General features: G+C 42.2%; 92 protein-coding genes and 1 tRNA gene (2 of these 93 running past the window's edge). 49 read left to right on the forward strand and 44 right to left on the reverse strand.

Annotation, left to right across the window (positions count from 1 at the left end):
* The 5 genes from MgSA37_RS15065 to MgSA37_RS15085 all read right to left on the reverse strand — a co-directional run.
* On the reverse strand, positions 1 to 694 hold the beginning of the coding sequence (locus MgSA37_RS15065) for a type II secretion system protein GspD (RefSeq protein WP_096353041.1). Its footprint begins 1,232 nt before the window's first position; only the first 694 of its 1,926 coding nucleotides appear in the window; it begins with the start codon at positions 692 to 694; its stop codon lies off the left edge, out of view.
* 7 nt (positions 695 to 701) lie between these two features.
* Positions 702 to 2,135: a GspE/PulE family protein gene (locus MgSA37_RS15070; RefSeq protein ID WP_096353042.1), complete on the reverse strand. Its 1,434-nt coding sequence runs from the start codon at positions 2,133 to 2,135 to the stop codon at positions 702 to 704.
* Positions 2,132 to 2,656 carry a hypothetical protein gene (locus tag MgSA37_RS15075; RefSeq protein WP_096353044.1) on the reverse strand — a complete coding sequence of 175 codons (525 nt, stop codon included), beginning with the start codon at positions 2,654 to 2,656 and terminating at the stop codon, positions 2,132 to 2,134. Before MgSA37_RS15075 ends, MgSA37_RS15070 begins: the two co-directional genes overlap by 4 nt.
* Entirely contained in the window at positions 2,657 to 3,079 is a 423-nt protein-coding gene (locus tag MgSA37_RS15080; protein WP_096353046.1) for a type IV pilin protein, read from the reverse strand. It lies immediately after the preceding gene.
* Positions 3,080 to 3,311: 232 nt separating this feature from the next.
* On the reverse strand, positions 3,312 to 3,656 hold the full coding sequence (locus MgSA37_RS15085; RefSeq protein ID WP_096353047.1) for a DUF5712 family protein: 345 nt from the start codon (positions 3,654 to 3,656) through the stop codon (positions 3,312 to 3,314).
* Positions 3,657 to 3,802: 146 nt separating this feature from the next.
* Between MgSA37_RS15085 and MgSA37_RS15090 the strand changes: the two genes are divergently transcribed.
* Entirely contained in the window at positions 3,803 to 4,159 is a 357-nt protein-coding gene (locus MgSA37_RS15090) for an ISAon1 family transposase N-terminal region protein (RefSeq protein WP_197705996.1), read from the forward strand.
* Positions 4,152 to 5,135 (forward strand): ISAon1 family transposase, encoded by a 984-nt coding sequence (locus MgSA37_RS15095; protein ID WP_096353049.1) that lies wholly within the window; start codon positions 4,152 to 4,154, stop codon positions 5,133 to 5,135. Before MgSA37_RS15090 ends, MgSA37_RS15095 begins: the two co-directional genes overlap by 8 nt.
* Positions 5,136 to 5,285: 150 nt before the next feature.
* Here MgSA37_RS15095 and MgSA37_RS28260 read toward each other — a convergent pair.
* The 10 genes from MgSA37_RS28260 to MgSA37_RS15125 all read right to left on the reverse strand — a co-directional run bounded on the left by MgSA37_RS28260 (position 5,286) and on the right by MgSA37_RS15125 (position 15,739).
* Positions 5,286 to 5,372 (reverse strand) — tRNA-Ser (locus MgSA37_RS28260).
* A gap of 256 nt (positions 5,373 to 5,628) precedes the next feature.
* Positions 5,629 to 6,345 carry a hypothetical protein gene (locus MgSA37_RS28830; protein WP_197705997.1) on the reverse strand — a complete coding sequence of 239 codons (717 nt, stop codon included), beginning with the start codon at positions 6,343 to 6,345 and terminating at the stop codon, positions 5,629 to 5,631.
* Positions 6,330 to 6,965 carry a serine/threonine-protein kinase gene (locus MgSA37_RS28835; RefSeq protein WP_197705998.1) on the reverse strand — a complete coding sequence of 212 codons (636 nt, stop codon included), beginning with the start codon at positions 6,963 to 6,965 and terminating at the stop codon, positions 6,330 to 6,332. The genes MgSA37_RS28830 and MgSA37_RS28835 overlap by 16 nt, the downstream gene beginning before the upstream one ends.
* Positions 6,958 to 7,482: an FHA domain-containing protein gene (locus MgSA37_RS15105; protein ID WP_197705999.1), complete on the reverse strand. Its 525-nt coding sequence runs from the start codon at positions 7,480 to 7,482 to the stop codon at positions 6,958 to 6,960. Before MgSA37_RS15105 ends, MgSA37_RS28835 begins: the two co-directional genes overlap by 8 nt.
* Before the next feature lie 137 nt (positions 7,483 to 7,619).
* Positions 7,620 to 7,754, reverse strand: a complete 135-nt coding sequence (locus tag MgSA37_RS29400) for a hypothetical protein (RefSeq protein WP_262497444.1) — start codon at positions 7,752 to 7,754, stop codon at positions 7,620 to 7,622.
* A gap of 25 nt (positions 7,755 to 7,779) precedes the next feature.
* On the reverse strand, positions 7,780 to 10,929 hold the full coding sequence (locus tag MgSA37_RS15110; protein ID WP_197706000.1) for an FtsW/RodA/SpoVE family cell cycle protein: 3,150 nt from the start codon (positions 10,927 to 10,929) through the stop codon (positions 7,780 to 7,782).
* A 14-nt stretch (positions 10,930 to 10,943) separates the two neighbouring features.
* Entirely contained in the window at positions 10,944 to 11,930 is a 987-nt protein-coding gene (locus tag MgSA37_RS28840) for a hypothetical protein (protein ID WP_197706001.1), read from the reverse strand.
* A gap of 4 nt (positions 11,931 to 11,934) precedes the next feature.
* On the reverse strand, positions 11,935 to 13,362 hold the full coding sequence (locus MgSA37_RS15115) for a PP2C family protein-serine/threonine phosphatase (RefSeq protein ID WP_096353050.1): 1,428 nt from the start codon (positions 13,360 to 13,362) through the stop codon (positions 11,935 to 11,937).
* A 94-nt stretch (positions 13,363 to 13,456) separates the two neighbouring features.
* Positions 13,457 to 14,410 (reverse strand): hypothetical protein, encoded by a 954-nt coding sequence (locus tag MgSA37_RS15120; RefSeq protein WP_096353052.1) that lies wholly within the window; start codon positions 14,408 to 14,410, stop codon positions 13,457 to 13,459.
* 6 nt (positions 14,411 to 14,416) lie between these two features.
* On the reverse strand, positions 14,417 to 15,739 hold the full coding sequence (locus tag MgSA37_RS15125) for a serine/threonine-protein kinase (protein WP_096353054.1): 1,323 nt from the start codon (positions 15,737 to 15,739) through the stop codon (positions 14,417 to 14,419).
* A gap of 291 nt (positions 15,740 to 16,030) precedes the next feature.
* On the opposite strand from MgSA37_RS15125, the gene MgSA37_RS15130 reads away from it, so the two are divergent.
* Positions 16,031 to 16,801: a methionyl-tRNA formyltransferase gene (locus MgSA37_RS15130; RefSeq protein ID WP_096353055.1), complete on the forward strand. Its 771-nt coding sequence runs from the start codon at positions 16,031 to 16,033 to the stop codon at positions 16,799 to 16,801.
* Positions 16,802 to 16,981: 180 nt separating this feature from the next.
* On the opposite strand, the gene MgSA37_RS15135 is transcribed toward MgSA37_RS15130, so the two are convergent.
* Both MgSA37_RS15135 and MgSA37_RS15140 read right to left on the reverse strand, forming a co-directional pair.
* Positions 16,982 to 17,905 carry a PorP/SprF family type IX secretion system membrane protein gene (locus MgSA37_RS15135; RefSeq protein ID WP_096353057.1) on the reverse strand — a complete coding sequence of 308 codons (924 nt, stop codon included), beginning with the start codon at positions 17,903 to 17,905 and terminating at the stop codon, positions 16,982 to 16,984.
* 183 nt (positions 17,906 to 18,088) lie between these two features.
* The gene (locus tag MgSA37_RS15140) at positions 18,089 to 21,007 is read right to left on the reverse strand and encodes a cadherin-like beta sandwich domain-containing protein (RefSeq protein WP_096353058.1); all 2,919 of its coding nucleotides are present in this window, start codon (positions 21,005 to 21,007) and stop codon (positions 18,089 to 18,091) included.
* A gap of 274 nt (positions 21,008 to 21,281) precedes the next feature.
* Between MgSA37_RS15140 and MgSA37_RS15150 the strand changes: the two genes are divergently transcribed.
* On the forward strand, positions 21,282 to 22,049 hold the full coding sequence (locus MgSA37_RS15150) for a LytR/AlgR family response regulator transcription factor (protein ID WP_157750583.1): 768 nt from the start codon (positions 21,282 to 21,284) through the stop codon (positions 22,047 to 22,049).
* On the opposite strand, the gene MgSA37_RS15155 is transcribed toward MgSA37_RS15150, so the two are convergent.
* From MgSA37_RS15155 to MgSA37_RS15175, 5 genes are all read right to left on the reverse strand, one after another.
* Positions 22,044 to 24,005: a tetratricopeptide repeat-containing sensor histidine kinase gene (locus MgSA37_RS15155; protein WP_157750584.1), complete on the reverse strand. Its 1,962-nt coding sequence runs from the start codon at positions 24,003 to 24,005 to the stop codon at positions 22,044 to 22,046. The two genes, MgSA37_RS15150 and MgSA37_RS15155, sit on opposite strands and share 6 nt — an antisense overlap.
* 266 nt (positions 24,006 to 24,271) lie before the next feature.
* Complete coding sequence (locus tag MgSA37_RS15160) at positions 24,272 to 28,471, reverse strand: cadherin-like beta sandwich domain-containing protein (RefSeq protein WP_096353064.1); 4,200 nt, start codon at positions 28,469 to 28,471, stop codon at positions 24,272 to 24,274.
* Positions 28,465 to 29,073 (reverse strand): hypothetical protein, encoded by a 609-nt coding sequence (locus tag MgSA37_RS15165; protein ID WP_096353066.1) that lies wholly within the window; start codon positions 29,071 to 29,073, stop codon positions 28,465 to 28,467. The genes MgSA37_RS15160 and MgSA37_RS15165 overlap by 7 nt, the downstream gene beginning before the upstream one ends.
* A gap of 227 nt (positions 29,074 to 29,300) precedes the next feature.
* On the reverse strand, positions 29,301 to 30,284 hold the full coding sequence (locus MgSA37_RS15170) for an ABC transporter substrate-binding protein (protein WP_157750585.1): 984 nt from the start codon (positions 30,282 to 30,284) through the stop codon (positions 29,301 to 29,303).
* Between the two features lie 259 nt (positions 30,285 to 30,543).
* Complete coding sequence (locus MgSA37_RS15175; protein ID WP_096353068.1) at positions 30,544 to 31,143, reverse strand: phage tail protein; 600 nt, start codon at positions 31,141 to 31,143, stop codon at positions 30,544 to 30,546.
* A gap of 601 nt (positions 31,144 to 31,744) precedes the next feature.
* On the opposite strand from MgSA37_RS15175, the gene MgSA37_RS15180 reads away from it, so the two are divergent.
* From MgSA37_RS15180 to MgSA37_RS15190, 3 genes are all read left to right on the forward strand, one after another.
* On the forward strand, positions 31,745 to 32,002 hold the full coding sequence (locus tag MgSA37_RS15180) for a hypothetical protein (protein WP_096353070.1): 258 nt from the start codon (positions 31,745 to 31,747) through the stop codon (positions 32,000 to 32,002).
* A gap of 286 nt (positions 32,003 to 32,288) precedes the next feature.
* Complete coding sequence (locus tag MgSA37_RS15185; RefSeq protein WP_157750586.1) at positions 32,289 to 32,954, forward strand: aspartyl/asparaginyl beta-hydroxylase domain-containing protein; 666 nt, start codon at positions 32,289 to 32,291, stop codon at positions 32,952 to 32,954.
* Positions 32,955 to 32,969: 15 nt separating this feature from the next.
* Complete coding sequence (locus MgSA37_RS15190; protein ID WP_096353073.1) at positions 32,970 to 33,944, forward strand: sulfotransferase; 975 nt, start codon at positions 32,970 to 32,972, stop codon at positions 33,942 to 33,944.
* Positions 33,945 to 34,136: 192 nt separating this feature from the next.
* Here MgSA37_RS15190 and MgSA37_RS28265 read toward each other — a convergent pair whose 3' ends face one another.
* Positions 34,137 to 34,289 (reverse strand): hypothetical protein, encoded by a 153-nt coding sequence (locus MgSA37_RS28265; RefSeq protein WP_157750587.1) that lies wholly within the window; start codon positions 34,287 to 34,289, stop codon positions 34,137 to 34,139.
* A 465-nt stretch (positions 34,290 to 34,754) separates the two neighbouring features.
* Here MgSA37_RS28265 and MgSA37_RS15195 point away from each other — a divergent pair, with 465 nt between their 5' ends.
* Together MgSA37_RS15195 and MgSA37_RS15200 are read left to right on the forward strand one after the other, a co-directional pair.
* Positions 34,755 to 35,579 (forward strand): sensor histidine kinase, encoded by an 825-nt coding sequence (locus MgSA37_RS15195; protein ID WP_157750588.1) that lies wholly within the window; start codon positions 34,755 to 34,757, stop codon positions 35,577 to 35,579.
* Entirely contained in the window at positions 35,576 to 36,310 is a 735-nt protein-coding gene (locus MgSA37_RS15200) for a LytR/AlgR family response regulator transcription factor (RefSeq protein ID WP_096353076.1), read from the forward strand. Before MgSA37_RS15195 ends, MgSA37_RS15200 begins: the two co-directional genes overlap by 4 nt.
* Here the strand turns inward: MgSA37_RS15200 and MgSA37_RS15205 are convergent.
* Positions 36,242 to 39,352 carry a lantibiotic dehydratase gene (locus MgSA37_RS15205; protein ID WP_096353077.1) on the reverse strand — a complete coding sequence of 1,037 codons (3,111 nt, stop codon included), beginning with the start codon at positions 39,350 to 39,352 and terminating at the stop codon, positions 36,242 to 36,244. The genes MgSA37_RS15200 and MgSA37_RS15205 overlap by 69 nt on opposite strands.
* Positions 39,353 to 39,876: 524 nt before the next feature.
* Between MgSA37_RS15205 and MgSA37_RS15210 the strand changes: the two genes are divergently transcribed.
* The 8 genes from MgSA37_RS15210 to MgSA37_RS15245 are packed head-to-tail and all read left to right on the forward strand — an operon-like array spanning position 39,877 to position 45,496.
* A complete protein-coding gene (locus MgSA37_RS15210; RefSeq protein WP_096353079.1) occupies positions 39,877 to 40,599 on the forward strand; it encodes an SDR family NAD(P)-dependent oxidoreductase in 723 nt (240 codons plus the stop codon).
* Positions 40,596 to 41,189 (forward strand): hypothetical protein, encoded by a 594-nt coding sequence (locus tag MgSA37_RS15215; protein ID WP_096353080.1) that lies wholly within the window; start codon positions 40,596 to 40,598, stop codon positions 41,187 to 41,189. Before MgSA37_RS15210 ends, MgSA37_RS15215 begins: the two co-directional genes overlap by 4 nt.
* Entirely contained in the window at positions 41,189 to 41,458 is a 270-nt protein-coding gene (locus MgSA37_RS15220) for an acyl carrier protein (RefSeq protein ID WP_096353082.1), read from the forward strand. The genes MgSA37_RS15215 and MgSA37_RS15220 overlap by 1 nt, the downstream gene beginning before the upstream one ends.
* A gap of 2 nt (positions 41,459 to 41,460) precedes the next feature.
* The gene (locus tag MgSA37_RS15225; RefSeq protein WP_096353083.1) at positions 41,461 to 42,810 is read left to right on the forward strand and encodes a beta-ketoacyl-[acyl-carrier-protein] synthase family protein; all 1,350 of its coding nucleotides are present in this window, start codon (positions 41,461 to 41,463) and stop codon (positions 42,808 to 42,810) included.
* Positions 42,811 to 43,623, forward strand: a complete 813-nt coding sequence (locus MgSA37_RS15230) for an enoyl-ACP reductase FabI (RefSeq protein WP_096353085.1) — start codon at positions 42,811 to 42,813, stop codon at positions 43,621 to 43,623.
* Positions 43,613 to 44,014, forward strand: coding sequence for a holo-ACP synthase (locus MgSA37_RS15235; RefSeq protein WP_096353087.1), 402 nt, complete (start codon positions 43,613 to 43,615; stop codon positions 44,012 to 44,014). Before MgSA37_RS15230 ends, MgSA37_RS15235 begins: the two co-directional genes overlap by 11 nt.
* A 7-nt stretch (positions 44,015 to 44,021) precedes the next feature.
* On the forward strand, positions 44,022 to 44,843 hold the full coding sequence (locus MgSA37_RS15240) for an alpha/beta fold hydrolase (RefSeq protein ID WP_096357519.1): 822 nt from the start codon (positions 44,022 to 44,024) through the stop codon (positions 44,841 to 44,843).
* A complete protein-coding gene (locus MgSA37_RS15245) occupies positions 44,840 to 45,496 on the forward strand; it encodes a lysophospholipid acyltransferase family protein (protein ID WP_096353088.1) in 657 nt (218 codons plus the stop codon). Before MgSA37_RS15240 ends, MgSA37_RS15245 begins: the two co-directional genes overlap by 4 nt.
* A gap of 69 nt (positions 45,497 to 45,565) precedes the next feature.
* Here MgSA37_RS15245 and MgSA37_RS15250 read toward each other — a convergent pair whose 3' ends face one another.
* Complete coding sequence (locus MgSA37_RS15250; protein ID WP_096353090.1) at positions 45,566 to 47,047, reverse strand: tetratricopeptide repeat protein; 1,482 nt, start codon at positions 47,045 to 47,047, stop codon at positions 45,566 to 45,568.
* Positions 47,048 to 47,267: 220 nt separating this feature from the next.
* Here MgSA37_RS15250 and MgSA37_RS15255 point away from each other — a divergent pair, with 220 nt between their 5' ends.
* From MgSA37_RS15255 to MgSA37_RS15325, 16 genes are all read left to right on the forward strand, one after another.
* The gene (locus MgSA37_RS15255) at positions 47,268 to 53,897 is read left to right on the forward strand and encodes a type I polyketide synthase (RefSeq protein ID WP_096353091.1); all 6,630 of its coding nucleotides are present in this window, start codon (positions 47,268 to 47,270) and stop codon (positions 53,895 to 53,897) included.
* Positions 53,898 to 53,899: 2 nt separating this feature from the next.
* Complete coding sequence (locus MgSA37_RS15260) at positions 53,900 to 58,039, forward strand: non-ribosomal peptide synthetase (RefSeq protein ID WP_197706002.1); 4,140 nt, start codon at positions 53,900 to 53,902, stop codon at positions 58,037 to 58,039.
* Positions 58,040 to 58,219: 180 nt separating this feature from the next.
* The gene (locus tag MgSA37_RS15265) at positions 58,220 to 58,978 is read left to right on the forward strand and encodes a 4'-phosphopantetheinyl transferase family protein (RefSeq protein ID WP_096353093.1); all 759 of its coding nucleotides are present in this window, start codon (positions 58,220 to 58,222) and stop codon (positions 58,976 to 58,978) included.
* Between the two features lie 202 nt (positions 58,979 to 59,180).
* Entirely contained in the window at positions 59,181 to 59,570 is a 390-nt protein-coding gene (locus tag MgSA37_RS15270) for a response regulator (RefSeq protein ID WP_096353095.1), read from the forward strand.
* Positions 59,548 to 60,636, forward strand: coding sequence for a sugar transferase (locus MgSA37_RS15275; RefSeq protein ID WP_096353097.1), 1,089 nt, complete (start codon positions 59,548 to 59,550; stop codon positions 60,634 to 60,636). Before MgSA37_RS15270 ends, MgSA37_RS15275 begins: the two co-directional genes overlap by 23 nt.
* 4 nt (positions 60,637 to 60,640) lie before the next feature.
* Positions 60,641 to 61,324: a TolC family protein gene (locus MgSA37_RS15280; protein ID WP_096353098.1), complete on the forward strand. Its 684-nt coding sequence runs from the start codon at positions 60,641 to 60,643 to the stop codon at positions 61,322 to 61,324.
* A gap of 3 nt (positions 61,325 to 61,327) precedes the next feature.
* Positions 61,328 to 63,490 (forward strand): GumC family protein, encoded by a 2,163-nt coding sequence (locus tag MgSA37_RS15285; protein WP_096353100.1) that lies wholly within the window; start codon positions 61,328 to 61,330, stop codon positions 63,488 to 63,490.
* Positions 63,491 to 63,544: 54 nt separating this feature from the next.
* Positions 63,545 to 63,679 carry a hypothetical protein gene (locus tag MgSA37_RS29405; RefSeq protein WP_260146808.1) on the forward strand — a complete coding sequence of 45 codons (135 nt, stop codon included), beginning with the start codon at positions 63,545 to 63,547 and terminating at the stop codon, positions 63,677 to 63,679.
* Positions 63,680 to 63,697: 18 nt separating this feature from the next.
* A complete protein-coding gene (locus MgSA37_RS15290; RefSeq protein ID WP_096353101.1) occupies positions 63,698 to 65,197 on the forward strand; it encodes an O-antigen ligase family protein in 1,500 nt (499 codons plus the stop codon).
* A 232-nt stretch (positions 65,198 to 65,429) separates the two neighbouring features.
* Positions 65,430 to 66,764 carry a lipopolysaccharide biosynthesis protein gene (locus MgSA37_RS15300; RefSeq protein WP_096353105.1) on the forward strand — a complete coding sequence of 445 codons (1,335 nt, stop codon included), beginning with the start codon at positions 65,430 to 65,432 and terminating at the stop codon, positions 66,762 to 66,764.
* A 44-nt stretch (positions 66,765 to 66,808) separates the two neighbouring features.
* Positions 66,809 to 68,035: a glycosyltransferase gene (locus tag MgSA37_RS15305; protein WP_096353106.1), complete on the forward strand. Its 1,227-nt coding sequence runs from the start codon at positions 66,809 to 66,811 to the stop codon at positions 68,033 to 68,035.
* Between the two features lie 58 nt (positions 68,036 to 68,093).
* A complete protein-coding gene (locus MgSA37_RS15310; RefSeq protein WP_096353108.1) occupies positions 68,094 to 69,281 on the forward strand; it encodes a glycosyltransferase in 1,188 nt (395 codons plus the stop codon).
* Positions 69,282 to 69,353: 72 nt separating this feature from the next.
* The gene (locus MgSA37_RS15315; RefSeq protein WP_096353109.1) at positions 69,354 to 72,041 is read left to right on the forward strand and encodes a non-ribosomal peptide synthetase; all 2,688 of its coding nucleotides are present in this window, start codon (positions 69,354 to 69,356) and stop codon (positions 72,039 to 72,041) included.
* On the forward strand, positions 72,038 to 72,286 hold the full coding sequence (locus tag MgSA37_RS29125) for a glycosyltransferase family 2 protein (RefSeq protein WP_232010656.1): 249 nt from the start codon (positions 72,038 to 72,040) through the stop codon (positions 72,284 to 72,286). Before MgSA37_RS15315 ends, MgSA37_RS29125 begins: the two co-directional genes overlap by 4 nt.
* A 113-nt stretch (positions 72,287 to 72,399) precedes the next feature.
* Positions 72,400 to 72,933 (forward strand): glycosyltransferase family 2 protein, encoded by a 534-nt coding sequence (locus tag MgSA37_RS15320; protein WP_394365393.1) that lies wholly within the window; start codon positions 72,400 to 72,402, stop codon positions 72,931 to 72,933.
* Positions 72,934 to 72,944: 11 nt separating this feature from the next.
* Positions 72,945 to 74,120, forward strand: a complete 1,176-nt coding sequence (locus MgSA37_RS15325; protein WP_096353111.1) for a glycosyltransferase family 2 protein — start codon at positions 72,945 to 72,947, stop codon at positions 74,118 to 74,120.
* A gap of 20 nt (positions 74,121 to 74,140) precedes the next feature.
* Here the strand turns inward: MgSA37_RS15325 and MgSA37_RS15330 are convergent, their stop codons facing one another.
* Positions 74,141 to 76,312, reverse strand: coding sequence for a glycoside hydrolase family 3 N-terminal domain-containing protein (locus tag MgSA37_RS15330; RefSeq protein ID WP_096353112.1), 2,172 nt, complete (start codon positions 76,310 to 76,312; stop codon positions 74,141 to 74,143).
* A 500-nt stretch (positions 76,313 to 76,812) separates the two neighbouring features.
* Here MgSA37_RS15330 and MgSA37_RS15335 point away from each other — a divergent pair, with 500 nt between their 5' ends.
* The gene (locus MgSA37_RS15335) at positions 76,813 to 77,703 is read left to right on the forward strand and encodes an SMP-30/gluconolactonase/LRE family protein (RefSeq protein ID WP_096353114.1); all 891 of its coding nucleotides are present in this window, start codon (positions 76,813 to 76,815) and stop codon (positions 77,701 to 77,703) included.
* A gap of 169 nt (positions 77,704 to 77,872) precedes the next feature.
* The gene (locus MgSA37_RS15340) at positions 77,873 to 79,387 is read left to right on the forward strand and encodes a glycerol-3-phosphate dehydrogenase/oxidase (protein WP_096357523.1); all 1,515 of its coding nucleotides are present in this window, start codon (positions 77,873 to 77,875) and stop codon (positions 79,385 to 79,387) included.
* Positions 79,388 to 79,393: 6 nt separating this feature from the next.
* On the opposite strand, the gene hemA is transcribed toward MgSA37_RS15340, so the two are convergent.
* From hemA to MgSA37_RS15355, 3 genes are all read right to left on the reverse strand, one after another.
* Entirely contained in the window at positions 79,394 to 80,623 is a 1,230-nt protein-coding gene (gene hemA, locus MgSA37_RS15345) for a glutamyl-tRNA reductase (RefSeq protein WP_096353115.1), read from the reverse strand.
* Between the two features lie 210 nt (positions 80,624 to 80,833).
* Positions 80,834 to 81,403, reverse strand: a complete 570-nt coding sequence (locus MgSA37_RS15350) for a globin family protein (RefSeq protein WP_096353117.1) — start codon at positions 81,401 to 81,403, stop codon at positions 80,834 to 80,836.
* A 6-nt stretch (positions 81,404 to 81,409) separates the two neighbouring features.
* A complete protein-coding gene (locus MgSA37_RS15355; RefSeq protein WP_096353118.1) occupies positions 81,410 to 81,832 on the reverse strand; it encodes a hypothetical protein in 423 nt (140 codons plus the stop codon).
* A 496-nt stretch (positions 81,833 to 82,328) separates the two neighbouring features.
* Here MgSA37_RS15355 and glpK point away from each other — a divergent pair, with 496 nt between their 5' ends.
* The 4 genes from glpK (at position 82,329) to MgSA37_RS15375 (ending at position 85,763) form a co-directional block, all read left to right on the forward strand.
* The gene (gene glpK / locus MgSA37_RS15360; RefSeq protein WP_096353120.1) at positions 82,329 to 83,816 is read left to right on the forward strand and encodes a glycerol kinase GlpK; all 1,488 of its coding nucleotides are present in this window, start codon (positions 82,329 to 82,331) and stop codon (positions 83,814 to 83,816) included.
* Positions 83,817 to 83,934: 118 nt separating this feature from the next.
* Positions 83,935 to 84,666: an MIP/aquaporin family protein gene (locus MgSA37_RS15365; protein ID WP_096353121.1), complete on the forward strand. Its 732-nt coding sequence runs from the start codon at positions 83,935 to 83,937 to the stop codon at positions 84,664 to 84,666.
* A gap of 3 nt (positions 84,667 to 84,669) precedes the next feature.
* Positions 84,670 to 85,053 carry a GxxExxY protein gene (locus MgSA37_RS15370; RefSeq protein WP_096353123.1) on the forward strand — a complete coding sequence of 128 codons (384 nt, stop codon included), beginning with the start codon at positions 84,670 to 84,672 and terminating at the stop codon, positions 85,051 to 85,053.
* 248 nt (positions 85,054 to 85,301) lie between these two features.
* Positions 85,302 to 85,763 (forward strand): DUF4268 domain-containing protein, encoded by a 462-nt coding sequence (locus MgSA37_RS15375; protein WP_096353124.1) that lies wholly within the window; start codon positions 85,302 to 85,304, stop codon positions 85,761 to 85,763.
* 325 nt (positions 85,764 to 86,088) lie between these two features.
* Here the strand turns inward: MgSA37_RS15375 and MgSA37_RS15380 are convergent, their stop codons facing one another.
* Complete coding sequence (locus MgSA37_RS15380) at positions 86,089 to 86,778, reverse strand: aspartate/glutamate racemase family protein (RefSeq protein ID WP_096353126.1); 690 nt, start codon at positions 86,776 to 86,778, stop codon at positions 86,089 to 86,091.
* A 155-nt stretch (positions 86,779 to 86,933) separates the two neighbouring features.
* Between MgSA37_RS15380 and MgSA37_RS15385 the strand changes: the two genes are divergently transcribed.
* On the forward strand, positions 86,934 to 88,130 hold the full coding sequence (locus MgSA37_RS15385; protein ID WP_096353127.1) for a DUF763 domain-containing protein: 1,197 nt from the start codon (positions 86,934 to 86,936) through the stop codon (positions 88,128 to 88,130).
* A 498-nt stretch (positions 88,131 to 88,628) separates the two neighbouring features.
* Here MgSA37_RS15385 and tmk read toward each other — a convergent pair whose 3' ends face one another.
* From tmk to MgSA37_RS15400, 3 genes are all read right to left on the reverse strand, one after another.
* The gene (gene tmk, locus MgSA37_RS15390; RefSeq protein ID WP_096353129.1) at positions 88,629 to 89,252 is read right to left on the reverse strand and encodes a dTMP kinase; all 624 of its coding nucleotides are present in this window, start codon (positions 89,250 to 89,252) and stop codon (positions 88,629 to 88,631) included.
* A 167-nt stretch (positions 89,253 to 89,419) separates the two neighbouring features.
* The gene (locus MgSA37_RS15395) at positions 89,420 to 89,950 is read right to left on the reverse strand and encodes a DUF4142 domain-containing protein (RefSeq protein ID WP_096353130.1); all 531 of its coding nucleotides are present in this window, start codon (positions 89,948 to 89,950) and stop codon (positions 89,420 to 89,422) included.
* Between the two features lie 193 nt (positions 89,951 to 90,143).
* Entirely contained in the window at positions 90,144 to 92,726 is a 2,583-nt protein-coding gene (locus MgSA37_RS15400; protein ID WP_096353132.1) for a phosphoenolpyruvate carboxylase, read from the reverse strand.
* Between the two features lie 334 nt (positions 92,727 to 93,060).
* On the opposite strand from MgSA37_RS15400, the gene MgSA37_RS15405 reads away from it, so the two are divergent.
* The gene (locus tag MgSA37_RS15405) at positions 93,061 to 95,205 is read left to right on the forward strand and encodes an FUSC family membrane protein (RefSeq protein WP_096353133.1); all 2,145 of its coding nucleotides are present in this window, start codon (positions 93,061 to 93,063) and stop codon (positions 95,203 to 95,205) included.
* A gap of 122 nt (positions 95,206 to 95,327) precedes the next feature.
* Here the strand turns inward: MgSA37_RS15405 and MgSA37_RS15410 are convergent, their stop codons facing one another.
* Positions 95,328 to 95,963, reverse strand: a complete 636-nt coding sequence (locus MgSA37_RS15410) for a phosphodiester glycosidase family protein (protein WP_197706003.1) — start codon at positions 95,961 to 95,963, stop codon at positions 95,328 to 95,330.
* 133 nt (positions 95,964 to 96,096) lie between these two features.
* Complete coding sequence (locus tag MgSA37_RS15415; protein ID WP_096353136.1) at positions 96,097 to 97,449, reverse strand: PhoH family protein; 1,353 nt, start codon at positions 97,447 to 97,449, stop codon at positions 96,097 to 96,099.
* 868 nt (positions 97,450 to 98,317) lie between these two features.
* Here MgSA37_RS15415 and MgSA37_RS15420 point away from each other — a divergent pair.
* Positions 98,318 to 99,565 (forward strand): MFS transporter, encoded by a 1,248-nt coding sequence (locus MgSA37_RS15420; RefSeq protein ID WP_096353138.1) that lies wholly within the window; start codon positions 98,318 to 98,320, stop codon positions 99,563 to 99,565.
* Positions 99,566 to 99,572: 7 nt separating this feature from the next.
* Positions 99,573 to 100,421, forward strand: a complete 849-nt coding sequence (locus tag MgSA37_RS15425; RefSeq protein ID WP_096353139.1) for an ROK family protein — start codon at positions 99,573 to 99,575, stop codon at positions 100,419 to 100,421.
* Between the two features lie 92 nt (positions 100,422 to 100,513).
* On the opposite strand, the gene guaB is transcribed toward MgSA37_RS15425, so the two are convergent.
* The 5 genes from guaB to MgSA37_RS15450 all read right to left on the reverse strand — a co-directional run bounded on the left by guaB (position 100,514) and on the right by MgSA37_RS15450 (position 105,234).
* Complete coding sequence (gene guaB, locus MgSA37_RS15430; RefSeq protein ID WP_096353140.1) at positions 100,514 to 101,983, reverse strand: IMP dehydrogenase; 1,470 nt, start codon at positions 101,981 to 101,983, stop codon at positions 100,514 to 100,516.
* A 128-nt stretch (positions 101,984 to 102,111) separates the two neighbouring features.
* Positions 102,112 to 102,381, reverse strand: coding sequence for a Txe/YoeB family addiction module toxin (locus tag MgSA37_RS15435; protein WP_096353142.1), 270 nt, complete (start codon positions 102,379 to 102,381; stop codon positions 102,112 to 102,114).
* Positions 102,372 to 102,569 (reverse strand): DUF2683 family protein, encoded by a 198-nt coding sequence (locus MgSA37_RS15440; RefSeq protein WP_096353143.1) that lies wholly within the window; start codon positions 102,567 to 102,569, stop codon positions 102,372 to 102,374. Before MgSA37_RS15440 ends, MgSA37_RS15435 begins: the two co-directional genes overlap by 10 nt.
* A gap of 42 nt (positions 102,570 to 102,611) precedes the next feature.
* Positions 102,612 to 103,892, reverse strand: coding sequence for a M16 family metallopeptidase (locus MgSA37_RS15445; protein WP_096353145.1), 1,281 nt, complete (start codon positions 103,890 to 103,892; stop codon positions 102,612 to 102,614).
* 97 nt (positions 103,893 to 103,989) lie between these two features.
* Positions 103,990 to 105,234 carry a M16 family metallopeptidase gene (locus MgSA37_RS15450; protein WP_096353146.1) on the reverse strand — a complete coding sequence of 415 codons (1,245 nt, stop codon included), beginning with the start codon at positions 105,232 to 105,234 and terminating at the stop codon, positions 103,990 to 103,992.
* A 185-nt stretch (positions 105,235 to 105,419) separates the two neighbouring features.
* Between MgSA37_RS15450 and MgSA37_RS15455 the strand changes: the two genes are divergently transcribed.
* Positions 105,420 to 105,971: a hypothetical protein gene (locus MgSA37_RS15455; RefSeq protein WP_096353148.1), complete on the forward strand. Its 552-nt coding sequence runs from the start codon at positions 105,420 to 105,422 to the stop codon at positions 105,969 to 105,971.
* Between the two features lie 130 nt (positions 105,972 to 106,101).
* Here MgSA37_RS15455 and MgSA37_RS15460 read toward each other — a convergent pair whose 3' ends face one another.
* Together MgSA37_RS15460 and MgSA37_RS15465 are read right to left on the reverse strand one after the other, a co-directional pair.
* A complete protein-coding gene (locus tag MgSA37_RS15460; RefSeq protein ID WP_096353149.1) occupies positions 106,102 to 106,446 on the reverse strand; it encodes a phosphoribosylpyrophosphate synthetase in 345 nt (114 codons plus the stop codon).
* A gap of 95 nt (positions 106,447 to 106,541) precedes the next feature.
* Positions 106,542 to 107,957: an ATP-dependent DNA helicase gene (locus tag MgSA37_RS15465; RefSeq protein ID WP_096353151.1), complete on the reverse strand. Its 1,416-nt coding sequence runs from the start codon at positions 107,955 to 107,957 to the stop codon at positions 106,542 to 106,544.
* Positions 107,958 to 108,150: 193 nt separating this feature from the next.
* Between MgSA37_RS15465 and MgSA37_RS15470 the strand changes: the two genes are divergently transcribed.
* The 3 genes from MgSA37_RS15470 to rsmD all read left to right on the forward strand — a co-directional run bounded on the left by MgSA37_RS15470 (position 108,151) and on the right by rsmD (position 111,256).
* Entirely contained in the window at positions 108,151 to 109,383 is a 1,233-nt protein-coding gene (locus MgSA37_RS15470) for an acyltransferase family protein (protein ID WP_096353152.1), read from the forward strand.
* Between the two features lie 548 nt (positions 109,384 to 109,931).
* Entirely contained in the window at positions 109,932 to 110,744 is an 813-nt protein-coding gene (locus tag MgSA37_RS15475; RefSeq protein ID WP_096353154.1) for a DUF3822 family protein, read from the forward strand.
* The gene (gene rsmD / locus MgSA37_RS15480) at positions 110,720 to 111,256 is read left to right on the forward strand and encodes a 16S rRNA (guanine(966)-N(2))-methyltransferase RsmD (RefSeq protein WP_096353155.1); all 537 of its coding nucleotides are present in this window, start codon (positions 110,720 to 110,722) and stop codon (positions 111,254 to 111,256) included. The genes MgSA37_RS15475 and rsmD overlap by 25 nt, the downstream gene beginning before the upstream one ends.
* 363 nt (positions 111,257 to 111,619) lie before the next feature.
* On the opposite strand, the gene MgSA37_RS15485 is transcribed toward rsmD, so the two are convergent.
* Positions 111,620 to 112,372: a DeoR/GlpR family DNA-binding transcription regulator gene (locus tag MgSA37_RS15485; RefSeq protein WP_096357525.1), complete on the reverse strand. Its 753-nt coding sequence runs from the start codon at positions 112,370 to 112,372 to the stop codon at positions 111,620 to 111,622.
* A gap of 58 nt (positions 112,373 to 112,430) precedes the next feature.
* On the opposite strand from MgSA37_RS15485, the gene nudK reads away from it, so the two are divergent.
* Positions 112,431 to 113,009 (forward strand): GDP-mannose pyrophosphatase NudK, encoded by a 579-nt coding sequence (gene nudK, locus MgSA37_RS15490; protein WP_096353157.1) that lies wholly within the window; start codon positions 112,431 to 112,433, stop codon positions 113,007 to 113,009.
* Positions 113,010 to 113,127: 118 nt separating this feature from the next.
* The gene (locus tag MgSA37_RS15495) at positions 113,128 to 114,789 is read left to right on the forward strand and encodes a glycosyltransferase family protein (protein ID WP_096353158.1); all 1,662 of its coding nucleotides are present in this window, start codon (positions 113,128 to 113,130) and stop codon (positions 114,787 to 114,789) included.
* Positions 114,790 to 114,852: 63 nt separating this feature from the next.
* On the opposite strand, the gene MgSA37_RS15500 is transcribed toward MgSA37_RS15495, so the two are convergent.
* Positions 114,853 to 115,343, reverse strand: partial view of an HAD family hydrolase gene (locus MgSA37_RS15500; RefSeq protein WP_096353160.1) — the 3' portion only. 103 nt of this gene lie beyond the right edge of the window; 491 of the gene's 594 nt are visible here — the last part of the coding sequence; the start codon falls outside the window, past its right edge — the gene reads right to left on this strand; its stop codon occupies positions 114,853 to 114,855.

Raw genomic sequence — 115,343 nt, forward strand, 5'->3', positions numbered from 1 at the left:
CTTTCCTAACGGATGTGCTTTTATCGCCGTTAACATAAAGTTCTTCGTTCTCATCCAGCATTTGAAAAAGAAAAAAGCCATCATTGGTTTTTATCATTTTGATGTTATTCGTAAATGCCAGCTTGTCAAGCGCGGTTTCAAATGGGGCAGCTTCTATATAGCCGCTTACCAGTTTACCTTCCAGGTTATTCGGCACGATCACGTTTTTACCGGAGACCTGTGAAATCTTTTTGGCGACGGCTTTTAAACTGTCGCTCTCCAGGGACAGGGAGAGGGTATTATCGTTTTTGTTGTATCTGGCATTGATCTCTTTTACAGGCGGTTTGACATAGCGGCCGGGATCATCATAGGCGGTAATGTAAATAATGGTGCCTACTACGCTGATATCCAGGTTATATTTCTTGGCTAAAAACACTAAAATATTCGTTGCTGAAACACCGGCCAGGTTATCATTTACCGCAAAATTTAACTTTGGATCAACACTGATATTTAAACTATTGACACTGGCAATTCCCGATAAATATTGCTGGATGGACCCATTGACCTGCAACTGCACGCTTTGTTTAAGCCCCGGCACGGTTTCAGAAAGGCTGTCCAGCTTTTTTTGGATGCCCTGGATCCTGTTTTGCTGCGCAAAAGCAGGGGCAGAAGTGATGAACAGTAAAAACAAGGTCCGGGTAATTATTTTATACATATAAGGTTTAGTAGTTAAAAAGCAGCGGGTATATTTCTTCTATCGTTGTTTTTCCGTCGCAAAACAGGTTAAATGCGTTTTCGGCTAATGTATGGATTCCCCTGTTTTTTAAAAACTCCTGGATATACATATTGCCGTTTTTAATTTCAAAAGCCAGGTCCTGGTCAATGGGTATCACCTCGTAAACGGCCTTTCTTCCCTTATAGCCGGTGTAATAGCATTGCTCACACCCTTTTGCGAGGTAGTGTTGATGCACCTGGGCATAGGGCTTAAATTGTTTAGGATACAAGTTGTTATCAAAGGGCCGTTCTTCTTTGCAATGCGGGCATAAAAGCCTTACCAGGCGTTGCGCTGCTGTTGTATTTAAAGTACTGGCAACCAAAAACGGGGGGATGCCCATATCGATCAACCTTGACACGGTTCCCCATGCGGAATTGGTGTGGATAGTAGATAACACCAAGTGACCTGTTAAAGCCGCCCGTATCGCCATATTGGCGGTTTCTGTATCCCTGATCTCCCCTACCATAATCACATCGGGGTCCTGTCGTAAAAAAGTCCTTAATGCCGCCGCAAAGGTTAAGCCGATGGATTCTTTCAGTTGCACCTGGTTGATTCCTTCCAGTGTATATTCCACCGGGTCTTCAATAGTTAATATATTCCTTGTCTCTTTGTTAAGTAGTTTTAAGGTCGCATATAAGGTAGTGGTTTTGCCTGAACCCGTAGGCCCGCTGATCAAGAGAATGCCATTTGGCCGCTTGGCCCCCTGCAAATAATTATCCAGGTCAAAGGGCGAAAAGCCCAGCGTATTCAGGTCTATTTCCGTAGCATCGTTATTCAATAAACGGAGTACCACCTTTTCACCATGTAGCGTTGGTAAAACAGAGACCCGGATATCAAACTGCTGATCCTGGTATTTAAAGTTGATGCGTCCATCCTGCGGCAATCGCTTTTCTGCGATATCGAGGTTGGAAAGGATTTTTACTTTATTGATCAGGGCAGGATATTCATCGCGCTTTAACAAATAGCGTTCTACCATCATGCCGTCTATGCGAATGCGTACCCGGCATTTGTTTTCGTAGCTTTCTATATGGATATCACTACTTTTAAGATTCTTTGCCTCCCCGATCAGGTTCATTAAAAAATCATCTTCATGGTGATTGATTTGAAGCTGCACAGAGCCCGGTGCTGCGTTATCTTTGATATAATATTTGGAGAGCAGCCTCGCAATTTGAATAGCTGGTACCGGATTTAATTTAACTGTTGAACCAAGCAACATCTCCAGTTCGGCCGCTAAGGCGAATTGGTCGGCCCCGTCTTCACAATAAAGGAAAAACTCATCCTTTGTTTTATTTTCAGGTAATACACGGTAATACCAGGCCTGGTCTTTAGTGAGCCAGTGTATATTTTCCGTTAATAAAACAATGTCCTTCGTCAAGTTCATTTATGCATAAGATTTAGCAGCCAGGTATCATCCGCAACGTTGAAATGCAGCCAATACCAATCGCTCATTAAAAATACAAGCAGGCACATGGCCTGTAAACCCGCCAGTGGTATATGCCTATTTTCTTTCCCTGAAAATACCTGCCATATCAGCCAAACTATTAATGAAATGGCCAGACTTACCAGGTAGTAAAATAAAAAGTTCAGCACCGAAAGATAAAAAGCGATGCTCAACAGTAATAAGATATCCCCCCATCCCAGCAGCTCCGTAGTGATATTCACCCATCGCCTGCTTTTCAGGGAGAAATAAGCTGAAACCAGCAACAATTGTAAAGCCAGGAAACTGCAATTCATCCATGCAGGCTGGAGAATCTCTGAAAAAGAACGATGCTGCAACAGGATGACTGCAAAAAAAAGAATAACTAAAACCGGAAATAAAATCCAGTAAACAGATCTGCTCTTCAGGTCCTGAAAAAAGACTACCAGCAATACCAAAAGTACCAGAACTCTGATCAGTATCACTTATTTGACAACTTCTTTTAATGTCCCGTCCTGGTTAATCTCCCATGTATTAAAAGTGCCATTACCGCTGATATCCCTTACAGCAGTGGCCCTTGCTGTAAAACCCGTACTGGTGGCATTTGTAATCTCTATCCGGTAAAGCGCGCGGCCATCATCACCGTCAGTTACTAGCTTGTCCTGTATAAAACCTGCTTCATTCAGGTCTTTTGTGTATCTGGAATGTTCGTAAAAATAGCTTTGTTCCAGCGTTTGTAAATGGGCCAGTTGTGTTTTAGCCTCGACACTTTTAGCGCGGTTGATAATGGGCATTAAATTAGGCAGAGCAAGTAAAACAAGGATCCCTATAATTACCAGCACGACCAGGATCTCTGTGAGGGTATAGGCTTTAACGCGTTTTTTAAATAAGGCTGAATAGGTTTTCATATTTAATTAATCGTCCTAAGCTAAATACTAAAATGGAAATTATCAAATAAACCGGCGGGAGAAAATGAAACACATATGTTTTTTTTATTTAGTTAGCTACACATAGCAATATTTATCACGAAAAAATGCTTTATAGCATCAACCTCTTTATACAAATACTTATAACAATGACGCTGGATTCAATCAGGCCAATCGCAAATCACGTAATGCGGGCGTTTTTAACGAGGAACGTTTATCGTTCGTGACCACCTGCCTTCCTTTTCCCGTGCCTGTTCTTGCCAAATATTGCCTCATCATCTATGTCATCACTCATACTAATGCTAATTTGGGGATAACTTAAATAGGAATGAGCTGCATCTGCGCTGTTACCATCCAGTTCGGTGGTCTGGATGTTATCAACATTAGGGTCTACCATTTGTAACTCCCTTATATTCAAATCTAATCGCTGTGCCAAATTACCGTTCTTTTGTGTACTGGCATAAGCTATCGAGTCCTTTAACTGCCTGTGAAATTCAAATAAGCTATCAAAAAGAGTTTCACCGCTTTGCTTAAGGGCCACCCGGGCAAATTGCCCCATCTTTTTAGAATGCGGTTCATTGCCGCCACATGAAGTGATTTTCCGACTGGTCCTTCATCTCGCCCCAAATTTTCGGGTCAAGCAGAATAATTGGGGGATTGATTAAAAAGTATTTGTTTTGCAGGAAGAATAAAAAACAATAACACTTGTCAACTGCATACGAAACGCTAGTCCGTCTGATTCTTCCCGAAGGGCTTTTAGAATACTTTGAACTTAATGATGTCCGTTCATCAGATAGCGGACAATTGAATATATACCTGGAAGAAAAGAACCTTCCGCCAGCGGGTTACGAAAAATCGCAATTGGAATCAAAAGGTTTTTTGCCTGAAGTGAGCATTCAGGACTTTCCTATCCGCGGGCATAAAGTAGCGCTATGCATTAAAAGGCGGAGGTGGGAAGTAAAAGCAAGCGGTGAGATTATTACAAGAGACTGGAATTTAGTAAGAAAAGGGGCGCGAATGACAACGGAATTCGGCACTTTTTTAAAAGGTATATTTGGATAATAACCCGATCAGCTGCCATTTATTAGGCCGTTTATATACAGTTGACGGCAAACAGTTGCAGCAGCAATACAAAGATTTCCTGAGTGACTTCCATAGCTGGGGGCAGAAAGACCATGCGGATGAATGGATGTTGTTTGAAGATAACATCGGTCCCTCGCTTAGTATAGATGAAACAGCCCTTAGCAATGGTGAGCTATATACCATTGTAACCAATAAGGAAGCTAAAGGTGGTAAAAAAGCTATTGTAGCGATGCTGAAAGGTACACAGGCAGAGCAGATCATAGCTGTATTGGAACGCATACCTGTCCGAAAAAGAAACCGGGTAAAAGAGGTGACAATGGACATGGCGGCAAATATGATCAAAGCTGTCAGGAGATGCTTTAATAACGCCATCCGTGTAATTGACCGTTTCCATGTACAAAAATTAGCCTATGATGCTGTACAGGAAGCAAGAATAAAATACCGCTGGGAAGCCCTTGACGCAGAAAGCCAGTCGATTGAGGAAGCCCGGAAAAACAAACAATCCTTTCAGCCCGAAGTATTCAGCAATGGAGATACGTTAAAGCAATTACTGGCCCGAAGCCGGTATCTGTTATTCAAACATGAGTCTAAATGGACTGCTTCTCAAAAGGAAAGGGCCGATTTGCTTTTTCCACGGTATCCGGAACTGTTGAAAGCTTATAACCTTGCTATCAGACTGGGTAAAATATTTACGATCTGCAAAAGTAAGCAGGTCGCCTTTAAAAGGCTGGCAATCTGGTATAACGATGTGGAGGCTGCAGGTATTGATGCCTTTAAAACGGTAGCGAGATCCGTTCATCAGCATTATGAATCCATCTTAAACTTCTTCGATAACAGAAGTACAAATGCTTCTGCCGAATCCTTCAATGCAAAAGTCAAAGCTTTCAGGGCTACTTCAAGGGGCGTAAGAGATACTACTTTCTTTCTGTTTAGACTCACTAAAATATATGCCTAAAAGTACTTATCCCCCAACTTTTCGTCATGATCCAAATTTTCCGACTGATCCCTGATCCAGAATAATTGATTTTTCAAAATTGTCTTAAAACAAAAAACGCCTTAAATCATTGATTTAAAGCGTTTTTTGTTTATTTTGAAATATAACTTGCGGAGAGCTAGGGATTCGAACCCCAGGAACCTTTCACAGTTCAACAGTTTTCAAGACTGCCGCAATCGACCACTCTGCCAGCTCTCCGGGGGCAAAAGTACAAATCCGCGTTGAATTGACAAACTTGATGTTAAGTTTTTTGTAACAAATAGTTAAGTAATTGATTATCTGTACGATTAATATAAAAAAAAACGACAATATCACGTTAATCCGCCGGTTTACCACTGGTTTTATTATCAAAACAGAGCACAATAAAGCGTTTATCAACGTTTAATATGCGCAATATTTGTATGAAGGGTATTAAATATTTTAGAAACCGGATACGGATAGAGCCTGGAACAAGTTAAAATAACCCCAAAAACTTCTTCCTTTTTTTGTGGTGTTTCTTCTTTTGATCCGCCAATTTTGTCGCATTGCTCAAAGAATCATAGTCGGGTATATTGATTCCGGCGGTATCCTTTTTTGTATTGCCGGTGTCGTGTAAAAGTTCCTTTTTTACAGCGGATTTTGGAGAACCTGGTTTTAGGTTAACCGGAGTTACTTTTGTTAAACTATCTCGGGCTGGTAAATCAGTATTGTTTTTTTGCGAAAAAAGAGGTCGCGCCAGGCCAATGATTCCCAGCAGGGATAGCAACACCAACCCGCCCAGCAGATATTTTGATATACGTATGCCCGAACCGTTTTTTGCAGCTTCATCCCGGTATCTTTGTACAACCGCCTGTAATTGTTCATTCTCTGCTCTTAAAATCGCTACAGGGGCCTCTTCAGGCGCTGCCGACGTGCTGCCAAGTACAAGTGTTTCGTGCAATTCAATACCGTTGCTGTACCGCCCTTCCGGAAGCTTTTCCAGACATCTTACCACCATAGTCAATAACCATGCGGGCACCATTATTTCATGTTCCTGTTTTGCGGAACTCCAGCCCCCAGGTATATTCTGCCTGCGAAGTTCAAGAATATCCGGAACAGGCGCTTCCATATGAGATACCATAACTGCGTTCCGGGCCGTTTCGCCGTTATCTTTCAGCGGAAAGGGCACCTGGCCTGTTAATAGTTCAAACAAATGATACCGTAGCTGTATATGTCCGTTTGAAAAAGCATCTGCCCTTCGTTTTGCTCTGGCGCCATAAATTCTATTGCCCCGGCATGCCGCATACTGCTCCGCCGTTCCTCGTCTAACATTACTGAAAGACCGAAGTCAAGCAGGACGTAATTACCTGAATGAATATTAAACTTTACATTATTACTTTTAACATCGCCGTGCTTTACACCCACGCTATGACAATGCGATAATGCACTGGCTAACTGATCGGCTACCTTTATAGCTTCCTTTACGGTAAAAATGGGCTCGTGCGGCGGCTTCAGCAACTCTTCAAGGTCGGGGCCCTCAACAAATTCCATTTCAATATACGGCAGCGAACCGCTTTCGGTGATACCAAAATTGAGTATTTTGACAATGTTAGGGTTTGGTATTTCGTTAACTTTTTTAAGCTTTTCTACCTCGTTCAAAAATTTCAGGTAGTTTTTATCTCCGGCGTTTTCAGCATAAATAGGTGTTGGAAGGATTTTTACTGCACTGACGACAGGCCCAATTCGGCGCCCCTTGTATACCGACCCCTGGCCCCCCGTTCGTAAAGCGCCCATATTTTCAAGGCCTTCTGCTATTGTAAATATTTTACCCATCTTTATTTTTTTCCGAACGATAACTGAACTCCAGCACCGCTGATTCACCTAAAATTACCTGGTCGCCCTCCCCCAGTTTATGTCCTATAGTCACCGAATGTAATTTTACCAGGCTTTCACTTTGGGCCGATCTTACCTTTATTTTGTTTCGCGGCGGCACGCCGCCTTCGTCAGCAAAGAGCATAAAACAGCCGTTATCCTTGCTCCACTCAATATGAGCGTGTTGCCGGCTTACAAACTTATTGCTTTCATTGGTGCTTTCAGCATCAAAAGCAACCTGGTTCAATCTGAAAAACCCATCTTCTACCTGCACCTTTTTGCCCCTGCCAATATTAATTTTTCCTTCCGGGGAATTTATTTCATACTCCTGCTTTTCAGCAATTCCGTTGAGCACCCTTAGATAAGCGGTTGCCGACCGTTGGATCGTATTTTCTTTTGTACGGATGAAGATCGCAGCGCTCAACGAATTAACTATTGAGGCCTCCGTCGGATATTCATCGGTAAAATCAATATCCATTTCCCATCCTTCCGGGATATCAAGGGCATAGTCGTCGGCTATGCGCTGTATCTCTCCTTTAAACCGGTCTTCTTCCCCTACGTAAACAGCAGCTTCGTAGATATGTTTTTCCGCAGCATCGCAGCTGATAAAAATATTTATTCCCTTAATGTTGCGCCCCTCCCCCCTTCGGCTTTCTGAAACTCTTCTTTAATAAAGCGCAACAGGGTATCCCGTACAGCCTTTACATCTTTAGGGCCCTTATTTTCGTTTTTTTTAAACAGATCGAACATAGTTAGTGCTTATGGTTTCAATAATCTATTGATTGACGGTCCCGGTAGTATCAGCAGCGGGCGGTTCGGGCGTTGTTGTGTCTTCAGGTCGATCGCTCTGCCCGCTGTCTTCCCGGCTAACAGGAACAATACTTTTAATATAACCCTTTTTTAATAAAAATGGTATTACATGCTGCCCGGCCAGCCTTACCGCGTCTGATGACCCCCGGGTAGATTCGATACGAATGCACACAACGATATTACCATTAGCCTTGGCCATCGGGGCAAAAAATACATACCAGCCATCGTTAATGCTTTGTTTTTTCCAGATTCTTTCGGGTGTACCCGTTTTACCGGCTACACTGATACCCAAAATGGGCGCCTTGGGTGCGCTTTGTTCTATCATATACCCGGTGATCAGTCTGGCATACTTCGGGTTGTTAGCGAGCTTTATACCGGCTTTTACAGCAGTTAACGAAGCACTTACTTTTAATACAAACCTGTTAGCTACCAGGTTCCCGTTATTGGCAACGCCAGAAACCAGCCTTGCCACTGCGGCCGGCGTAGCTATTAATGCGCCCTGCCCCCACGCCATCCCCGATATCCCCATTGACCGTGAACGGCGAATGTTATTCGGGTCGTATTTGGGTTTGGTGTGAAATTCGGTATTTCGCCACAAGGTGCGCCATTTTTCCTCCTGATCGGCATTTTCAGACGGCTTATTATAAAAATAACCGCCCACTCCGTGCAAAAACATCCCGGTTTTTAAATACAGGTCGGCCATATTTTCTTCCAGGTGTTGCTGGTTGGCCAGTTTTATAAAATATACGTTGTTCGATTTCGCTACGGCCCGTTCAAGCGTTATTTCGCCGGTTTCGTCGGGTTCAAGGCCTTTGGTACGGATACGCTCAGCTTCATTTACATGATAAGTTACTTTCGCAGCGTCAAGCCCAAGTTTGTTAAAGGCTGCCATGGTGGTTAACACCTTGGCGGTTGAACCCGGCTGTGTGGCATAAGTAAAGCCAAGGTCGGTAGTGGTCACCCACTGAGCCAATTTATTTTGCTCGGGGACGGGCATATTCAACAGGTCCCAATTATGCACTGGCGGTAAAGGGTATACTGCCGAAGCCAGCACATCACCGGTAGCCGGCTCCATAATCACCACAGAGATCCTTTTGTAATTAAAAGAGGTATCCACGGCGATAGATCGTTGAATACTGGTTTGCAGATCAGCATCAACCGTTAACTGTACATCGCGGTTTCGCTTTTTAAAGGCATCTACCTCTTCGCTGTTAATACCGGCGGCCAGCAAAGGCGCCAATGCGCTGTAATCCTTTTTACTAACAGCCATCTCTTTTACCCCTCTTGGCAAAAAACGATCTTCTCTAAAAAAACTGGCGTGTACATTATAGTTTGAAACAGGCATTTTAAACCCGCGTAATTCGGCAGCTTCTCCGTACTCAGCGAAGTAGCCGTTGGTGCTGCCGTTAAACACATCGGTATTGGCATCGCCCACCCAAAAAAACATCTGTTCTTCAAAAGGGTAAAAGCGTGTTAGCCGCTTATGCATCGCCGAATCAAGGCCATAATTTCCTACTCCCGCCGCGCTAAGCGCTTTTTGCTGTTTATTAATAAGCTCCGGGTTGCTGGTGGCAAGAATCAGTCCGTTACGATCATAAAGGGTACCTGCCTGTAGTTTATTCATTAAAATACCAATGCGCGGATTGTAGCTAAACATGCGGGCGCCACTCCTGTCTGCCACCAAAGCCGGCTTAACCAACCATTGGCGGTTATTAAAAAAGTAGCGTGAAATATTAATGGTTAGCAGGATCATTCCAATACAGGCAGCAAGCAGTGCCGGTACAAGGTTACGGTCCTGCTGCCTGGTAATATAGCTCATTTGTAAAGGTGTGCCTCTAACTTTTGAGGCTGACAATAAGAAGCCTGCTGCTATAAAATTGGCCACCAGGGATGATCCGCCGTAACTTTGAAAAGGCAATGCCACGCCCGATAAGGGTAAAGCCCCGGTAGACCCACCGGCAATCAATATAAACTGGATAAACGTGCAAACCCCTATGCCGGCACATAAATAAAACAAGAAAGGCGTACCTGTTTGCCTCCCGATAATAATAGACCGGTGGAGGTATATCAAAAATAATAAAAATATAGCGATGATTCCCGCCCACCCAAACTCTTCGCCCATGGATGGCAATATCATATCGGTATGTGCTTCGGGAATAGTTTTAGCAAAACCTTCTCCAATCCCCTGTCCGGCCGCGCCTCCGCTTGCCATAGCCCAAAGCCCGTTAGCCACCTGGTCGCCGCCGTAAACCTCGTTGTTCCAGGCGTCCTGCCAAATAGCCTTTCGTTCAACAAGGCGTTCAACCGGGCCCGGTATCAGCTTATCCAGATGCGGGATTTTGTCAATGGTTAAAAAGCCAGCAATAACAATCAACGCCATAATAGCCGACTCGCTGAGCTGTTTGCGTTTGTAAAAGAAAACAAACAACAGCATGGCAAGGGTTAAACCAGCCGATAACCATACGTTTTTAAAGATCCAGGTAACGATCACGTAAAATACTACGGATATTGCCATGAACATAAAATCGCCCCGTGAAAAGGAAAAAAGAATGATAAAGGTAAAACAGATGATGATTGCGGGCCCCATATCGCCCAACATCAAAAACAGTAATAGCGTAATGCCTATAGCAATCAATGCAAATGAAAAAAAGGACCATCTTTTACGCCAGCTTGCATATTCGCTGATAAACTTTTCATTTACCGCGAAAAATCCCGCGAGGAAAATAATCACCAAATATTTAACTATTTCGCTGGGCTGGAAGCCAAACAGGTTAACTTTTACACCACTCCCTTCAGGCCCGGCACCGAAACGTATAGTAAGAACCAGCAAAACAATGGCGGCAGCTATCCATGGCCAGCCATTAGCCGCTTTATGGTTATTCTTAAACACAAGCATCCTGTAAAACACAGAATCGGCATTAAAACGGCGTATGCTAACAGAAAGCATTAGCAGCATGGCGACAAAGCCTAACGCGAGGTAAACGACTGTATCGCGGGCAAAAAAACGATCGCGCAGAGGGTCCTGCAGGCTAAAAAGGGTTAAAAACGACAAGCCAGTAAGCACCATTACCAATGGCAGTATCAGTTGGTCGCTTTCAGAAAACTTCCATGCCAAAATAAGGTGAGTAATTAAAAACCCCGCAAAAAAGCCGGCAACAATTGTCCAGTACCATAAATTAAATTCAGCCGGTGTACGGATGATGAACGATTTTTCTTTTTCAGGATGTTATAATCACGGGCGGATAACAACCGGATGGTGTGCGGCGACTGGTAAAAATTAAACGTTTCATCGCCGTCCAGGTTTTCAGTTCCCTGCGTTTTCCCAAATTGAAAGCCGGGTTGCAAGGGCAAAACCTCAAATGCTTTATTTGCAGGCAGGTTTTTAAAAGCGTATTCGCCGTTTCCATCCGTACGCGAAAAGGCTATTATGGATTGCAGATGCTTTTGGCCCTTATCATCCAAAACGTAAACCAATTTATAAGCTGATGTTTGCTTGGCTTGTGTTTTAATCAGCCCGGCTTCCTCATCGTTGTAAATACTGTCCTGCGGCAATATCATTTGCAGCCTTACCAAAACACCGCTCACCGGTAGCTTTTTGTTGAATATTTTACCTGAAATGGTGCTGCCATCCAAACCAGCATCGGTTGTTGCCGGCAATGCAGGAGGATTACTTTTTTCCTGGATAAAACGTACAGAATCATCGCCTGTGTACCCCAATAAAGAACGGGAAACTGTTACTCTTTGTTTAAAGGATTCGCCGCCTTCTTCAAAAGCCTGGTCGGCGTTGATATTAAACCGCTGTTTATTAAGCTCTCCAATATTGTCAAATTTAAGCCCGCTTTTTAAGCTGCCGGCAATGGTATTTTCAATCAGGTTAATATCATTCTGATCTTCAAAATAATAACCTTTTTTCAGCAAGGCACCTAAGTTTTGAGCAAGGTGAGGCGCGTTCAGGTTGATCATCGTACCATCCTTAAGCCGCTGGTTTACATCGGTAAAATTTTTTTGTTCAACATAAAAAAGACGGATAAAAAGCAGCAAAAGAATAATGCCTGTAAGTATTAAAAACAAACGCTCTTTTTTTCGTGAAATAGGTGTGGTTGTGTCCTGTTTCATTATCCTATTTCTTTTTATTTAACGGGATCGAATCAACTCTGAAAGCCGCTGGCGAAAGTTTTCCACTTATATATTTTTTATCAGGAAATGTATATGTGCTTTCAACTTGTACAGGGCAATTAATAAACCTTGTATTTTTCAAATCAAGTGCATTATTAAACGAAGTAATGCCTACCTGAAAATTGACCAATGACATACTATCCAGCAAAACGTTTTTACATTTTGCAGAAAGCTGAAACGCCGGGCCCTTGTATCCTGAATCACTTTGTAAAACAATTTTACCTTTCGCTTTAATAGTTAAACTATCCTTATTGATTTGGATAGCGCCACTGATGAGCAAGGGCGCTGTAAAGGATGTATCTGATAGTATTAAAACAGGTCCTTTTGCCTGGTCGATGACCCGCTGCAACTTTATTTCCTGCTTATTTTTTTGCCTTTTAACGGCGACAGTTGATTGCATAGGCAGAGAAGGCGGGTTATCCTTATTTTTTATGTATTCATAAGCGGATACGGCAAAGAAAAAAAGCATCAAGACAAATAACAGGGTTACCATGCCAGTTTTGTTTTTTGTTTTCAGCAGCTTTTGCGCTGGCAAGGGATCATCCCCTGTTAGGGGATTGATTTTTTCGTTCGCACTTTTATTCCCGTTTGCTACGGGTTTCGCCGTTTCAAACTGGACTTTTTGTTTGTTATTATGAACCAATACAACTGTTATATTATCAGCCCCGCCGTTTTGGTTTGCAGCATCGACCAATTGATGACATTTTTCTTTTAATGATCCATCCGAAGATACAATTGCGTTTATCGCCATGCTGTTAACCATATCTGTTAATCCATCGCTGCATAGCAAAAGCATATCTCCTGTAAGGAACGGCGACTGACCGGTTTCAACATATTCTTTATCGTCGCCTAAATGTTTATCGAGGCCTAACGCTTTATTGATCTCGTTGCGTTTTGGGTGCTTCATGGCCTCCTCTTCAGTTAACCGCCCCGAATCTTCTAAAAACCCGACGAACGATTGGTCGTGAGTGATTTTAACCAGTGATTTATCACGCACCAGGTAAAGCCTGGTGTCGCCTACATGGGCAAAGTAAAATTGATTGTTTTGAATATCAACAAGAGCCAGTGAGCATACGCAAGCCATATGCGCATGCTCTTTGGAATTTTGTTTTTCGAATAATATTTTTTGATTGGCCTGGTTAAAACAATCCAGCATTATAGGGATGATCTCTCCTGACGGTTTTTCCAGCCTTTTCAGAATAATATCACGGGCAAGGGCGGCAGCAACCTCGCCTCCTGCATATCCTCCTACGCCGTCAATTACGCACGCTATTATGAATTGATTATCCGCAGTAATCTCTGCGATATAAGTATCTTCATTGTTCTTTCGTTGCTTGCCCGGATCGGTTAATCCGAAAAATTGTTCAGTCATTCGGTTTACGTGAATTTTTTATATCAAAAAAATGAGTTGCCAGTAATGCCACACAAATAACCAATATACCTAAGGATAATAACTGAGACATTTTTTATGATTTGAAGATATTTACCCCAACTATTCCATTTAACAAAATTTTTGAATTCACAGGAAGCTCCACCCAAGATGGCGAGTTCACATCACTTTTAGCCACCGTGTGTTCATTTAAAATTGTTAATTCCCCAAAGGAGGCCAAATAAAATTTGCCATCTGATTTATTGTACCTGATCTGCAAATGGGGTGTATTTACCCACTCAGAGGGGATTTTGAAAATATTTGTTTCTTCCCGCGCTTCTTCATCACCTGAAATAATTATTTCATCATCCGTCATCATATATTCAACTTTTTTACCAGCAAACTGCTTATCAGGAAGAATAGTTTCAAACCTTGCGAATTTTTTTTTGTCTTTGCTCACCCGGTTGTCTCCTTTATCTTCCTGCTCTTCAACATATGGAAGTTCGTAATAACCTTCACTGTAATAATTAAAACCATTCAATATCTCCTGGCTTACATCAAATGTTTGCGCAATACCTGTTTGCCGTGGAATAAAGGTCACTCTTAAATTCTCTTCCTTTTTAGTGCTCCCGGGTAATAGTTTGCCGATAAAGCCGATGTCGCCGCGCGCGTAATCCGGATGTGAAACTAATCTGAACACCCATTTTGAACTTGATGGTTCCACCACCTTGCCTGCCATCCGGTATTGCTTCAACAACTCATAAAACTTTTTTATGGTTTCATTTATGATAATGCCGAAGATACCCTGCTTATTATGCATAAACTCGGCGTAGTCTTCCGCATTAAAGCTGATGATATATTCGTGGTAAAAAACGATTCTGTCTCCGAATGACAGCGTTCTGATGGAATCATTGAATTTTTCAATAACATAGTTATAAACATCATCCGGTGTAAGTGTGAGCTGCTTTTTTGCTTTACTATGGTTGTTATTGCCGGTTAAAAACCAATCCTGAATGCCTAATCTTTGCCATATGGTACTTTTTGCCTCCATTGATCTTTAGTTATTTTGTTTATTTGAAGTATCGGTGGCTGCGCTATCGGGATTACTTTCCCTGCGCATCTGTGCATCCCTGATCGCATTCAGGGTTGTTGAATCAACAAGCTTTTGTTTTTCCCTGTGCTTCCTGGTGTAATATTCGTTGGCCACTTGTTCAGAATCGATAGTTTTTGGTGTATCCACAACAGTTTTGGTAACAGGATTGGCAGGTACTGCCGATTTAGAAAATAACGAATAGCCCGCTAAACCCATAAAAACGAACAGTAAAACCATAAAGCCATAAAACACCGGTTTTGATAAATTTATCATTCCGGTATCTGGGGGCGGTGTATAACTGGCTGCAGATACCGGCGGAGCTACTTCTCCAATTGCTGCCTGATTAACTTTGGAATTATTCCCCTTGCCTGTTTTAATATCGGCAATGCTATTTTCAATAATTGCCTCCTGTAACTGCATTCCATTTTTATACCGCTTCTCGGGTGATTTTTCAAGGCAATCTGCTATTAAATCAAGTAACCATGCAGGCACCTGCATTTCCCGCTCTTTTTGGGTAGCCGTCCAGTTTTCTGGAAGATGTTGCCTGCGCAGCTCAAGCAAGTCGGGCACCGCCAACTCCATATGCGCTATCATTACCGTGTTCCTGGCGGTTTCACCATTATCTTTTAAGGGAAAAGGTACCTGGCCAGCAAGCAATTCGTACAAAATTACCCCATAGCTATACACATCGGTTTGAAACAGCATTTTACCCTCGTTCTGTTCAGGAGCCATAAATTCTATAGCGCCTGCGTGCCGCATACTGCTTCTGCGTTGCTCATCAGACATCGCCGACAGACCGAAATCAAGCAAAACGTAATTCCCTGAATGGATATTAAACTTAACATTATTGCTTTTAATGTCACCATGTTTTACGCCCACCTTATGGCAATGGGACAGGGCATTTGCAAGTTGATCGGCTACTTTTATCGTTTCTTTTATAGTAAAAATAGCTTCATGAGGCGGTTTGAGTAACTCTTCAAGGTCCGGCCCCTCGATAAACTCCATTTCTATAAATGGGAATGAGCCGCTTTCAGTAATACCCGAATTTAGTATTTTAACCACATTGGGATTAGGCACCTCATTTACCTTTTTCAGTTTATCTACCTCGTTCACAAAGTTGCGGTAGTTTTTATCGTCGGTACTTTCGGTGTGAATAGGCGTTGGTAACAATTTAACAGCGCTAATGATAGGGCCAATTCGCCTTCCTTTATAAACTGACCCTTGTCCCCCGGTGCGCAACGCACCCATATTTTCCAGACCTTCAGCAATTGTAAATACTTTACTCATTCTTTGTTTTAAGCTTTTTCCAGTTCAAATACCACTGTTAGTTAACGTCAATAAATGTATTATGTTTATACCAATTATGATAAAGTTTTGCTTTAAATAACACATTTTCGACTTACAATAACTAAAAAGTCAATCTAACGCACAATTTACCACAATACAACCGCATACCTTAACAATATAAATATATAAATGCCGGGTTAACGGGCGGGGTAGCTTTATATTTTATTTTAAGTTGTATATTTCTATTTTAATAGTTTAGTTTGCTGATATTTATAGCCAACCCTTATTTACGTGAAAATAATTTTATTATCAGGCAGCATTTATGCTATCCCCTCCCTGCATTTTTTAGCCGGGCAAAATATGATTGAAGCTGTTGTTTCGGTTGGAGACGTCAATAAATATAATATGCAGTTGGAGCAAACCTCAAAGCATATAAATATTCCTTTTGTAAGGTTAAATAAAGATCAGCTCCTTACAGATTTTAAAACATTGTTGCTTGAAACCAGTCCTGATTTAGTTTTGGTATTTGGGCTGGGCTGCAAGGTTCCATCCGAATTATTTACCATTCCCAAAAAAGGTTTTTATAACGTACATTTTAGCCTGTTGCCAGCGTACCGCGGCCATAGTCCGGTTTTCTGGCAACTTAAAAACGGCGAAACAACAGGTGGAGTAACGATACATAAGATCAATGAAAAGTTTGATGATGGCCCTATTTTGGCTCAAAAAACGGTAACAATATTTCCCGGCGACAGCTACGGTATTTTTTCAGCCCGTTTGGGTATAGAAAGCACCATGCTGATAGGCAATGCTATGATGGAGCTAAATACGCAGGGTGAGGTATTTTTGACCGAACAAGATAAGGAAAAGATAACTTATGCCCCTGCTCCGTCGCTGGGTGACCTGAAGATCCACTGGGAGACTCAAACAGCGAAAGAAATTGAATGCCTTGTAAATGCCGGCAATCCCGATTACGGAGGCGCCGTTGCCTTATTGCGGGGCCAGCCAATTCATATACTTGAAGTGAATATGGCACTGCTAAACAATCCTAACCCGGGGGGGTAGCCCCGGGCACCATTGTTCATTCGGACCCGAACTACGGCGTATTTGTCGCATGTAAGAACTCAGAATATTTAAGGCTTAATGTTCTGCAGTCCCATGAAGGCATACTGTCTGGGTTTAAACTGGCCGGCATGGGTGTTATGCCGGGTGAAAAGTTTGACACCGTGCCTGAAACTGCAGATTTTACAACAATTTAGGCGTATTTGCCCCGCTACCAAAACGATAGCTTAAAGTCACCTCGTGCGTCGGAATATTTATACCACCAAGGTCCTGCGATGCGGTATTAAACTGGTAACTATAGCCAATATGGAAATTATCAACATTGATGGTTATAATACCTGCCGCCTGTTTGGTAGTACGGTAGTCTACACCTATCCCCAATTGTTCTTTCAGTATGATCGTACCGGAAATATCAGCCGTTAGCGGGACACCTTTTGTGTAAGCAACAAGCGCGGCGGGTTTAAATTTTATGTCTTCATCAAGATCTGTGAGCAATCCACCCGCAAAATAGTAGTGGTTGTCAAAGTTAATACTGCTTTGTTGAGAAGCAGTACCTAAACTGGTTATGGTTAGTTCAGGCACAGATATCCCTATATAATAAGTATCGCTGTAATACATCACGCCGAAACCAATGTTGGGTTTAATTGCCCTTAAGTTATTCCGGAATTGCGGATCGTTTGGATCTAGTTGCGAATAATTGGCCACATAATCTCTGACACCTGCATTTAGCGATACCGCCAGGAAATCATTTTGTCCCAATTGTATGCCTTTGGCAAAATAAGCGTTGGCTTCCGTTTGGTTTTCGATCGCGAACTGGTCGTTCAATACGATCAACCCTGCGGACGCATTGATGTCCTCAAATGGCAGGTTCAAATTTGCCAAAAAGGTGGTTGGAGCCCCCGGAATCCCTATCCACTGTTTTCTTGCCAATGTACTCACGGAGCCCGCTTTGTCAAGCAACGAATAGGCAGGATTTAAAGGAGTCAGGTTATCCATATATTGGGTGTAAGTTAACCCCTGTTGCTGGGCCAAGGCATTGTTAATGCCTGTCAGTAACAATATAAATAACGCCAATAAGTTTAACCGTTTTGTATGTTTTTCCTTCATATAGCATCTGTTAACCTACCGGTAAGTGAAATAGGTCTATGTTTTCGGTATTTTCCGGAAATTTATAAACTATTTTACGAAAAACATAAAAATAATAAGGTGTTGGTTAAAGATTGTTATAAAAAAAAACAACCTTTAACCTAACAATGATACTTATTCGGGATATATGATACCTGGTGGTTATCAATACTTCAGCACAATAAATCCAGTTTTGTGTTGGGTTACGCCATTGGCGGTAACGTCAAGTGAATAGAAGTAAGTTCCCGGTAATTGCAGAGCGCCGTTTTTATTGGAGTGACCATCAAATACCTTTGTACTGTTGTCATACCCTTTCGCCTCGTATACCAGCTGCCCGCTCCTGTTCATGATCTGTAATTTATTATCAGGGTATTGCGTAATTCCGTCTATCAGTAAAAAGTCGTTGATGCCGTCCCCGTTTGGCGATAGGCCCTGGTGCACGGCTATCTCCGCTCCCATCATTTGCGGATGATCCGTTGGATTGCTTACGCTTATCGGCTGATAAACAGTATTCAGCGATCCCGCTGCCCGCGTTACATCTACTGTATATATTTTGGTTAGTATACCATCTTTGCCGGTTACTGCTATATTGATCGCATTTTCGCCTACTGACAGATCAACATTCCCCGATGCCGTTCCGGAGGCTACCGGTGTTCCGTTCACGGTTACCGTTGCCTGTGAACCGGCAGTGACTGGTGTTACTGTAATGGATGAAACTGCATTATCAACCGATGCTGTATAGCCTGTTGTGGCGGGCGAAAATACAGGTGATAGGGTTCCACTGCTTAATGCCAGGCTTTTAAGGTTTGCAATGGTTGGCCGGATCACATTTACCGTGTACGTCCTGGTGGTACCATCCGCCGCTGTTACAAGCGTTGTTATAATATTGGAACCATAAGCTAAAGTGATGGGCCCTGATGCTGTTCCGGAGGGTACTATCACCCCGTTTACCGTAACGGTATTCGTCGCATCAGCTAATATAGGGGTTTCGGCCGTGGATGTTACGCCAGTGCCAACCGTAGCGGTATAGCTCGTTGTTGTCCGTGAAAATACCGGGGTCACTTTGGTATGGCTCAATAGTATGTTAATCACGTCCAGATCCGCCTGCCGGTTTACAGTTAACGTATAGGTTTTGGTCGTCCCGTCAAGGGCTTTTACCAGGATGGTAACCGCATTGGCACCGATAGTTAACGGAATTGCCGGCGATGCTGATCCTGATGCGACCTGCGTGCCGTTAACCCTGATCGTATCTGATAAATCTGCAACCGTTGGTGTTATAACAATGGAGGACGTTCCCAGGCCAACCGTAGTGCTATATGCAGTAGTTGCCGGTGAAAACGATGGAATCAGCCCGCTATGGTCGGTTTTCAGGCTTATCAGGTTTACGTTTGCTTTCCGGATGACAACTACTGTATATGTTTTTGTTGTTGTTCCGTCCTGTGCCTTCACCGTCGTTGTTATGGTATCCCTGCCCACCTTTAACGCAATAGGTGTGGATGCCGATCCGGAGGTTACCAATGTGCCGTTTACCTTTACAGTAGCCCCCGGATCGGTAGTTGTTGGCATTAGCGTGATAGATGAAAACGAATTCCCTACCGTAACGCGGTAGTTCGTTGTTGCCGGTGAAAATACTGGTGCCAGGGTACCTGCACTCATTTGTATATTCGAAAGACTTGCATCGGTGGATGCTGTATCCCGGGTTATTGCCACGGAGTAAATGTTTTTACTTACACCATCCTGCGCGAACACCTGAATGAAAACAGTATTGACGCCGGGCGCCAATGGCACAGGTATTGATGTGCCTCCACTAGGTACTATGCCGCCGTATGTCTTTATCGTTTCGTTGGCAAGATCAGCAGTTATGGTTAACGTTACGCTGGAAACTGAATTTGGCACCTCTTCAGCGTAGCTGAAGATTGAAGGACTAAATGATGGCGAAAAAGCACCGTAGCTTATAGCAAGGTTACTTAATTTGTCATCGGTAGAGACTGAACTTGATACTGTAATATTTATTGTCGCCGAGGCACTGCCGCTACTATTTGATGCAGTTACTTTATAATCTGTTGCTGCACTTGTTACTGTAGGCGTGCCACTAATGATACCAGTACTGTTGTCAAAACTTAAACCAGCCGGTAACGATGGACTTATATAATAGCCACCAACGGGTTTTATCTCTTTAAGAGCACCATTGTCAATTACGAAAAGGTCGCCGGTTGCATCTAAAACCAAACCTCCGGGTGCAAAAAAACCTGATCCAATCTGAATTGGTGTATTACTACCGGCAGGAATTTCAGAAACCCTCGCTCCATTCGCCTCCGAGAAAAATATATTCCCTGTGGGGTCGACGGTTATCTGCGACAAATCGGCTGTGCTATATTGAGTGAAGCCGGAAGCTATGGTAGTTACTGTACCGGTACCAGCAGCAATTTTTTTTATGGAAGCATCGCCGTCATTACAAACATAAAGATTGCCCGCTGCATCCACTGCCACGTCCGTCATATAGGAAAGACCGGAACCAATATTCACATTGCCCCCGCCGCCGGCCGGCACTTCTATTATTGATGTAATGCCGGCACTATACGTTGAAACATAAAGATTACCCGCGGCATCAACAGCCACTCCCGTTGGGCTGCCACTAAAGGATTGAACCGTACTTACTGTACCGCCGGGCGTGATTTTATATAAATACCCGCCATCCAGGGCGTACACATTCCCCGAGGCATCAATAGTAATGTCCTCCGGGCGCGAAAGGAATGAGATCAGCGTTACCGGATTTGTTCCGGTTGGCGTCAATTTAACAAGTTTGCGATTGCTGCTATTGCTGTAATCAAACGTATAAATATTGCCCGATGCATCAAATACAAAGGCATTACTATAACCTGTGCCCGAAAAAACTGATATCGGTATACTGCTATAACCGGGGGCGGATACACTGCCACCGTTGTTTGCAGGAGAGAGGGATGGGGCTGCCGTATTTAGCACAAAGTTCTGCGGGCCGTTGTAACTTATGGACGGCGCCTGGGCAAATAATTTTCCAGGTAAAGCGCTGGTCAATAACGCGAATAAAAAAAGACCCGGCCCCATAAGCGTAAAGCAGATTTTTGAAAAGCAGGGGAAGTGTTTTCATGATGTTGACGAATGATCTTTTTCATTTTACGGAATATTTCAATAGCTTTTTTTTAAAACGTTGTCTGTTTTTTTTCGAATCTTTAGCCAACTTAGAGATACCTACAGGCATAAAAAACTATTTAAAATTAAGGCAAGTTTGTAAAGTAATTTTTCAAATGAATGCAAGTGCCTGTTTTTTGATGATGAAGTGGTATTATTGGGCGATAGAAGGAAAATTAAATATATTTGAGTGCTAAATTATATACGCGGGATGCAGCATGATATTTCGGTTTTGGTTATCGAGGATGAGGAAACCTGGATGCAAAAAATAACTTATGACCTTAACCACTTTGGTTATAAAGTGGTGGGTAAAGTCAGTAACCTGGATGAAGCTTTACCTGCAATCACTGCCAATAATTTTGATATTGCGTTATTGGATATTAATTTACATGGCAAAAATAGTGGAATTGAATTAGGTAAAATGATTAGCCACGCCTTAAAAAAACCGTTTATTTTTATCACCAGCTCGGTCCATGATGGTATTATCGAAGAAACCGCTGCCGCCCGACCATCTGCCTTTTTAACAAAGCCATACAGCCCGGCCTCATTGTTTATAAGCATCCAAAGTGCACTCTATCATTTTTCAGGCGGACAAATAGCCATTGCCTCCAAAACACAGGCTGCGTCTCTCAATAGTTTTTTTGTTAAACTGGGTAATAAATATGTCAGGATCGATTGGCTAAACGTGGTGTGCCTGCGATCTGACGTAAATCACACGCATATTATAACCAACAAGGGCGACGCTTACTTAATCAGAAGCTCGCTGCAAAGAACTTTACAACATATCATCCCTGAAAGCTTAAGAAACGACTTCATTCAAATTAACCGTGCCGAAGTTTTGCATACGAGGTATATTGAGAAGATTGTAGGTGACGAAGCGGTAACGGCCAATCAATCATTTAATATTACTGATACCTATATTAAGAGTTTAAAACGACAGCTTAATATTGTTTCATAACGGAAGTTCAACAAAAAAGACAGCGCCTTTTTCCGGTTCACTTTGCACCCAAATTTTCCCGCCATGAGCTTCAACAATTTGTCTGCAAATGGAAAGCCCAAGCCCGAATGACTTTTCGCCGGCGGTGCCCACGCGCCTTGTACCCCCCAGGGTATTAAATATTTCATCTTGCATTTCAGGCGGAATACCAATCCCATTATCTTTTACCGAAATCAATATTGTTTTTACCCTTAGCTCAAGCTCAATATAAATTGCCTGGCCTGCCTTGCTAAATTTTATCGCATTCCCAATCAGGTTGTTTACCATCCTGGCTGTCCGCTCCTTATCTATAAGTATGGGTAACGGTTTTTGCAACGCTGTAAAATGCAATCGTTGCCCTTTTTTTTCCGCTATTAACTGCATCAGGGCGGCACAATGTTTAAGTATTTCGTTAATATCTGTCCATTCTTTATCCAGTTGAATACGTTCCCCGGCAAGGTCAAACTCAACCAGAGAGTTGATAAGACCTAACGAATTTATCAACGTTTTTTCCACAAGGTTTAAATTTTGTTTTTCATAGTCCTCAGGTAAATCTTCGTTGATTACCGTATTGACAAGGGTCGCTGCCCCTCCTATCGGGTCACGAAGGTCATGCGCAACAACCCGCAGTATCCGCGCCTTATCTTTATTGCTTTTTTCGAGTTCAACCATCGCAAACTCAATTTTCTCTTTTTGTTCACCCACTTCTCGGTTTAACAATGTAAGTGTCCTGATATTTCTTTTCCCTTTGCGGTAGTAGTAATAAATAAGAGCAACAATAGTGACTGCCATTATAGAAATGACAATGGTTATCCAAAGGTATAAATGGCTTAACTGGTTATCTTTTTGTAGTACAACGTAATTTATCTGCTGCCTTTTGGCCTCAAGCTCCTTATTGAAATCAGACTGATTAATTGCCAATTTCAACCGATCAATGGAGTCTTTTAATGACACGTAGCTTTTATAATAAATCAATTCCTCCCTGGGCAAATTATTGTTGTTATCATATTCTGCCATTAACTTCCGCCATCCCAGCTCAACCTCACTATTTTGGATGGTATCCAGTCCCTTCCTCAAATCGGCCAATACCGCCTTCATTTTTGGATATTCCTTTTTCTTATTATACAGATCGGCGAGGTATAGTTGCGACTGTTGAGCATTCTTAATTTCATTTTTATAGGAAATAGCATTTATAGCTATATTTTCCCTGAAAAAAATCTCTGCGCTATCCAGCTTATTCTCCTTAACAAATATCTGCGCTATATTACTGAGCACCACACCCCGGGATACTGATCTGGAAATTTTATCCTGTAGCGGATCGGGGCTAAACTTACCGGATTCAATGATATAAAGCGCCCTTCGATAATAAACAAGTGCACTGTCAATGTTGCCCTGGTTAATAAAACTTTCGCCGATATTATCCAACAATTCCTGTTTTACAGCAACTTTATTTGCTATATTGAGATTAACGGAACAACTATCCAATATGCCAAGTGCCTGTTTAAAATAGTTTTTTGCTCCTTCGTACTTTTGCTGCCTGAACAGTATCAGCCCGATGTTATTATAAAGTTTCACACCTATGCCGCATTTATTATCCGGTTTATCGGCCAGTTCCTTTATTTTTAAATAACCTTCAATAGCCTGCGGATAGTCACCGGTTTTAAAAAAAACATTCGCTTTTTTTATATGAGCAGCAAAATAATACCGGGCCCATGAACTATCGCTCAAGTTTTCCTTATCAATTATAGCAATAGCAGAATCGGTGTAAAGCAATGATTTTTTTGGAACATTAGTGAGGTCGTAGTAATTTGAATAAGCCATAAAATGGCCTGCCTCAAGAAAATGTGATTTATTTTTTTGAGCATAATACATCGAGTCGGCGTAATGCAGCATTTTGGGCCTGTCAATCACCGACATTCTATCAGTCAGCGCCAGCAAATCGATTTCCTTATTAATTTTTGTATGTGTTCCGGAATTTTTACATGCCAGAAAAAAAAAACAAAAAAAGAGTCTTATAAGATTTCCAAGGAATGTATTACGATAGAAAGATAAATTCACACAACTAAAATAGATATTTTTTTAATACCTGATTTAGAATTATATATTAAATAATAGCGCAAAACATCACTATTAGAAGTTAATCTATAAAAAAGGGACTGGTTATGATTTAACCAATCCCTAAACTTTGAATTCCTTTTTTATTATCAATACTTCAGCACAATAAATCCAGTTTTGTGTTGGGTTACGCCATTGGCGGTAACGTCAAGTGAATAGAAGTAAGTTCCCGGTAATTGCAGAGCGCCGTTTTTATTGGAGTGACCATCAAATACCTTTGTACTGTTGTCATATCCTTTGGCCTCGTATACCAGCTGCCCGCTCCTGTTCATGATCTGTAATTTATTATCGGGGTATTGCGTAATCCCGTCTATCAGTAAAAAGTCGTTGATACCGTCCCCGTTTGGCGACAGGCCCTGGTGCACGGCTATCTCCGCTCCCATCATTTGCGGATGATCCGTTGGATTGCTTACGCTTATCGGCTGATAAACAGTATTCAGCGATCCCGCTGCCCGCGTTACATCTACTGTATATATTTTGGTTAGTATACCATCTTTGCCGGTTACTGCTATATTGATCGCATTTTCGCCTACTGACAGATCAACATTCCCCGATGCCGTTCCGGAGGCTACCGGTGTTCCGTTCACGGTTACCGTTGCCTGTGAACCGGCAGTGACTGGTGTTACTGTAATGGATGAAACTGCATTATCAACCGATGCTGTATAGCCTGTTGTGGCGGGCGAAAATACAGGTGATAGGGTTCCACTGCTTAATGCCAGGCTTTTAAGGTTTGCAATGGTTGGCCGGATCACATTTACCGTGTACGTCCTGGTGGTACCATCCGCCGCTGTTACAAGCGTTGTTATAATATTGGAACCATAAGCTAAAGTGATGGGCCCTGATGCTGTTCCGGAGGGTACTATCACCCCGTTTACCGTAACGGTATTCGTCGCATCAGCTAATATAGGGGTTTCGGCCGTGGATGTTACGCCAGTGCCAACCGTAGCGGTATAGCTCGTTGTTGTCCGTGAAAATACCGGGGTCACTTTGGTATGGCTCAATAGTATGTTAATCACGTCCAGATCCGCCTGCCGGTTTACAGTTAACGTATAGGTTTTGGTCGTCCCGTCAAGGGCTTTTACCAGGATGGTAACCGCATTGGCACCGATAGTTAACGGAATTGCCGGCGATGCTGATCCTGATGCGACCTGCGTGCCGTTAACCCTGATCGTATCTGATAAATCTGCAACCGTTGGTGTTATAACAATGGAGGACGTTCCCAGGCCAACCGTAGTGCTATATGCAGTAGTTGCCGGTGAAAACGATGGAATCAGCCCGCTATGGTCGGTTTTCAGGCTTATCAGGTTTACGTTTGCTTTCCGGATGACAACTACTGTATATGTTTTTGTTGTTGTTCCGTCCTGTGCCTTCACCGTCGTTGTTATGGTATCCCTGCCCACCTTTAACGCAATAGGCGGTGATGCCGATCCTGAGGTTACTGCCGTGCCGTTCACCTTTACGGTTGCTCCCGGATCTGTTGTTGTTGGCATTAGCGTGATGGAAGCAAACGAATTCCCAACCGCAACACGGTAGCTCGTTGTTGCCGGTGAAAATACCGGAGCCAGGGTCCCCGCACTCATTTGTATATTCGAAAGGCTGGCATCAACTGCCGCCGGGCTCCTGTTAACCGTTACCGCATATATATTTTGGGTTACCCCATCCTGTGCAGTTACCGTTACATTAATTGTATTGGCGCCAACTGACAGCGATTGAGCGCCGGATGCATTGCCGCTTATAACATTGCCGCCAATATCGATAGTTGAATTAATATCCTCTGCTGTGGGCGTTAAGGTTACACTGTTTACAGTATAGGGCACATTTACAGAATAGCTGAGGGTACCTGTCGCAAAGGAAGGACTGAGGGTGCCACTGCTTATCGTCAGATTGGTTAGATTGTCATCATTGGATAATACATTAAACGTACCCGATGCGCCCGATGCGGGGGCGGTATTACCCGCCAAATCTGACGCCGTACCTAACGCTATCGAAATACCAAGCGTTCCGGCACCACTGATACTGGAAATAGTTACCGTATAACTCGTACCTGATCCGCTAACCCCTACTGTGCCGGTTGCGGTTCCGGTTGAATTTAACGTTATAGCTGAGGTGGAAAGCGTGCCGGCATTAAAATTCGCATCTGCATAAGTAACAGTATAGCTAACAGTGCCTGAGCCTCCCGCACCTATCTGGCTCACCGAAGGCGCACTGATCGCAATGGTTGGTGAAGTTATGTCATATTCTATATCATCACCTGCGGCAACATCGGTGTAATTACCTGAGTTTCCCGCTAAATCAGTAACTGTAAGGCTAAATGGTATTCTGCCTTCACTGTCGCCACTGGTCATCGTATAGCTGGCTGTATAGTTATTTCCGCCTGTATTGCTTGCTGTTACTATATGTCCCGCTATAGATACTGCCGGAGTTTGTATGGCTTCATTCGCGCCAAAGGCAAGCGTCACAATATCGCCGTTTTTCGCAAAGGCAATATTTGCGTTTCCTGATGAAAAGATGAGGCTTGTTAAGGTTGGCGCGGTATTATCGATCGAATAGGTATCGCCGCTTGTAAAACCTGCTGAAATGGTATTACCTACCAAATCCGCAATACCTGTACCGCTGCCGTTCAAATCTAAGCGCAAACTGCCGGTGCCGCTTACGCCGTTTACTGTTACCGTATAAACACTGCTACTAACAGGAGTTACTACTATTCCGGTAGTACTTACGCCGCTGGTTGTTGCCGTAAAATCGCTCCCGTCAACCCCGGTTACAGCTTTGGAAAAAGTTACCGTATAACCAACACTGGTTGCGTTGGTTGGGCTTGTCCCTGTGGCTGCAATAGAACTTACTACCGGCGCAGTTTGATCTATCGAATAGGAATCACCGCTTGTAAAACCTCCCGTAATAGCGTTGCCTGCCACATCCGCAATACCTGTGCCGCTGCTTTTCAAATCTAAGCGCAAACTGCCGGTGCCGCTAACACCATTTACCGTTACCGTATAAACGCTGCTGCTAACAGGGGTTACTACTATTCCGGTGGTACTTACGCCGCTGGTTGTTGTCGTAAAATCGCTGCCATCAACACCGGTAACAGCTTCAGCAAAAGTTACCGTATAGCCAACACTGGTTCCGTTGGTTGGGCTTGTCCCCGTGGCCGTAATGGAACTTACTGTCGGCGCGGTTTGATCTATCGTATAGGTACCTCCGCTTGTAAAACCTCCCGAAATGGCGTTACCCACCAAATCTGCAATACCCGTACCGCTGCTCTTCAAATCTAAGCGCAAACTGCCGGTGCCGCTTACACCATTTACCGTTACCGTATAAACACTGCTGCTAACAGGGGTTACCACTATCCCGGTGGTACTTACGCCGCTGGTTGTTGCCGTAAAATCACTGCCGTCAACCCCGGTTACTGCTTCAGCAAAAGTTACCGTATAACCAACACTGGTTCCGTTGGTTGGGCTTGTCCCCGTGGCCGTAATGGAACTTACTGTCGGCGCGGTTTGATCTATCGTATAGGTACCTCCGCTTGTAAAACCTCCCGAAATGGCGTTACCCACCAAATCTGCAATACCCGTACCGCTGCTCTTCAAATCTAAGCGCAAACTGCCGGTGCCGCTTACACCATTTACCGTTACCGTATAAACACTGCTGCTAACAGGGGTTACCACTATCCCGGTGGTACTTACGCCGCTGGTTGTTGCCGTAAAATCACTGCCGTCAACCCCGGTTACTGCTTCAGCAAAAGTTACCGTATAACCAACACTGGTGGCGTTGGTTGGGCTTGTACCCGTGGCCGTAATGGAACTTACCGTTGGCGCGGTTTTATCTATTGCGTAAGTATCGCCCGTAAACGACACGTTGCTAACTGACGGACTTACACCCGAAGAGCTGCTCATTTTCAAAACAACAGAGCCATCCCCGCTGCCTGTATTTACATTTACCGTCCAGCTTGTGCCCGATCCGCTGACGCTGCTAACAGATGCGCCCGACACACCACTTGTTGTTAATGAAAAATCACTTGTTGACAAGCCAGTTACTGCTGCGGCAAACGTAGCTGTATAAGCCACGCTTGATGCGTTGGTTGGGCTACTTCCTGTTTTGGTAAGTGAAGTTATAGTGGTTGATGGTAACACCGGAGATGCGGTTGTTATGTTTGTAATTGACAATCCATTTCCGGCAACATTATCGGTACTAACCCTGATCTCATCTATATTATTATAAAAACTACCAAAATTTGAAGAACTCAAATTGATAACAGCCTGTGTTCCCTGAACCGGAACTGCAGTTACCACGTTTGATCCGGTAACAAATACCCCCCTTTATACGCACTAAGCGTTATATTTTGGGCATTGGAAACGTTAGCTGTTTGTATTGTAATCCCTGTTAATTGAAATGCCGCTCCCGAAGTACTTTTCAATTGACCATAGGTTACCGTGGCAGGGGATGTTCTTGAAAAAGTGAGCAAATGGGTACTGGTAACAAGGATTCTTGGCCCGGCTGTACCTCCGCCCCCGGTGGTGTTGTCAACCGCTGTAAAACCAATACCATCACAATCCGTCGGGCTGGTGAATGTGTAGCTGACGGAGCTTGATGATGTACTGGAATTAGCAATATAAGACGAGGAAACGCAGGAAAAAGTAACACTGGCGCCAACTGCAGGGTCAGAAAAAATCACCGGCTTTTTTTCCGCAATTTTTTTATTCTTTGTCGTTCCTTTATCCCTGGTAAATGTTTTCACATTGGTAGTAAACCCTGTGCATAAAAACAGGACCATTAATATACCGGCAAAGCCAAAAAAACCACCGAATTTTCGCCCGTTCGCGTAAACTGAAGAAAATTTTTGATTTAATTCCGAGCGGTTAACTAATGTAGGTTTTGGTAAAAAATTTTTCATATGTTAATTTTTTTTTCAGGTTATGGGATAATTTGAAATAACAATGATTTAAATAAAAGAACTGACTGAACTGTCGTACAATAAAATCGATTTGTTTCTTTTAAAATCTGGCGCCTTTTTAGATATTGGTTTTTTTAATTTTAGCTTAATGAGACAAGGTTAGGTACTGTAACATTGTAAAGTTACTCAAAGATATAGTATTATTTTTGAATAAAATATACATTTTTTTACACACATAGATAAGGATTTTCCCAACCTGAAGTATTCTGATATGCGGCGTTCAACACATCAGGCTCCTGCCAGCTGATACCAGGATCGGAATCAATAATTTCATTTTTTATCAAACCTGCTTTATGATCGTAAAATGATTTTCGGATATAAACCGGCTGATCGGCATTAACCGGCATTGTAGATACATTAATTTTGCCCCTGGGGCCCTCTGCATCGGCTTTTCCCAGTTGCTTTGCCATACGTTCACCCGAATAGTTGTCATTCTCAAATCCTTTCAGCGCTTCACATACAATTAATCCCGTTTCAAAAGCCAGCATACTGTAAACATTAGGCTGCCTCGAATACGCTTGTTCATAAGCATCCACAAATGATCTGTTTGCCGGATTCTCGAGTAAACATGACCAGGTGGCGGCACTGTAAATGCTTTGAGCATCGCGGTCGCTAATTTCAAGGCATTCATCAATCATAAACGGATTTACGCTGACGGGAATACCGCTTAGCAAACTTGTTTTTTTGTAATAATCAAGGAATTGTGTCCCTTCCCTGCCTGATAGCAGTACATGAGCGTGCCCCGGTGCATGTTTCATCAGCGCGTTGATAAGCGGAAATGTATCAGCTTCGCCGCTCATGTTTTTTGTAATATCCATTTTCAGGAACGGCGCCCCTGATATCGATGCGCCTAGCCTATAACACTCATGCATATTGTAGCCCGATTCATAAATAGACATACTGAGCGCCGGAAATCCGCCGAACCGCTTTTGCGACCATTTGCCCATTGCCCATTCGCTTTTCCAAAGATCAAGGCTGTTATAAAAAAGGTATGGAGACCTGAATGAATGGGTTGGTACATATCCGCCAAGATTATTCAGTATGACCGGTACTTTATATTTTTCATAAATTTCGTGGGCGTTCAAAATTACTTTCGTGCCTACCACGCCAATAATAAGGTCAACTTCATCAAAATTTATTAATTTGTTCAACGATTGTTCTACTATCTTAAAATCACCCAAATTAATAAATTCGGCAACTGTATCGATTTCAAGTGACGGCAGTGCTTTTTTTACGGCTAATTCAAAACCCTGCCTGAAATCATTTTTTAACCGTGGAAATACCCCGAATATGGATACAAAAAACCTATCCGCAATTTACGCATGTGTTATATATAAAAATGCAGTAATCACTGATGTTAAAAGTGATTACTGCAATGAAACAAATTAAAGTTTTAAAATGCCCGATAAATTAATTACGGCTGGGGAAAATACCATAGATACAAATGATATAATTCACAACCAAATACGGGTTTTGAATATTTAATGGTATAGAATTCCCTGTCAGAGAGTTAGTTACGGTACCACCGGATGGTGTAAATCCAGTTAAGGCAACAGTCGGATTTGCGTCTGTAACATAGCCATTAATAGCCTCAACATTTGTTGGGTCCCAGGTAGCGCCAAGGGTATTTGCACCGCTGGTTCCGGGTACGCTTTGGGTGGCCTGCATAGTCGAAGCCTTAACACCTCCGCCCGAACCTGTAAAAGTTGCCGTATGGGTATGTGACGGCATATTGCTTATTAAAATAGTTGTATTTTCAGTTCCGGCAACTTCACCAATGGTGTTGACACTAACGCCGGGTGCGCCGCCGGGGTTATAGCCTAGCGGCAACCGGCCCCTGAAATCGGGCAATTGAAATGTTGATGTGCCGTTGCCGCCAAAAGTTGTGCCGATAAGCGAAAACAGTGCTGCATTGGAACTAATAGCCAAAATTTGTGCCTGGCAATTTGCATAATTACGTGGCGCCCAGTTAAGCGGCCATAAATAAATAGTACTGATAAATGATTCCATAATAAAGCTTAAGTAAAGTTTAAAATTATTGGTTAGTTGTATTTATAAAATATTATTGTGATTTAAACTGAATACCCTGAGGCTTCTACCGGGGACGATTTGATTATTGTTTTCTGATAAACTACATCCATGATTAATTCAAGAATCTTGTGTTTCCGGAGGTCTTCATAACTTAGGTTTTCCAAATTTTTAAGAAAGTTATGTATTCTATAACAAATTATAATAATTATTACACCAATTAGGTTATTCTATATACCAACTGCATTTTTAGACATACAACCTGTAATATGCCCATTAAATAATTTGTATTTACCATGGTCGTCATTATTAAAATCAGACACGTAAAAGTTATTGAAATCGGAAACACTGATAATCATTAATAGCACTTAATTAGCCCAATGAAAAACCTGAAGTAAACTACGGATCAAATAAAACCTTTCAGTTAATGGGGTTAAAGTAATTACCTTTACAATGAGAAGACGTAGTCTCGAAACATTTTCTAATTTTTCCTATATTCACATTTCATTTAATCACTGCTAATTAAAAAAACGTTATAAAATATTTACTCGCGGAGTGATAAGCCAATTTGACATTTTTGAACATGAACCAGCTTGAAATTGACATTATTACTAACTTCGTTTTATCCACAGGGATTGACGTAGTCAGGCGCCCTATAATTATGGATACCTTTTTGCCTGGTTTGTTGTTAGAAAATGGGGAGATCATCATTGATGCTGATAAATTATTGTACCCGGGCGGCATACTTCATGAGGCAGGGCACTTTGCCGGCTATGAGCCGGATGTACGCGAAACGACAGAAGACCTTTTACCCGGGCACATGGCTTTCGGCGTAAAATAATGGCGCTGGCGTGGTCATACGTCGCCTGTTTATATATTGAATTAAACCCATCTGTCGTTTTCGCGGGGAAGGGCATAAAGGCAAATCGGATAGCATTTTGGAGGATTTTGCAGTAAGAAGATATACTGGAGTGCCGATGTTGCAATACCCCGGCCTGGTCTATAATAAAAAAGCTGAAGAATTGAACACCCAACCCTATCCCAATGTGAACGCCGGCTTAAGAAAATATAAACTATATTGAATGATTCGTTATGCAAAATTGTTATTGCCTTTTGATCTAAAGGCCATGCAAACTGAAATCCTCGGAACGGGCAGTGAATGGCAGCCCCATATTAATAAGTATCATTATAGCGGATCATGGACAGTAATTTCCCTTCGCTCGCCGGGCGGCAGTTACAAAAACATCATACCGGATCTTCTAGGCGAAAATGACTTCATGGATACTATTTATATGGATCAATTTCCGTCCGTTAAAAAACTTCTTCAAAAACTGAATTGCCCGGTTATGTCCGCGCGATTTTTAAATTTGCAGGCAGGCGCAATTATCAAACAGCATACTGATAATGAATTAGCTTTCGAAAAAGGAGAAGCCCGTCTGCATTTTCCTGTTTTTACTAATCCCGGGGTAGAATTTTACAGCGAGGAAGAGCGTATTTATTTACAGGAAGGCGAATGTTGGTATTTAAATGCCAATTTGCCTCACCGGGTAGCAAATAAGGGCAATACAGACAGAATACACCTTGTAGTTGATTGTAAAGTGAACAATTGGCTAAAGGATCTGATAGTCTCATCCGGGCAAGCCGCATTTAAACCAGAAGGTGAAGTAAATAAGAACGACCTGCTGAATATGATCAGAAACCTGAGAGACCACCATTCGGAGACATCAGACAAACTTGCGGATAAACTGGAGCAACAGCTTAAACAAGCAACTATGGATCATAACGTTATTTAAGGTACTAGCGCAAATATGGAAAATATTGCACTGGAGTGGTGGATACCCTATAAACTGATCGGACAGGAAAACCAGTTATTGTGTTACTGGTTAAATACTTATGGCCAGGCATTTACCGAACCATTTTTTGAAGAAACTATCCTAAAATGCCGGGTTAAGGATCGCAAACAAATAGCGCATCCAGCAGTGAGCGATCCGGAAATGATGATGGAGTGGGCCAAAAACCTAAAATATATTCAACCATCCGCTGTCATCTTTCACATATCAAGGTGTGGATCAACGCTTGTTTCGCAAATGCTGGCAACTTCTGATGAAAACATTGTTTTAGCCGAGGTGCCCGTTTTTGACGACATTTTACGGCTTTCTTTTAAAGAGCCGGCCGTTGATGATGCGACAATAGGTAATTTATTGATAGCTGCACTAAAATTTCATGAACGAGGCGCCTATACCGGTAGTTTAAATGAAAAGCAAGAGAAGCGGGTATTTATTAAAACAGATAGCTGGCATTTGTTTTATTACAAACAGTTAAGACAGCTATTCCCATCTGTTCCTTTTATTTTGATGTACCGTACACCTGATGAAGTTTTCAGATCGCACCGAAAACAACCTGGCATGCAATCAGTTAAGGGTTTAATTGAACCGGAAATATTTGGCATTAATGCCCTTAATATGGAAGATATGAGCCCTGATATTTACCTTGCAAGTGTACTTGAAAACTACTTAAGCAGGTACAATGAAATTGTAGCAAAAGATAAACTATGCCTGCTTGTCAATTATAACGAAGGCCCGATGGCTATTTTACAAAAAATAGCTGCATTTTCAAAGATACAAATCAGCAAAAAGGATTGGCAATATATGCACGACCGAAGCCTGTATCATTCAAAAAAGCCAAATGAGCCTTTTAATGAAGAACAAGTAAAAAATACCCCCTCATGCCTCGCGAAAGCAATGGAATTATATCGCAAGTTAGAAGGAAAAAGGCTTTGCTGACGGCATTCTAAAAGCTGACATGGTTATTTGTTCATTCTGCCCCAACTGATCCTACAAAACATAATAATCCACACTCATGGAAATTCATCTGATATTAGATGAAAAAAATGATAAGGTTTAGGCCGTTTCACCGTTTGAATTAAGGAACTAACTTTGATGATTCAAGTTAAAACCACTCTCATTGATTTATTTTCACATTGCAGGATTAACCATCACATGAGAAATTGTTGACGTTGGTACAGTTGTGGTCGTTTCCATATTTCCCCAAAAAGAATAAAGTTCTTTTTTAAATCCATAAACCTGCCTGGTTTTTAGCGTTTTTAGTTTTTTTCCTGTTGTTTTCATAACTTATTTGTTTAATTTTTCGATAAGTTATGAATGCCAAAACGCAATTAAAAAGTTATTACACCAACTTCATCTTGCTATATACCAACACAGTTATTCCATATACGTAATAATTTACCCCTGTTCGATTTGAAATTATTTTTAAAGATATCGGGTTATTCTAAGCCTTAGTTTAATTAAATAACTATTTTTGGAACTGACCTAAATGAGCATAGTTAGCCCAAAATGAAAACACTTAAATTTGAAAACATAAAACTTCATGCCCTTTGCTGGACAATTTTTATTAGCTATGAATTATTACTCACCTATGTTTTGGCTGGTAGATTAAGTAGTTTTGGAGATTACACCGGACATTTTCTCTTAAATATTGTTTTTTTTTATTTTAATGCCCATATTTTACTCCCGAGTGTAACCGGCCGCGGAAAATTGTCCTATCTTTTGATGCCATTAGCGTTTTGTTTAGAAATGTTCGCTTATCTGGCCGTAAAACATTTTATGCTCGCCATTTTTGACATTTTGCATGTTGAGGTTTATCCGCCGTACACATCCGTTAGGGAATTCATCGCTACCAGCATTATAAGGATTGTATATTTTATCGGCCTGAGCACAGGTTATTGGTTTGCGCTCACAACCTTTAAAAACAGGAAAACAATAGCTGATCTGGAAAACCTGCAATTGAAAAACGAAATCCAGAAACAGGAGCTCGAAAAAACGTTATTAGTAACTGAAAATGCTTATTTAAAATCGCAGATCAACCCGCACTTTTTATTGAATACGCTTAATTTTTTATATAATTCAGTATCCAAATACTCTGAAAAAATAGCTGATAGTGTAATGACCTTGTCGGACATTATGCGTTATGCATTAACGAATGCCGATGATGATGGGAAAGTTTGGTTAGCTTCAGAATTAGATCAAATAAACAATTTTGTAAAATTAAACCAGGCACGCTTCAACCAACGGCTTAATATTGAACTTATTACAGATGGCGACACGGAGGGCTTAAGAATTATTCCATTAGTTTTAATTACACTTGTAGAAAATGTGTTTAAATACGGAGATTTGTTGAATGAAAATTACCCCGCAAGGATAATTACAACAATTGATGGCGGTACGCTAATTTTCATTACCCAAAACCTTAAAAAAAAGAAGGTAGTTGAACATGGATACGGCATTGGCATTAAAAACGTAAAGGACCGTTTAGCAACGTACCATCAATATGAATTAATTATTGAGGACCACGAAACCGAATATAAATCTATCTTGAAAATCGAACTGAAAAAAACATGAATACCTGCTATGTGATTGATGACGAGGAACATGCAATTGATACACTGGTAAACTATATCAATAAACTTCCGGGGTTAAATTTGGTAGGCACATCCCTTAACCCATTAAAGGCCATTGATGAGATAACCAATTCAATACAGGTTGATATCGTTTTTTTAGACGTTGATATGCCCGAAATATCCGGACTTGATGTAGCCGACATCATATCGCCACATACGGCTGTAATATTTACAACGGCTTATCCTAACTATGCTGTACAGGCTTTTGAAAAAAACGGATCGGACTTTTTATTAAAACCTATTTCTTTTGAGCGTTTTACCAAATCGGTAACCAAAGTACAACACCTTATCAAGTCAAAAAAAGTTGCTGAAACCCATCATGAAGAGGAACAGTTTTTTATAAATCCCGGAATTAAGGGACGAATTATTCAGCTGAGTTATTCGGAAATTATTTACATTGAAGGCCTGAAAAATTACGTTGTGCTGTACACGGTTGACGGCAAACATATCACCTACCTGTCTATGCGCGAAATTGAAAAACTGTTGCCCATGTCGCGTTTTACAAGGATCCATAAATCTTATATTGTCAGCATCGAAAAGATCAAATCAATTGATGGCAACAATGTTATATTATCGCCATCAATCGAACTGCCCATCGGCATTTCATTTAAAGACAGTTTCATTCACCTGATTAACAGCAGGACGCTTAGAAGCGGGCGCAAAGTTCAGTAGCTCTCTGTCTTTACGCGCCTTTACCGATAGGTAATACTTATAAAGCAGATAGTATATAATAAACTCGTGGCTGCGTTGTTTTTCGTTAAAAAGCCGGTTTAAATGCATGTGAATAACGTCGGCTGCAAGTTTCATGAGTTTTCCGGGAAAAAACAATTGAGCGGTTGTTTTTAACAGGCTCAATGACTTCAGGTACGCGGCATACTCTTTCTTACCCGCAATGCCGACAATCAAAGCCTGGTTGCTTTTCATGTTATTGATGAAAGTTGAATACTCACGATATTTGTTATCCAATTGCATTTTTACCTGTTTGCTGTCGTCAAACTCGTGCTTCATGTTTTCGTGGATATTTTTCAACAGGTAAATCCTGCTGGAATATTCAGGAAAAAAAATCTCAAGCAGTGCGTCTGCCGATAAAAGGGCAAGATGCAATTCTGAAAAATCAAATTCACCGGTACCGATGTTTTTGAGATATGCTAAAACAAGTTCGCTGCTGGCATTAAATGCGTTTTCAGCATAAACAATCGTTTCAGCACCGTATCTTTCAATTTCACGTTTATACGTATCCAGCAACAAGTTATTTATGATCCCTTTTTCAACATAAGTACGTATTTTTTTTTCGAAATACCTAACTACTGTTGCGGTATCATCCGGGTTAGTTTGAATCCTTATCCGTAAATGGTTTTCCGGGTCATTATATCTGATAAAATACCAGCTTGTTAACTTATTTTGTTTTTTCAGGCCTGCTATAATATTCTTTACACATTTGACAAGAATGTTGTTTGAGGTTGCAGGATGGCAATATATCTTCAAATACACCCATTCATCACCTGGCAGATATATCCTCTTTACTTTATTCTTTTTGCGGTTTATTTGCCACAACGCGCTTTGAGTATAAGTCACGTCGCGCGAAAATACAGCCGCTATAAATTGCCCCGCAAATGGCTTCCCTTCACGATTACACACATCTGTTGTTTCCTTAAGGAAGACTTCCTGCAAAACAACTGTTGCCTTGTTTTTTATAACCTTCATAAAAAGCGCTATTGATCCGGGGTCTGATTGGTCAAACAATAGTTGATTATCACCTTCAGTTAACGCAAAATGTTTTGTAAGCCTGATCTTTTCGCTGATTTTAAAAAAATTGTCCGCAGAACTGTTTCCCTCAGATATATCCGCAATTTCCTCGGCATTTAATACCCATGTTGCCGGAAAAAGAATGCAATTTTTATATTCCACCCTGGGGTAGTAGCTAATGCCTGGCAGTAACGTCCTTAAGTCAAAATTAAAATTGAATTTAAGCCCCTGGTATTGCAAATCACATAAAAACATAAATATTGACAGTTCACTTCTGCCATAGTTAAAAGCCGAACTTAGCCTTGGTATAACTATTTTGTTATGCTTTTTTGATCTTAAGATAATGTTATTGTCAATTATTGATATGGCAAGATCGGAAAGGCTTATAATATTGGGGCCTGGAAGGGTGGAGTGCACGCCTATAGGAATCTCAAACGCCCTTATGCCTGAGTTTGAATTTATATTGGCTGCGTGTTCGTCATTAAAACATGAGATTTCAGCAAAAATAACCCCATTATTAGATTTTTCTTCAACCGCAGCTATGTATCGGACCTCGTCTAAAACTTTTTCGCTAAACAATGTAAACCTGCCCAGCAGCGCTGTAGCAGTACACCCGCCGGCCTGCTCTATCCAAACTTTATCACCAAACAACCTGAAAACCACTGAAAAACTGGGGGGCGCTTTTAATTCGGACGGCGCTTTTAATTTTTCAAGTTCCTTATCTGTTATTAAAATAGGTTCATCATTTTTTGTTCTCAAAAATTTCGATAAAAAGAATTCATGAATTGGGGTCCAGGTGAAATTCAAGCTATTTGATTGGAGATCCAATTGTATTCCATCCAATAATTCACTGGTCACCACGTTAGTCTCCAATCCTTCATAACCTATACCTGATTCTCTGTCCAGCGCTTGCAGCAGCGGTACCTCCTGATCTTCAAACCTGGCTTTAAACTTATTTTTAAAATCTTTTAATGCCTTTGGCGTTGCATCGGAAGTAATGATTTTCAAACAGTCTAATCCCTCTTTTATATACTCCTGGTATTTGGGGTCAATTGATGATTTAGTTTCCCTTTCGTACCCAACATAAAACATCGATTTAAATTTAGTTTTTGAAAGCTGATATAAGTGATTTTCTGAAAGCGCTTTGATATCCAGCTTTTGTTTGAAGGCAATTTTATTGACAAGAGCGTTATACATCGAAATTTCCCTTGCAAGTTCACTATTAAATTTCCTGGCATTTGCTATGGAAACAACCCGCGAGAAATATTTTTCACCAGTCATGTTCGGACAAAGTTCCGATACAAGAAGCCCTTCGTTTATTAAGTCCTTTACATATGCTTTCACATCTTCTGTCTCATCAATAAAATTGTTCAACCATGCAACTACTTCAGAAATTTTTTTTCCTTCATTGCAAAAATTCAACAACTTGTTCAATAATCTGTCTGTGTGAAAAGAATTAATGAAAAAGTCTGTTTTTTTTCTATTTGTGTCATAGCTTGTAGTAAGGTACCGCTTTTCGTTTTGAATGGTGTAAATTGAATCATTCGTATAATATTTCACATTGTTAAACTCGCCCGTTCTTTCCATCCGCCTTGCAATTTCTGCTGTGAATTGAAAATCAGGGGTTATGTACACTTCACCGTTCTCCTCTAAAACACATTTTTCAGCATTGTTACTTATTGAGCTCCAGCAAGTAGAGCTAAATGCTGAAAACATACCGAATGGAGTTGGCCTGTGGCACATCCTGTTGAAATATTTGTGAAGGCTTATTTTAACCTTTTTGTCGAGGTTATAGTAGTCAAATCCGTATCGTTCCAATTCGAGATAGAGGCTTTCGCTTGCAAAGAATATAGCCGACTGAAAAAATTGAGTTTTTAGCAATTCAGTCAATATTTCGGGTTTATAATCCCGGTAGCTTAGGGCCGGTGTTCTTAAAAACAGATAAGGATTAAAATCAAGGTTAAACATAGATTAATAGTTTTAAATAGGGTTAATAAGGCGGTTAAAAGTTAACACAAAAACTCTAAATGTATATTCGTATTTAATATTTCCATCCGTTGAATGAGAGAAATTAAATAACAAAAGTTAGTGCATTGCACGCATTTAACAGATAAATGGGGGGCCTGTTAAACGTATTAAAACTAATTAAATTTAACTAAATGTTTTACACATTATCATCCAATGTGGGTACACGTTTTCAATAAAATGTAATTTAACTTACGTGCAATATCCGGTAGGTGTAAACTTGTTTTAACAGAAAATATTAACCAATAAATATCCACCGTTTCCGCTAAAATAAACCAGTCGCCATATCTGGTTTAATTATTCGTTCGCATTTATAATACATGATGCCTAATACGGTTTGAAGTCATTATTAAATCAGGCTGTGCAGTAACGGCGTGCTCTTAAAACACTGCATGCAATTCCTAAAAGTGGTGTGTGTAAATTTTATTATATTGCAGCCAGCTTATTTATTACGATTATATATTGAAATGGAGAAAAAAAAAATACTGATTACCGGCGCCAGTAAGGGTTTAGGGTTGGCCATCTCCAAAAAACTTTCATCGGAATATGAATTAATATTACATGCCTCAAAAAAAGAGAGCTTTACGCATATTGAACCGGGTAGCCATATTTTATGCGCCGATTTTGCTGATAGCCAGCAACTTGCCGACTTTTGCAAAAAGCTAAAAAAAGAACATGGCGACTCGTTATACGGCGTGATAAATAATGCCGGCCTCACTTATGATAAACCGCTAAATTTTCAGCCTGAGCGGGAGATTGATGCCATGTTGAACGTAAACCTCAGGGCGCCAATAATGATATGCAAAACCGCCATGAAAATATTTAGTTTATTAAACAAGGGGGTTATCATCAATATTAGCTCTGTTGTTGGGGAAAGCGGCAATGCTTTTCAATCTGTATATGCTGCAACCAAAGCGGGCATAGTGGCTCTTTCCAGGTCTTTAGCGCAGGAGGCTGCGGCATTAAACGAAAGTCACCACATCCGGGTACTTAGTGTTTCGCCTGGGTTTATTGAGACTGACATGACTGCAGGAATTCCCGAACAGATAAAAGAAAAATATTTAAATTTAATTCCGGCAAAACGCTTTGGAAACGTTGATGATGTGGCCGATACCATAGCGTTCCTGCTTTCAGACAAGGCATCTTACATAAATGGAACAAATATCCACATCAACGGCGGTTTAATATGATTGATACCAGGGAAAATTACTTAGATATTATTAAAAATGGCAACCTGTTAGGCGTTCATCCCACACAAATGTTGTTGCATGGCCCTACCAAGCGATTACTTGATACGTACCATTGGCACCTGCCAAATAAAGGTATAGTTGCCAGTTACACACCAAAAGCGCGCGACGTTGAGGATCATTTCGGCGTATTCAGAGGGGTTGACCAGATTGAAGCCTTTGCACAGGCAACCATAGTTTCCTGCGCCACTTTTTTGGAATGCCGTAAAAGTAATTGCCTGCCTGATGAACTGAAGGATAAGTTTGTCCCCGCTTTCATCAGCGTTGGCAATGTAAACTTTCATTATTACCTGGAAGAAGGCGACACATTTATCAGCATGGGGAATATCACTTTTTACAAGTGGCGGCAGATGGTAGCTGATGGGCGTATTTATAAAGTACCGAAAGGGCTTGATTTAAATGATTATTTTAGCGATTTCAGTGAAGAACGTTTATTAAAATATGATATTAGCAGCGATTTTAAATTAGTAGCCGAATTGCACGATATTACAGGCAGGGCAATTTTAAAAGAACTTTTTAAAAAAAATGAATAATGGAAAGACAAGAAATACTTGATGGCTTATTAGAAGTGCTGAAAACAATAAGAACGATTGATCCGCAAAGGTTGGTTGGCGTTACCGAAGAAACAGACTTTTTGACTGATTTAAGCACTCCGTCGACAGAACTGATCAATATTGCTGCGAAAGTGGAAAACAAATTCGATATTGAGTTTGAAGATGACGATATTGACCACATGGGGTCGAAAGTTAAAGACATTATCGACCTGATCATAATGGTTAAGGCAAGAGGAGAAAACAAATAAACATGCAGGTTACAGGTAGAAAAGTGGCGGTTGTTGGTATGGGCGGGGCTTTCCCGACCTGTAAAAACCTCGATGAATTTGACCGTAAATTATTCTCGAATCAGAGTTTAATAAGGGAGTGGGACCTTGCTATGCAATATAACAAGCAAATCAGGTCGACAGTGTCAGGGTTTATCACGGACGATGAAATGGACCTGGAAGCGGTTCTTGCTCCTATCGTGGAGAGATACCCTGAAACGTATATTGATAAGTTGGGAAGAATCCCGGATGGGAACCTCTCTACAGCTGACCTTGGCAGCATCTGGACCATGATTGGCGCCCAGGAAGCAGTAAAAATGGCCGGATGGACCACAACAGAAACTCAATCAGAAGAAACCGGTGTTGTAGTAGGTTCGGGCGGCGCCGGTAACCAGATTTTAAGGGTGGCCTGGCATTATTTTTTCCAGATGGGGAAAAAGGCCAGGATTGCCGGGGCACATACCGTTGACCGCAGTATGTCATACCGCGAAGCGGCCAACATATCCTGCCTGTTAAAAACAAAGGGCGTTTGCGAATCCATTACCTCTGCCTGTGCTACCGGGCTCGGCAATATCGGGCATGCATACCGCCTCATAAAATTTGGATTACAGGACCGCGTTATAGCCGGCGGCGTTGAAGGTACCGCGCTTGAAACCTTTATAGGTTTTGATGGCATGATGATACTTTCGAAAGGCTTTAGCCCGGCTGAAAGTTCTAGGCCATTTGATATGGACAGGAACGGATTTGTATGCTCATTCGGTGCTGGTATAGTAGCGCTGGAAGAATATGAAATGGCTAAGGCCCGCGGCGCCAATATATTGGGGGTGATTGATAGTTATTTTAATAACTCGGATGGTGACGGGGATATGTTTTATCCATCATTTGCAGGCCAGCAGAGGCTTTGGAAGGGACTAATGCCTGATAAAGGATTGCGGCCAGATGTAGTAAAAATGCACGGCACATCAACCCCTGTAGGAGATTCAGTTGAATTATTGAGTGTGGTGGACACCCTTGGCGAAGAAGGTTATCACATGTCGGCACCCAAATCACAATTCGGGCATATGCTTGGCGGCGCCGGGGCGGTAGAGTTTATTACGGCTTTATTGATGCTGAAAAACCAGAAAGTACTCCCCTGTTTAAACTCAAACACGCTAAACCCGGAGCTGGAAGGGTTTCAAAAAACCGACCACTGGACAGGCCCCTCAAAACCATTGGCCGCTTACAGAGATTTGGTACCACAATTTGCATTTGAAAAAGAAATAAACAGAGTTGCCTGTTTAAATTACGGCTTTGGCGGTACAAACAGTGCGATGATGGTTTCGAAGGATATTTAAATGATTGACAATAAAGATAAAGTTGCGGCTATTTTTGGCGTACGGAACGAAAGCTCCATTGCCTGGTCAATCGCTTTAAAACTGCACCAGTCTGGTTGCAAGGTGGCGCTAAGCTATGTTGCCGAAACAAAAGACGAGGTTTTATACCTGATGCAGCAAAACGGCATGGACGGCAGTCTGTCCGCCGAAGTTGATGTAAGGAATGAGCTGCAGATCACCGCCTTCATCCAATTGGTTTACAATACGGCAGGGCCTATAGACTATGTTTTACATGCGGTGGCATTTGGCACCCAAAGTGTAATGTGTTATTCGCTGCCGGGTAGCACTGAACCTGCTCCCTCCTATCTGGATATTCCTTTTGAAGACCTGATGGATTCATTTAACATCAGCGCTTATTCGCTGTTGAGGATTTGCAGGGTGACGCAGCCTTATTTTGCAAAAAACGCTTCCGTGTTAACGCTTACCTATAATGCTTCGCAGAGGGTTTTCCCGGGATACGCCGGTATGGCTATTAATAAAGCAGCGCTCGAGAATATCATGATCTACCTGGCAAGTTATTTCAGGGATCAGGGGGTAAGGGTTAACGCAATTTCGGCAGGTTTAGTGATGACTACCTCGTCAGGCGGCATATTAGGCGTACGCCGATTGCGGAAAATGGGCAAATTTACGGCTCCGCTGGGGAATATTGATGCCGATGACGTAGGCGATGCTGCACTATATTATTTTTCGGGCCTTTCGAAAAAAGTAACCGGGAATATTCATTTTGTTGACGGAGGCTTCAACATAATGGGGCTTGGCGTAGATGGAGAATGAAATTTTAAAAACGCTGGAAATACTAAATACTTCCGGAAAGTTCACCATCGGCAACGACCTGGTGTACCTGCCTGATTTTTCGGCTTCATTTAATGATCTCTTCAAAAAAAAGGTTTATACTGCCACAGAAATAGCTTATTGTGATGCGTTTGAAAATTCAATTTTGCGGTACGCATCTACATGGGCGGCAAAAGAAGCTGTTTATAAGGCCATTAAGCAAATAGACCAATCCACATTGGGCTGGAAAAAGATTGAGATCATCCGAAAAAAAAATGCCGGGCAACCACAGGTAACTATTCACAAACCTGAAGCCGATTATAAAATAAGTTTAACCATTTCGCACGATGGTGACTATGTTTGGGCAATTGCCTTAATTGATACTGATTTATAATACCACCATGACCGACCATTATTTTGAAAATGATTTGGTTACCCTGCATTATTACAAGTTTGGTAACGGGCCAAAAAGTATGTTATGCTTTCACGGGTATGGTATGCATGGCAAGCAATTTAAACTTTTAGAAGGCGACCTGGGTTCAACCTATACTTTTTATGGGTTCGATCTTTTTTTTCACAAACAAACTAAACTAAAAGATCAAAGTTTAGCTAACATCAAAAAAGGGATCAGCAAAACGGAGATTGCCGGATTTATACAGGATTTTTGCAAATATGAGAGAATCGGGCGTTTTTCGGTGATCGGGTATTCCATGGGTACTCATTATGCAACGATTGTTGTTGAAGAATTGGGTGATTTGGTTGATAAATTTATTATCGCCGCCCCATCGAGCCTGGAACCGGGTAAATTGATCCGTTTTTTTAGCAAAAACAAAACAGGGAATAAGATCCTTGAAAAGCTAACGCTTAGTGAAAAAGCATTGGTAAGGATGCTGAAATTATTTAAGCAACTAAGGTTTATAAATGACCAGGATTATAAAGTTTTGTTTAACGAAATTGGAACAGCTGAACTGAGGTTCAATTTTTATGCCTGTTTCACCTATCTCCGCTTTTTAGAGACGGACGAACAGCGTTTATTGGAGGCTATTGAAATAAATAACATCAAAAGCATTTTTATATTTGGCAGCCGGGATAAAACATTTCCGCCGCGAATTGGTGATAAGTTTATTCAAAAACTCAAACATAGTGAAGTTATCATTTTGAATGAAGGCCACGAAATGATCAAAAAAGATTTTGTAACCTCGCTAACGAAACTGTTAATATGATCATCAAAGCAAAACCTATCCCTATATTTGTTATCCGTTTGGGTATAGCGCCGTTGCTTTGGTTTTTCAGGCGGCGTTTTAACAAAATGATCCTGAACGACATCGAGATAAAACCGGGGCATTCCTATATCCTTATGTGTAACCATTTTGGCTTTTTTGATGGTTTTTTTGCCTACTACCTGTGTTTTAAATTCATCAATAAAAAACAAAAGCTAAAAGGCATTTATACCATGTCGGTAAAAAAGCAGATGGAAAAAAACTGGTGGCTAAAATATTCCGGCAGTTTTTCTGTCGAGCCAGGTAAACGGTCAGTCGACGAAAGCCTGGACTTTGCTGCATCCATATTAAATGAACCCGGCAACCTGTTGATCTACTACCCGCAGGGCAACCTGGAATCAGCCTATATCAGGCATATTGAATTTAAGGATGGTATTTATGAGATAGCAACCCGCACCCGGGGCAATTGCCAATTGGTTTGGAGCAGTGTTTTATTGGAATATTTTGAAAGCACCAAACAATCCGTTTATTTTAACTTATTGGATTGTGGCACCAATCACGATTTTGATTTTGAACAGCTGAAGGATAAGGTTAATGAGCATCATTTGCAATCCATCAAAAAGAATATCAGGTTTACAAACGAGCCCGGAATTTAAGGACACGATACTAATTCCGAAATCGAAATTGCCTGCCCGCGGCGGGCAGGCAAAATCCGAAATCTTCCCCTACTGCCCAATCCGCTTTAATCCTGCTTTAGCGTCGTTATCAATATCGGTTTGGTATTGATGGCCGTGGATATTAAGCGCCTGGTTATAGTAATCCCCTGCCCTTTTAAAGTCTTTCTTGTCTTCGTAAATCTTTCCGATGCTTAATGCTGCGTTCGCCGCAAAGTAATATTTGGTTGACGACCCTAACCTGATGGCCTTTTGATAATTCAAAATGGCGTCGCCGTATTTACCGGTTTTATCATAGATTCTGCCCAGCCGGTAGCAACATTCAATTTTATCCCTCAGGAGCTTAAAGTCACTTTCATCCTTGTTTGCCAACTGCGCCAAAGCTTTGCCATAATAGCCGCCATCAAAATAAAACCGGGCCTTTAAAAGGTCCAGATCCGGCTTGGTGTCATTAGCTTCCCAGAGGGCCTGCTGGTCTTTGCTATCGATGGTATAACCTTTGGTTTTTACTTGTCTTACAAAATATTCGTATTTACCCTGGTCATTTTGTAAAAGATAAAAGTAGCCGAGTTTTAAGTAAGCATCCTTTATGTAATTTATTCCCCTGTATTCATTAATAAAATCATACAAAGGTGTCGGCGTTTCATTGTTTAACCGGCAAAGTTTAGCACAGCCAAGCATATAATTTATCGAAGGTACTTTAACATAGTCACCTGTCCTTGGCCTTGCTTCCAGGTAAGTTATCACATCGTCATTATGTGCAGTTTTTGAGGCGATGAGGCCCTGCACATACGTTTTTAGCAAACTGCTGCTGCCCATCTCATTCAGCATAGAGATTAGCCTTGGGTAATCATTGTTATTGTGCAGCACATTGATATCTATCGTACAAATAAAAAAAATCACCTCGCTGTTATAAAAAGCGAATTTTGTTTTGGGGAGATCGGCCTTAAGCTCTTCCAGTTTTTTAACTCCAGCCTGTGCATTGCCGCTCATTCCCAAAAAACGGGTAACACTTTTAAAGCTCGCAGGGATGGAGCCAAAAACTACATTTACCAATGCAAGGCTTATCTGATCAGGTACAAACCCGGGGTATTTTTCTTCGTTGTCATGCAATAGCCCGTTGGCTTTTTTTGCATCAAATCCGGAGGAAACATAGTCCCCGAACTTTGCCTTAAGAAATGACCATTGCAGGTAAATCTCCGCCTGCGCGTACAGGTAAAAAGGAGAGTTGCTGTCATTACCTTCCAATGCAGATAATCGTGCCGACCTTAGATCCTTTAAGCGTTCATAATCTGCTTTATTTTCAGATGCAAGCAAACTGAAGTAATCGACATAGTTTTCGAGCAATATAATGATACCATTTTGCGGGTTTTGCTGTTTCTCTTTTTGAATGAGTGAACGCGCATCATTCATCCGGAGGTCGAGGATAGCTTTATAGGCGTCGGTACAATTAGCGTCGTAACTAAAATTAGCTTTTGCAGTTAGTTGCCAGGTTAAAAAGAAGACGATGAGGGTTAAAAATTTTTGGATCATTAGCATCAAAGATATTTAAAACATTTTATTGAGAACATGTGTGCTTTTACAAAAAAAAGCTTCTTGCTTCCTTATAAAACACATCAAAAGAACTAAAATAGCTTGTCATTGTTTAAACTACAACCTAATAAATGCAGCATCCGTATAAAGAGGCCTATCATTCTGTGTACGAATACCCCTATTTATCAGAATTAGTATTAGAAACAAAAATCGGGTCTTAATGGATATTACCGGAAAAACAACTCAAATTGGCCTCAATAATGGCATACTTATTCACCAGCTTTTTGAAGATCAAAAGAGCAAAACGCCGGGCGCTACTGCCATAATATTTGGTGAAGAAAATTTAACTTACAGCCAATTGGATGAAACTGCCGATAAACTGGCGGCTGCAATCTATGCGCAATCGCCCGATTCATTGGTCGTGGGCGTCAGCACCTTTCGCTGTGTGGAAACCATTATCAGTGTTTTGGCTATTTTAAAAGCAGGCAAAGCTTATTTGCCGCTTGATCCGGAATACCCACAAGACCGCCTGCAACAGATTGTAAGCGATTCGGGCATCGATACATGCGTGTCCATATCTACCCAAAAACACCTTTTTGAGCCATTGGGTATCAAAGTTTTAGATTCCGATAAAGAATACCCTGCCGCGCCTCAACAAATTCCGGTTAGTAAATCAGCTGCTTATGTTTTGTATACTTCCGGCTCAACCGGCACGCCGAAAGGTGTTTCTATGGGGCATGCAGCGCTGGCCAATTTGCTGCAATGGCAGGAAAAGCATTCTGCTTCTGCCGCAGGCTTCAACACCCTGCAGTTTGCGCCGCTAACTTTCGACGTATCGTTCCAGGAAATATTTGCAACTTTAACAACCGGCGGCACTTTGGTTTTGGTAAATGAAAATTTAAGGGTTGATCCAACGCGTTTGCTCAATTATATCGAAGATAACAACGTCAACAGGATATTTTTGCCCTTTGTGGTACTTCAGTATTTAACAGAAGCTGCGGATGCCGAAAAGCATTTCCCTGCCTGTTTAAAGGAAGTGATGACAGCAGGCGAGCAATTAAAGATCACCCCGCAGGTAGTTCGCTTCTTTTCGGCATTGCCTGGCTGCGTATTATATAATCAATACGGCCCTACTGAAACACATGTGGTAACCCAGTTAAAGCTGGAAGGCGAGCCGGCGCAATGGCCTGCACTGCCTTCCATTGGGATACCGATTGACGAAACAGAGATCCTCATTCTTGATGAAGAATTAAAGCAACTCCCATGCGGTGAAACAGGCGAACTATGCGTAAGCGGGCTGAGCCTGGCTGATGGCTATTTGAACCGCCCTGAAATGACCGCAGAAAGGTTCATCTTCCGGAAAGAAACTGAAGAAAAAACAACCCGCATTTACCGCACCGGTGATCTGGCGCGTTACCTGCCCGATGGTAATATTGAATACCTTGGCCGCAGGGATACGCAAGTAAAAATCCGCGGCAACAGGGTTGAATTAGGGGAAATTGAAGTGCTGATCAACCAACTAAACGACATACAGCAGGCCATTGTGGTCGCCAGGGAAGATGTTCCGGGGCAAAAACGCCTGGTGGCCTACCTTGTTTCGGCTAAAGATAAAGGTGATACCGACTATGTACGAAAAAGCATTGAACAGCAATTGCCTGATTTTATGCATCCCTCAGCATACGTGTGGCTAAGTGAATTACCCAAAACAACCAGCGGAAAAGTCGACCGGAAAAACCTGCCAAAACCAGATTTCAAAAGGCCGGAAATGGATACTTTGTACAAAGCACCGGTTACTCCCGTCGAAAAAAATATCACCCATATTTGGATGGAGCTTTTGCTGCTGGATAAAATAGGGGTTGACGACAACTTTTTCCAACTGGGCGGTAACTCTTTGCTTGCATTAAAATCTGTCGCAGCTTTAAAACAGCAATTTAGGTACGAAGTGCTTATTACCAAATTATACCAGTTCCCAACGATTAGCGGCGTTGCAAAACTGTTAAGCGGCGCGACTAAAGCAAGCCCGGTAACATCCAACGAAAAAAAGAAAAAAGATAAAGGCACCAATAGGGATATCGCCATTATTGGCATGGCAGGCCGTTTCCCGGGCAGCAATACCATTGACGAATTTTGGGACATGCTTACTGAAGGCCGCGAAACCATCAGCTTTTTTAGTGATGCGGAGCTTGACCCATCTATCTCATCAGCCACAAAAAATGACCCAGCTTATGTTAAAGCGCGCGGGGTAATTGAAAAGGCAGATGAGTTTGACGCCGAGTTTTTTGGCTTTAATCCCCGATCTGCTGAGATGATGGATCCGCAGCAGCGCCTGTTTCTGGAGATTGCCTGGGAGATCCTGGAAAATACCGGCTATTTACCACAAAGGTTCCATGGCGCTGTCGGCGTTTTCGCAGGCACTGGTTACAATACCTATTTCACCAACAATGTATTGGCCCATCCAGAGATTGTTGAGCGGGCCGGGCAGTTCAACGTAAGATTATTAAACGAAAAAGATTATATCGCTACCCGGACAGCCTACCAGCTGAACCTGAAGGGGCCGGCAGTAGCCATTTATTCGGCATGTTCTACCTCATTGTTAGCCATTGCGCAAGCGGTGAGCAGCATCAGGGACGGGCAGTGTGATATTGCGCTCGCAGGGGCGGCATCCATCACCTCACCCTTAAAAAGCGGGCATTTTTACGAGGAAGGCTCCATCATGAGTAAGGATGGGCATTGCAAACCCTTTGACGCCGAAGCCACCGGAACCGTTTTTAGTGACGGCGCCGGCGCGGTACTTTTGAAAGGTTTAGAAGAAGCAAAACGCGATGGCGATACTATTTATGCCATAATTAAAGGCGTAGGCATTAATAATGACGGTGCCGACAAAGGCAGCTTTGGCGGCCCGAGTGCTGAGGGGCAGGCAGGCGCCATTGCCATGGCGATTGACGATGCCGCCATTGAAGCGTCGACCATTAGTTATGTAGAAGCCCACGGTACCGCGACCCCATTAGGCGACCCTATTGAAATTGAGGGCCTTAACCTGGCTTTCGGTGAGCAGGAACAAAAACAGTTTTGCGCCATAGGTTCGGTAAAAAGCAATCTGGGGCATTTAACAGCGGCATCTGGCGTTGCCGGTTTGATAAAAACCGTACTGGCTTTGCACCACCGGCAAATCCCTCCTACTTTGTTTTACAACAAACTCAATCCAAACATCAAACTGGACGATAGTCCGTTTTATATCAACGCAAGCTTAAAAAATTGGGAGGCTGATCAAATGCGCCGCGCCGGTGTAAGTTCATTTGGCGTGGGTGGCACCAATGTTCATCTTGTTTTGGAAGAGTTTGAAAATGCTCCGGTAGAATCAGGTATTGCAAAACCGCAATCGCTGATCACCTGGTCTGCAAAATCCGAAACCAGTTTGGGCAATTATGCTAAAAAACTTGCCGTTTTTGCGAACGAGCATCAGGATATTACAATTGCTGATATTGCTTATACTTTGCAAAATACACGGGCTGATTTCAACCAGCGCCGGTTTGTGATCGCATCCGACAGCAAAGATCTGTCAGCAAAACTGTCTTCAACAAACATAGAAGCCTCAACCTATAAAAAACTCAGCTCAAAAGCATCCGAAATTGTGTTTATGTTCCCGGGCCAGGGTTCGCAATATGTGAATATGGGCCGTGAATTGTATGATAACGAACCTGTTTTTAAGGCCGCTGTTGATGAATGTATCGGATTATTGAAAGATACGCCGCAGGCACAGATCATGGATGTGATCTATCCTTCGGTCGTAAATGAAGCATCGGCACAAAAAATAAAAAACACTTTTTATACCCAGCCGGCCATATTTATAATGGAATATGCCATGGCCAAACTATGGATGAGCTGGGGTATTGAGCCCACCATTTTTACAGGGCACAGTATTGGTGAATTTGTTGCGGCGCATTTTGCGGGCGTATTTAGCTTAAAAGATGCTCTGCTGTTGATATCAACCCGTGCAAGGATGGTGAGCGAGGTTGAAAAAGGCAGTATGCTGTCTGTTAGAACTGATGCCCGCCAGCTACAAACCATTTTACCCGAAGGCCTGAGCATAGCTGCCATCAACAGCAATAAATTATGTGTGGTTGCCGGTCCGGATAAATTGATTGAAGCATTTGCATCGAAATTGGAAGAAATTGAAATTCCGGGGCGTTTGCTGCATACCAGCCATGCTTTTCACTCTGCCATGATGGATGAAATTGTTAAGCCGTTTGAGGAGGTGGTGAAAACCTTGAAATTAAATCCCCCGGTAAAACCTGTAGTATCAACCGTTACCGGTAACTGGATGAGTGAAGCAGAAGCTACCGACCCATCCTACTGGGCGCAGCATTTGCGCAAAACGGTAAGGTTTGCTGATGCGGTAGATACTTTGCAGGATAGCGAAGGCCGTTTACTGCTTGAGGTGGGCCCCGGAACAGTGCTTGCAACGCTTTCAAGGCAGCAGGTAGTAAATAAATCGACACCAATATTATCAGGTTTTGAAAAAAATGAAACAACTACAGAGTACTATTCCGTATTAAGGGCGTTAGGCCAAATATGGTTAAATGGTATGGAGCCGGATTGGAAGGCCCTTTACCATGGCCAAAAAAGATTGAAGCTGAATTTACCGGCCTATGCATTTGATAAAAAACGATACTGGCTTGAAGCGGCCCTACCCCAGCAAATAAACGCTCAAGCCGATGAAACGCCGCAAACCGAATTAGAAAAAGAAAATATAACTATTGAAAATTTACCGATGAGACAAGAATTACTTACTGAAAAACTAAGGGAGCTATTTGAAGATGCCTCTGGCATTGAAATAGATACGGCCGCTACAAATGTAAATTTTGTAGAGATCGGTTTTGATTCCCTTTTGCTTACTCAGATAGCAACCAACCTCAAAAAAGAGTTTAATGTGCCTATCACGTTCAGAAAATTATTCGAGGATTATAATACCATTCAAACCCTCGCCGAATACCTGGATGCCAGTTTACCTGCCGGGGCATATCAGCCACAGGCAGCACCGGTAAGCAGTTACCAGCAACCGGTTTACAGCGCTCCTGCAATACCGGCACCAATAGCTGCCCCCGCCCCGGTCGCAAACCCTGCTTTGGACCTGATCGCGCAGCAGATCCAAATGCTGGCTTCGCAACTGTCGGCATTACAAAACACACCAGCCAGTGCGCCGGTAAGTCAAACGCCACCAGCAGCGCCATTAGCGGCAACGCCTGCGGTACCGAAGATCCTGTATGACCTTACGCCTGAGGAACAGGTTGAAGTTAAAAAACCATTCGGCGCAACTGCCAGGATCGAAAAACAGGTACAGGGTTTAACTGAAAAACAGCAATCATTTTTAAGCGGGCTTACCGCTCGCTATAACAAAAAAACAGGTGCGAGCAAAGCTTATACACAAAAGCACCGCGCGTATATGGCCGATCCCCGCGTAGTGAGCGGTTTCAGGCCTTTAACCAAAGAGATCGTTTATCCTTTAGTGGTAAACCGCTCAAAAGGCGCACGGGTTTGGGATATCGATGGCAACGAATATATTGACGCCTTAAACGGTTTCGGTTCCAATTTCCTGGGTTACCAGGTTGATGTATTAAAGAAAGCCGTATTAGAGCAAGTTGAAAAGGGTTACGAGATTGGCCCGCAACATGAACTTGCCGGCGATGTTTGCCGTTTGATCAGCGAATTAACCAATTTCGACAGGGCCGCTGTTTGTAATACCGGTTCCGAGGCGGTGTTGGGCGCCATGCGTATCGCACGCACCGTAACCGGACGCACACTAATCGTTGCTTTTAGCGGATCATATCACGGGATCAATGATGAAGTGATCGTTCGCGGCACCAAAAAATTAAAAACCATACCTGCTGCACCCGGCATTATGCCTGAGGTTGTTCAGAATATGCTGATACTGGATTACGGAACCGATGAAACGCTGAGGATCATCCAGGAGCGTGCCCACGAACTGGCAGCTGTGCTGGTTGAGCCGGTACAGTCACGCCGCCCCGAATTTCAGCCGGTTGAATTCCTTAAAAAAGTAAGACAGATCACCCGGGCTTCGGACACCTGTTTGATATTTGACGAAGTGATCAGTGGGTTCAGGATGCATCCCGGAGGCGCGCAGGCGATGTTTGGCATTAAAGCTGACCTGGGCACTTACGGTAAAGTTATTGGCGGCGGCATGCCGATCGGCGCCATTGCCGGCATTAAAAAATATATGGACGCGCTCGACGGCGGTTTCTGGCAATATGGCGATGATTCGCAGCCCGAAGCTGGTGTAACCTATTTCGCCGGCACATTTGTACGGCATCCTTTAGCGCTGGCGGCAGGCAAAGCATCATTGGAATACATGAAAGAAAAAGGGCCCGCTTTGCAGCAAGGTTTGAACTCTATGACGCAATATCTTGCAGCAGAATTGAACGCCATTTGCGAAAAAGAAGGTGTACCTATGTATATTCCTTCATTCGGGTCATTATGGAAAATAAAATTCAAAGATGAATTGCCTTACGGCGAACTGTTATTTACGCTGATGCGCGAAAAAGGCATCCACATCTGGGATCTTTTCCCTTGCTTTTTAACAGAATCGCATGCCAAACAGGACGTTGACCAGATTATATCTACATTCGGCGAAAGTGTTAATGAATTGATCGCATCGGGCTTTTTACCTTCAAAAAGACCTGCAGCTCCAATAAAAGAAGAATCAAATCAGTTGATGGAATCACTGTTCCCCGGGGCCAGGCTTGGCCGCGATAAGGACGGCAACCCGGGCTGGTTTATCAGCGATATAAACAATCCCGGTAAATATTTACAGGTTAAATTAAACGGTAATTAATTTTGGAAACATCTAATTCAGTAATTGATATAAGGCCGGTAGAGTTTGATCCTTTCGCAGAGCCCGAAATTTTAGCTTCGGCCCACGAAACAGAGGCTTTACTAAACAATATCAGCCCGGTTTATGAAACCGCTCCTGTTGACTTTGATCCCTTCGGCGGACCCGAGATCGAACTGATCGCCCCTGCTACAGAATCGCAAACAGAAATATGGGCGTCATGCCTCATTGGCGATGCGGACGCAAGCTGTGCTTTCAATGAAAGCTTTACCATTGTTTTAACCGGCGATTTCAATAAAGATGCCATGTTCCGCGCTTTGCAGGACGTAGTAAACATGCACCAGGCCCTTAAAATGACCTTCAGCGGCGACGGCGCACATATTTGCGTATTTAAAAATGTAACGCTGGATGTTGATTTTCATGATATCTCTTCAAAAACGGCAGAACAACAGGATGCCTACATTAAAGCTTACAATAAGCAATACGTCCTTACTCCATTCGACCTGATCAACGGGCCGCTTTTTAAAACATCATTGTTTAAATTAAGCGACAAGGAGCATTATTTAACCTTTGTTGTACACCACATTGTATGTGATGGCTGGTCGATCGGTATTATGATGCAGGATCTGAGCCAGCTTTATTCCGCACATACAAAAGGCGAATATATCAACCTGCCAAAGGGCCCGCTTTTTAGCGATTATGCTATCGCCGAAACAGCAGCATCTTCAAGTGAATCTTTTAAAGAAACCGAAGATTATTGGATAAAACAGTTTGAAGGAAGCGAACATACACTAAATCTACCCATTGATTTCCCCCGCCCTGCCCTGCGTACGTACAAAAGCCACAGGGAGGATTATACCCTAAACAGCACATTGGCAAACGAAGTTAAAAAGCTCGGCAAAAGTACCGGGACCAGTTTCGTTACCACCTTACTGGCCGCTTTCGAGGTTTTTTTACACCAGTTAACAGGTCAGGACGAAATAATCGTTGGCCTGCCTGCCGCCGGGCAACCCGCTACGGATAATTTCCGCCTGGTTGGCCATTGCGTAAACCTGCTCGCACTACGAAGCTTTCCAAAAGGTGAACTATCTTTCAAAAACTATTTAAAGCAACGCAGATCTGATGTGCTTGACGCCTATGATCACCAGTTGTATACCTTTGGCAGCCTGCTGAAAAAATTAAACATTACCCGCGATTCATCCCGGATTCCGCTGGTCCCCGTAATGTTTAACATTGATATGGGCCTGGATAATGATGTAAACTTTTATGCGTTACAGCACAGATTGATCAGCAATCCGCGTGAATTTGAAAATTTTGAGTTATTTTTAAATATTGCCGGTCACGAAGAAGCGCCAACGCTTGAATGGTCATATAATACACAATTATTTAAAGCCGCAACCATCAAGCGGATGATGGATGGCTTTGAATTTTTATTGACTGAATTAGTTAAACAACCCGAAATATTAATTAAAAATATTCCTGTTTTAAATGCCGGAGAGATTCAATCACAATTAAACGCCTGGAATAATACCCAATACCCCTATCCAATGTATACCCCTGTACATCAACTATTTTCAGAAAAAGCCGAAACAATTCCAGATAAAACCGCCATCACTTTTGGTGAACAAAAGATCACCTACAAGCAATTAGATGAGCAGGCTAACCAGTTAGCGCGTTTATTAATAAAAAACGGTGTTAAACAAGCCGACTGTGTAGCCTTTGCCCTCGATAGATCGGTAGAAATGCTGGTAGCGCTGCTGGCGATAATGAAAACGGGCGCTGTCTACATCCCTCTCGATCCCCAGTTCCCTTTAAACCGCATCAATTATATGCTGGAAGATTCAAAGGCCGTGGTTTTATTAACCTCGCTTAAATATAAAGGGTACTATGAATCCGGTGCTAAGGAATTGATTTTAGAAGACGAATGGCAAAACCTGCCTGAATATGGCACAACAGACCCCAAAGTTGATGTTGACGGCAATAACCTGGTTTACATCCTTTATACTTCGGGCTCAACCGGTAATCCAAAGGGGGTACAAATTGCGCACCATAACCTGGTAAACTTTTTAACCAGCATGCAAAAAGCGCCGGGTATTACGGCAAATGATAAATTACTGGCTGTTACAACCATTAGTTTTGATATTGCAGGACTGGAGATATTTTTGCCATTAATTACCGGGGCCGAGATCATCCTCGCCGACAGCGCCACTGCAAAGGATGGTCGCGCCTTACTGGATATCATCAGGAAGGAGCACGTAACCATAATGCAGGCTACACCATATACCTGGAGGATTATGCTGGAAGCCGGCTGGAGTGAAAAAGATCCCTTAAAAGTAATTTGCGGCGGGGAAGCGCTTCCGCAGGACCTGGCACAGAAACTTTTAACACGGGCATCTTCCTTATGGAACGTTTACGGACCAACTGAAACAACTGTATGGTCGACCATCAAACATTTAACTGCTGAGGATAAAGTTATTTCAATAGGCAGACCTATTAACAATACTTCCATATACATTTTAGATAAGTTTTTAAAACCACTTGCACCCGGTGTTGCCGGTGAAATTTACATCGGTGGCGATGGCGTTGCTAAAGGCTATTTAAACAGGCCCGAATTAACCGATGAAAAATTCATTGATGACCCTTTTGTAAAAGTGCCAGGCGCCAAAATGTACCGCACAGGCGATTTGGGCAAATATATGCATAACGGCGAGATTGAATGCCTTGGCCGGATAGACGCACAGGTAAAAATAAGGGGCTACCGTATTGAAACAGGCGAAATTGAATTTCAGCTTGAAAAGGAGAAAGATATTAAAGAAGCTGTTGTTATTGCAAGGCCCGATCAGTTAGGTGTTGACAAACTGGTGGCTTTTGTTGTGCTGGACCTGGAGAACCTTAACAACGTAACTGCTGCCACTCAAATATCGAATTGGAAAGAATCACTAAAAAAATCAGTGCCGGATTATATGGTGCCTGATAATTTTATTGCTGTACCGGCAATGCCGTTAACCCCCAACGGGAAAGTTGACAGGAAGGCATTGGCAAAACATGGCGCGGTTATTACCGAAGAAACACATATTTATGTTGCTCCACGAACTGATATTGAAAAGACTTTAACGAATATATGGATTGAGTACCTGGGCGTTAAAAAAATTGGCGTACATGATAACTTTTTTGAATTGGGCGGGCACTCGCTGATAGCCGTAAAGGTTATGGGCCGCATTGAAAAAGAAACCGGTAAACGTTTGCCTTTGGCTACTTTATTTGAATCGCCTACGGTTGAAAAGCTGGCACAATTGTTTGAGCCGGGAAAATCGATCACCTGGGATTCATTGGTGCCGATTAAACCCAAGGGAAGTAAAATGCCTTTGTATATGGTACATGGCGCGGGTTTAAATGTGTTATTGTTTAATACCCTGGCCATGAATATGTCGCCTGAACAACCGGTTTACGGCTTACAGGCAAAGGGATTGGATGGCATTGATGAGCCCCTTGATAAAATTGAAGATATTGCCGCACATTATATCGCCGCCATAATTGAACAAAACCCGAGCGGCCCTTATGCCCTTGCTGGCTATTCATTCGGCGGCATTATCGCCTTTGAAATGGCAAGGCAATTAGAAGCTTTAGGTAAGGAAGTAAAAATGCTGGCCATGTTTGATACCTATGCTTACCGCTCGCCGCATTATGACCCAACCTTAATGAAACTATTTAAAAGAGGAAAGTTTTTTATCAAACGCTTCTTTTATACACTAACTTTCAGCAACGGCTTCAGGTACACTTTGGTAAACACGGGTACCAATATCAAACGCAGATTTATCCGGTATTACTGGAATTTGAGATACGGTAAAAACCAAACCCAGGCAGGTATTTTTGGCTATTCAAACAAAGTAGATGTGATGAACGAATATGCTGAGAAATATTACCAGCTTAAACCTTATGATATTTCGGTTGATGTATTCAGGGCTGAAAACAGAACGTTTTATATGGATGATTTTGAAAACCTGGGTTGGAAACCATATGCACTTAAAGGGGTAAGGATACATAAGATCCCCGGAGAACACAATACCATATTTAAAACCCCCAACGATAAAATTTTTGCGAGCATACTGCAAAAGTGTTTGGATGAAGCCGTTTTGAAACCCTGATTTGCTATGCCCGAGATAAATCTTTTGGTCTAATGTATTGATATAATTCAGTTTACAATTTTATTAGCTATAAATTAAAATATTAATTCAAACTATTCAAAACCTCGGGAAGAATGACTAAATTACCGTCCTGATAAATATTAACTTAAGATTCAAGGCTAAGAATTGAGACTTCAAAGAATGGTCCAAATAAAAGTATCGAACAGCTTTCTAAGCCAGGTGAAATGGGATGACAGCTCGGGTTGTGCTTTCAGCATCAATAATCAGGCTGATATCTGGCGGATCAACATCCATTCAAATTCATCATCGATCCAAAATTTATCCACGCTGCTGACCCGGGATGAACAGGTTAAAGCCGGCCGTTTTTTGCACAAACACGACAGCGACAGGTATATCATCAGCCGCGGTGCGTTAAAGCTTATCATGGGCCGTTATTTAAACCGCAAGCCCGCTTTGATAGAAATTGAAACCGGTGAAAATAAAAAGCCTTATATAAAAGATTCACCATTGTTTTATAACTTATCCCATTCGGGCGATTGGATCATCCTGGCTGTTTCGGACGCGTTGATCGGTATAGATACGGAACTGGTAAATAACTCGTATGACTTTAGCGATGTCATAAACGAATATTTCAGCCCGGAAGAATCCCATTTCATAAATCAGGAAAAATCAACGGAGCGCTTTTTTATGCTATGGACAAGAAAGGAAGCATTAACAAAAGCAACCGGCAAAGGCCTGGATGAGGATCTTAAATTCATACCATGTCTCGACGGGCAGCATTATCTAAAAGGAAATATTTTATCTTCACATAACAATTGGACTGTAAGCTCATTTATGTTACACAAAGATTATTTTGCAAGTGCAGCAATCAGCGACAAAACAGGTGATATCAGGTTTTGGGAAACGGATCTTGGTCATAAAAACTTTGCCTTTTTCTAAAATATAAAATAATATGTACACATATATTTCAGATACGGAATAATATTTACACAAACTAAAACCGGATTTATCGCCAACGAAAACGCTAAATGAGTATTTTATTATTAAAAAGAGGGTTTTTGACAGTTGTTTTTAAAACCTTTAGCTGCTAAAATACGTAATCAGGGTGAATTAAATAATACACTACCAAACCAGCATTTAAATGAAAAAGAGAATACTAATAGTTGACGACGATTTAAGTATTTTAAAGCTACTTAATTTTATTCTCGCGAAAGACTATGAAATAATAGTGAGGAATAATGGTATTGATGCTTTTTCATGGCTTGAAGATGGGAATATCCCTGACTTGATCATTTCTGATCTTCAAATGCCCTATTTCGACGGTCAATCATTTATAAAAAACGTTAAAATCAGCGGTCTTTTCCGTGATATACCGATCATCATGCTGTCAGCAGCCCACGATCTGGATGAACAGGTGAGCAAAATGCCCTTCCAGGTTGACGCCTATATGCCAAAGCCCTTTAACCCAACTTCATTAAAAACTGCAATTCTGCAAGTAATAAATATTTATGCCGCTGCCACTAGCAACTGAATGGAATGAGAATGCGGGTTCGCATACCAGGATCGCCTATGCCGGAACGCAGATTAAAGAACTGGTGGCAAGCGAACTGAATAACTATTTTCAGATCATTTTCAACGAAACGCTGGAAGAGTTTGAAGAATATATGGGTAATCAATCCATACTATCCATTCCGGAGATTATTTTGCTGGAAGTTGATGAAAATGGCGAGTGTTTTAAACTGATTGAGCGTTTAAAACAGAATTTTCTGTTCAACGGGCTTATTATAGTTTTGATCTCCCTGTCAAACGACAAGGATTTAAAAATAAATGCCATGAGGTTAAAAGTTCATGACTTTTATATTTATCCTTTCGCGATGAGCGATCTTCGGGAGCGGTTGAATTTCCTGGTAAAATTTAAACTCATCAAGCCCAAACTGATCGAGATTTCAAAAGAAGTTGATACTGCCTACAGGATCCCCGTAGGTAAAAGGCTACTTGACGTACTGGTTTCCGGAACGATGCTTTTGATACTTTCACCCTTATTGCTACTGATAGCCATAGCGGTAAAATTGGGGTCAAAAGGGCCCGTATTGTATAAAAGCAAACGCGTTGGAACAGGCTATAAGGTGTTTGATTTCTATAAATTCAGGTCGATGCGGGTAGATGCTGACAAGTTGTTAATAGAGTTATCCACACAAAATCAGTACGCAAATGAGGATGGGGGCACAAAAGCCGCATTTGTTAAAATTAAAGACGATCCCCGCATTACTAAACTCGGCAATTTTTTACGAAATTCGAGCCTCGACGAGTTGCCTCAATTGTTCAACATTTTGGTGGGCGATATGTCACTCGTTGGTAACAGACCTTTACCGGTTTATGAAGCTGAAATGCTGACATCGAATGAGTGGTCGATGCGTTTTTTAGGGCCGGCAGGTTTAACCGGGTTATGGCAAATAACCAAACGCGGTAAATTGGACATGTCGGAACGGGAAAGAAAGAAACTGGATAATTTTTATGCACAAAACCATTCATTTTGGTTGGATATGAAAATTCTTTTTAAAACGGTACCGGCGGTATTTCAGAAAGAAAAAGTTTAAACTAATGAATAAATTAAAGGCCCTATTGCTCTCATTATTTATTTTGACTTTAGCCGGAAAAACCTATGCTCAAGCAACCATCTTCCAGGACCTATCCTACCCTTACCTGGAGAAACTGATTGCGACAGCAAAAAAGAACTACCCGCAAGTGAAAACACTTGCCTACCAAACCGAAATTGCAAAAAGCAGTTTTCACCAGGCCAGTTTTACGTGGCTGGATGCATTCAGCGCCTCTTATATTTACAGTCCGCAGGGTTCAACCACAACAAGTGCTACCAATCCAATTATTTTTAACGGGCTTCAATTGGTGGCTACTGTTAGCATAGGCTCTCTTTTTGAGAGACCTTATACTATCCACAATGCAAGGGTAGCGGTTAAAATTGCCGAAGAAAACCAGGCACAATACGATTTAACCATTGAAGCGCAGGTAAAGCGGTTTTATTTTGCCTACATAGAGGCCCAGGCAGATTTAAGGAATAAGGTAAATGCTGTGCAGGATGCAACAACCGCAGTAAACCAAATAAAACACACATTTGATAAAGGGGAAACTACTTTTGAGGTTTATAGCCAGGCATTGACAAACCTTTATAACCAAAACTCATTTAGAGTACAGGCTGAACTTGCTTTATTCACGGCTAAAACCAATCTTGAGGAAATGTTGGGAACCAAGCTGGAAAGCGTAAAATAACTAATGGAACTATCGTCGTATTTTTCACTCGTAGGCAAATATAAATACATCATCATTATCATTGTTCTGGCAATGGTAACTGCATCATACTTTCTTGTCAAAAATCTGCCAGACCAATATGTTTCCAGTACACAAATTGCCACCGGCATTGTTGATGCATCGCGACACCTGTTAGATAGTAAAGACAACCCCAACGCGCAGCAGGACCAGATCAACCGGGAGTTTAGCAACTTAACCGAAATCATCAAACTAAAAAAACTGGTTGATAATGTTTCCTACCAGCTGATCATCCATGACCTGAGCAGCCCCGCCCCTTTCAGAAAACTTAACCACAAATTCAAAGACCTGAGCCCCGACGCCATCAAACACGCTTTAGTGGTTTATCGCGCAAAGCTCCAAAACGGAGAGCCTTTGTCTTTATATAATGCAGATGAAAAGGGATTAAACGAACTTTTGATCTCGATGAAATACGATGAGCGTTCGCTCCGCAAGGACCTGGACATTGAACGCGATGGTGAAAGTGATTTTATTACGATCACCTATTCCTCCGAAAACCCTGAACTATCTGCTTTTATCGTAAATACGCTGAGTAAGGAATTTATCAGTTACTATACAGTAAACGTAAAACAGAATGAATCAAACGCGTTGGATTTTCTATCAAAATTGCTTGAAGAAAAACGAAACACACTTAATAATAAAAAAGATTCGCTGCAGCAGTATAAAATAAAGAATGGCATTTTAAATGTTGAGGACCAGGCAAAAGATATTTTCGCCCAAATGCTGATCTACAATGATAAAAAAATTGAAGCTGAGCGGAATATCCAATCCTACGATGGCGCAGTTAAAGCCATTGATAACAGGTTTAACCCAAAAGACAGGCAATATATCGAGTCGACGATAAGCCAGTATAACCAATCGATCACCAATACAGCCGATCAACTGCGTACACTGAATGACGAATATGTACACAGCGGGTTTAATCCTTCTTATAAGCCGGCATTGGATTCGATGCAAAAACAGCTTACGGCTCAAATTGACAACACATCCGATAAATATATTACCAATCCATTGGTAAACAAAGACAACCTGGTTGCAAAAAAATTAGAACTTGAAGTTACCCGCGACCTCGCAAAATACAGCGTACAGTCCATTGATAAAGAACTTGCTGATTTAAAAGCAAAATACGACCGCCTGGTACCGTTCGACGCTAAGGTTAAGACTTATGAATCAGACATAACCATTGCCAGCCAGGAATACCTTGATGTATTGAATAAGTTTAACGCGCTAAATTTGCAGTCGAATTTTTCAATAAAACTAATGCAGGTTGAACCTGCAACACCAGATGTGGCTGAACCGTCGAAGAAAATGCTTTTGATAGCATTAAGCGGCATTGGAAGTTTGGTTATTTGCCTGTTGGTTTTATTTGTGCTTTATTATCTTGATGATACTATAAAAGAGCCGATTGACCTTGTAAACGCTACCCAATTGCCTTTATTAGGGTCGCTGAACCTGATCACGGGACCAAAGCCGGACCTAAAGAAACTTTGGGATGTAGAGAACAGGCAAAAAATGCAGCAATTTAAAGAGTTACTGCGATCTGTAAGGTTTGAAATTGACCAGGAACTAAAGGGTGGAAAAGTATTGGGCATAACCAGCCTGGTGGCGGGCGAAGGAAAAACGCTTGTTGCAACCAGTTTAGCCTACTCCTATTCGGCTATAAACAAAAAGGTATTATTGATTGATGGTAATTTTAATAATCCAACACTAAGCCGGACCATTCAGCCCAAACTATTTGTTGAAGATTATTTCAGAAATAATTCCTACATCGAAAGGGATAACAGCTCCATTAGTGTTTTAGGCAATCGCGGCGGCGATATTACTTTGTTGGAGATAAACGATGAAAAGAATATTCAACGGGAATTTGACGACCTGAAATCCAGGTACGATATTATACTGATCGATCTTCCGCCGCTTGACTCCTTAAATCAGTCAAAAGAATGGCTATTATTTTGCTGCAAAGCCATCGCTGTTTTTGAAACCGATAAAGGAATTTCGCGCTCACAAATTCAGTATATCGATTACCTGAAACATCTGAACCTGAAATTTGCCGGCTGGGTATTAAATAAAGCTGCCATACGGAATCATTCTAAGCAATCAAAACACTAAATTTGTGTACGGCATTAATGGATGATTCTTGTCATTTATTCTGATCCCCAAAAAATGAAAATTGAACATAAAAAAGCAGCTAACCCATTAAAAGACCTGCCACCTTTTCAGCAAAAGACTTTTACGGTGGCTATCATACTTGCTTTTTTAGGAATATTTGTTTGGTTTATAAAAATATTATTTTTTTAATAATAAGCGTTCAAACAGATGCTGAATGACGAATTTAGAGATAATGTTCATAAAAGAACCTTTTGGGAAAACCTGATCGTCAAAAAGTTTGAGGCACCTGTTGTCATTATTTTTGCAGTTCTAGCTTCGCTATTTGTAACTTATATTATAGCGCTGGGAGGATACCAAATAGGTGTGGTTATTATTTGCGCCCTTATTGGCCTGCCCATTATATACGCTACCGTAGCTTACCCTAAATTTGGCATTATAAGCCTGATCATTTTATCGTTTTTCATCAATTACTCTTCACGCTTTGTACCGGAACCAACACCCATAGGCTTGTTAATGGACCTATGGACCTATTTACTGCTTCTGGGACTATTTGTTAAAATGAAAAAGGATAAGCAGTGGGGTTATTTTAATAATCCTATTACCTATTTTTTATTGATATGGCTTGGCTACAATATGCTGGAGATCATAAATCCTGTATCGCCAACCATACTCGAATGGGTTTTTACGGTACGTACGGTAGCCTTTATTATGTTAATGTACTTCGTGTTTCTTTATCATATCCGGACAAAAGAATTTATAAGACTATTGATAAAGATTTGGCTCGCACTTGATGTGATTGGGGCAATTTCGGCTATACAGCAGGAGTTTATTGGTTTGCTCCCTTTAGAACGGGATTGGTTGTACCGGTTTCCTGAACGTTTTAAACTTTTGTTTATTGGCGGGCATTTAAGAAAATGGTCAATATTCTCAGACCCTGTTGTTTTTGCCTATAATATGGTTGCCGCTGCCTTGTTGTGTATAGCATTAATGTTCGGGCCAATTAAATTCAGTAAAAAAGTGATTTTAGGCTGTATGGCTACACTTTTTATATTTGTGATGCTATACTCCGGTACACGGGCATCTTATGTGATCATCCCTGCAGGTATACTAATGCTGTTTATATTAAAATTAAACCGTCAAATATTTGTATTTTCAATAATATCGGGCATAGCGCTGTTTGTGTTAATCAAAATACCTACCTCTAACGCCACGCTTGCCAGGTTTCAAAGCGCTTTTAAGCCTTCAAAAGATGCCTCGTTTGCAGAACGCGCAAAAAACCAGGAAGCTATCAGGCCTTATATCCTTTCACACCCTTTCGGTGGTGGCTTGGGTTCTGTAGGTGTATGGGGCCAACGTTTTGCCCCTAATTCATACCTTGCAAAGTTTCCGCCTGACAGTGGCTATGTAAGGGTTGCAGTAGAATTGGGCTGGATAGGCCTGCTGCTTTATTGTATTTTCAACTTTGTTATCATGTACAAAGGAATACAATACTACTACCTGATAAAGGATCCCGAATTAAAAACCTATTGCCTGGGGATGGTTTTATTCATTTTTGCCTTTGATGTTGGTAACTATCCGCAGCAAGCACTCGTACAATACCCGTCGAACATTTTATTCTTTTTAGCAATGGCAATTTTGAATATTACCATGAGATTGGACCTGGCAGAAAGAAAACTAAAACCAGAAATTAAACCCAGTAAGATTTAATTAGCAGAAATTAAAAATGTCTTTTTTATCCACTATTAAATCAACCGCAAGATTAAAAAAAGAACCACATTGGCTGATAATACCCCCTGCCCGGCCTGGCCAAAAATAATGGTTAACCTGGTTGTTGACCGTTATTTTCTAAAAAAAGGAAAAATCACTGAAATGCCATTAAAAACCTATTGGACTATTCCCTATTTATCAATTTGTAACCCTGAAGCCGGCACAAAACATAATGCAATTTTTAAAAAAACTAGTTAACAAACATACCCTTTCGCTCGCCAGTAACGCGGTAATGCCGGTTGTAAGTATGGTAACTGTTTCCTTACTTGCGCGCAACTTAACGGAACGGGACCTTGGCTATTGGATACTCTTTCTGATAACATTTACGATAGCCAATTTTTTCAGAAGCGGCTTCCTGCAAACCTCCCTGGTAAAATTTTACTCCGGCGCAAGCGAAGAACGGGCAACAACGGTAGTAGGCTCAGCCTGGTTTATGGGGTTGATACTCACTACTGCTTTGGCTGTGATAAGTTTCCTTACATATTTATTGGGGTCAAATCCATCCCTGGAGATCACCGTTAAATGGTTTGCCATCATTTTTTTCAGCACCCTGCCATCAAGTATAGCCTTATGGGTTTTACAGGCCGAGGAACGTTTTGACCGGATCTTTTTTCTCCAGTTAATCCATCCCGCTACTTTTTTTCTGTCAATTGTCGGGTTAATACTTATTCATCATACTTCTTTCCAATATGTAATTTATGCGTATTGCATTTCGGCAATGTTAACCAGCATAATTTCCATAATTACAGGCTGGGCAAAGGTGGCTTCCATCCGTCATAAAAGTACCGAATGCGTAAAAGAACTGGTAAATTTTGGTAAATATAGTGTTGGCACCTCCATTAGTTCCTACCTGCTGCGTGGATCAGACACTTTTATCATAAAGTACATGTTTGTCGACCCTTCCTTTGTAGCTATATACTATCTTCCGCAAAGGTTAATGGAAGTTATAGAAATTCCCTTAAGAAGCTTTATTGCCACCGCTCTGCCTGCCATGTCGGCAGCGGTACAGCGGAATGAAAAATCGCACATGACCTATATCATGAAAAAGTATGCAGGGATATTAACTATTTTGCTGATCCCCGTTTCAATCGTTACCTTTATTTGTGCTGATTTCATCATTGAAATAATTGGGGGCCATAAATTTGTGCCCACGGAGGCAGCAAGTGTCTTTCGGATCTTTTTATGCTTTGCGGTTCTGTTGCCCGTCGATCGTTTTTTTGGAATAACGCTTGATATACTTAACAAACCTCATTTAAATTTGGTTAAGGTTGTATTAATGCTTGTGGTAAACATAGCAGGAGACTTTATAGGTATTTATTTTACCCACAGCCTTTATGGCGTTGCGCTTGCCTCTATCGCTTCTTTTATAGTTGGGGTAATTTATGGCTATTGGGTATTGAAAAAGAATTTGAACTTTAAAATAGGGGATATATTATATCTTGGATTTACTGAAACTAAATTATTGGCTTCAACCCTTATTTCGCGTATCAGGGGCGGAAATAATTAACAGCTCAGCTTTATGATAAAACAATTGCACCCCTAATTTTGGACATGAGCCTCAAGGATCAAAATATAGTTATCTTTTCGCAGATGCAGTTCGACAGCGCCCTGGAGTCAACCAACTATACTATGGCGAAGCATCTGGCAAAAGACAATAAAGTATACTATGTAGACCGGCCTTATACCTGGTTTGATTATATAAAATTCAGAAACACGAAAGGTTTTCAAACAAGAAAAGCACACTTTTTTTCAGCAGACAATAGCCTTATTGATACCGATATTCCCAACCTAAAAATCGTTATCAGCCCGCCGGTGCCCTCCATTAACATGCTCCCCGAGGGAAAAATATACCGTATGCTGGTAAAAATCAATGAGAAAATTGTTGGCAACAGGTTAAACAAGGTGATCAAAAAGCTGGATATCAGCAACTATATTTATATCAACTCCTATAATGTTGCCTTTCCGGCGCTTCATAAATTGCTAAAGCCGGACTTAACGGTTTATCATTGCGTTGACCCATTGATAGAGCCTTATCAAACCCGCCACGGCATTATTTCTGAGGATATTTTGGTGAAAGATGTGGATATGGTAATCTCCACCAGCAAAGAGCTTAGCCGTCAAAAAGGCTTACTTAATAAAAATTCCTATTTCATTCCAAATGCTGCCAATATCAGCCAGAGCCAGAAAGCACTCGATCCAGGCTTAAAAATTGCTGGGGTGTTAGACGGTATAACAAAACCAATTATCGGCTATTTTGGCAATATCGAACGGCGCATTGACTATCAAATGGTTAAAGAACTAACGGTGATGAACCCGGATAAGAGCTTTGTATTTATCGGCCCAGTTGACAGCTATTATATTAAAGAGAGTGATTTTGAAGGTAAAAACCTGTATTTAAAAGGAGCTGTATCTTACGAATTGATGCCGGCAGTTTTAAAAGGGTTTGATGTTGCTATTATTCCTTTTAAAAAAGATGAGGTAAGCAGCCATATTTTCCCGTTGAAGCTTTTTGAATACCTTGGGTCGGGCAGACCTGTGGTTTCCACAGATTTCAATCCCGACCTGAAAGATTTTACCGGTGATACTGTATGGTATTGTGCAAACGCTGCGGAGTTTACAGAAGCTTTAAATGTCTCATTAAAAGACACCCCTGCCTTACAGAAGAAAAGGCTGGCAGTAGCCGCCGATAACACCTGGGAGCACCGGATATTGGAAATTGAAGCCTTATTGGAGTTAAATCTTAAAAAAAAATTGGGCCAAACCATTGTTTTTGCATAAAAAATTAACAATACCCCTACCATTTTTGTTACAACTACCGTATAAGAACCATTAAAGCATGGATATTATTAAGTTTATTATTTCAATATTAACAAGTCTGGTCTTTGTTTACCTGGGCTTTTACAGCCTCTACTTATTTGTTTTCTCGCTGGCGGGCAAACTTTTTCCAGTCAAAAACCCTCCTGTAAGCAGTAATCTTGCGAAGTTTGTCATCTATATATGCTCCTATAAAGAAGATGAGATCATTTTAAACTCTGCCGCAAACGCGCTTACGATCGATTATCCTAAGGATAAATTTCATATCTGCGTAATTGCCGATTCGCTAAAGCCCGAAACTGTTGAAGCACTAAAAAAAATGCCTTTACAGGTAGTTGAGGTTATTTTTGAAACCAGCACAAAATCAAAAGCCTTACACAAGGGGATTGAAAACACAGCAGATGGTTTTGATGCCGCAGTTGTATTTGATATTGACAATATAGCGGCGCCTGATTTTTTATACCAAATAAACAACTATTTACAGGCAGGCAATAGAGTAGTGCAGGGCCATCGCACCGCAAAAAACACCAATACCCCCATCGCTATACTGGATGCCATCAGCGAAGAAGTTAACAACCATATCTTCCGTAAATCGCAAAGGGTTTTTAATCTTTCAGCGGCTATTATTGGTTCGGGGATGGCTTTGGAATATAGCCTATTTAAAAATGTGATGATGCAGATTGACGCAGTTGGTGGTTTCGACAAAGAAATGGGCCTGCTGTTGACAAGAAACAGGATCAGCGTAGCCTATGCGGATAAAGCGGTGATATACGATGAAAAAGTAAGCAACCCCGAAGTATTTAAAAAACAAAGACGCAGATGGCTTTCGGCCCAGTTTAACCTGTTTAGGGTATATGGCTGGAGTGGTATAACTGAGCTTTTTAAACATGGTAATTTTGATTATTTAAACGAGATCTATCAAACCGCCATTTTACCCCGTGTATTAATGCTGGGTTTAATGCCGATGATGTTGCTTTTTTCGATATTAACACCGGGGATGGGCCCGGGATGGCAATTGTGGTTAGCCGCAACCGCTTGCTGTTATTTGGCCATTTTAATAGCAGTGCCTTCAAGTTTTGTTAATAATAAGCTATTGGGGGCTGTTTTACGCCTGCCCTTAATATTTTTTACGATGGTATTGCTGTTGTTTAAATTAAAGGGAGCAAATAAAAAATTTATTCATACACCTCATATCCATAATGCCGAATAATACGTATAAACGCAATAAGCCGTTACACAACAGGCAAGTGGCACGGAAGCCGAAAAAGTGTGATATAAATAAATGATGGAATTCAATGATCAAGAGAATATGAGCAGCCAGGTACAGATGGAAAATAAGAATAGCTTGAACGATACCCTGATGGATTACCCTAAAGAAAAAAGCCTCCCTTATTTTCTGAATAAATGCGCACGACAGTATGCCGGTAAAACTGCCTTAAAATTTCATGAACGCAGTTTAACCTATAAAAACCTGTACGAAAATTCAAACAAACTTGCCCGCCTGTTAATTGATCATCAAATAAAAACGGGGGACGTAGTCGGCCTTGCGCTTGACCGTTCGCCGGAAATGATCATTTCGCTGCTGGCGATATTGAAATCAGGCGCTGCCTATGTTCCGCTTGACCCTGAATATCCAAAAGACAGGATCGAATTTATGCTGGAGGATTCGTCAGCAAAAGTATTGCTGACTTCAAAAAAATATCAAAATCATTTTTCCTCCGCTGCTAAGGAGATATTAATTGAGGATGCCCTGGATCAATTGAATAACTACAGCGCCGAAGAGCCTGAGGTTGATTTCAGCACCGATGAACTGGCCTACATCCTGTATACATCCGGATCAACCGGGAAACCAAAGGGAGTACAAATACGACATTATAACCTGGTTAATTTTTTGCTGAGCATGCAAAAAGAACCGGGAATGACCGCTGACGACAAAATACTGGCAGTTACTACCATTTCATTTGACATTGCCGGTCTTGAACTTTACCTGCCACTGATCTGCGGTGCGGAACTCATTTTGTCAAATTCAGATACCTCAAAAGATGGCCGTTTACTGTTTGACCTTGTACGGGACCAGGAGGTTACATTCATGCAGGCTACCCCTTATACCTGGCGCATGATGCTGGAAGCAGGCTGGGAGGAATTGCTGCCCATAAAAATTTTATGCGGCGGCGAAGCGTTGCCGAAAGATTTGGTGAATAAGCTTACGGCGCGCAGCAGCGCGTTGTGGAACATGTACGGCCCGACAGAAACCACCATTTGGAGTACTGTAAAACTAATTGAGACTGACGAGAACATAACAATTGGCAAGCCGATAGCCAACACACAGGTTTATATTGCAGATGAAAAATTAAATAACCTGCCCGATGGTGAAATTGGCGAATTACTTATCGGCGGCGAAGGTGTTGCCAAAGGCTACCTTAACAGGCCCGACCTGACCGCTGAAAAATTTATTCACGACCCTTTCTCGGGGATTCCGGGAAACATGCTTTACCGTACAGGCGACCTCGGGAAGATTAACGCAAACGGCGAAATACAATGTCTTGGCAGGATCGACCACCAGGTGAAGGTGCGCGGCTACCGTATTGAGCTGGAAGAAATTGAGCACGCCCTTATAAAACAGGATAATGTTAAGGAAGCAGTTGTAATAGCGCGGGAAGACACACCCGGCGACCCGCGTTTGGTGGGCTACGTAGTGCTGGCTGCCGGCAACGAGGGCGCAACACCTGCATTGCTTACCGGGCCATGGCAGGAAGCATTAATGACCGTGCTGCCTGAATATATGGTTCCGGATGATTTTGTTTTACTTGAGGCTATCCCTATTACGCCAAACGGAAAAACCGACCGGAAAGCATTACCGAAACCTGATTATAATCAAATAAGCCGCTCGGGCGAATACGTTGCCCCACGAACAGATGTTGAAAAACAACTTGCCGAAATATGGCAGGAACTGATGGGACTTGAAAAGATCAGCATTTTTGATAATTTCTTTGCCCTGGGCGGACGTTCGCTGGTTGCAGTACAGATCATGGCGCGGATTGAAAAAGTTACCGGCAAACGCCTGCCGCTGGCTACTCTTTTTGAGCATTCGACCATCGAAAAATTAGCATTAAGGCTAAATGTTGATGCAAAATCAATTACCTGGGAATCATTGGTGCCCATTAAACCGAAAGGTTCAAAAATGCCACTGTATATCGTCCATGGGGCTGGCTTAAACGTATTGTTATTCAATGCGCTCGCCATGAATATGGATGAAGAACAACCGGTGTACGGACTGCAGGCCAAAGGCCTTAACGGCATTGATGAGCCGCTGGATGTGATGGAAGACATTGCGGGCAATTATATTGCAGAGATCATAGCCCAAAATCCCACAGGCCCCTACGCGCTGGCAGGATACTCCCTGGGCGGCACCATCGCTTACGAGATGGCCCACCAGTTAACGCAAATGGGTAAAGAAGTAAAAATGCTGGCAGTATTTGATACTTATGCCAAACAAACCGATATCTACGATCCCGCTTTTAAAAGAACGGTTAACCGGATCTGGCTTTTTATCATGAAATTCCTTTATAGTTTTGTTTTATTTGCGCAGGACCCTAAAAGAACATTCGAATATAAAACCACGGTTATCAAACGGCGCATCATCCGGCTTTTCTGGAAGCTATCCGGAAAGGAAGAAAAACGGGAGGGTTTTTTTGCCTATGATAATGAGATTGATGAGGCCAGTGCTAAAGCTAAACGGAATTACCTGCAAAAACCTTTAGATATTAAGGTTGACTTGTTCAGGGCGCTGAAAAGAACTTTTTACATGTCGGATTTTAAATACCTGGGATGGCGCGAGTTTGCATTAAAGGGGGTAAATGTGCATGACATCCCGGGCGAGCACAATACTATTTTCGCCCCGCCAAATGATAAAGAGTTTGCCGTAGTATTGCAGCAATGCCTCGACAGGGTATCCGAATCCAAATCATGAAAGTATCTGTTATTACGGTAAATTTTAACCAGCCCGGGGTTACTGAAGAACTGTTAGCCACCATACCGGCTATCGAAGATCTTGAGGTAATCGTAGTTGATAACGGCAGTGAAAAAGATGCTTCATCACAATTACAGGCAAAATACCCCACCGTAAAATTCATCCGCTCCGAAAAAAATCTCGGCTTTGCCGGCGGCAATAACCTGGGCATAAAACAAGCTGCCGGAGACTATCTTTTTTTGTAAATAACGATACAGAATTTACACCCGGCCTGGTTGAAAAGCTGGCTGAAGTATTGGATACACATCCGGAAGTTGGGATGGTATCACCCAAAATAAAATACTTTTACAATAAGGGGATGATACAGTACGCGGGCTATACCCCACTGAATTATTATACCGGGCGTAACAGTTGTATTGGCCTGCGCGAAAACGATGAAGGACAATACGACCATATTACCGCCCCTACTGCCTATTGCCACGGCGCAGCCATGATGGTAAGAAAAACAGCTATTGAAAAAGCCGGTATAATGAATGAAAATTTCTTTTTATACTATGAAGAACTTGACTGGGGCGAACATATCAAACGGGCGGGTTACCAGGCCTGGGTTTGTACTGATGCACTCATCTATCATAAAGAATCGGTTTCTGTCGGCAAAAACAGCAGGCTGAAGGAATATTTTATGAACCGCAACCGGATATTGTTTATCCGCCGGAATGCCCCTTTTTTTAAGAAAATTATTTTCTATTTTTATTTTATACTGATGGTTGTACCACGCAATGTGGTCAACTACATTAAGGCGAAAAACTACAATTATATATCTGCCCTTATTCAAGCTGTCTGGTGGAATCTGACCCACAATAAAAACAGCAAAGATTTGGGATACCATTAAACCCCGCTCTGATGAAACTTACTTTTTGGTTAAGCTTGTTTGTTATTTTCTATACTTTTATGGGATATGGCATCCTGTTATACATTATTATCAGGTTAAGGAGGTTGATAAAAGGTAAACCGGCCACGGTTACCCCGTTAAATAATTTGCTGCCGCAATGCACCCTGGTAGTGGCCGCCTATAATGAGGAGCATTTTATTGAAGAAAAAATAAAAAACTGCCTTGAGTTAAAGTATCCGCCGGGAAAATTGAAATTTGTAATAATTACAGACGGTTCGACTGATAAAACGGTTGAAATTGTAAAGCATTACCCCCAGATCCAACTTTTGCACCAGGATACCCGGGCCGGTAAAATTGCTGCGGTACACCGTGCCATGGAATTTGTAGATACCGAAATAGTTGTTTTTACGGATGCCAATACCTTTTTGAACCCCGAAGCGATCATCAATATCTGCAGGCATTATACCGATGAAACAGTTGGCGCTGTAGCCGGTGAAAAAAGGGTGCAGATAGACGAAAACGCCGACGCCAGCGCGGCAGGCGAAGGTTTTTACTGGAAATATGAATCGGCTTTGAAGAAATGGGATTCTGAATTGTATTCGGTGGTTGGAGCCGCCGGGGAACTGTTTAGTGTAAGACGTTCGCTATACAGGGATGTTGAGCCAGATACGGTACTGGATGATTTTATGATCTCGATGCTGATCGCTTTACAGGGCTACCGTATTGTATATGAACCACAAGCCTATGCGCTGGAGACCGCATCAGAAAATGTAACTGAAGAGTTGAAAAGAAAAATCAGGATCGCCGCCGGTGGCATCCAATCTATTTTACGCCTAAAAAGCCTTTTTAACCCGTTTAGATACCCGGTTCTATCATTTCAGTACATCAGCCACCGGGTTTTAAGGTGGACGGTTACACCATTCCTGCTTATCCTGGTATTTGTTTTAAATGTGCTTTTAGCATTGCGCCCTGATGATATTTTCTTTAAGGTAATATTGGTTGGCGAGGTATTTTTTTACGCACTTGCCCTCACCGGCTTTATTATGGAAAAAAGGCAGATCCGTATCAAAGTGCTTTTTATCCCCTATTATTTTTGCGTAATGAACTATGCCGTGCTGATGGGCATCATCCGTTTCTTCACCAAAAAACAAAGCGCCATGTGGGAAAAAGCCCAACGAAAGCAATAATGATTCTCTTACTGAATTGTTTATTTGTTCACTGAAAACGTTAATCCCAATTTCTCATCCGCAGAGCTGCTGCCCAAAACCAGTTTATAATTTCCAGGGTATAATTTCCAGCTATGGGTTGACATATCCCATTTTTGAAGTTCCCCTACCGGTATTTTTATACTAACGGTTTGCGTGCCGCCTTTGGTTACCGAAACTCTTTTAAAGGTTTTTAGCTCTTTAACCGGCATGCGGTCAATTTGCGGATACTCGATATAGGCCTGCACCACTTCATCTCCATCCATATTACCTGTGTTTTTTACCTGGATATCTGTAGTGATGGTATCCTTTAGTTTATATTTTTCTTTGGGTCCGTTTTTTAGCTCATAATTGAAAGTTGTATAACTCAACCCGAAACCAAACGGGTATTGCATCGGGCCATTGTAATAACGATAGGTGCGGCCTTTCATGTTATAGTCACTATAATCTGGCACATTGCTTAAGGCCTTATAAAAAGTAAGCGGCAAATGGCCGGATGGCGAAACATCGCCAAAAACAAGATCCGCAAGCGCGTTGCCGCCTTGCTCACCCGGATACCAGGCCATGATCACGGCATCAGCATAAGGGGCAATAGCGTCGATATCTACATCACTGCCGGCAGTTATCACCGCAATGATTGGTTTATGCTGGCAGCTTTTGCGCAATTCCTTCATAAACTTAATTTCGCTCGCCGGCAGGCTTAAACTCTTTTTATCACCGCCTGATTCCGAAAGAAAGGCATCCCCGGCTTCGCCTTCCAATACCGGCGACAGGCCAATCACCGCTATTGTTGCTTCGGCATTGCCGGCTGCCCAGGTCCCGCCAAAATGTACAGTATCTTTATAATCGCAGCCCAAATCATATTCCACCCGTGTACCTGGGCCAAGCGTTTTTGTGATCCCTTCTACAAAGTTTACTACTTTACCGCTGGTACCATGGTAATTGCCTACCATTGGGTCAATTGCACCCGCATTAGGGCCGATCACCATCATGCTGCCCAGCGTGTTTTTATTCAATGGTAAGATATTGTTGTCATTTTTGAGGAGCACCATACTTTGCTGTGCCGCTTTACGAGCCAATGCAATGTGAGCATCATTGTGTACACTATCGGCGCCGTAGGCATGGTAAGGGTTCAATGTCGGGTCGTCATAAAAACCGAGTTTAAATTCGGTGCGCAAAATGCGCGAAAGGGCGCCGTCGATCTCTTTTTCGGTCAACAAACCCTTTTTTACCGCATTAATCGCGTCCTCCTGCAAAACAGTAGAACAATCCAGGTCGATGCCTGCTTTAATGGCCGCAGCGGCCGTTTCCACCGGGCCGGGCAATGTTTTATGTGTTTCGTAAACATCATTAAGCGCGCCGCAATCGGTAACTACATGGCCTTTAAAACCCCACTCCTTCCTTAAAATATCGCTCAGCAACATTTTGTTGATAGAATTGGGCATACCGTTAACACGGTTATAGGCGCTCATTACCGATTCAACGCCATTGGTTACCAGCGTGTGGAAGGCATACAAATATGTTTCGCGCAGGTCTTTTTCATCAACTATAGCATCAAACTTATCCCTTGTAGCTTCGGGGCCACTGTGTACTGCAAAATGTTTGGCTGTTGCCGATGCTTTTAAATAGCGCGGATCATCGCCCTGCATACCCTTTACAAACGCCGAACCCATGGTAGCGGTTAAAAACGGGTCCTCGCCATAAGTCTCCTGTCCCCTGCCCCAGCGTGGGTCGCGGAAGATATTGATATTGGGCGTCCAGAAGGTAAGTCCCATGTATTGAATGCGTTTATCTTTGGCTACGGCCAGGTTATATTTCGCCCTTGCTTCAGTAGATATGATGGTTGATTCCTGTTTAAGCAGGTCGTCATTAAACGTAGCCGCCATGCCAATAGCCTGCGGAAAAATAGTAGCCTCGCCTGCCCTTGCAACGCCGTGCAGCGCTTCGTTCCACCAGTTGTAGGCAGGGATGCCCAACCGTGGTACGGCTTTACTCTGGTAACCAAGCAGGGAAACTTTTTCTTCTAAGGTTAATCGGGATACCAGGTCTTTTACGCGGGAATCGATGGGTTGAGATGGGTCTTTATAAACTAATTTATCCTGGGCTTTTAAAAAAACCGGTAAAAATGACAGGCAAACCAGTAGATAGACAAGCGTTGTTAATTTAATTTTCATAGCCGGCGCTAATTTAAATGTTTTTGTAACAGTTAAGAGATAAAATACCAATTTCGTAGAGACGCGATGCATCGCGTCTCCCACCTTCCGGGCCATACGCAAATTCAGCCAGTGTCATGTCATTAATAAATTGACTTTCAGGCTAAATCAGAACAACTTAAAAAATTCAAGGAGGAAATTTTTTAAAATAGTGTAAACCCAATTTCATTGCGTAAACATATAAATAATTTATTATTAGACATTTACAAAATAAAAAAACTTAAATGTGTAAACTTTTTGTAAACCCTTTTGTGCTTTTTGTGTTCAATGAATTTGTAGATTCACGATTGGTAAATTTATGGTTGACACGACACTATCATTAATAATTTACCGTCCGAATTTACTGCCCACCGTTTTAGAGACGCGAAGCATCGCGTCTCTACGGTATTCTACCGTAAAACATTTACATTAGCGCAACCAATAAAGTACCTTAAAGATAGGATACCCAAAAACATATAAAAATGAATATTTACAAAATAACGCTTGGCTTGTGCTTAACGATTGTCGCAACCAGCGCTATCGCACAGCAGGCCCCCTATGATACTACCAATAAACCGCAGCTCATCTCCAAACAATTTGCTTTTACAGAAGGCGCGTCGGTAGATAAAAAAGGGAACGTATTTTTTACAGACCAGCCTAATAATAAGATCTGGGAATACAGTACCGACGGTAAACTGACCATATTTATGGATAGCACGGGCCGATCCAACGGGATGTATTTTGATAAAAAAGGCAACCTGGTTACCTGCGCGGACGAACATGAACAGTTGTGGTCTATCAGCCCAAACAAAAAAGTAAAAGTACTGCTAACGGATTACCAGGGTCACATGATGAACGGGCCGAATGATATTTGGATAGATAACAAAGGCGGCATTTACATGACCGACCCCTATTACCAGCGCCCCTGGTGGACCCGCACCAAACCCGACCTGGACGGCGAAAAGGTTTATTACCTGCCAAAAGGGAAAACCCAGCCCATTATTGTGGATGCCGACGTTAAAAAACCCAATGGCATTGTGGGTACCACTGATGGCAAATACTTGTATGTAGCGGATATTGCCGACAATAAAACCTATAAATACACCATCAACAAAAATGGCACCCTTAGCGACCGGAAACTGTTTATTGAACAGGGATCGGACGGGATGACGCTGGATGAAAACGGCAATGTTTACCTCACCGGCAAGGGCGTAACCATTTATGATTCCGAAGGAAAAAAGATAGGCCAGATCGAAATCCCTGAACCATGGACGGCCAATTTGTGTTTCGGCGGGGCGAATAAGGATGTTTTATTCATCACGGCTTCGAAGGCGATCTATATAGTGAAGATGAATGTGAAGGGGGTGGAATGAGGAATTGGTTGATTAAGTTAACCCGATAGCTATCGGGTGAGTTAGATTAGGTTGATTGAGTTGCTTGTTTCTATTTTCTTTGGCTAAATTGCAGACACCGAATAATCCCAATATTGTGCCCGTTATCCATCGTGAAAAGCTAACCTGCGCCCTCAATAACCCCGATAAAATCTGGGATGTCATCATCGTTGGCGGGGGTGCAACAGGTTTGGGCACCGCTTTAGATGCAGCATCACGCGGCTATAACACCCTACTTCTGGAACAGGCCGATTTCGCTAAAGGTACGTCCAGCCGCAGCACTAAACTGGTGCATGGGGGCGTGCGGTATTTGGCGCAGGGTGATATTGGTTTGGTGAGAGAGGCTTTGTACGAACGCGGCCTGCTTTTAAAAAATGCCGCACACCTGGTAAAAAATGAATCATTTATTATTCCGAATTACCAATGGTGGAAAGGAGCCTACTATTCTTTCGGCTTAACTTTATATGACCTGCTGGCCGGGAAACTGAGTTTCGGGCGATCAAAACATATCTCAAAAAAGGAAACCATTGACAGGTTGCCGGGCATCAAACAACAGGGCCTTTATGGCGGCGTAGTTTACCACGACGGGCAGTTTGACGATGCGCGGCTGGCGATCAACCTTGCCCAAACCTGTTTGGAGCAGGGCGCAACCGTTTTAAACTATTTTAAAGTTACCGGTTTACTAAAAGCGGGGGGCAAAACTACCGGTGTTTGGGCAACGGATATGGAAACCGGCGTAGCTTATCAAATCAAAAGCAAAGCGGTGATTAACGCTACGGGGGTTTTTGTGGATGAACTGATGCAGCAGGACGAACCACATAAAAAACCGCTGGTCAGGCCTAGCCAGGGGATTCATATTGTGCTCGATAAGTCGTTTATGCCGGGGGATGATGCATTGATGATCCCCGAAACGGATGATGGGCGGGTACTTTTTGCGGTGCCATGGCATGGAAAACTATTAATTGGCACTACGGATACACCCGTCGATGAACATAGCCTTGAACCGAGGGCGCTTGAAGAGGAGATCGGTTTCGTGATGCGGAATGTAAGCAGGTATTTAACCAACGCGCCCGAACGAAAAGATGTGCTGAGCGTATTTGCCGGGTTACGCCCTTTGGCTGCACCGCAGGAAGGCAAAAAGGGCACCAAAGAGATCTCGCGCAGGCATAAAATCATCGTTTCTGCATCCGGGTTGATCACCATTACCGGGGGTAAATGGACCACCTATCGCCGTATGGCGCAGGACACCGTTGATAATGCGATTGAAACCGCCGGGCTTGATATGCGAAAATGTATGACGACGAACTTACCGATCCATGGAAACATTAAAGATGTCGACCGCGCCGATCACCTGTATGTTTATGGCAGCGACAGGGATGCTTTACTTGATCTGATTAACGAAAATCCGGAATGGGCAGAAAAATTGCATCCTGATTTAGATTATATCAAAGCCGAAGTAGTTTGGGCCCTGCGCTATGAAATGGCCCGGACGGTTGAAGATGTGCTTGCAAGGCGGGTGAGGGTGCTTTTCCTGGATGCCAGAGCCGCTATGGAAATGGCGCCGGTTGTAGCCGGCTTAATGGCCATCGAACTAAAAAAAGATAAAAATTGGGAAGTAAGCCAGGCCGACGAATTTATTAAATTGGCCAAAGGCTACCTGCTATAAACACGCTCATCCGGCATTCATAAACTCGTTAATAGCTTCGATATAATGACAACCCTGGCGGTTATGAGCACGCATTTTTGCTGCGATGCTGTTGATCACCCGCTGAATCTTAACCTCAATTTTTACCAGCGGACAAACGCCTGCAGTTTTTACAGCGAACTGTTGTTCCGCCGAGATTTGGTTCAGCTTAGTTTTGATAGCCTTTAACGCAGGTGCGTTTTTACGCATCTGGTGCCAGTCCATAAACTCTGCCATCTGCTCCGCAATGATCATTTTTGCTTTCGGGGCTTCCGCTTCTCTTTTTTGCAGCGTTTCATCTTTTAGTTTTCCCAGTTCATCTACATTGATTAAAGTAATCCCAGCCATCCCTTTTACCGAACTTTCGACGTTGTTGGGGACAGAAAGATCAATGATTAGCTTCTCCCCTTTATCTTTTAAATGTGCGCTTAAAATAGTGGGTTCAGTTGCGCTTGTGGCGGTTAGTATAATATCGGCATCTGCTATACATGCTTCCAAATCATTGATGGGGGCATGTTTTAAATTTAATTCAGCAGCAAGTTGAACTGCTTTTTCTTCGGACCGGTTAACCAGCGTAATATTGGTTGTACCTAAATAATCAACCAGGTTTTTGCAGGTATTCCGGCCTATTTTGCCTGTGCCTACCAGCAATATTTTTTTATCAGTAATATTTTGAAAATGCGATTTGATGTATTGCACCGCAGCAAACGAAACCGATACCGTGCCGCCACTTAAGGCTGTATCATTTTTGATGGTTTTTGAAGTTTGTAAGACACAATTCACCAAACGGTCTAAAAAGCAATTGATAAAACCTCGTTCACGCGCAAGTTTGACTGCTTGTTTTATCTGGCCAATGATCTCGTAGTCACCCAGGATCTGCGAATCAAGCCCCGCTCCTACATTAAATAAATGGTCTAATGCCTTTTCGCCATTCTTAATATAGGCTAAACTTTTAAAGGCTTGGGCCGTACCTGATGTTTGGGTACATAGCAAATTGATGAGTTGTTCCGGCCTATCGGCAAAGCCGTAGATCTCGGTACGGTTACAGGTGGAAATAATGAAAAAAGAATCCAGCTCAAAGGAAGGAGCAATATGAAAAATAGCTTCATACTGTTCGTTATTAACAGCAAATTGCCCCCTTGTGCCTGCATCTGTTTTTTTATAGTTGATGCCGGCAATAAAGAAATTTGAAATATTAACGGGGCGATTTATTTCCATTTTTTTACTTTAAACTAATAACGCAATAAAAGTTAATACGGATGTCCGGGATATAAATATTATTGTCAATTAACTGTCATTTAGTTGGTTTATTGTGTATTTAGGGACTTATTTGAAGGATTACCGAAATATTATTTAAAAAAACAGGCCCGGAAAATATTTCCGGGCCTTGTCAAACAATAAACTAATCAATTACTAACTCATATCAAATTACATTTGAACAACGGTAGTCCTTAACGATTCTACAATCTTCCCAAGCGAATTAATGATGCTTGAAGGAACTTTATTTTTATTGGCCCCTGCCACCAGGTCGGCCACAAAAGCATCAAAATCAGCATTGGTAGCTTTGCCGTTCATGCGGTCGTTTGTAGCCGGATTATGTGCATCGTGCATATTCAACCCGATATAGATAAAATCCTTAGCGCCGGTAGCGCCCGCCACGAACGTGGTAAGATTTTCGCTCAAGTCGGTAAAACCTGACAGATCGCCTTTGGTAACTTCCGAAAGCAATACGGTAAAGTGGCCATTGATTTTGCTATCGGCAGCGATGACAAAAATAGTACTGTCGATTACATTGCGGATAGATAAACGGCCCTTCTCGATCATTGCACCCGCATGTGTCGGATCGGCAACCAATGTTGTGCCGCCTAAAGTGTCATACAGGGTGGTTCCGATGGTGGTTTTTACAGGCGTGGTACTTGAATTTTTGCTGCATGATTCGATCAACAGAACACAAAAAAATGCGGCAAGGGCGATGGGTAGGAATGTTAACTTTTTCATAGGGTTTTAAATTACTTTTGTGATTACTTTATAAATTTTATATGTGTAAGAAGATGCTGCCACCGGGCAGCTGTGTTTGAGATTTTCGGCTGTTGCCATAAAACGGTCGGCTTTGTAAGGGAAATGAGCCTTAAAATTGCTTACCACCTGGTCGCCGGTAGTTTTAACCGGGAAGAAGGTAAAAACAACAATACTTGTTTGCGGATTTACCAATACATGGTCAACCCCTTTTTGATGAACCATAAAGGCGGATATCTTGTTGGCATCGTCCTGTGTGATGGGTTGTTTAATGTCTATCCGTGCCATCACTTTTGTGTAAGCATCCGGGGCGGGGCGATAAACAAAGTAGATGTGGACAGCTAACACTACGAACAGGAACAAAAATGTCCCGAAGGTGTAGAGCAGGATTTTGATGAGCTTTTTTTTCATGGCAGTGATGATTAATTGTTTATTTAGTTTGATTTATTCGAGATGCCCTTTCTGACATTTCCCTTACAATTACGGAGAACCTGCTACCCCCGGTTTTATCAAAACCTGAAAAATGATAGTCCTGTAAGTTGTAAGGATTTACTGCAACATTTTTGCAGTCTCATCCTACTACAACTGCGCCGATTATGTTAATTCGAAACGGTTGATCACTATCAACTCAAATCATTGTTACCTGACTGTTTATTTTGAACTTGTGTACCCGGCGTAATTTGGCTAAAGCCACACTTTGATGCTTCTTTATCCGTCGGTTGAAACCGACGGCAATGATTGAAACATCGCGTACAATTCATTGCCGTCCATTTTGAGCGACGGATAGGTACACAATAAACAGGCGGCTTTTACCAAAAAAACTAATAGGGGAGAATTTAGACGTTGTCGTTGATTATCTGTAATAATTCCCTAATTTTAACCAACCAACCTGCGACCAATTTAAATTATGGAAGAGAAATACATTTTGGCTTTAGACCAGGGCACTACCAGTTCGCGCGCTATTATTTTTGATCATCAGGGGCAGATCATGTCTGTCGCCCAAAAAGAATTCACGCAAATTTTCCCGCAACCAGGTTGGGTGGAGCATGATCCGAACGAGATCTGGTCGTCGCAGGCGGGCGTTGCCGCAGAAGTGACCGCCAAATTCGGGATCAACGGCACCAATATCAGTGCCATAGGTATCACCAACCAGCGCGAAACCACCATAGTTTGGAACCGCGAGACCGGACTGCCTGTTTATAATGCCATTGTCTGGCAGGACAGGCGGACTGCCACCTTTTGCGACCACCTGAAAAATGAAGGTTTAACGGAACCTATCCGCTCAAAAACAGGTTTGATCATCGATGCCTATTTTTCGGCTTCAAAAATAAACTGGATCCTTAACCATGTTGAGGGCGCCAAAGAACTGGCAGCTGCCGGTAAACTGGCTTTCGGGACGGTGGACAGCTGGCTGGTTTGGAAGTTTACCCGCGGGAAAGTACATGTTACCGATGTTACCAATGCCAGCCGCACCATGCTGTATAATATCAAAACACTGGAATGGGACGAGGAGCTATTGCAGATCTTCGGCGTTCCGCGCAGTATGCTGCCAGAGGTAAAACAGTCAAGCGAAGTTTACGGCGAAACGGCCACGACTATTTTTGCGTCGAAGATCCCGATTGCCGGCATTGCCGGCGACCAGCAGGCTGCCCTTTTCGGGCAAATGTGTATTGATAAGGCGATGGTAAAAAACACTTACGGTACAGGGTGTTTTATGCTGATGAATATCGGCGAACAGTTTATCGCTTCAAAAAACAACCTGCTTACGACCATAGCCTGGAGGATCAACGGGAAAACAGAATATGCCTTTGAAGGCAGTATCTTCATAGGCGGCGCCGTGGTGCAATGGCTGCGCGACGGTCTCGGAATTATCAGATCTTCAGCAGAGGTGGAAGACCTGGCCATGCAGGTAGAAGATACCGGTGGCGTTTACTTTGTTCCTGCATTTGCGGGACTCGGGGCTCCTTACTGGGACTCAGAAGCAAGGGGGACTATTGTTGGCCTAACACGGGGTTCAACATCGGCTCATATTTCCAGGGCGGCTATTGAAAGTATTGCTTTCCAAACGGTGGATGTTTTAAAAGCGATGGAAGCAGATGCCGGTTTAAAAATTAAGGAATTGCGGGTTGATGGCGGCGCCACGGCCAATAACCTGCTGATGCAATTCCAGGCCGACCTGTTGAATTGTAAGGTGATCCGCCCGAAAATAGTGGAAACAACCGCGCTTGGTGCGGCATATTTGGCAGGGCTGGCGGTTGGCTACTGGAAAAACGTGGAGGAGATCCGGCAGCAGTGGCAATCCGAAAGGGATTTTATCCCGGGCGCTGATCCCGCTGATGTGGAGAAAGCCATGGCTGGTTGGAAACGGGCGGTTAGCGCGGCGAGGAGCTTTTAAGATAAGTCAGAAGTCTCGAGTCGAAAGTCTTAAGTCTAACCGCTGGAGTTTTTTGACTTCGGACGCCAGACTCAAGACTATAGACTAACATTAAATCACCAACATAAACCCAAATCAAATGACCCCATTTATGGCCGAAATGATCGGCACCATGCTATTGATACTTTTAGGCGACGGTGTAGTTGCCAATGTTTTATTAAATGACACCAAGGGCAACAATGGCGGCCTCATCGCTATTACCACGGCCTGGGGGTTGGCGGTATATGTGGGCGTAGTTGTTGCCGGGCCATACAGCGGGGCACATTTAAACCCTGCGGTAACTATAGGGCTGGCCATTGCGGGTAAGTTTGCCTGGGCTTTGGTTCCCGGTTATATTATCGCGCAGATGCTGGGGGCATTTATGGGGGCGTTTTTGGTGTGGCTGATGTATTATGATCACTTTCAGCGTACCAATGCGCCTGGATCTATATTAGCGGTTTTTTGTACAGGGCCTGCTATCCGCAATTATGTTTCAAACATAGTTAGCGAGGTCATCGGCGCCTTTGTGTTGGTATTTACCGTTTTTTATATTTCGGGTGCACAGATCACACCAAGTAAAACGCCTATCGGGCTGGGCTCTGTCGGCGCATTGCCAGTAGCTTTATTGGTTTGGGTGATCGGCCTATCGCTTGGCGGCACAACGGGCTATGCCATTAATCCTGCCCGCGACCTTGGTCCGCGTATCGTACATTTTCTTGTTCCCATAAAAAATAAGGGAACAAGTGATTGGGCGTATGCCTGGATTCCCGTTATCGGGCCGATAGCTGGCGCGGCACTGGCGGCAATTTTGTATTTGAATTTGCATGTTTAAGGCATGACCGAAAATGAAATCTCAAGAATTGTTTTTGATTGTGCTTTAAAAGTTCATCAGCATTTGGGGCCGGGTCTTTTGGAAAGTACATATCAAGAATGTTTATTCTATGAATTAAATAAAACTGGCCTCAAAATCGAAAAACAAAAACCGCTGCCATTAATATATGAAGAAATACGGCTGGATGTTGGTTACAGAATTGACATAATTATTGAAAATAAGTTTATTATAGAAATCAAATCTGTGGATGCGTTAAACGATGTTCATATGGCTCAAATTTTAACTTATCTTAAATTATCAGATTGCAAACTTGGTTTTTTAATAAACTTTAATGTTCTTTTAATCAAAAACGGTATAAAAAGAGTTATAAATGGAACTTTGCGCTAAACAAAATAATTAACCACAAGGGGCACTAAGGTTTCACAAGTACCACTAAAAAAATTGGAATCTTTATAATCTTAAGTGAAAAACAAGCCAAAAAGGTAAATATACGTTGTGTACTTAGTGCAACACTTTGTGTCCATTGTGGTTAATAGTTAATAGTTATCAGACAATTACTAGGGAACTGCATTTGCAGAAAATTAATTTAAGAATAGCATTACCCGGTTTGAAATATTTATTTTTAAATTTCGGGCTTGTTTAGTAAAGAAGAAGCATCGCAACTCCGCCAGGCATTCTGGACTACCTTCGGGCAGTATATTTCACCGCAATTATCGGCCGAAGGGCTGAGGGTTAACTGGATAAACTATAAAACCGGTCTTAAACACGTTTACTTTAAGATGGAAGCGGATAAAAAAACCGCCACCATAAGTATTGAGCTTGCCCACCCGGACAGCGGCATACAGGAGCTATTTTTTGAACAGTTTTTGGAGTTTAAAAATATCCTGCATACTACTACAGGCGAAGAATGGCTTTGGGAACTGCACCATACCGATGACAGCGGCAAAACAACCAGCCGTATCTACCAGCAAATCAACGGCGTAAGCATTTTCAATAAAAACGATTGGCCCGCGCTCATTTCCTTTTTTAAACCGCGTATCATAGCGCTGGATGAGTTTTGGAATGACGTGAAGGACGGGTTTGACGCTCTCAAATAATGTCAACTCGAATTTATCGAATTCATGGAATTTAAGAATTTTAAGAAATAGCATTATTCCATTCCCCATGGCGATTCAATCGCTTTTAAAAAGGAGGCTCCTACAGAGCCTCAAAACGGATCAAATTTTTCTATAAACAGGCCGCTCCTCCGGAGCTAATGCTAACCTGTATATCAGACTCCAGAGGAGTCACGTGTTTATAGAAAAGTAAATTGAAAATTAAGGCTCCAGTGGAGCCTCCTCCCGGTTGTTTTATTTAAAAAGCGATTGCCTAATGGCCAATTCTGTTAATTCCTTAATTCGAAAAATTCGAGTTCAGACGAAATTAACCCAGCGCAAATTTAACCGCCGCATTTGCATGCAGTACAGTGGTATCAAATAGCGGTACGGAACAATCTTCCGGCTTTATCAGGTGAGGGAATTCCGTACACCCTAAGATCACGCCTTCCCCTCCCTGCTCAATCAAGCCATTGATAATCCGCAGAAATTCAGCTTTGGTTTTGGCGGTAAAAATATCTTTGCCAAACTCCTCGAAAATGGCGTTATGGATGAGTTGCCTGTCTTCCGGGCCGGGGATAAGCACTTCAATTTGTTTTTCAATCAGTTTGTTTTTAAAGAAATCCTGTTCCATCGTGATCCGGGTGCCCAGCAGGACAACTTTTTTGATATTGCGGGAGGCGATCTCTTCGGCGGCAGCTTCGGCAATATGGATCAGCGGAATGCCTAACTTCTGCCTCACCCCTTCGGCAATTAAATGCGGGGTATTGGCGCAAAAAACGATGCCGTCGGCGCCATCATGCTCCAGCTTTTGAGCGATGGCTGTAAACTTTGCGGTGAGTTCTTCCCAGTCTGAAGGATCGACCGGCGGCCTGAACTCTTCGAAATTTACGGAATAAAGGAGAATTTTGGCAGAGTTTAAACCGCCAAGCAATTCATTGGTTTTTTGGTTGATGAGCCTGTAATAATCAATGGTAGATACCCAGGTAGTGCCCCCGATGAGGCCGAGTGTTTTCATAGTGTTGTGTCTGGATTGCAAATTAAGGATTATGGCATTTGATTGGTGCCATTTTAAAATAGATTTATCGTGTAAACCCTAAAATTAATATCCGCCATGAATCCTAAAATCTTTTAATCCTACGAATCCTAGTCCTTTTTACTAACTTTGTTAGCATGAGACGTTCCGGGAGTGCCGATCTGCCATTGCATTATGGCCATGTGCCCGTTTGGCTTGCCGAACGGATGGCTAAGCTGGGCCTGGCCGTGGTGGAAAATATTGTGCTGGATTATGGCAAAGACGAGGTTTTAGCCCGCCTGAGCGATCCTTTCTGGTTCCAGAGCCTGGGCGCGGTAATGGGGATGGACTGGCATTCCTCAGGGATCACCACCTCGGTGATGGGCGCTTTAAAACGATCGGTAAACCCGCACAGCAAAGAGCTGGGTATTTATATTTGCGGCGGCAAGGGCAAATATTCCAAACAAACACCTGATGAGTTGATAAGGATAGGCCAGGCCACCGGGCTGGATGGCAATTACCTGGTTAAATGCAGTAAGTTGGCCGCCAAGGTGGATAATACGGCCGTGCAGGATGGCTTTCAATTATATACCCACAACTTTATTTTAAGCAGCAGCGGCAAATGGGCAGTGGTGCAACAAGGTATGAGCGATGAAACCAGCACGGCCCGGCGCTACCACTGGCATTCGGAAGCGCTGAGTACTTTTGTGGATGATCCGCATACTTCTATTTATGGCCAAAATGCTGGTAATATTATCAATATGGCCGATAGCAGGGCACAAAACAGCAGAAATGCCATAATGCAGATAGCCGGTGAACAGCCCGACCGGATGTTGAAGGAGATCAGTAAACTGGTAATGCCGGCCCATCATGATGTACGTGCAAAAGATGTGGACCTGAAAAGGCTTGGCTCGGTTTTATGGCTGGCACATGAAAAACAGCCGAAGGATTTTGAGGGACTTTTACAGCTACAGGGCCTGGGTCCGCGCACATTGCAGTCGCTGGCTTTAGTGAGCGAGGTGATCCATGGCACACCGTCCCGGTTTAAGGACCCTGCACGATTTTCATTTGCGCATGGCGGAAAAGATGGTCACCCATTCCCGGTGCCCTTAAAAGTTTATGATGAAACCATTGGCATATTACAAACGGCCATCCATAAAGCAAAGATCGGCGAATCAGAAAAGAATGAAGCGATCAAGCGCTTATCAAAAATAGCAGCGCAGGCCGAAAAAGACTTTACACCGAATGCTAATTTTGATAAAGTGATTGAACGGGAAAGAAACGATTCCCGGAAATACGGCGGGCGCACCGTTTTCGGGAAAGCAAAACCGCCGGCGCAGCTGACGTTATTTTAGGTAAAACATTTTTAAGCAGGCATGTGTTGTAAACCTAAGATCTGCAACAAAAGAATTTTTCTTTAACAGTATTATCCAGCTAATTAAATTAACACAGAATTTTTTAAAAAATGCATTAAATTATTTAATCCGAATAGTTAATAAATTTACAAGTTTTCCAAAATAGCCAGGTTGTTTGCAATTATTGCGCTAAAAGATTTACGTATTACCAGGTTTTTAATTATTTTCAGATAATTAGTATATAATTGTAATTAGCGTCACATTTATTGGGGCAAAAAGTAAAAAAATTTGGAATTACAATAAATATTTCTAATTTTTGATGAAGAATTTAATAAAGATTCAAAGATATTTGATAAATAACCATTAAAATCTACGATTATGAATGTAAAATTGTTTGCCGAAATCATAAAAACCCTTAAAGATATATTTACCCCGCGCAACAAAAAATTAATACCTGTTAAAGTTTACGCTAACAATCGCCGCAATATCAGGTAATTCTTAATTAAATCTCCTTTCCAGGTTGTTCCATATTTCATTTGAAATAGTTTCGGCATCCCTGTTTCCATTTGTTTTAAAAATCTCCTCCACGGATTGCAGCAACTCCATTACTTCAAAATATTTGTTGCGTACATTTTGCAGGTTTTCAAGGGTTTCATAAAGTTCAATTGAAGTCCTCCCCTTTTTTAACCGTTCCATGCTTTGTTCAGGAGTTATATCAATAAAAACATTAACATCGGGCTTTAATAAATTGGCGCTTAGTGAATTTGCCTGGATCACCCAGTTCAAATCCATGTGGGTGCTTTGATAAGCGTATGATGAAAAATAATACCGGTCGGTAATTACGGTATAGCCTTCCTCCAGCATTTTGATAATACCGTTTGTTTTGTTTAACAGATGGTCGAGCCTGTCGGCAACGAAAAGACCGGCGATCACCCGGTGATCAGCCTCCATTTTATGGGTGAATATATCCCTGATAATTTTACCTATCGGGCTTTCAGTAGGTTCGCAGGTGGTGTAAACTTTTAGTCCGGCTTGTTCGAGTTTGTCTTTCAGTAATTTTACCTGGGTGCTTTTTCCGCTCCCATCGATGCCTTCAAAGGCAATAAAAAGGTTTTTCTTCATTAAGATATTTATCCGGATTTATAGTCACCCAAATATACGGCCTTAATCGGAAACTTTGCGGGCAAGCCTCACCTAAAATGCAAAGCATGCATTAACAAAAATAAAAAAGCAATACACCTGCGTGAATAAGTCCTCTCCTTTGGAGCGGGCTGGGTAAGGCACTAGCGCTATTTAAGCTTAGCCAGGATTGCCTTTGCTGAATCCAGGTGCATTTTAATCGTTGGCAAGGTTGCGGCAGCAAATTTATCAACATCGGCATCAGTGCTTTTACCGGCATTTGTAAATAAATCGAGTGCTGCCTGGTGATCGGCAACCATCATTGTTAAATAGGCCTTATCAAATGCGGCCCCGTTTTGTTTGGATAGCGCAGCAATCATTTGCTGATGAGCGGTGTTAATGGTATCAAGGCTATCCACCAATTTGCTTGCTTCCATCTTTTTTAAAGCACTGTCAGCGTTGGTGTGATCATTCATCATCATCTTGGCGAAACCAATTACCTGGTGATTGTTGGAATTAGTTATGGCGAGGCCTGAAGCCTTAATTTCGGTGAGACCACTTTCAATAGCAGTTTTTATAAACTTTTGTCCGGCAGAGTCAACCTGGGGCTCCTTATTGTAATTTTTTCCGGGATTATTCTGACACGCCTGGGCAAACATGAATAAAATCATCCCAATTGCGAGGAAAGTTATATTTTTCATTTTGAAACGGTTATAATTAATAAAGGTATAACATTTGCAAATGAATATAGTTTAATGCGACCTGTCAATTATTAAGATATATTTTGGGGAATATAGATCGTGACATCCTTTAGGTTTTAAAGGGCAGGAGCCAAAAAATTGCGGGCTGCCCAATAACCATGGGCAGCCCGTATTAAAAAGACGTTGGGGTTACCTACGCCAAATTCCTCCCCGCATTTACAATACCATAAACCGTGCGGATCACCAGCTTGTTATAAATTTTAGCCAGTTCTTCATCCGGGTTATTGTTTAGGCAGTGTAATGCATAGTGCTGCATAATCACCAATGGCAAAACAATTTTTTCGCGGATGGCGATGGAGCGCCGCTCTACCGGATATTCTCCCATCAGCATGGTAGTACCCGTTAATTCAAGCAGCATTGCTTTCGTTAATTCATATTCATCACGCAGCATTTTCCAAAACGGGCCAAACTTTTTATCTTTCTCCAGGTAGGCAGTGACCCGGAAATCTGATTTCGTCATAGACATGACGCAGTTATCAACCATCGTTTTAAAGAAGCCTGATGAGTTATAAAGATCTTTTACCTCATTCCAGTTACCCGCTTCCTTCATTTTATTGAGGGCCGTGCCGACGCCATAAAAACCAGGTATACTTTGTTTGAGTTGGCTCCACGAGGTTACAAAACTAATGGCCCGCAAATCCTCCAGTTTAAGGGCAGCATCCGAATTCCGTTTGGTTGGCCGGCTGCTGATATTGATATGCGAAAGCAGTTTCAGCGGGCTGAACTTTTCAAGGTATTCCACAAATAAAGGGTGTTGCCTAAGTTCAAGGAACAATTGATAGCTTTCTTCCGCCATGTCTGAGATGAGCGCTTTATGCTTAACATCCAGCAGATCATTAGGATTTGGCTGCAGCGCTGAAATAACTCCCGCGTTAATCAGCTGTTCCATATTAAAGCGCGCTGTTTCTACCGAACCGTATTGCGAACTTACAGTTTGCCCCTGTATAGTCAACTGGATATGCTTATTGGCGATCTCATCGCCCATAGAAGCATAAAAACGATGAGTTTTACCACCGCCGCGTGCTGGCGGGCCTCCCCTGCCATCAAAAAATGCCAGATCAATACCGTATTTCCTTGCCATGGCGGTCAATTCAACTTTAGCGTTGTAGATAGACCAGTTGGCCATCAGGTAGCCGCCATCTTTAGTACTATCGCTAAAACCCAGCATTATTGTTTGTACATTACCTCTCCGCGCCAGGTGTTCTTTGTAAACCGGATGGGTATATAAAGTCTCCATAACCTGTGCCGCGCTTTTAAGGTCGTTCACCATTTCAAACAGCGGCATAAAGTCAACGCTCAGGTTTTCTTTTTTCCAGCCGCTCCATAAAAACAGGTCCATCAACTGTAATATATCCGATGCCTGCTGGCAGTTGCTGATAATAAAACGCTGGCATGCCTTTTCACCATTCGTGTACTGAATTTCCTTCATCAGCCGGATGGTATTCAGCGTATCGCAAATCAGTTTATCCTCGTCTTCGGGGCATACGATATTTGCCTCGTTAAATACTATATTTTTTATTTTCTCTTCTTCAGAAAAGTCCAGGAAACCATTGGGTATACCTGTATCAATTCCTGAATTCGTCGTGCAGAATTTAAACACTTTACGTAATACACGGCTATCCTGCCTGATGTCTAGCGTTGCAAAATAGCATCCAAAAAGGCTCACTTTCCGAATCAGATCATCAACAAGATTAACAAAAAGGCTATCGTGATCGGCCACCAAAGTATGCCTGATCGACCTCAGTAATTCCAGTATTTCGGGTTGCAGATCCCTGTCATCCTGTTTAAAGTTAGCGTTCGAATAGATCAGTTTATCCAGGTCGGCCATGGCTTTCTCCACCCCGCGAAAAGTAACGCGTCTTTTCAACACCCTATAATCGCGGTAGTAGCATCTGAACGCGCGCTGCCTTAAAAAACTCGCCACCGACTTTGTAATTTCGGTAGTAACGTTAGGATTCCCGTCCCTGTCGCCGCCAGGCCAAAAGCCCAATTCAAGTAATTGGTTATGGCGTTCAGGGTTGATATCAAACTCTTCATCCAGCTTTGATTGTATGCCCGAAACAGCATGGTAAAATATATTTTCGAGGAACCAGGCCAGGCTGATCGCTTCGTCAACCGGTGTGGGGGATGTTTTATTAAAAAATGGCGTTTTACCTAACTGTTGCAATAAAACGTCGATGGTGTTGATATCGTTTGTTTTTAATGCTTCAATCAGGTCGGTCATTATTCCAAGGATGGTACCCGGATAAAATTGGGTAGGGTGTGCCGTTAACACCAGCCGTAATGAAAAATCATTCAGTTTTGCACTGATCTCGTTTCGGGCATCCTGGCTTACTGCCGCCTGTTGCGTTAAAACCTGGAGTGTACCAGTATCATCAGCCCTGCCCAATTTATTAAAGGAAGAATCTTCGATAGCGTCAAACAAAACCACCTGCCGTTCGATGTATTGTATAAAGCGAAACATGCGGTTGATTTGCTCGCGGTGATCGATATCGGGCACATATTTTTTGAAAAACGATTCAATAATGGCGGTTGGGGATATTAGTTTATTGGTTTCCTTTTCGCAATGGGAACTAAAAAACGGCAGCAAAATACCTGTATCCTTAACCTGGTAAAACGGCAGGGTTTGAAACAAACTATTATATAACTCAAACCGCATTACAACTTCATTGTTAAAAGCTGTTTCTCTGTGGCTGAGTTTTAAGTTTAAGGGCATAACGGATTAAATTGAATAAAAAATAAATTACTATAATTGGTTAAATACAAACCAGGCACCGGAGGTCAGCCTTTCCGGGGGCCGGTATTTTTCGGATGTGAATTTACACATCTGATTGCTAAATTAATAAAAAAATGAGTAATTTATAAAGGTTTGATAATATTTATGCAATATTTATTAAAATAAGGCATACTTATTTAATTTTTGTAAATTTGCAGGATGATTTTGGCCTCAAAAAAATCATTTAGGAAAAGGCAATTTTCGCCCTTCGCTTAAATGACGGAATAAAACATCGTCAATAAAGGCCTGTTGAGCACAAAAAATAGTAAAAACGATGAAAATCAATTACAGAGAAATAAAAAGCTTTTTTTACAGCCAGTATTTCTCTGACGGTTTGCGGATGACTACCGGAATCCTGCTGCCATCACTTATCGCTCTGCAATTTAACCATTTCGATGTAGGGCTTACCCTTTCCCTTGGTGCATTATGCATTTGCACGATAGATACCCCTGGCCCATTAATGCACAAACGGAACGCGATGGCCATCGGCAACCTTTTTCTGTTCGCGGTAGCGGTGATCACAGGCTTTGCAAGGTTAAATGTTTTTACACTGGGGCTGGAGGTAACTTTGCTGTCGTTCCTGTTTTCAATGTTTACCATCTATGGCAACAGGGCCGCATCGGTTGGAACTTCTGCCCTCCTGGTGATGATATTTATGATGGACAAAGCCGAAAAACCTGAAGAGGTTTTAGGATACAGCGCCATTATTTTATTAGGGGGCATATGGTACATGCTTTTCAGCCTGGTATTTTTTGGTATCCGGCCATATCGCGCAGCACAGCAAACCCTCGGCGAAAACATTGCAGATATTGCCGATTTTTTACGCATAAAAGCCGATTTTTATTTACCTGACACCGATATTGACGAAAATTACCGGAAACTGGTTAGCCAGCAGATTAAAGTTAGCCAGCACCAGGACGCAGTAAGGGAACTGCTGTTTAAAAGCCGGGTGATGGTAAAGGAATCAACCAGCGCCAGCCGGATCCTGCTGCTGACTTTTGTAGATTTAGTAGACATGTTTGAACAGATCATGGCTACCCATTACGATTACAGCCATATCCGCTCAAAGTATAAGGATACCGGGGTATTAAATGAGATTGCCATTGTACTGCAGCATATGGCCGAAGAAATGGACAATATTTCCTTTATGGTGATCTCCAATACCCGCAATAAGTTTAAAGGGGATTTTATTGAAGAACTGGAACAGTTAAAAAGCCGGATAGATGCCTTAGGGAAAAACGAACAGGGAACCAGCAACCTGGCGTTAAAAAAGATCCTGATCAACCTGCGCGATCTTAACGACCGGATAAAGAGTATATACAAGTATTATAATTCAAAGTATTCAGAAACCCTTATGGGCGGGGTTTATGATGAGGAATATGCCAAATTTGTTACCCACCAGGATTATGCGCCGCATATCTTTTTTGATAACTTTTCTTTTTCATCTACCGCCTTTAAGCATGCCTTGAGGGTATCGCTGGTTTGCCTGGTTGGTTTTATCCTGGCCAAAACCATAGCCAACGGCCACCATAGCTACTGGATCCTGCTAACGATTATCGTGATATTGAAACCGGGCTTCAGTTTATCCAAACAGCGCAATTACCAGCGGCTTATAGGTACGGTTATCGGGGGCATAGCGGGGATTATAATCCTGCGGTTTATACCCAACCGTGATACCCAATTCATTTTGCTGATTATTTTTATGATAGGCACCTACAGCTTTACCCGGTTAAATTACGTGGTAAGCGTGTTGTTTATGACGCCTTATGTACTTATCCTTTTTAAATTCCTGGGCGTTGGATTGCTGGTACGGGAGCGGGAAATTGATACCTTAATAGGTTCAACTATCGCTTTTATAGCCAGTTACTTATTATTCCCCAGCTGGGAATATGACAATATACAGGATAGGTTGAAAGATGTAATTTATGCCAATTTAAATTACCTGGTAAAAATAGCGGAAAGCATTACCGGCATTGAAGTGGGTACCATTGAATATAAACTGGCGCGTAAAGATGTATTTGTGAAATCAGCCAATCTTTCGGCCTCTTTTGAGCGGATGACCTCAGAACCCAAACGCCGGCAAAAAAACGTAAAAGATGTACATAAATTTGTGGTGCTTAACCATATCCTTTCCTCTTATATCGCTACGGTAGCTTCCACCATTTCGGGCAAAAAAAAATACCAGAACCAGGCGGAGGACATAAAACTGATCAAAAAAAGCATAGCGGTATTGAATGATACCAGTGAAAAGCTGGGCGGAAAGTTAATTGACTTTAAGAGAGGGAAACCCGCCCCTGCAAGTACGCCCGCCCTGCCATTAACCCAGCATGACGACATCTTGTTGAAGGAGCAGCTGGGCTTTATCAATAGGATCAGTGTGGATATTGCAAGGGTAACGGAGAGTATTGTTGGTTCATAGTTGATGGTTCATAGTTCATAGCCTGAAGTTATCTGAATACCTCGCATAGCCCCTCTGTCCCTGCGGAATACTCTTCGAGATAATCTGCGAAGACAGAATTATATCAGCTTGTCAAATCATTTCTACTTAGCTAATGTTGTAACAGCGATAATAACACCAAAATTACCACCCGTTTGTGTCCACTTTTTTTCGGGCAAATAAGTCTTTGAAACAAAACCGTCTAGATACAAGGCATTTTTGCAGCCGATACTTTTGAAATATTTGGCAAAATCGTAAAAGTTTATTCCTGATTTCGACATCGCGAACACTATTCTATTGCCTGGTAATATCCCTACCCCATTTCTTATATTCAAGTTTGTTGAATTTTCTTTAAAGGCTGGATGTATTTCCCCATCGATTACCAACATCGGCCCGGATTGCGTCGCATATTTTATTTTTTTATTATTGGTAAAGGTCGCGGTTGTGCAAATAACTGGTATGTCATCTTTGGTAATGTAAAAAACGCCATTTGGTTTCAGGTAAAAATTCCCGCTGCTACTTGTAGTATCTAAAGATGACAAGACTTTTTGGTCTTCGATAAAAAGGCCCTGTGGCGAGTTGTCCGGTTTGTACATCCCTCCGTTCGTGGCAAACACAAGGGTTCGTTTATGTTTATTGAGCCATGTTTTTAAATTTTGGATATTCCGGAAAATTTCATTTTGATCATTTTTCCAATATAGTTTTATTTCTCCTCTTCTAGCGTCAGCGATATAACTCACAAACCTGTCGTCTTCTGTTTGGACCTTTTTAGCAAAAACAAATATTCCAAAAATGGTAAAAAACAGAATAGTAGCAAGTAAGATGATAGAGTTCCTTTTCATGATGCAGGATGGTATTTTTTCTGTTTATCAATTACAACAACTCCGTAGCTAAATTAGCCAACTCGCTGCGCTCCCCTTTTTGCAGGGTAATATGCGCATAAAGCGGGTGGCCTTTGGCCTTATCAATCAGATAACTCAGTCCGTTACTTTCTGCATCCAGGTATGGGGTATCTATCTGGTAAATATCGCCTGTAAACACAAACTTGCTATTTTCGCCGGCACGGGAAATGATAGTTTTTACTTCGTGCGGGGTCAGGTTCTGGGCCTCATCGACAATAAAAAAGATCTTGCTCAGCGTGCGTCCGCGGATGAAGGCCAGCGGGGCGATGGAAATTTTATCGTTGGCCACCAGTTCATCAATTTTTGCCTGCATTTTATCATCATCGGCAAACTGGTCTTTAATAAATTTAAGGTTATCCCATATCGGCGCCATATAGGGGTCGATCTTTGACTTGATATCGCCCGGCAAAAAGCCGATGTCCTTATTACTCAACGGCACAATGGGCCTGGTAACAAAGATCTGCCTGAAATTTTTACGCTGCTCCAGCGCGCTGGCAAGGGCGAGTAAAGTTTTGCCGGTGCCCGCGTTTCCCTGTATAGACACCAGTTTAATATCCGGGTGCAGCAGGGCATGGATAGCAAAGGCTTGTTCAATATTTTTAGGAAAAATATTAAAAACCGGCTGTTCGGTTATTTTTTCCAGCTGGGCCGTTTTTGAATTGTAAAAACCCGGTACCGAACCCTTTTTACCGTTTAAAATATAAAAATGATTGCTGGTATGGGGCTGCATTTCAAAGCTGCCGGCTCCTACTGTTTCTGATTTATTAAGCTGGCTGATGAGTTTTTCGGGTACTTTATGTAAAGTAGTTTCGCCTGTGTAAAGCTCATCCAGGTTTTTAATTTTTCCCGTCTCGTAATCTTCGGCGTGCAGGTTAAGCGATTTGGCCTTTAGCCGCAGGCAAATATCTTTTGATACCAGCACTACCTTTTTATCCGGGTATTCTTCCTGCAGGCCCAAAGCGGCATTCAGGATGCGGTGATCAACTTTATCTGAACCAAAAACAGCTTCGGCATCAATCCCCAGGTTTTTGGTGTCCATGATCACCTTAAAGTTGCCCTTACTTTTCCCGTTAAGGGGCCGCCACAGGTTGATTAAGTGATTGTGAGAAATATCGTCCATCAGCCTGATAAAGCTGCGGGCCTCAAAATTGCGGGTATCGTTGCCGCTTTTCATGTTATCCAGCTCTTCCAGCACCTGGATAGGGATGGCCACATCATGTTCCTGGAAATTTTCAAACGCATTATGATCATATAAGATCACCGAGGTATCTAAAACAAATATTTTTGGCCTTCCGTCCTGCCTGGTTTTGCCTTCCTTGCTCATGTGCGTCTAAATTAGTTAATTTCAGCCGGGAGGGAAAATAGAAATTATATATTGACGGAAAAAAAATCGGGTAAAAAGCGAAAACGGAAGCCTCTTCTTGCGATTCGACTTCCGTTTCCTGACCCTATGTTTAACCGTGGTCAAACATATGGCATCAAGTTTTGTGTATTTTAACCGACCTGCTATTCTGTTGTCCTTGCGGGCATTGATTCCTTTCAGTTCATCAGTGGTGTTTGCTTTTCTCCGTAAAAAATTGCAAGCCTGCTGATCCTCATTTAATTACCTTCTTTTTCAGCGACTTTCGCCGTTTTCATTTTTGGGTAACTCAGGGTACTTCCGTGATCTTTAGCTCGCCCTGGGGTCCGCCCGATTCAGTTCCGTATTCCTGTGAGATGTCAAAGTACGTCGTTCTTGATGATTCTAATGTAGGGCCTGACTGAATATTTGTCAAGCTTTTTTTTTATTTTTTATTAACAGGTTTTTAACAATTTTATACCATGTAGTTTATATTGATTTATAAAAGATTTAGGGTGATATATTACAATTATCCGGAGTTATTAACATCATAGTTATTCACATAATAGCCTAAAAATCGCTTATTGCAGATTGATAGATATTCTTAAATACTGAATTTTATAATTTTTTTTTTTTAAAGAGAGCAAAACACCACTGTTTTTAACCCTTTTTTTGGCTTGCAAAAGAGAGGGTAAACAATAATTTATTAACAAACCGCTTTTCCTTTTAACGCCTTCTCCTTTGGAGAGGGTTGGGTGAGGCCACTTTTATAAATATTTTAAAAACTTGCTATTGCTAAAGATTTCCGTTAAATATGTACAACAATCAATTACCAGCCATTTAAACCAAATTAATGAAACGCAGCTATTACATTGTAGCATTAATCATGCTCACTTTTTTTGTGATTTCCTTTTTAACAAATATCATAGGCCCGCTGGGCCCTGAGTTTATAAAGGATTTTAAATTGAGTACCGGGATGGCTGGCGTATTGCCGTTTGCATTCTTTATCGCCTACGGGGTAATGTCTATCCCCTCAAGCATGCTGGTACAGAAGTATAATGAAAAGGTGATCATGACTGCTGCATTTGTTGTCGCGTTCCTGGGGGCGTTACTTTTAGCTGCCGAGCCGAATTACCTGACCGCTGTTTTATCCTTGTTTTTAATAGGTTGCGGAATGGCCATGCTGCAGGTAGTGATCAACCCTTTATTAAGAACCGCAGGCGGGGAGGAAAATTATGCTTTTACCTCTGTTCTGGCACAATTGATATTTGGCGGTGCTTCATTTGTAAGCCCGTTTGTGTATTCGTACCTGGTATTAAATTTGGCGCAGGGAAACCATTCGGGTATTTTTTCGGTATTGCAACCTTTGGTGCCGCATGATCTGCCCTGGATCTCGCTATACTGGCTTTTCACCGTGATCTGCGTTTTTATGTTTGCCGTTTTGCTGCTCTCGCGGTTTCCGAAAGTTGAGTTAAACGAGGATGAAAAAGCGGGGCCATGGGCCACGCATGTGATGCTTTTTAAAAAGCCTGTTGTTATTTTATATTTTATCGCACTGTTCAGTTACGTAGGGACTGAACAGGGCGTATCCTACTGGATGTCTGAATTTCTGTTCCGCTATCATCATTTCAATTCCGAAACTACCGGCGCGCATGCGGTAGGCTATTTTTGGGGATTGATGACTGCCGGCGGTGTTTTGGGTTTGTTTTTATTAAAACTGATGGATAGCCGTAAACTGCTGGTGCTGTTTACCATCCCTGCAATTATTGCTTTAACATTTGGCCTTTTTGGCAGCGCGCAGGTTTCCTTATATGCTTTCCCGATAGTTGGTTTCTTTATGTCGGTAATGTATCCTATTATTTTCTCGCTGGCATTGAGTTCGGTAGATGAGCATCATGGTTCATTTGCGGGCATTTTGGTAACAGGCATTATTGGAGGCGCCGGCATTCAGCTGCTTATCGGCGGACTTGGTGACCTGGTTGGACTGCGGGCGGCAATGATGGTGCTTTACATTACTTTTGGCTATATGCTAAGCATTGGTTTTTGGGCGAAACCATTGATTACCAATAAAACTATATTTGACACCAAAGATAAAGTATAACAGATAGATGACTCACAAACACGTTATAGGAATTGACCTGGGCGCCACGAATATCCGGGGAGCTGTGGTTAATGACAAGGATCTCTCCGAAATCATCTCGAGGCGGATCAAAAGAAAAGGGACTGAAGAGCAGGTACTGGAGGATGTTTATTCCCTGATAGATGTATTGATGGATAAAAACATTAAAGCCATCGGCATTGGCGTGCCCAGCGTAGTGGATGTAAAAAAAGGTATTGTTTATGACGTGATCCATATCCCGTCCTGGAAAGAAGTTCATTTAAAAGAACTGCTGGAAGCCCGTTACAGGCTCCCTGTTTTTATCAACAACGATGCCAATTGCTTTGCATTGGGCGAACATTACTTCGGCAAAGGTAAGGGGGTTACTGATATGATCGGTTTAACCATCGGCACCGGGCTGGGTGCCGGCATTATCATTAACAACCACTTGTATGCGGGCCGTAACTGCGGGGCCGGGGAATTTGGGATGGTTGACTATTTAAAGAAAAACTATGAGTACTATGCAAGCGGTTCCTTTTTTCATAATGTTTATGGCCTGAGCGGCGAACAAGTGTTTAAAAAAGCAAAAAAGGGTGATGAGGAAGCATTAAAACTTTATGCTGAACTGGGTAAACACTTAGGCAATGCGATTAAAATGATCATGTACACCTATGATACTGAACTGATTATTTTAGGAGGATCGGTAGCGCTTGCTTATGATTTCTTTGAAAAAGCGATGTGGGAACGCATCAAAACATTTGAATTTCCTAAAAGCATCGGTAACCTTAAAATTGAAACCTCCGCTTTAGCCAATAGCGGGATTTTGGGAGCGGCTGCGTTATATTACGATGCGGAGTAATTGATTTGAAAATTAGATGATTTGAAGATTTGAAAATGATAATAATTTTCAAATTACCACATTTTCAAATCTTCAAATTAATAATCGCCGGTCTACCTCGAATAATTCGGTGCTTCCTTAGTGATAGTAATATCATGTGGATGGCTTTCGCGCATACCGGCTGCTGTAATCCTCACAAACTTGGCTTTTTGTAATCCTTCTATGGTTGCAGCACCGCAATAGTGCATTCCGGCCCGTAATCCGCCGATGTACTGGTAGATCACTTCCGCAAGCATACCTTTGTAAGGTACTCGGCCAACGATACCTTCCGGAACCAGTTTGGTCACCACATCCGTTTCATCCTGGAAATAACGGTCTTTCGAGCCTTTATCCATGGCCTCAACCGAACCCATACCGCGGTATGATTTAAATTTGCGGCCCTCGTATAAAATAGTTTCGCCGGGAGATTCTTCAACGCCTGCAAATAATGAGCCGGCCATAATGGAGCTTGCACCCGCGCCAATTGCTTTAACAATATCGCCTGTTTGTTTGATGCCGCCGTCTGCAATGATTGGGATCCCCCTGCCCTGCATGGCTTTGGCACATTCATAAACCGCAAACAACTGCGGAACGCCTACCCCGGCAACAATACGTGTGGTACAGATAGAACCCGGTCCTATGCCCACTTTTATCGCATCAGCACCGGCATCGGCTAATGCAATAGCGCCGTCAGCGGTTGCTACGTTGCCGGCTATTACCTGCAGATCAGGGTATAGTTGTTTTACCAGCCTAACCATGTCCAGTACCCCTTTGGAGTGGCCGTGCGCGGTATCAACAGTTATCACGTCAACACCCGCGTTAAAAAGGGCTTTAACCCGCTCCACATTTTCAGGCGAAACACCCACCGCTGCGCCTACCCGCAAACGGCCGTATTCATCTTTGCAGGCGCTTGGGAAGTTTTTGAATTTTTGTATATCCTTAAAGGTGATCAGGCCGCGTAAAACGCCATCCTTATCAACCACCGGCAGTTTTTCAATTTTATAATTCTGAAGAATTTCCTCGGCTTGTAAAAGCGTGGTACCTTCGGGTGCAGTGATCAGGTTGGTTTTGGTCATTACCTCTTCTACCGGGCGGTTCATATCTTTTTGAAAACGAAGATCGCGGTTAGTAATGATGCCCATCAATTTGCCGCCACCGTTAACGATCGGGATACCCCCTATCCGGTATTCGCGCATAATTTTTACAGCGTCCGCAACTTCGGCGCCTTCGTGCAGCGTTACCGGGTCCTGGATCATCCCGCTTTCGGAGCGTTTTACCTTGCGTACTTCATCAGCCTGCGCCTGGATGGTCATATTCTTATGCAAAATACCGATACCTCCCGCCTGCGCTATGGCTATCGCCAGCGAAGATTCGGTAACTGTATCCATCGCAGCCGAAATGATCGGAATATTTAACCTGATCTTTTTGGTGAGGTACGTGCTGGTATCTACATCGCGTGGTAAAACTTCAGAGTAGGAAGGGATGAGTAGAACGTCGTCGTAAGTTAATCCTTCGGCAACAAATTTTGAGGGGTCGAGCTCCATAGCAAATAATTGTTATTTGCCGGGCAAAGCTAATATTTTATTTCGGAATTCGGAATTTCGATTTCGGAATTATACGATAAATTTGAAAAATAGACAATTAAATGATCTAACGAAAAACGGTATGAATTCTAATAATGACCTTTTAAAGAGAAAACGGTAAGGATGACGATCTCATTCTTTTCGTTAACCTCATACACCAATCGATGCTCGTTGGTGATCCTCCTTGACCATGCGCCAGAAAGCTGGTACTTTAACGGTTCAGGCTTCCCAATCCCTTCAAATGGATTTTCTTGTATGGCATTTATAAGTTTTTGTATTTTATCTTGAATCGCCCTATTTCCAGATTTCTTCCAATACTTTAATTCTTCGACAGCCCTTGGAGTATAAATTACTTCCATAGGTCCTCTGTAGCTATCCGAACACCTTTGCCGTTTTTTATATCTTCTCTTCCCTGAAGAATTTTTTCAACAAATTCAGGGTCATAAGGACTTTTTTCAGACCTGAAATCGATCTTCATCGCTTTAATAAAAGCCTTCAATGCTGTTAATTGCTCCTTTGTTTTGGGTTGTATAATCAGCGTTTCCATAACTCAAATTTACATATTAATTCACTGAATTCCGAAATCATCTTAATATTTCCCCACAATCACTTTATAAAACTGATCAAAATTTAAGTATTGTTTTGCAAGTTCCTGCAAACGATCTGCTTTAACTGTTTTTATGGCATCTACATACCGGTCATAATAGTCGTACCCGAGCCCTGCAAAATGGATATTTTTAAATTTATCGGCATGTGAAAAAACATTTTCGAGGCTACCGAGCAGGGCGCCCATTAAAAAATTGCGCACAAGGGACAACTCAGTTTCCGGGATTAACTCGTTTTGCAACAAATTAAGTTCTTTTTCTATCTCATTTACAGCCATTTTGCATACGTCAGCGCCAACTTCTGTCGCGATAAACAATGATGCACCATATTTTAATGCACTCATACCCGATCCAATACCATAAGTATAACCTTTATCCTCGCGGATGTTGGCCATCAGCCTCGATCCAAAATACCCCCCAAGGACAGTATTTAAAACCTGAAGCGGTGGAAAATCGGGATGTGTACGATTTACAGCAGGCGCCCCCATCCTGATGGCAGACTGTAATGCGCCAGGCTTCTCCGTAAAATAAAAATGTTCTGCAGCCGGAACGATAACCGGTTGGCTTGTATCTGCAGCCTGCCCTGTGTTGTGCCATTCTTTATCAAAAGCGTCGCTGATGAGGTTTAATGTTTCCGGTTCAATTTTACCGGCAACGATCATAGTGCAATTTGATGGCTGGTACATTTGAGCGAAATGTACCCGCATATCCTCGCGGTTAAGGGTGTCGTAGGTTTCAATATCGGCGCTTAGCCCATACAAAGTATTGCCATACAACGCTTTACTAAATATGCGCCTGGCAATTATATCATTCTTTTGCAAACTCACCTGCAATTTTTGCCGCTGGTTTCGGATGAAGGTATCCAATTCTTTTTGAGGGAAGATGGAATTGGTAATGATATCCTTTATTACAGGCAATGTGTGGTGTAAATGTTTATTTAAGCTATAAAGTGTTACCTGCGAGTTATCGTGACCGTAATCAACCTGTAAAAAAGCGCCATAAAAATCAATCTTATCCGAGATCTGCGCCGAGGTGAGGCTATCGGTACCTTCTGTAAGTAAGGAATTAACCGCCATATTCAGCAAGGGGCTTTCTGGTTTAAAACGAAGGTTGCCAAAAATCCATTCAATGCGCACCAGTTCCTGGTCGCCGGAGTTAAAACAAAAAACTTTACAGCCATTGGCCAGTTCCCTGCGCTCCGGGTGGATCAGGTGTATATTTTCGATGGCCTTAAATTCAGGGGCCGTTTTTCTTTGTAGCGTCATTGGGTCATTTAGTCATTAAGTAATTGGTGTTATCAAGGATATTTTGTTCAAATTGATAATCCAATTCTGAAAATTCATTAATCCTGTCAATTCTGATTCAGACAGCTTTCTCCGCCAAATAAATCATTGTTGAAGAATTATCTTTTCTGAACAGCTGGTTGCTCAGATCTTTGATCCGCTCCGGGGTAACTGCGAGATATTTCGCGGTTTCATGGTTAAGCATATCAGCGTCGCCCATTAACTCAAACGATGCAAGGTTCATCGCTTTATCCAATAAAGCCATTTCCGAAAAGATCATTGTTGATTCAATCTTGTTTTGCACTTTGGTCAGCTCATCCGCGGGCACCAGCTCGGTTTTCAGCCTTTCAAGCTCCTCCCAAATTGCTGCTTCGGCAGCTTCAAGGCTGATGTTTTCAAGTGGTTTACCCTCAAAAACAAACATCCCTTTATCCATACTGCCGGTCATATAAGCATGCACTTCGCTAAAGATATGCTTTTCTTTAACCAGGTTACGATACAAACGCGCAGAATTCCCGCGCGAAAGGATATCAGAAATTAACTCCGCCACGTAATAGCTCTCATCCAACCTTGCTCCCATCTGGAAAGCAATATACACATCATCCAGCGGCACTTTGCCTGTAACGGTGAGGCGTCGTTCGTCGTGCTGATCGGGCTCCTGTGGTAAATTTCGATGGTACTTTTCGCCGGCAGGTATCGGCCCGAACCATTTTTCGGCCAGTTTTTTTACATCTTCGGTTTTAACATCGCCGCCAACTACCATTACTGCGTTTTGCGGGTTATAGTGTTTTTTAAAGAATGCTTTTACATCTTCAATTTTCGCATCTTCAATATGTTTCAACTCTTTACCAATGGTGGCCCACTGGTAGGGATGTTTTTTATAAACCAAAGGCCTTAATTTAAGCCACACATCGCCATAAGGCTGGTTTAAATAACGCTGTTTAAACTCTTCAATCACTACGGCACGCTGCACTTCAAGGCTTTTTTCGCTAAAAGCCAGGCTCAGCATCCTGTCGCTCTCCAGCCAAAAAGCTGTTTCAATATTGGATGATGGCAGGGTGATATAATAGTTAGTGATATCGTTGCTGGTAAAGGCATTATTTTCGCCGCCAACACGTTGCAGGGGCTGATCATAGTCGGGGATGTTCACCGATCCGCCAAACATCAGGTGCTCAAATAAATGGGCAAAACCGGTTTGTTCGGGATCCTCGTCGCGGGCGCCAACATCATATAATATATTAAGCACCGCCATCGGTGTAGTATCATCTTCGTGTACAATAACCCGCAGGCCATTGTCTAAAGTAAATCGGTTGAATTTAACCATGTTTAAACTTTCAATTAACGGACAGCAAATGTAGAATATTTCAATTTGAAAATGTGTTGATTTGAAAATTTGAAAATGAGAAGGCAATAATTTGAATATCTGTTAATTTGAAAATCTGAAAACGAGAAAGAAAATCTGGAATTAATTTTCAAATTAGTGCATTATCAAATTCCCAAATCACTACTATGATTAGCCCCGCTGAACTTATTAAACAGATATCAGGCACCATCGGCAAAACCAAAGTGCTTACGTTAAGCCGGGCATTAAAGGAGCCGCAATTTGCGCTGCGCGATCTTATCGATATTACTTTTCATCCCGATAAAAATATAGCCTTCAGGGCAGCCGGGATATTAGAAAACGCTTTTCTGACAGACCCGCTGCGTTACGAACCTGATCTTGAATACATGGTATCCCGTATTAAAGAAGTAAAGCACGAAAGCTGCAAGCGCCACTATGCCAAAATAATGATGCATATTACCAATCCAAAAGCCTTACCTGTTATCAAAAATAAACTTCAGCAAATAGACCTTGAACCAACTGTTGAGCAATGTTTCGACTGGATGATTGACCCGAAAGTAAAGATCGCTGTAAAAGTTTTTGCCAGCGAGGCGCTATTTAATTTGCGCTTCCGTTACCCATGGATAAAAGAAGAACTGGCGGAACAAATACATTTTTTAATGCGTAACGGTACTCCCGCTATCCTATCAAGGGGGCGAAAGTTGCTTGCTCTGCTGTAGGCCTCACCTAAAATGCAAAGCATTTATGAACCCCAATAAAAAAATCAACCTCGTGAATATTCCTCTCCAAACGAAAGGACTTTAACTTCGCCCTTGTTCAAGCCTTCTCCAATGGAGAGGGCGGGTGAGGCTACTCTACAGGCCTGTCCCCGCTGTGCAAATGATGGCTTACCTGGTGATGATGCAGCTTAGCTTCAATTGCCGAGGTGCTGGTATTGGCATACGTACCAAACGCATTCACCAATATGCCCTTCAAATTATATTTACGTGAAGTAACGGCGTATATGATCGACATGTCATCAGGGTTGCTTGCCCCTTCGAAACGATAAAACTCATCAATCTCAAAATCGTCAGAGGTCATTTGGATATTTTTATCTTTATCGTCAACTGTATCACCTTCAAGGCTGAGGTTTTCAGTATATCCTCTTTTCATCAGGTCATTAGTGGCTTCCACTAAATTATTATATGTTTTCATGGCGAACTCCTGTTAAGTATCTATTTAAAATACAACCACAAAACAGGGCCGTTTGTTTGGCACCATTTCATACAGAAAGGCCAATTGAAGCTAATTTATTCCCCGCCGACAAAAAAAGCCTTGTTAAAATTCACCAAAAACAGTTCAGTGGTTGCGCGCGTGCAAGCAGTGTAAAACCAGCGTAAAAAGTCGGTGTTTACCATTTCTTCAGTCAGGTAGCCCTGGTCAACAAAAACGGCATCCCATTGGCCGCCCTGGGCCTTGTGGCAGGTAATAGCGTAGGCAAATTTTATCTGTAGGGCATTATAGTACGGGTTTTGCTTCAGCTCGTTCCATTTTGCGCGTTTATTAGGGATATGGTCGTAATCTTTCATTACCTCCAGGTAAAACCTTTTCTGGTCTTCCTGCGGCAATGCAGGGGCCTCTGTATAAAGCGTATCCAGCATGATCTTGCAATCAAAGACAGGGTCTTCGGCATAATCAATAAACTCCATCTGCACATCAGCAAATCGGAAGCCGTACAGATCTTCCGTCCGGCGTACTTTTTTAATTCGGGCGATATCGCCATTGGCTATAAAACCTGTGCTCCCCTCCTCCTGGTCCTGCATCCAGAAATAATTATTTTTCACCACCATTACCTGGTCGCCGCCTGTTAATTCTTCTTCGCGGTACAAGATCCGCCCGCGGATCTGCCGGTTATAAGCATTCGCGTTTTTGTTAGAACGGCAAATGACCAGCGAATTATCATATCCGTATTTGCTGTAAGCATAATTAAGACCTTCCTCAAGTACATCGCCGCCCATCCTGAAAATATCTTTATAGCCTTTGGTAACGATTTTTGGCATATTTTCTTTTTTCCGGCGGATCATATCCCTAACCTTTGTGGCATTGAACAAGATCCCCGAATCCTTTTGCTGGCGCAGCACATCGGTTAACTCAAAGCTATAAACATCCAGTCCGAATTTATCTTTCATTAGCCCCGCATCCAGGGCGGGGCTATCAATAGAACCTACCGGCGGCAACTGCGCCGTATCGCCCACCAGCATTAGTTTGCAGTTTTTGGTGTTGTAGACAAAGTTAATGAGATCATAAAGCAAAGAAGCCCGGTGGCCTATACCGATCTCATCGCTGATCATTGATGCCTCATCAACAATAAAAAGCGTGTTATCCGCCAGGTTATCGCCCAATAAAAACCCTTCATCCACATTGGCAGCCGATTTTTTGCGGTATATTTTTTTATGTATGGTAAAAGCCTTCCGGCCCGAATAGGCTGTGATCACTTTGGCGGCACGCCCGGTTGGCGCAAGCAGCACATATTTAAAATTGTAATTCCGAAGTACTTTTACCAGGGCGCCCAAAACCGTGGTTTTACCGGTTCCAGCATATCCCTTCAGTATAAAACATTCGTCACCGTTATCGCTTATCAAAAAGTTATGCAATTTGCCAAACAACTCCAATTGCTGCGGCGTCGGCTCGTGCGGAAATGCTTTTTGAAAATGTTCTGTTGACACGGGTGTAAAGGTAGTGTATTGGTTGATTATTTAGTCCGAAAGTCGGGAAAGTCAGTAAAGTCCGAAAGAAGCTTCAGCGGGCCGGATAGCGGGCGCCGATTTAGATCGCTATTGAATGATATTACAAATCATTTCAACCCATAACCAAATCAAAAACTTTCCGTAAAAGGGAGGGATACCCTTTTTTTATCAAATGAAAATAACCTATCTCGAATTCCTGAGAGGCATGTCATGCCTGTTTATTGTTGGCTGGCACCTTGCTTTTCTGGCGCCTACCGGGCATCCTACCCACCTTACCGCTTTTTGGGGCACTGATGCTTTGATCATGTTTTTTATGTTATCAGGACTGGTGATTAACCTATCGGAGAGCAGGAAACCGAAAACAAGGAAAGAATTCATCAAAAACAGGTTTATCCGCATCTATCCGCAGTTTGTTGTGGGGATGTTACTCGGTTTACTGGCGCTTTATGTTACGGGCAGTGTTTTCCCCTCATTTAAAGTGATCCTGGGCAATTTTTTAATTGTAAGTACGATGAAGGATTATATGGGATACATTGTTCCAAGTATCGAGAGTAACCTGCCCGTTTGGTCACTTGCTTTTGAGGTAGCTTTTTATGTTTTGTTTTCATTTACTATTGGCCGCAACCAGAAAAAGGCACTTTTTTATTGGTTCATTATCGCCCTTATCGCTATCCCTGCATTCTTTTTAAAGACCGACAGGGATGCGTTTACCCATATTATTGCTGTATTTGCGTTTTCATCGGTATGGCTGGTAGGCTATTATATTTATGAGTACCGTAACCTTTTTTATGTGGAAAAATATACAGTACTTTTCGGATTGGGTATACTTCCGCTCATTTCGAGGATGCAATTTTCAGCAAACTTTTATGACCCGCTGAAGTATTTTATCTTTTCCATTTTTGCCATACCTTTTTTTCGATTTTGTTTACAATTACCCCCCGAAGGAAAAAAGATCAAAATGATCTACCTCATTATTCCGCATACGCTGTTTGTTATTGCTGCGCTTACTATCCGCTATATGCCGTTAACAAATACCATCGTTTACAGTACCTTTCCTTATGTTTATATGGCTATCGGCTTTATGATTGAAAAACTCAAACTAAAGGGTTTCGTGTTGAAATTTATTGATAAGGCAGGTTCAATGACGGGGAAATACTCCTACCCTTTATACATCAGCCACTATACTGTACTGTTTGTTTTCTCAAAATATATCCATAATGTGCTGCTTTACGCCATTGTTAGTTTACCCATTATAGCCGTAATTGCTTACGGGCTCGAAAATTGGTTTCAGCCGGTTGTTTTGCGTTATGTTAAGAAAGGGAAACCAATTAAAGCACCTGGTGTAGCTGCCGAAGCATATAATCCAGCACTGCAAGCGCCGCTGATAGCCGCTAAAAGTGCCTGATTACCAGGGAAATTTCTTTTTAAATAAAACAACAGGGAAGAGGCTCCCCTGGAGCCATTATTTTCAGTTTTATTTTTCTATAAACGGGAGACTCCTCCGGAGTCAGAAAGATACGGAAGTTTAGGCTCCAGAGGAGCGGCCTGTTTATAGAAAAATTTGATTTGTTTTTACGGCTCCAGGGGAGCCGCCTCTTTTAAAAAAGTATTTCCATGGCCCGGGTACATTTAACACTTTCAGGTTACTTTTATTTTCATATTTTAACATAGAGAAACAGAGAAGGCGCGGAGATCGCTAAGTTTTTAATATTTGTTAACTTTTTCTCTGCGCTCTTTGCGCCTTCTTAGCGCCCTCTGTGTTTAAAACACCCGGCTTTTATTTTTGACTTCTATATCACTTATATTATCCGCCAGATGAAGTTGCTTTCGGAACTGCCTACCGGCAGGCAGGCTTTCCGGACTTTACTGACTTCCCGACTAAACAACACTTTTTAATATTCAATCATATTACAGATAGCAAATAACAAAATTTAGTTACTTTTGCGTATCTGCATGGACGAGAACAACAACAATTACACAGATAATAGCTTTAACCTGTACCAGGCTTACAGTTATACTTTACTTTTGCTGGTTGAACCAACCTCGTTCAGCTATGCGGTTGTTTATCAAAACAGGTTGCTCGTATCAGCGCAAAACTGCGACCTTGATGAACTTGCGCATCCCAAACAATTAAGCGAGCTGTTATCGGCCACCTATAAAAAGGTGATCATCGGTTTGCCGGCAACAGGTTTAACCTTAGTCCCCAAAAAACTTTTCAGCGATTCGCTGGTAGCTGACTATGCCCGTTTCCTGGATGTAAAAGAAAATGAAAAGGTTTTCGCCCAGGCACTTGACGCTGAAAACAATATCATTTATAAAACTCCGGGATATATTGCCGCTGCAGTTGAAAAATTCGGTTTTCAAAATGCTGTTTATACCGCACAGGGCTGGATCCAGGCAATTATAAAAAGCAATCCGCCAAGTGATAACATTTATATTGAAGTGGGTAAAAGCCAGGTTCAGCTGCTAAATTTTTCAGGAAGAAGTCTCAGGTTTTATAATACATTTGAATTCAGCCACGAAGATGACCTGGTTTATTTCACCTCAGTAGTGGCCGAAGAACTTCGTTTAAAGCCGCAATCAGCCACGCTGGTATTAAGCGGCGATATCAGCCTGGATGATAAGAAAATGAAACGGCTTGCCGAATTTTTCCCGAAGATGGAGATCAACGGAATAAAAGTTTTGGAACTGCCCGGCCAAATTCCCTCACATAAATTACTGGCACTTGCCGCTTTATCGTTATGCGGATCATCGGAGGCTCATTAAAGGGGTTAAGGCTTAATCCTCCAAAAAATCTGCCTGTACGCCCTACTACCGACCTGGCAAAGGAGGCCCTTTTTAATATTTTACAAAACCAGATAGAGTTTGAAGGCATCCGTGTACTCGACCTGTTTAGCGGTACCGGCAATATTTCTATGGAGTTTGCTTCCCGCGGGGCGGTGCAGGTAACCTCAGTTGACCGGAGTATCCAGTGCGTACATTACCTGAAGGACACCGCCCGCCAGCATGGCCTCGATAACATTAAGGCTTATAAAGATGATGTTTTTAAATACCTGCAGCTGGAAACGGAGCAATTCGACCTGGTATTTGCTGATCCGCCTTACGACCTTAACCGGATTCCCGAAATACCGAAGGTGATTTTTGAAAAAAACATGTTATTGCCGGATGGCTTATTGATCGTTGAGCACCAGTCCATGCAAAATTTGAGCAATCATCCTGCTTTTGTGGAGCAGCGCCGGTATGGGCATTCATCGTTTTCGTTTTTTAAGGCGGTTTAATGGCCTCACCCAACCCTCTCCAAAGGAGAGGGCTAAAAAAAGCGAAGTTGAATGAGGCTGTCTCAAAAGTCTCTTCATGTAAAAGGTAACCAAATTATATTTTGAAACGATAGATCTTCGTGACCATAGTGTATCCTCTTAGTGCCCATTGTGGTAAAAAACCACTAAGGGCACAAAGAATGCACTAAGAATGCACTAAGAACAGTAAATCCAAATTTTATTTCGTTTTGCTTTTCAGTTTATAGACTTTTGGTACAGCCTCTTATTCACGAGGTTGATTTTTTCATTGGGGTTCATGAATGCTTTGCATTTTAGGGGAGGCGTACGAGGGCTTAAAAAAAATAACGCAAACCTCACCGAAATTCACTTTTTCGTGCTAAGCATAAACACACCACGTTTCTCTATCCCCACAAGTTTATCTTTATCCGCATTTGTAATTAACGCATTTACAAGGCTCACATCAGCAAACCTTAAATATGATTCCCTGCCAATTTTACTGGCATCGCACAACAAATAAGTATAAGCACAGCTATTTGCAAAGGCTGTAGTGATGCTTGCCTCGTTCTCGCTGCCGGCAAAAAGTCCGTTTTCGGAGATGCCATCAACCCCTAAAAACGCTTTTGAAGCCCGGTATTTTGAGATATGTTCAATAGCCATGCTGCCATGCACCGCCTGCCTGTCTTTATCAAATTCGCCGCCAATAATATTCAGGGATACCGCACAATTTTGCAATTCGCAGATCACCGGCAGCGAATTGGTGATCACTTTGATCTTTTTATTTTTGATGAACTGGCATAACCTGAAAACGGTGCTGCCACAATCCATAAAAATGACATCGCCATCGTTTATCTGACTGGCGGCAACGCGGCATATTTCATCTTTTGCGGCCGCATTCCGGGCTGCTTTATTCGCAAAATCATGTGGCTTTTCAAACGGGTTTACCTTTGTGGCGCCGCCGTGGGTACGGTAAAGCAAGCCGTCGGCCGCCAGGTGGTTTAAATCGCGGCGGATGGTGATCTCCGAAATCTGCAGCTCATCCGCCAGTTGCTTTACATCAACCTGGTCATCTTTATCCAGTTGAGCGAGTATTTTTTGCTTTCTTTTTGGAAAGTTCATTTTATTCCCTTTATTTTGTTCAAAAATAATCAATAACAATCAAATACGATCAAAATAAATGCAAAAAATTGAAATATTAAATACCGAGATCCTTTCGGATAACTGGTACACTTTAAAAAAAGTAACGTTTGAAGCCACCTTAAAGGATGGCAGCACCCAGCTGCAAAACCGCGAGGCTTATGACCGGGGCAATGGCGCTACCATCCTGCTTTACAATAAACAATATCAATCAGTTATCCTTACCCGGCAATTCAGGCTGCCAACCTATATCAATGGCAACAAAAGCGGGATGCTGATTGAATGTTGCGCGGGATTACTGGATAGAGACAATCCCGAAGATTGCATCAGGCGGGAAACTGAAGAAGAAACAGGTTATCAAATAACCGACGTAAAAAAAGTATTTGAAGCCTATATGTCGCCGGGTTCAGTTACCGAGATCCTGTATTTTTTTGTTGCTGAATATGATAAAGAGATGAAAGTAAGTGATGGCGGAGGCGCCCACGATGAGGATGAAAACATTGAAGTGCTTGAACTGCCCTTTGCTAAAGCTTATGAAATGATTAGCACCGGGGAGATCAGGGATGGAAAAACAATTATGCTTTTACAATATATGAAAATAAATAAATTAATACTTTAACACTCTGTATTTGATAAGCTATTACTTTAATTTTTTTGGGAATTAACAACAAAATTACACTACTCGTCAGCAGGATATATATTTAATTATATATTTTTGTGTAATTAAACAACCGCAATTGATCACTTCTAATACCCCTGCTTCCTTGAAGCTTAAAGAAAACAAAAAGTACCTTATTGCTTTCTTTTTAATGCTGATCGCTGCTTTTATCCAATGTTATAAAACCATTCACGATCTGCATTGGGCCAATGAGCCTGATTTCGACCGCGATATTGCTTACATCCGGAGCACCCTTGACGGCCATTATGGCCAGGACCCCAATATGACCGGGCAATACATGTGGTATAACCCCATGCTTTTTTTGCTGGAGACCCTGGTGGTAAAAGTCACCGGGCTTCCTATAAATATTGTGGTGGCACGAGCCGGGGCTTTTATAAATATCATAAGCCCTATTGCATTTTTCTTTATGGTGGTGAAACTATTCGACTACAAAGTTGCCCTGCCTGCACTGCTCTGCTTTTTCTTTTTAGTGAATGGGAATTTACCCTGCTGGGGAGGCGCAACCTATTCACCATGGCTTCTTTCTGATACGTTTTCCCAATTCACCTTTTACATCACGCTCTATTTCGCTTATAGGGCATTTACTACGCAGCAACTTTTTTGGTTTATTATATTCGGGGCATCTTTGGGCATTACTTTTTTGGGGCACTCCGCCCCCGTTTTCATTATTATCCTGATCATGATATGTATCCAGGGCAGGAAAGTAGTGGAATCATTCTGGACAAAAGACTATTCCGCTGTGGGAAGGTATTTTCTGCAGGGATTATATGCCGTAGTGCCATTTATCATTTTTGCGTTCCCGTTCCTGTACTACGTATACGGCAAATACCATTTGCACTTCATTAACCACCAAATTTTGGAGTGCGCGCCGGGGATTTTTGCCCGCCGGTATACATTAGACCTGCTTAAACAAAATGTCACCTTTTCCCTTATTATTTCTGTTACCGGAATGGTTTGGTTTTATAAGAAATTTAACCAGCCACTACTCAAAAAGATGGTATGGCACTGGTTTTTTATCTGTTTAGGGATGTATATTTATGAATCAGCCGTGCCTACGCTTGATCACATGCTGCATATTACTTTGCCTGATACTATCCCGGCGTTCCACTATTTCTTTTACCTGAAGGCGCTGCAATCCATCTTTTTTGGATTTGGCTTTATTTTCCTGTTAACCTGGTTAGTGGGGCGTTTAAAAGGATTGAAAGAAGGGAATCCAAAACTGAAGCTGTCAGACACCCTGGTCGTCGTGTGCGTGTTGCTTTACGCTTTGGTGTATTATCCGGTTTATTCCGCCAGGTATGATTTTACGGAATTGAGGGCACAGGCAGTTGAGAAAGCAAAACAATCAGACAAAATAGCAGTGTATGATTTTATATCGAAAAACATCCCGCTTGATCACGTTTTACTTTGCGAACACGGCCTTTCGCTTTTTCCGGTAATGCCTACGGCGATAAAAATGGTCTCCATAGAAACCTTTTTCTCAAACCCTTATGTAAGTTACGAAGAGCGGGAAAACGACAGGGATACGATGCTTGTCCGCTTAACTTCAGCAAAACCCGCAACAGATCCGAAATTATTTACGAAGTATAATGTAAGTAATGTGCTATTGGCTGACAGCGATTTTGTAAGATATAAACAACCTGTTTTTGCCACCAGTAAGGTGATCTACAAAAATAGTTCTTACGCTATTTTATCGTTTGCGACAAATAAGAAATATTAAAATTGGACCGTCGTAGACGCGATGCATCGCGTCTCTACCAGCATCCTGGTTTCTCAACAGTTTTTACTGCCTGAACGGCTTATAGAAAGATTTCCCAGCCAGTGCCAGCATCGGTATATCACCTTTGGTATCACCAAAGGCATAAATTACATCGTATTGAGCAACATCGAATACTAAACTGATCCTGGCAACTTTTTCACCTCCGTTACAATTGGCGCCCTTTAATTTTCCGGTGATCTTATTGTCGACGATCTCGAGCTGGCTTCCAATTAATTGAACCCCAATTTCATCAGCCCAGGCTTTTATCCAATTCTCAGCAGAGGCGGACACTATCACCACCTCGAAGCCCGAATACTTTAATTTCTGGATCTCAGCAGCTGCTCCCGGGCGGACAACGGACGGTAAGCTACCGGTTGCAAAATCATCGCAGATTTTCTGGAATTTGGAAAACTCCATCCCTTTAAAAAAATATTCAAGAATTTTTTCTTTAGCATATTGGTTGGTGATTAGTTTTATTTTAAATCCGATTAAATAAGGCAGATTAAGCAAAAGCC

The organism is Mucilaginibacter gotjawali (genome assembly GCF_002355435.1).
Lineage (GTDB): Bacteria > Bacteroidota > Bacteroidia > Sphingobacteriales > Sphingobacteriaceae > Mucilaginibacter > Mucilaginibacter gotjawali.

What these genes read in the sequence shown, in the direction of transcription:
- MgSA37_RS15120 (WP_096353052.1), bottom strand. Translation starts at nt 14,410, where the DNA reads ATGGAGGCAAAAAGTACCATATGGCAAAGATTAGGCATTCAGGATTGG.
- MgSA37_RS15105 (WP_197705999.1), bottom strand. Translation starts at nt 7,482, where the DNA reads ATGGATATTGATTTTACCGATGAATATCCGACGGAGGCCTCAATAGTT.
- MgSA37_RS15415 (WP_096353136.1), bottom strand. Translation starts at nt 97,449, where the DNA reads ATGAGCAAGGAAGGCAAAACCAGGCAGGACGGAAGGCCAAAAATATTT.
- MgSA37_RS15230 (WP_096353085.1), top strand. Translation starts at nt 42,811, where the DNA reads ATGATTGACAATAAAGATAAAGTTGCGGCTATTTTTGGCGTACGGAAC.
- guaB (WP_096353140.1), bottom strand. Translation starts at nt 101,983, where the DNA reads ATGGAGCTCGACCCCTCAAAATTTGTTGCCGAAGGATTAACTTACGAC.
- MgSA37_RS15210 (WP_096353079.1), top strand. Translation starts at nt 39,877, where the DNA reads ATGGAGAAAAAAAAAATACTGATTACCGGCGCCAGTAAGGGTTTAGGG.
- MgSA37_RS28265 (WP_157750587.1), bottom strand. Translation starts at nt 34,289, where the DNA reads ATGAAAACAACAGGAAAAAAACTAAAAACGCTAAAAACCAGGCAGGTT.
- MgSA37_RS15240 (WP_096357519.1), top strand. Translation starts at nt 44,022, where the DNA reads ATGACCGACCATTATTTTGAAAATGATTTGGTTACCCTGCATTATTAC.
- MgSA37_RS15460 (WP_096353149.1), bottom strand. Translation starts at nt 106,446, where the DNA reads ATGAAAACATATAATAATTTAGTGGAAGCCACTAATGACCTGATGAAA.
- MgSA37_RS15215 (WP_096353080.1), top strand. Translation starts at nt 40,596, where the DNA reads ATGATTGATACCAGGGAAAATTACTTAGATATTATTAAAAATGGCAAC.
- MgSA37_RS15190 (WP_096353073.1), top strand. Translation starts at nt 32,970, where the DNA reads ATGGAAAATATTGCACTGGAGTGGTGGATACCCTATAAACTGATCGGA.
- MgSA37_RS15455 (WP_096353148.1), top strand. Translation starts at nt 105,420, where the DNA reads ATGATTAGCCCCGCTGAACTTATTAAACAGATATCAGGCACCATCGGC.
- MgSA37_RS15080 (WP_096353046.1), bottom strand. Translation starts at nt 3,079, where the DNA reads ATGAAAACCTATTCAGCCTTATTTAAAAAACGCGTTAAAGCCTATACC.
- MgSA37_RS15290 (WP_096353101.1), top strand. Translation starts at nt 63,698, where the DNA reads ATGCTGAATGACGAATTTAGAGATAATGTTCATAAAAGAACCTTTTGG.
- MgSA37_RS15315 (WP_096353109.1), top strand. Translation starts at nt 69,354, where the DNA reads ATGATGGAATTCAATGATCAAGAGAATATGAGCAGCCAGGTACAGATG.
- MgSA37_RS15195 (WP_157750588.1), top strand. Translation starts at nt 34,755, where the DNA reads ATGTTCGCTTATCTGGCCGTAAAACATTTTATGCTCGCCATTTTTGAC.
- MgSA37_RS15380 (WP_096353126.1), bottom strand. Translation starts at nt 86,778, where the DNA reads ATGAAAACACTCGGCCTCATCGGGGGCACTACCTGGGTATCTACCATT.
- MgSA37_RS15420 (WP_096353138.1), top strand. Translation starts at nt 98,318, where the DNA reads ATGAAACGCAGCTATTACATTGTAGCATTAATCATGCTCACTTTTTTT.
- MgSA37_RS15320 (WP_394365393.1), top strand. Translation starts at nt 72,400, where the DNA reads ATGATACAGTACGCGGGCTATACCCCACTGAATTATTATACCGGGCGT.
- MgSA37_RS15425 (WP_096353139.1), top strand. Translation starts at nt 99,573, where the DNA reads ATGACTCACAAACACGTTATAGGAATTGACCTGGGCGCCACGAATATC.
- MgSA37_RS15385 (WP_096353127.1), top strand. Translation starts at nt 86,934, where the DNA reads ATGAGACGTTCCGGGAGTGCCGATCTGCCATTGCATTATGGCCATGTG.
- MgSA37_RS15250 (WP_096353090.1), bottom strand. Translation starts at nt 47,047, where the DNA reads ATGATCCAAAAATTTTTAACCCTCATCGTCTTCTTTTTAACCTGGCAA.
- nudK (WP_096353157.1), top strand. Translation starts at nt 112,431, where the DNA reads ATGCAAAAAATTGAAATATTAAATACCGAGATCCTTTCGGATAACTGG.
- MgSA37_RS15485 (WP_096357525.1), bottom strand. Translation starts at nt 112,372, where the DNA reads ATGAACTTTCCAAAAAGAAAGCAAAAAATACTCGCTCAACTGGATAAA.
- MgSA37_RS15370 (WP_096353123.1), top strand. Translation starts at nt 84,670, where the DNA reads ATGACCGAAAATGAAATCTCAAGAATTGTTTTTGATTGTGCTTTAAAA.
- MgSA37_RS15405 (WP_096353133.1), top strand. Translation starts at nt 93,061, where the DNA reads ATGAAAATCAATTACAGAGAAATAAAAAGCTTTTTTTACAGCCAGTAT.
- MgSA37_RS15325 (WP_096353111.1), top strand. Translation starts at nt 72,945, where the DNA reads ATGAAACTTACTTTTTGGTTAAGCTTGTTTGTTATTTTCTATACTTTT.
- MgSA37_RS15115 (WP_096353050.1), bottom strand. Translation starts at nt 13,362, where the DNA reads ATGACTGAACAATTTTTCGGATTAACCGATCCGGGCAAGCAACGAAAG.
- MgSA37_RS15185 (WP_157750586.1), top strand. Translation starts at nt 32,289, where the DNA reads ATGCAAACTGAAATCCTCGGAACGGGCAGTGAATGGCAGCCCCATATT.
- MgSA37_RS15180 (WP_096353070.1), top strand. Translation starts at nt 31,745, where the DNA reads ATGAACCAGCTTGAAATTGACATTATTACTAACTTCGTTTTATCCACA.
- MgSA37_RS15285 (WP_096353100.1), top strand. Translation starts at nt 61,328, where the DNA reads ATGGAACTATCGTCGTATTTTTCACTCGTAGGCAAATATAAATACATC.
- MgSA37_RS15450 (WP_096353146.1), bottom strand. Translation starts at nt 105,234, where the DNA reads ATGGTTAAATTCAACCGATTTACTTTAGACAATGGCCTGCGGGTTATT.
- MgSA37_RS15280 (WP_096353098.1), top strand. Translation starts at nt 60,641, where the DNA reads ATGAATAAATTAAAGGCCCTATTGCTCTCATTATTTATTTTGACTTTA.
- MgSA37_RS15205 (WP_096353077.1), bottom strand. Translation starts at nt 39,352, where the DNA reads ATGTTTAACCTTGATTTTAATCCTTATCTGTTTTTAAGAACACCGGCC.
- MgSA37_RS15335 (WP_096353114.1), top strand. Translation starts at nt 76,813, where the DNA reads ATGAATATTTACAAAATAACGCTTGGCTTGTGCTTAACGATTGTCGCA.
- MgSA37_RS15300 (WP_096353105.1), top strand. Translation starts at nt 65,430, where the DNA reads ATGCAATTTTTAAAAAAACTAGTTAACAAACATACCCTTTCGCTCGCC.
- MgSA37_RS15200 (WP_096353076.1), top strand. Translation starts at nt 35,576, where the DNA reads ATGAATACCTGCTATGTGATTGATGACGAGGAACATGCAATTGATACA.
- MgSA37_RS15365 (WP_096353121.1), top strand. Translation starts at nt 83,935, where the DNA reads ATGACCCCATTTATGGCCGAAATGATCGGCACCATGCTATTGATACTT.
- tmk (WP_096353129.1), bottom strand. Translation starts at nt 89,252, where the DNA reads ATGAAGAAAAACCTTTTTATTGCCTTTGAAGGCATCGATGGGAGCGGA.
- MgSA37_RS15175 (WP_096353068.1), bottom strand. Translation starts at nt 31,143, where the DNA reads ATGGAATCATTTATCAGTACTATTTATTTATGGCCGCTTAACTGGGCG.
- MgSA37_RS15235 (WP_096353087.1), top strand. Translation starts at nt 43,613, where the DNA reads ATGGAGAATGAAATTTTAAAAACGCTGGAAATACTAAATACTTCCGGA.
- MgSA37_RS15070 (WP_096353042.1), bottom strand. Translation starts at nt 2,135, where the DNA reads ATGAACTTGACGAAGGACATTGTTTTATTAACGGAAAATATACACTGG.
- glpK (WP_096353120.1), top strand. Translation starts at nt 82,329, where the DNA reads ATGGAAGAGAAATACATTTTGGCTTTAGACCAGGGCACTACCAGTTCG.
- MgSA37_RS28835 (WP_197705998.1), bottom strand. Translation starts at nt 6,965, where the DNA reads ATGGGTAAAATATTTACAATAGCAGAAGGCCTTGAAAATATGGGCGCT.
- MgSA37_RS15225 (WP_096353083.1), top strand. Translation starts at nt 41,461, where the DNA reads ATGCAGGTTACAGGTAGAAAAGTGGCGGTTGTTGGTATGGGCGGGGCT.
- MgSA37_RS28840 (WP_197706001.1), bottom strand. Translation starts at nt 11,930, where the DNA reads ATGAAACAGGACACAACCACACCTATTTCACGAAAAAAAGAGCGTTTG.
- MgSA37_RS15400 (WP_096353132.1), bottom strand. Translation starts at nt 92,726, where the DNA reads ATGCCCTTAAACTTAAAACTCAGCCACAGAGAAACAGCTTTTAACAAT.
- MgSA37_RS15470 (WP_096353152.1), top strand. Translation starts at nt 108,151, where the DNA reads ATGAAAATAACCTATCTCGAATTCCTGAGAGGCATGTCATGCCTGTTT.
- MgSA37_RS15305 (WP_096353106.1), top strand. Translation starts at nt 66,809, where the DNA reads ATGAGCCTCAAGGATCAAAATATAGTTATCTTTTCGCAGATGCAGTTC.
- MgSA37_RS15135 (WP_096353057.1), bottom strand. Translation starts at nt 17,905, where the DNA reads ATGAAGGAAAAACATACAAAACGGTTAAACTTATTGGCGTTATTTATA.
- MgSA37_RS15475 (WP_096353154.1), top strand. Translation starts at nt 109,932, where the DNA reads ATGGACGAGAACAACAACAATTACACAGATAATAGCTTTAACCTGTAC.
- rsmD (WP_096353155.1), top strand. Translation starts at nt 110,720, where the DNA reads ATGCGGATCATCGGAGGCTCATTAAAGGGGTTAAGGCTTAATCCTCCA.
- MgSA37_RS15275 (WP_096353097.1), top strand. Translation starts at nt 59,548, where the DNA reads ATGCCGCTGCCACTAGCAACTGAATGGAATGAGAATGCGGGTTCGCAT.
- MgSA37_RS15265 (WP_096353093.1), top strand. Translation starts at nt 58,220, where the DNA reads ATGGTCCAAATAAAAGTATCGAACAGCTTTCTAAGCCAGGTGAAATGG.
- MgSA37_RS15350 (WP_096353117.1), bottom strand. Translation starts at nt 81,403, where the DNA reads ATGAAAAAGTTAACATTCCTACCCATCGCCCTTGCCGCATTTTTTTGT.
- MgSA37_RS29400 (WP_262497444.1), bottom strand. Translation starts at nt 7,754, where the DNA reads ATGTTCGATCTGTTTAAAAAAAACGAAAATAAGGGCCCTAAAGATGTA.
- MgSA37_RS15310 (WP_096353108.1), top strand. Translation starts at nt 68,094, where the DNA reads ATGGATATTATTAAGTTTATTATTTCAATATTAACAAGTCTGGTCTTT.
- MgSA37_RS15355 (WP_096353118.1), bottom strand. Translation starts at nt 81,832, where the DNA reads ATGAAAAAAAAGCTCATCAAAATCCTGCTCTACACCTTCGGGACATTT.
- MgSA37_RS29125 (WP_232010656.1), top strand. Translation starts at nt 72,038, where the DNA reads ATGAAAGTATCTGTTATTACGGTAAATTTTAACCAGCCCGGGGTTACT.
- MgSA37_RS15085 (WP_096353047.1), bottom strand. Translation starts at nt 3,656, where the DNA reads ATGGGGCAATTTGCCCGGGTGGCCCTTAAGCAAAGCGGTGAAACTCTT.
- MgSA37_RS15220 (WP_096353082.1), top strand. Translation starts at nt 41,189, where the DNA reads ATGGAAAGACAAGAAATACTTGATGGCTTATTAGAAGTGCTGAAAACA.
- MgSA37_RS15395 (WP_096353130.1), bottom strand. Translation starts at nt 89,950, where the DNA reads ATGAAAAATATAACTTTCCTCGCAATTGGGATGATTTTATTCATGTTT.
- MgSA37_RS29405 (WP_260146808.1), top strand. Translation starts at nt 63,545, where the DNA reads ATGAAAATTGAACATAAAAAAGCAGCTAACCCATTAAAAGACCTGCCA.
- MgSA37_RS15245 (WP_096353088.1), top strand. Translation starts at nt 44,840, where the DNA reads ATGATCATCAAAGCAAAACCTATCCCTATATTTGTTATCCGTTTGGGT.
- MgSA37_RS15440 (WP_096353143.1), bottom strand. Translation starts at nt 102,569, where the DNA reads ATGGAAACGCTGATTATACAACCCAAAACAAAGGAGCAATTAACAGCA.
- MgSA37_RS15125 (WP_096353054.1), bottom strand. Translation starts at nt 15,739, where the DNA reads ATGAGTAAAGTATTTACAATTGCTGAAGGTCTGGAAAATATGGGTGCG.
- MgSA37_RS15330 (WP_096353112.1), bottom strand. Translation starts at nt 76,312, where the DNA reads ATGAAAATTAAATTAACAACGCTTGTCTATCTACTGGTTTGCCTGTCA.
- hemA (WP_096353115.1), bottom strand. Translation starts at nt 80,623, where the DNA reads ATGGAAATAAATCGCCCCGTTAATATTTCAAATTTCTTTATTGCCGGC.
- MgSA37_RS15165 (WP_096353066.1), bottom strand. Translation starts at nt 29,073, where the DNA reads ATGAAAAATTTTTTACCAAAACCTACATTAGTTAACCGCTCGGAATTA.
- MgSA37_RS15445 (WP_096353145.1), bottom strand. Translation starts at nt 103,892, where the DNA reads ATGACGCTACAAAGAAAAACGGCCCCTGAATTTAAGGCCATCGAAAAT.
- MgSA37_RS15140 (WP_096353058.1), bottom strand. Translation starts at nt 21,007, where the DNA reads ATGGGGCCGGGTCTTTTTTTATTCGCGTTATTGACCAGCGCTTTACCT.
- MgSA37_RS15270 (WP_096353095.1), top strand. Translation starts at nt 59,181, where the DNA reads ATGAAAAAGAGAATACTAATAGTTGACGACGATTTAAGTATTTTAAAG.
- MgSA37_RS15435 (WP_096353142.1), bottom strand. Translation starts at nt 102,381, where the DNA reads ATGGAAGTAATTTATACTCCAAGGGCTGTCGAAGAATTAAAGTATTGG.
- MgSA37_RS15255 (WP_096353091.1), top strand. Translation starts at nt 47,268, where the DNA reads ATGGATATTACCGGAAAAACAACTCAAATTGGCCTCAATAATGGCATA.